A 115,343-nucleotide genomic window follows, 5' to 3' on the forward strand; every position below is an offset into this window, starting at 1 on the left:
CAATTATCAGAAGATGATTTCAATCCAAAAGAAGTCGTGCTTCCTTGTGTATTACTGAAATATTTTTGGCTGAGATTTGCCGAATACGATTTTGGAGCTGCAAATTTTTCCGGATTGAAATATAAAACACCTCCAAGAGCATCCGAGCCATATAATAGTGATGCAGGTCCTTTGATGACTTCCACACTTTCTATTCCGTTATCGCTAAGCCCTAATCCATGTTCATCACCAAATTGCTGATTTTCCAAACGGACACCCTGCGTATAAACCAATACTCTGTTCCCGCTTAAACCTCTGATAACAGGTTTGCCTATTGAAGTTCCTGTTGAAACATTTGCCACGCCGGGAATTGTAGCTAATCCTTCCGCTAAAGTAGCTGCTCCTTTTTGCTGCAGAGCTTTTATGGAACTATGTTCTACTTTCATTACATTCTGCTTCTGAGCCTTATTGAACGATGTCGAAACCATAATTTCATCTATATGGTGTGAATGGGCTTCATGCAATTGAGTATTAAAAACAGTTTCTTCTTTATTCAAAGTAATAGTTGAGGTAACTTCGTCAAATTGCTCATGGACAAAGAGAATTGTAAATGTTCCTTTGGCCAATTTTTTAAAAAAATAATTTCCTTCAGAATCAGTTTTTGTTTCAATATGTAATTCAGGAAGACTGACAGCAACATTAGGAACAGGTTGATTATTTTCATCTGTAACCTTTCCTTTTAGTGAAGATTGGCCATAAACCATAGCCGAAAACCCTAATAATAGGGCATAAAAAATTGATTTCATTTTAATGAATATGTTTTTATTGAAAAATTTTTGAGTATAAAATACTTGAATATTTATGCAATAAAAACAGGAGGACCTCTAAGATTGATTAAACTACCGGTGAAAAAAACTAATTTTTCAACGTAACCAAACAAACAGGTAGTATCGTAATCTCTCGAAAACGGATTTTCAAAAGAAATAAAGTCTGTAAAAGTAAAATTATTAAAACTGTAATCACATACAAAACAGTCGTCAAAATCATGATGACTATGGGATATTACAGCATGGGAATGATCGTATTTATGCTGACAATGTTCTTTGTTTAATTGTTCAACTAAATGCTCAAATGAATGGACTGACTGAAATGTTATTGCAAACAATAACACTCCAAGCAGAGAAAAACTAAATATGTTTATTTTTCTATTCATTTGGTGCAAATATAAAAATTCCGTTTAATCTTACAACTAAACGGAATTATTTTCTTAAATTAATGAACATTAAACCAATTTATGTTCAACTAAATATTCTGCAATTTGAACTGCATTTGTTGCTGCACCTTTACGAAGATTATCAGCAACAATCCACATATTTAAAGTATTTGGCTGACTCTCATCACGACGGATACGGCCAACAAATACATCATTTTTACCTTCAGCATACAACGGCATAGGAAACGTAAATGTGTCAATATTATCCTGGACAGTAATCCCTGATGTATGGTGTAACATTGTACGTACTTCCGTAACATCAAAATCATTTTCAAACTCAACATTTACGGCTTCACTGTGACCTCCTACAACCGGAACACGAACTGCAGTAGCAGTTACTGCTATCGTTTTGTCATCAAGAATTTTTTGAGTTTCACGAACAAGTTTCATTTCTTCTTTAGTATAACCGTTATCTTCAAAAACGTCACACTGCGGAATTAAGTTTCTGTGAATTGGGTATTTATATGCCATTTCTCCCTGAACACCTGCATATTCGTTTTCTAACTGACGTACTGCTTTAACCCCAGTCCCTGTAATAGATTGATACGTAGAAACGATAACTCTTTTGATATCATATTTTTTGTGTAATGGTGACAAAGTCATCACTAACTGAATTGTAGAACAATTAGGGTTTGCAATAATTTTATCTTCTTTTGTTAACGAAGAAGCATTGATTTCAGGAACTACCAGTTTTTTAGTAGGATCCATACGCCAAGCCGATGAATTATCTATAACTGTAGTACCTGCTGCTGCAAATTTAGGCGCCCATTCTTTAGAAGTTTCACCTCCAGCAGAAAAAATTGCAATTTCTGGTTTCATATCAATTGCAGTTTGCATTCCAACTACTTTGTATGATTTACCTTTAAATTCAATTTCTTTACCAACAGATTTTTCAGAAGCAACAGGAATTAATTCTGTTACCGGAAAATTTCTTTCAGTCAAAACCTGAAGCATAACTTCTCCTACCATACCGGTAGCACCTACTACGGCTATTTTCATTGTATTGTGCGTGTTTAAATTTTACCACACAAAAGTAATTAATATTTGGTTTCCAAATACATATTAAAAAAATTTAACAAAATGTTATAAAACCCAAATAAAATTCATTTTGGAAATAATAAAAATGATTTCTATTGATTTACAAAAGAATAACAATAAAATAATTATAAGAAAATTCTTATTTTTTATATTTACGGTTAACTAAAAAACCAAATTTTATGAAAAAAATTTATTTAACATTTCTATGTGTATTCACACATGGCTTGTTGTTAGCACAAACAACATTAATCAATGCTGGATCCAGTTGGAAATACTTAGACAACGGATCAAATCAAGGAACTGCATGGAGAGCTACAACTATCAATGAAACAAATTGGAAACAAGGAAATGCACAATTAGGTTATGGTGATGGTGACGAAGCCACTGTGGTAAGCTATGGCTCAAGCTCTTCAAAGAAATATATCACAACCTATTTTAGAAAAACATTTTCAATAGTAGATGCTTCACTATTTTTAAATTACACTCTAAAAGTAAAAAGAGATGATGGTGTGGCTGTTTATGTAAACGGAACAGAAGTTTATCGCAACAATTTAGCAGCAAATGCCACTTACACCACTTTAGCATCTCTAGCCAGTGATGATGGAGGAACTTTTCAAACAACAACTTTATCTGCCAATACTTTTATAACTGGAAATAATACTATAGCAGTTGAAATTCATCAAAATGCTGCTAATAGTTCAGATATCAGTTTTGATTTAGAATTGATAGGGAATACTACATCAGCTCCATCAGTAACACAAAAACACATTCGCTGGGGGACTACAAAAAATCCTCTGGAAGGATTGACAATTTCCTGGACTAATTCAACAACTGCAACAACAGACCAAATAAAATGGGGATATACAACAGCCTATGAGCAAGGAACAAGTAACGTCGCTTCACGCTCCGGGTACTCTTCATCAACCAACAAATTTTTCAGTTTTACATTTCCTGGTACACTAAATGCTAATTCAATCGTATATTATTCATTATATGATTCTGTTTCAGGAGTATGGAGTGCACAAAAAACTTACACAACAAGTCCTGCATTAAGTAATGATACTTTTACATTTGCTGCCGTTGGTGACAGTAGAACAAACGTAGGTGTATGGAATACTATTTCAACATTAACAAATACCCGAAATCCAGCCTTTGTTGTTTTCAACGGAGATATTGTTGATACAGGAAGTTCAGCGTCACAATGGAACGCATGGTTTGATAACGGATCAAATTTAATTGGTAACAAACTTATTCTACACGCACAAGGTAATCATGATGTTGCATCTGCATCGTACTATCAGAATATTTTTGATTTACCAAAAAACAACACTCCACAAACTGAATTATATTATTCAGTAGATTATGGTGAAGCGATTTTTATCTGTTTAAATTCTGAATCACCCTCTGATACTGCGCAATACAATTGGCTAGTTTCAACATTAGCTGCAAATAACAGCAAAAAATGGAAAATCATTTCTTTCCACAGACCATTTTACACAGTAGGTCCTCATGCAGGAGAAATGGATGCTTATTGGAACACTTGGTTTAAAGCTTTTGATGATTATGGGGTAGATTTGATACTAACAGGTCATGATCATTTATATGAGCGTTTCAAGCCTATAAACAGAAATGTTAGCACAACAGCACCTGTTGCTAATTATGGAAGTTTACCAACTGAAGGCAGATGTCAGGTTGTTTGTGGTGGTGCCGGAGCACCTTTATATTCGGCAGGAAGCTCATCTTTATTACAAGCTTTCAAATCTGATTATCATTATGTAATGTTTGATGTTACAGCTACTTCAATGTGTGGAACTGTTTACGATGATAGTAATGTTGCTATTGACAACTTTTGTATCAATAAACCAAATCAACTTTCACAAAGACAAAAGCAAACATTCTATCCGATAAAAGTATACCCTAACCCAGTTAAAGAAACTTTTAAAGTAGAATATAGCTCTCCAAATACAGGTGAGGGTACAATTGCTATTTATGATATTAAGGGCAGACTAATAATGACAGAAAAAGTTAATAAATTAAACACAGATTTTACTTATGAATATAATGCTTCATCTTTAAAATCAGGGGTTTATGCTTTTGAAATTCAAATTGGTAATCAAAAAGACAGCTCAATATTAGTTCGTGAATAGAAAAATGAATAGCATTATTGAAAAATTTGCAAGAGTTGGTGTTTTCGGCACATTTCTGGGTCATGGAATAGTAGCACTAAATATCAATCCTAAATGGATTCCATTAATAACAACATTCGGTTTTACTAAATCACAAGCTGTTAAACTAATGCCTTATATAGGAATACTTGATATAATTGTAGCCATTTGTGTTTTAATTTTTCCTATCCGAATTATAGTACTTTGGGCAATTATTTGGGCATTTTTCACAGCTTTGAGTCGACCAATCTCTGGACAAGAATTTGTTGAATTTATTGAAAGATCAGCCAATTGGTGTTTACCCCTAATTTTACTTATTGTACTCGGGATACCTAAAACACCCAAGAATTGGCTTACAATAAGAGCCATAAAAAAGGAGGACTAATGTCCTCCTTAATATTTTGTTTATTTTAATAGAATTACTTTTTCAATAAATCTCTAATTTCTGTCAACAATTCTTCTTGTGTTGGCCCTGAAGGTGATGGCGCTGGCTCAGGTTTTTTCATCCTGTTAACAGCCTTAACTAATAAGAATATTACAAAAGCAATTACAAGAAAACTTATTACAGCAGCTAAAAATTTACCATATAAGATTCCTCCATCAGTTTTCAAGCTAGCTAAATCTTCAACTTGAGCCGCTTTTAATGCTGGGTTCAAAATTGCAGGTGTAATTACATCTCCAACTAATGATGTCACTATTGCGCTAAATGCTCCTCCTATGATAACCCCTACTGCAAGGTCCATCACATTTCCTTTTGAAATAAAATCTTTAAACTCAGAAATAAATCCCATAATTTTGAATGTTTTATTTGGTTAATTAATGTTTTATCAATTGCCAATTTAATATTTTTTTTCTTAAAAAAAATATTAAAGAATTACTCTCGATAAAATTCTCTTTTTACTCTTCTTGAAATACTAGTCAATATTTCATAGGGAATAGTATCTATAGCTTTAGCAATATCGATTACTGTAGGTTCTTTACCAAATATTATAACTTCATTTCCCTCTGCACAATTAATATCGGTAACATCAATCATAAGCATATCCATGCAAATACTGCCTAATATTGGTGCTTTTTGCCCGTTAACCAATAAATAACCTACACCTCTTCCCCATTTTCTGGAAATTCCATCAGCATAACCCACAGGAACCACAGCCATTTTTGTTGATTTTTCAGCTTTAAATCTTCTGTTGTAACCAACAGTGTCTCCAATTTTTAATGTTCTGATTTGTGAAATAACCGATTTTAGTGTACCGACAGTTTCTAAAAATTTTTGTTCATTTTCATGGTTTGAAACACCATATAAACCTATGCCTAAACGAACCATATCAAATTCAGCTTCAGGATAATTGCTAATCCCGGAAGAATTACACAAATGGCGAATAAGTTTGTAATTCAATTCGTTACATATCTGAGTTGAAATTCTATCAAAAACAGCAATTTGACTCTTTGAAAATTTGCTGTCTTCTTCATTATCACTTTCTGCAAAATGTGATAAAATGGTTTTAACCTTTACCAATTTGGTCTTTTTCAAAACAGAAATTAACTCCGGAATATTTTCTTCATCAAACCCTAAACGATTCATACCTGTATTAATCTTAATATGAATAGGGTAATTTTCTAGTCCTTTTTCTTCAACTATTTTTAAAAACGCCTTTAAGCCCCTAAAACTATAAATTTCAGGTTCCAACCCATATTGAATAATCGAACGGAACGTTGTCATTTCAGGATTCATGATCATGATAGGCACTTCAATCCCTGCTTTTTTAAGCTCAATTCCTTCGTCGGCAAAAGCAACTCCTAAATAATCTACTTTATGATGTGCTAAAAGCTTTGCAATTTCAAAGCTTCCACTTCCATAACCAAAAGCTTTCACCATAGCCATCATTTTTGTAGAAGGCTTAAGTTTTGATTTATAATAATTGTAGTTATAGCTTAAAGCATTCAAATTGATCTCTAAAACAGTCTCATGAGTTTTTTCTTCCAACAATGAAACAATTCTTTCAAACTCAAATGTTCTGGCTCCTTTAATTAAAATTGTTTCGTCTGAAAAATCAATACTGTCAAATGCATTTATAAAATCATTGGTTGATTTGTAAGCTGTAGTATTGATAAACTTATTTTTGAAATTGGAAATGGTTACTCCAACACAAAAAACTCGTGTTATTTTATGAGAAATAATTAATTGGGAAATTCTGGAATATAATTCTTCATCGGATAAACCTGATTGAAAGATATCAGATATTATCAGCGTTCTTTTTTTATGTTGTCTTTGATGTTGCAAAAAATCCAATGCTATCTTAAGCGATTGAAAATCTGAACTATAACTATCATCAATTAAAGTACAATTATACATTCCATTTTTAACTTTCAATCGCATTTCTACAGGATATAATTCGGCTACTCGTTCCTGAATCGTATCTTGATCATACTTCAAATACAACATCGTTAAAATACAATGCATTACATTTTCCAACGAAGCTTCATCAGTAAACGGTATTCGGACTTTAAAACTTAATTGATTAAAAGTAATGTTTAAATCAGAGTGATTTCCAACAACCTTTTTTTGAAAAAAGACATCAGCAGTTCTGTCCAGTGTGCTCCAGGTGAATGTCTTAATTGCTTTATTTAAGAAAGCTTCAATTGTTTTATTTTTGTTTAAAATCAAAACTTCAGCATCAGCAAAAAGCTTTAATTTCTCTTTTATTTTTTGAGAAATATCTGAAAAACCTTCATCATGTGCAGAGCCTATATTCGTTAAAATACCAATAGTTGGCTTTATAATTCGCTGTAGATTCTGCATTTCGTTTACAGTCGATATCCCGGCTTCAAAAATACCAAGATTGTGTTTTTCATTAATTCCAATAATAGAAAGAGGGACACCAACCTGTGAATTGTAACTTTTAGGACTTCGAATAATATTGTAATCAGGGCTCAACAAAAAATTAAGCCATTCTTTTACGATAGTTTTACCGTTACTCCCGGTAATTCCAATCACAGGAAAATGAAACAAGGCTCTGTAGTATGTGGCAAAATCCTGTAAAGCTTTCAGAGTATCATTAACAACTAAAAAATTGGCTTTGCCTTTTAAATTTTCTGGAATTTGATTTACAACAAAACTTTGTACACCTTCTTCAAACAACTGATTGATATATTGATGAGCGTCATGATGAAGTCCTTTTATCGCAAAAAATAATGTGCTTGAATTGTTTTGATGCGACCGACTGTCAATTGAAACCGAATCAATTAAAATTGAAACATCGATTCCTGAAAAATCACAGCCTAAAGCATTAACTATTTGTTGTAAAGGAAGCGCCATTATTCTTCGTCATTATTTATAATTTCCTCGTCAATAACTTCCATGTTGTTGCGCATGGCATTAAAGTAAGCTGCTCTGCTTAATGGTTCGTATTCTTCTTTTTCTCCTAACAAAACCAAACTATCACTAGCAGCTTTCCGGTAACTGAAATGAGCCAGATTTCCTGTTCGGGTACACACTGCATGAACTTTCGTTACATATTCAGCCGTAGCCATAAGAGCCGGCATTGGTCCAAAAGGATTTCCTTTAAAATCCATATCTAATCCTGCTACAATCACACGGATTCCTGCGTTTGCCAAATCATTACAAACAGCAATTATTTCATCATCAAAAAATTGGGCTTCATCAACACCTATCACATCACAGCCTTGCGCCAATATTCTGATATTTGCAGCTGCTGGAACTGGCGTAGATCTGATTTCGTTTTTGTTATGAGAAACTACCATTTCATCATCATATCGTGTATCTACACTTGGCTTAAAAATTTCAACCTTTTGTTTTGCAAATTGTGCCCGGCGTAATCTTCTGATTAATTCTTCAGTTTTTCCAGAAAACATTGAACCACAGATAACTTCAATCCAACCAAACTGTTCTTTAGGATTTACGGTATTTTCTAAAAACATTTTTTAATTTTATAATGATAAAAATGAATAGTTTTTATTACTTTGTAACACAACAAAAATATTAAAAAAGGCTGGCTTTTGACAGCTTGATTGATAAAGTTATCAATAATTTTAAATTCCTTCAACATAAAAAAAACTAAACGCAATGAGAAAGAAATTAGAAGCCGAATTAATTAGCATAGCACATAGGATTTTGCAATTAAAACATAAAGATGATGTGCGTGAATTACACCATGAAGCTCAAAAATTGTATGAAAAATTATCGGTTTTATTATTTGTTGAAGAAAATTTGGGTGAAATAAAACCAACTATTGGTTTACAGGAAATGGAAGAAAAGCTGGAGCATGCTTTTGATTTTGACGATAAAGTTGTTGTAGCACAATTAAGAGAAGAAGAATTAGACGAGATTATTGAAACCAAATCTAAAGCCAAAGCCAAAAAGATTGACCCAAAAATTGAAGCTCCAGTTGAAGAAGAACCTGCTGTAGAAGAGAAGGAAAATACTATAGTTGAAGAAATAGCCGAAGAACCGGTAAAAGAAGAAATAAAAGAAGACGTTTTAGTAGACACAACTTCAGAAACAAAACAAATTTCTATCGATGATTTACTGAATCAAGTAGCACCAGATCCAATTTTTGAACGTGTGATTGATAAAAATGAAGAGAAAATTCATGAGGATGTAAATAAAATCATCGAGAAAAGAATTATAGAAAATATAAAAAAAGAAGATGCCGTTAATGAAGAAGCTTCATCTGATTTAATTCCTCAATTTAAAGAAATAACTTTTGAAAAAGTTGAAGATAAAACAGCTACTAATTTAAACGACAAAATATCCAAATCAGCCGGATTGACTTTAAATGATCGTGTAGCGTTTGAAAAGAATCTTTTTGATGGCAGCACAGCCGATTTAAACCGTGTTATTTCTCAAATAGCTACTTTTGATACTTATGAAGATGCTAAAAATTTCATAGAGGAAATGGTAAAACCTGATTATAATGATTGGGCTGGAAAAGATGAATTTGCATCACGTTTTATGGAGTTTGTTCAAAGTAAATTTGCTTAAATGGGAAAATTATACTTAGTCCCTACTCCTATTGGCAATCTGGAAGACATGACTTTCAGAGCCATTAAGGTTTTAAAAGAAGTCGATTTAATTCTTGCTGAAGACACACGCAATAGCGGTAAATTACTCAAGCATTTTGAGATTGCCACGCACATGCAAAGCCATCACATGCATAACGAGCATAAAACTGTTGAAAATATTGTAAAAAGAATTCAGGCCGGCGAAAACATTGCTTTGATTAGTGATGCAGGAACACCTGCAATTTCAGATCCTGGTTTTTTACTTACCCGTGCCTGTGTGGAAAATGGTATTGAAGTGGAATGTCTGCCAGGTGCTACAGCTTTTGTACCGGCATTGGTAAATAGTGGTTTGCCTAATGACAAGTTTATTTTTGAAGGTTTCCTGCCTGATAAAAAAGGGAGACAAACACGTTACTTAGCATTAGCTGAAGAAACCCGAACCATGATTTTATATGTTTCACCGCATAAGCTGGTTAAAACATTAGCTGAATTTGTACAGTATTTTGGCGCTGACCGACAAGTATCTGTTTCAAGGGAATTATCAAAACTGCATGAAGAAACGGTTCGTGGTACTGCTGATGAAGTCCTTAAACATTTTGAAGCCAAACCTCCTAAAGGAGAAATCGTGGTATGTGTGGCTGGAAAGTCTAAATAGTTTTCAGCTTACAGTCTCAGTATGCAGTTACTAGTCTGAGTAAACAAAATCCATTAATAAAAAATAAAAATAAATGAAAGATTCTATAGACATACTTAATAAACATAAAAAATTCGTTGAACAAATTTGCGAATCAGAACTGGTTTATACACTTGAAAACAATGAAGGATTTGCTGTCTCTTATTCAAATAATTATGAAGATGAAGAAGGTGAACCTATTGAATTAAACTGCTTTTGGAGTAATGAAGCTTTAGCTAAATCGTGCATAAAAGAAGAATGGTCAGAATTCGAAATTTATCAAATTCCGTTAAATAAGTTCATTGAATACTGGTGTATTGGTATTGACCATGATGGTTTTATGATTGGAACCGATTTCGATACCAATTTATATGGTTATGAATCTGATCCATTGGAACTTATTCTTGAAATTGTTGAAAAATTAAAAGCGCTTGATAAAGAAATAGAATTTGAAAATTTCGAAAATATAACTGATTTGGAAAACCAAATTAAAACTGCCTTATATGGAGAATAAAATTCAAAAGCTTTTCAATACAAATCCAGTTTTTTTTCAGGAAGTAATTGCTTTCATTGATGAAAATTATGACTTCACTCCTACTGCCTTTAAAAACGGAAATCAGTATAATGAAGCTGGACAAAATAATGGTTCCTGCAAAGTATTCGCTTTTGCACAACTTCAAGACTTATCCAAAGAAGAAACCTTATCACTTTTTTGTGAATATTACCAAGATGTGTTAAAAACACCTGAAGCTGTTGACCATCAAAACATCCGTAATTTTATGCAATTTAGTTGGGAAGGAATTTCTTTTGAAGGAGAACCTTTACTTCTTAAATCTGAAGTCTAATATCAAAAATCTAAAATAAACTATGCGTTGGACCATTAAATCGAAGCCTGAAAAACAAAAAATAAAAGCCTTACAAGACGCATTACAGATAGATGAAATTGTTGCTTCATTATTATTACAAAGAGGTATAGAAACCTATGATGAAGCCCGAAGTTTTTTCAGACCCAGTTTAGATGATTTACACGATCCTTATCTAATGAAAGATATGGATAAAGCTGTTGTACGTATTGAAAAAGCTATTCAAAACCAGGAAAACATTCTGGTTTTTGGTGATTATGATGTCGATGGAACCACTTCGGTTTCATTGGTTTCAAGCTACTTAAAAAGCTTTTATCCTAATATCGCCACTTACATTCCAGACCGATACAAAGAAGGTTACGGAGTTTCTTATCAAGGAATTGATTTTGCAGATGATAATGGTTTTTCTTTAATCATTGCTTTGGACTGTGGAATTAAATCGATTGAGCATATTGCTTATGCAAAAGACAAAGGAATCGATTTTATTGTTTGTGACCATCACCGTCCTGGGGATAAATTGCCGGATGCTACAGCTGTTTTAGATCCAAAACGTTCAGATTGTGATTATCCTTATAAAGAATTGTGTGGTTGCGGTGTAGGTTTTAAGCTTATTCAGGCAATTGGAAATAATAGAAATCAAACCATTGAGGATATGGTTCCCTATTTAGATTTGGTTGCTACTGCGATTGCTGCTGATATTGTTCCTATTACCGGTGAGAATCGTGTATTGGCCAAATTTGGTTTAGAAGTGATCAATACCGCTCCTCGTCCCGGAATTAAAGCTTTGATTCAGAATGTAAAAAAGAAAACACTTACTATATCGGATGTGGTTTTCATTATTGCACCACGAATTAATGCCGCTGGACGCATCAAACACGGGAATTATGCTGTTGAGTTATTAACTGAGTTTGATTTGGAACAGGCTATATTATTTGCTTCTGAAATAGAAGTTTTTAATGCCGACAGAAAAGATTTAGATAAACAAATTACTAAAGAAGCACTGCTTCAAATTGAAGATAATAACGAAACCGAACGATTCTCAACGGTTGTATATCAGGAAAACTGGCACAAAGGAGTTATAGGTATTGTAGCATCACGATTGGTGGAAAATTATTACCGTCCCACGATTGTTTTTACAAAAAGCGGAGAGAAATTAGCCGCTTCTGCACGTTCAGTCAAGGATTTTGACATATACAATGCATTGGAAGCCTGCGCTGAACACCTGGAACAGTTTGGAGGACATATGTATGCTGCTGGGATGACAATTAAAGAAGAAAATTTATCGGCATTCAAACAAGCTTTTGAAGAAGTGGTGCAACAAACCATTCATCCTGATTTACTGACGCCTGAAATTTCAATAGACGCTGAAATAGATTTAGCAGACATCAATCCCAAACTATTACGGATTTTAAAACAATTCGAGCCTTTCGGCCCTGAAAATATGACACCAATTTTTCTAACCAAAAATGTTTTTGATACTGGTTATCCAAAGCAATTAGGAAATGAAAATGAACATTTGCGGTTATTTGTAAAACAAGACAACCCGGATTCCGAAACTTCGGGCTTTGGTACAATTGGTTTTGGTTTAGGCAAAAAGATTGATATCGCAAAAGACAGAAAACTTTTTGATATGGTCTATACTATCGAGGAAAATGAATGGAATGGAAATGTAAATATTCAACTGCAAGCCAGAGATATTAGATAGTTGGCAGTTTCAGTGTTCAGAAAAAAATATTAAATAAAAATTTGTTGGTTCGTGGCTCATAAAATTAAAAAAGACCCCTACTCGTCTTTAAGAAATAAAGAATTTCGTTGGTTTTTATACATGCGATTAGCAATTGTACTGGCTTGGTCAATGCAGTTTGTATTAATTGAATGGGAAGTGTACAGACTGACAAAAGATCCGCTTTCATTAGGTTTAATAGGACTTGCCGAAGTTATTCCTGCTATTGGAATGGCTTTGTTTGCCGGACATTTTGTAGATCAAAACGAAAAACGCTCTATGCTGGTAAAATGTTTTTCCGGTTTGGCAATGATTAGCATTTTAATGTGTGTATTGGTTCATCCAAAAATCCATGACACTATTTCAAAATCACTTATTGTTTATGGTTTTTATGCCTTAGTATTTATTGGTGGAATCATACGCGCATTTATTATTCCTTCTGTATTCAGTTTATTAGGTTTGATTGTTCCTAATGCTGAAAAATCAAATGCCGCAGCCTGGAGCAGTTCAACCTGGCAGATTGCGGCAGTTATCGGACCGGCTTTAGCAGGTTTTGCTATTGGATGGATTGGTGTTTTTGGTTCTATGTGTTTGGTAAGCGTTTCAATTATAATCGGAATCATTTTTTTGCTGCAAATCAGTAAAAAACCAATACTGAATCCAAAATTGGGCGAACCTATTTTTCAAAGCTTAAAGCAGGGAATTTCTTTTGTCTTTGAAAATAAAACGATTTTGAATGCTATCTCGTTAGACATGTTTGCCGTTTTATTCGGAGGTGCTGTGGCTTTACTGCCCATTTTCGCGCAGGATATTTTGAAAGTCGGCTCCCAGGGTTTTGGGATATTGCGTGCAGCTCCGGCTGTTGGAGGATTAATTACGATGCTGGTTGCCACACATTTCGATTTAAACCATAGAGCCGGAAGAAAGCTATTATTAGCTGTCTTCGGATTCGGAATTTGTATCATTGTATTTGGTTTGTCTACCAACTTTTGGATATCTGTAATTGCATTGTTTATGAGTGGTGTAACCGATGGCATTTCGGTAGTAATCCGTTCCACTATTTTACAGTTGTACACCCCCGACAATATGCGTGGCAGAGTTTCCTCTGTAAATTCCATATTTGTAGGTTCTTCAAACGAATTGGGAGCTTTTGAGAGCGGCTTTACATCTAAATTAATGGGTACGGTAAATGCAGTAGTCTTTGGAGGAATAATGACACTTGTTGTGGTTGGAACAACGGCTTTTGCTTCTCCAAAATTTAGAGAATTAGACATTAAAAACAACTAACTAATGAAATACATAATTGCATTATTAATATCATTAACTTTTCTTTTTTCATGTAAAGAAGATAAAACTTCACAAAAAAACACGAAAACAGATACGAATAATAGTAAAATTGTAACTAATAATGATCCCGAAAAATATTTTAAAAGTGATTTCAGACCAAATGAAAAGATCTCACTAAATACAATCTATGAAAATGAAGTTGTATTTGAAAAATACAATGATGATGGAGATTATACTTTAATGAATGTTAAAAATGGATCTTTCATTTATGATTGGGAAAGAACAAAAGAAAATGATTTTTGCAGAGGTGATATATTGTCAGTAAAATGGAGAATGGACAGTATTTGGATTGCCGGAGATGGAGAAACACTTGATTTCACAGAAACTGCATTTGCTGTCAAAAAAAAGAAAGATGGGAAAGTATCTCAATTTCGCAAAAAATATAAAGAACCTCTTTCATATCACCACAGTTATGAAGACAAAACTGAATGGTTTTTTAATGAAATATATCTGCAAGTTGAATACTATATAGCAAATTCTAAAAATTCACTGTTCAACAATTATGAAAATATAAAAATAGAATATAGCATAGAACATAATATCAAAGATGGAAAAGAGTACTATATGATTGGAATTTATGACAATTCGAATAATCAAAACAGTATAATCCAATGGCTATATATTGAACCTGAAGAATTCACAATTTATGAATATGATTTACCAAACGACAAACTTATTAAGTTTAACTAATCAACTCATATAAAAATAATAACTTTGTATTTTGCTCAAAATTTATGCAACATACTGACGAAACCATTGAAATTATAGGCGCTCGCGTCCATAATCTTAAAAATATTGATCTTTCCATTCCGCGTGAAAAACTCGTGGTTATTACCGGTTTATCAGGTTCGGGAAAATCATCATTGGCATTTGATACTATTTATGCTGAAGGACAGCGCCGTTATATTGAAACTTTTTCGGCTTATGCACGTCAGTTCCTTGGTGGATTGGAACGTCCGGACGTGGATAAAATCGACGGACTTTCACCTGTAATTGCCATTGAGCAAAAAACAACCAGTAAAAGTCCGCGGTCTACTGTTGGAACTATTACAGAGATTTACGATTTCCTTCGTTTACTTTTTGCCCGTGCTGCTGATGCTTACAGTTACAACACAGGTGAAAAAATGGTTTCTTATTCTGACGAGCAAATCAAAGACTTGATTACTGAAAATTTCAAAGGAAAACGTATCAATATCCTTGCGCCTGTTATCCGTGCACGTAAAGGTCATTATGCCGAATTATTTCAACAAATAGCCAAACAAGGATTTTTAAAAGTTCGTGTTAATGGCCAGGTTCAGGACATTGTTGTTGGAATGAAGCTGGACCGTTACAAAACGCATGATATTGAAATTGTAATTGATCGATTGGTTATAGAAGATTCTGTTGATAGTGAAAAACGACTGGCAGAAAGTATTAAAACAGCTATGTATCATGCCGAAAATGTTTTAATAATTTTAGATCAGGATTCTAATGAAATTAGGTATTTCAGCAGAAATTTAATGTGTCCGTCAACAGGAATATCCTATCAAAATCCGGAACCTAATTTATTTTCATTTAACTCTCCAAAAGGTGCTTGTGAAAATTGCAACGGATTGGGAACAGTTAATGAAATCAACCTTCAGAAAATTATCCCTGACCCTAAACTATCCATAAAAAATGGTGGAATTGCAGCCATAGGTGAATACAAATCATCGTGGATATTCAAACAATTGGAAACTATTGGGGAGAAATTCGGATTCAAACTAACGGATCCAATAGAGAAAATATCAGCTGAAGCGATGCATATGATTTTGAATGGGGGCAATGAAAAATTTGCTGTCAGTTCAAAAACTGCCGGAGTTACGAAGGAATATAAGATAGAATTTGAAGGAATTGCCAACTTCATTAAAACGCAACATGATGAAACCGAATCGACTTCGATCAAACGTTGGGCAAAAGATTTTATGGATGAAGTGGATTGCCCTGAATGTAATGGCTCAAGATTAAAAAAGGAAGCTTTATACTTCAAAATCAATGATAAAAATATTCAGGAATTATCAAATACAGATATTTCTGATTTAAGTATTTGGTTTAACGATCTTGAAAATCATTTAACCGAAAAACAAAAAGTAATTGCTACCGAAGTCGTAAAAGAAATCAAAGCAAGATTGCAATTTTTGGTGGATGTAGGTTTGAATTACCTGGCTTTAAGCAGAAGTTCAAAATCCCTTTCCGGTGGTGAGGCACAGCGTATTCGTTTAGCTACACAAATTGGTTCACAATTGGTTGGTGTATTATATATTCTGGATGAACCAAGTATTGGTTTACACCAGAGGGATAACGAAAAATTAATCCATTCGTTAGAGCAATTACGTGATATAGGAAACTCTGTTCTAGTGGTTGAACACGACAAAGACATGATTGAACGTGCCGATCATGTAATTGATATCGGACCAAAAGCAGGAAAATATGGCGGTCAGATAATCAGCCAGGGGACACCTAAAGATTTACTTAAGGAAAACACCATTACTGCTCAGTTTATGAGTGGTAAAATGAAGATAGAAATCCCGGAAAAACGCCGTGAAGGAAACGGGAAATCAATAAAAATTTCGGGAGCAACCGGAAATAATTTAAAAAATGTTTCAGCGGAATTTCCTCTCGGAAAATTGATATGTGTTACAGGCGTTTCGGGTTCAGGAAAATCAACTCTGATTAACGAAACCCTCTATCCTATCTTGAACCAACATTTTTTTAATGCTGTTAAAAAACCACAACCGTTTAAAAAAATTGAAGGTTTAGAACATATTGATAAAGTAATTGATATTGACCAAAGTCCAATTGGACGTACACCACGCTCTAATCCGGCAACATATACCGAAGTTTTTTCAGAAATCAGAAGTTTATTCACACAAACACCAGAAGCGCAAATTCGTGGCTATAAACCCGGTCGTTTTAGTTTCAATGTAGCTGGTGGTCGTTGCGAAACCTGCGAAGGAAGTGGTGTAAGAACAATCGAAATGAGTTTCTTACCTGATGTGTATGTAGAATGTGAAACTTGTCAAGGTAAGCGTTTTAACAGAGAAACTTTAGAAATCCGTTACAAAGGGAAATCTATTTCAGATGTCTTGAATATGACCGTTGATGAAGGTGTTGAATTCTTCGAAAACATTCCTAAAATCTACCGGAAAATAAAAACCATTCAGGATGTTGGTTTAGGCTATATCACTTTAGGACAACAAAGCACTACCCTTTCTGGTGGCGAAGCACAACGTATAAAATTAGCAACTGAGTTATCCAAAAAAGATACCGGTAACACTTTCTACATAATGGATGAACCTACGACCGGCTTGCATTTTGAAGATATCCGTGTGTTGATGGATGTGATTAACAAGTTGGTTGATAAAGGGAATTCGGTTTTAATTATCGAACATAATATGGATGTTATCAAGCTTGCCGATTATATCATTGATGTGGGTTATGAGGGCGGAAAAGGTGGCGGAGAAATCATTGCCAAAGGAACACCGGAAGAAATAATTAAAAATAAAAAGAGCTATACAGCCCAATTTCTAAAAAAAGAATTATTTTAGTCGGCTGATTTTTTTAAAAACTATAATAACAAATAATAGGGATTGCTTTGCAAGCCCATAATGATAAGACGATGAAAGAAGAATTTGTAAATGAAGACGAAAGAATTCAAGATAAGTTAAAACATAGAACTTGGAACGAAATACGTTCGAACGACTCATGGGCGATTTTCAAAATCATGTCGGAATTCGTGAACGGATATGAAACTATGGCTCGTATTGGTCCGTGTGTTTCTATTTTTGGTTCAGCACGTACCAAACCTGAAGATAAATACTATCAATTAGCCGAAAGAGTGGCGTATAAAATCACCAAAGCCGGTTATGGCATTATTACAGGTGGTGGTCCCGGTATCATGGAAGCAGGTAACAAAGGCGCACACCGTGGCGAAGGGATTTCGGTAGGTTTAAATATCGAATTGCCATTTGAGCAACATTTTAACCCGTATATCGACAAGGACAAAAACCTGAATTTTGACTATTTCTTTGTACGTAAAGTAATGTTTGTCAAATATTCACAGGGATTTGTGGTAATGCCGGGAGGTTTTGGAACGTTGGACGAATTATTTGAAGCGGTAACGCTTATCCAAACTAAAAAAATTGGTAAATTCCCTATTATCTTGGTAGGTTCCGAGTTTTGGAGCGGTTTGTTAGACTGGATAAAAACCGTAATGATTGACAAACAAAAAAACGCCAACCCTGAAGACATGAATTTGATAAAGGTGGTAGATACCGAAGACGAAGTAGTCGAAGCATTGGACAACTTCTACAAAAAATACAATTTGTCACCCAACTTTTAATAATGAAACCTCCAGAAAACTGGAGGTTTTTTTTATATTTGAAAAACAACAAATACTTATAAATATTTACAAACGTTTGTAGGTGGCGTATATTTATGAGTTGTGCGACATATTTACCCAAAAATTACGTAAATGAATAGATTGCTAATTTTTATATTATTATCACTAATTTCATGTAGCAAAAGAGAAATAGAGATAGACAGTAGTTTTGCAAAAATTGACAAAAAATTGAAAGACAAAACTGCTTTAATTGAAAAAATAGTTCCTGATAATAATTATAGGTTTTGGCAATACGCTAGTATTAGAGGAGGATTAACTAATGGAGACAAAATTACTATGATGAAATTTGGTGATACTCTTTCATCGCAAAAAAATAAAATTATCAATCCAAAAAAAGGGTTTAATCTTGGAGAATTCCTAAGTTACTCTTATATCGCCTATATGGATGAAGATAGTATCAAATATGTTACTAATGAAAAAGATTTAAAAAAATTCATTGGTAATATTGATAATTTAGAAGAAGCCATTTTAATACTCTACATGAATGATTTAACTTTTGACCCACAGGAGGTTAAAGCTGGCTCTTTCAAAAAAAACAAAAATGGATTTGAACTTTATATGATGAAATATTACAATTGTCCAGTCAAAAAAGAATCAATTAAAGTAGAAATAGATTTTAAAGGCAATTTTAAAACCAAATCAAACGGAGTATATTATGAATCTACAGATTGTATTATGACATAAAAAATACGATCGCACAACAGCGGTTTTAAGAAATTGGGGTTTTAAGGCTAAATTTAAAGGCAATTTTATATATTTGACTTCAGTCTTGAAGGAATGGTTTGGGAACAAAAATCCCCAACTTCTTAAAGCCGGCGGGACGTTGTACGCAATTTTAGAAAAACTGTATGTCCAAATTAAAGCTAATTAGAGAACAACAAAATTTAACTCAAGAAGAATTATCTGAAAAATCAGGAATTTCAGTTAGAACAATTCAAAGAATTGAATCGGGAATACCACCGAAAGGACACACATTGAAAGCACTTTCTAATGCACTAAAAATTTCCGAAAAAGAACTGCTAAATGAACAACCCCAAATTACATCTTCAGAAAAAGAAACATTCACAATTTCGGTAAAACAAAATGAAATAGATTTTTCAAAAATAAAACTCATAAATCTTTCTTCTATTATATTTGTTGTCTTACCACCATTAAATATTTTAGTTCCTCTTATTCTTTCTTATGCTTTAAAACAGAAAAATGACTTAACTAAAAAAATTGTTTCACTTCAACTTCTTTGGACAATTTTAGCTCCAATTATTTTTATGTTAGGGATTTTTCTAAAACTCGGGCATTCATTCACAATTGTACTTTTGATTGTGATTGTTTTATCTAATGTTTTCTTGATTCTTAGAAATCTTGCAGAGATTGATAAAAACAAAAAATTACGTTATCAATTGAATTTTAACATGATATAATCTTTTCGGGTGATTGTCGGGTTTTTGTCGGGTAGATTTTTTTGAAAAAAAAGGCGAGTTTCTAACCTTTGAAAAAAAATATTTACAGAAAAAGAAATACCTTATGGCAAAAAAAAATATCATCGTCTTAATTTTCACTATCATCTTTAGTGCAAGCAGCAAAGCTCAAGTTCAAAATAATTCAAACCTCTATAAAACCATTCTTGCAAAAGACAGTTTGCTTTTTGATGTTGGTTTTAATACTTGCGACATCAAACAATTTGAAAATTTGCTGAGCGAGAACTTAAAATTTTATCATGACAAAGACGGAATTTCGGATAAAGTGAAATTTCTCATTGATTTGAAAAATGGAATTTGCAACAATCAGGCAAATCGGCAGGTAAAAAGATTTTTAGTAAAGGAAACCACCGAAATTTTTCCACTTTATAAAAATGGCGTTTTGTATGCGGCCGTTCAAAACGGTGAACATATGTTTACTGAAAAACGAGAAACACAGGCAGGAATAGCCAAGTTTACCAACGTTTGGCAATTAGAAAATGGAGAATGGAAGTTGGCTGTTTCTTTTAGTTTTGACCATCAGGCATACCAAAATAAAACAATAGAAAAATCTTTTTTTGACAATGATACTGCCATTGAAAAATGGTTGAAAGAAAACAAAATTCCAACGTTAGGAATTGGAGTTATTGAAAATGGCAAGCTGCAGCAAGTTAAAGTTTTTGGCGAAATCACCAAAGGCGTTTCAGCTCCATACAACACTATTTTTAATGTTGCTTCGCTTACTAAACCTGTTACCGCGTTGGTGGCTTTGAAATTAATAAGTTCCGGAAAATGGAATTTAGACGAACCTATTTACAAATACTGGACCGACCCGGATATTGCCAACGATCCAAGAAATAAAAAACTGACTACGAGACTTATTTTAAGTCATCAAACGGGTTTCCCAAATTGGCGGTTTATGAACGATAATAAAAAACTTAACTTCCAGTTTGAGCCGGGAACAAAATATCAATATTCAGGCGAAGGAATGGAATATTTGCGAAAAACATTAGAGAAAAAATTTCACAAATCATTAGAGCAATTAGCCAGCGAACTTATTTTCAGTCCACTAAAAATGACAGACACAAGATATATTTGGGACAAAAATGTGGACACTGCAAGGTTAGCAATTGGTTATAACAAAGACAGAAAAGCCTATGAAACTGTAAAAAATAAAATACCTAATGCAGCTGATGATTTAGTAACAACAATTGAAGACTACGGAAATTTTTTGGTAAGTGTGATGAATAGTGACGGATTATCAAAAAAAGTCTTTGAAGAAATGACTACAAAACAAGTAGCGAGCACAAAAGGAAAACATTTTGGTTTAGGATTTGAAATTTATGATTTGGAAAATAATGAATATGCTTTATCTCACGGCGGTTCTGACAATGGTGTTCAAACCATAGTTTTTATTCTGCCAAAAACTAAACAAGGTCTGTTGATTTTCACCAACTCTGATACTGGTGTTAGTGTTTATGAAACCTTACTAAAACACTACTTAGGCAGCAACGGACAAAAAATATTTGACATCGAAACAAAATAAAACAGCATCAGTAACAGTAAATCAATTATACGAGTGAAACCATATGAGTAGATTACGTCTGCTTGAAGATAAAAAAATTAAAAATTCATTCTTTAATAATTCCTAGTACTTAATAATTAAAAAAATGACTCCTCTAACGATATATAAAAATGATTTTTTAATTTCAACTGACAAATCAAAATTAGATTTGGATTCAATTCACGATTTTCTATCTACGAAAGCCTATTGGTCTTTGAATATACCTAAAGAAAAAGTACATACCGCCATACAAAACTCCTTATGTTTTGGTGTTTATCAAAATGAAAAACAAATTGGTTTTGCCAGAGTGATTACTGATTTTTCAACGATTGCTTATTTAGGGGATGTCTATATTCTAGAGGAATACAGAGGTCAAGGTCTTTCCAAATGGTTGATAGAAACCATTATGAACTATGAAAATCTGCAGGGATTGAGAAGATGGATATTACTTACAGGTGACGCGCATGAACTGTACCGCCGGTTTGGGTGGACAGACATTGCTGATCCTGCAAAGTGGATGGAACTACACGATAAAAATGTTTATTCAAAATAAATTTACTATAGAAATATTTTATCATTCATTATATTATGACGAATATATCCCTCAAAAAACTGACTCCGCAAGATGTTTCAGCATTACAGAAAATAGCAAAAGAGACCTTTTATGAAACTTTTGCCAGTGATAATTCAGAAGAAGATATGCATAAATACCTTGAGGGAAGTTTTGCTTCAGGAAAATTAGAAGCAGAGCTCAATAATCCTGATTCCGAATTTTATTTTGCAGAAATAGAAAATAATGCAGTTGGTTATTTAAAAATAAACTTTGGCGTTTCATAAACTGAGATACAGAATCAAAATACCTTGGAAATTGAACGGATTTATGTTTTGAAAGGATTCCTTGGTCAAAAAGTCGGGCAGGTTTTATTTGAGAAAACTCTGGAAATTGCAAAAGCTAAAAATGCTGACTATATATGGCTTGGTGTCTGGGAAGAAAATCACAGAGCCATCAGTTTCTATAAAAAAAATGGATTTAGTGCATTTGGCAAACACCTGTTTAAACTGGGTAACGATGAACAGACCGATATTATGATGAAGCTGGAAATGTAAATTTTTATAACATATTAATAGTATATTATACAACTCTCTGATTTCTCAGAGAGTTTTTTATTAACAATAAAAAACTTACAAAATCAATGATTACAAGGCTTTTTCAAACTTATGAACAATTCAAACAAAGTCGTTAAAAATTAAATTAATCATTTTTTTTATAAAAATATTTTGAAAGATAAATAAAAAAAACATAGTTTTGCGCCACGTTTAAAAAAACAAATTATTAACCAAACCAAACAAATTATGAAAAAATTATTGTTAACAGCTGCGGCGGCTTTAATGATGTTCTCTTGTCAGAAAGACGAGAATGCTGCAAACACTCAGGTGGATGCAGCTGCACACAGAGGTTGTGCTTCTCACGAAGTTTTAGAAAGACAAATGCAAGAAGATCCTGCATTAGCTTCTAGAATGGCTGAAATTGAAAAACTTACTAATGAAGCTATTAAAAATGGAAGATTAGTAAACGGAGTTATGGAAATTCCAGTTGTATTCAACGTATTATACAGAACATCAGCTGAAAACATTTCTTTAACTCAATTACAATCACAAATTGACGTATTAAACAAAGACTTTTCTGCTACTAACTCTGATTATAATACTTCTAATAATCCTTATTCTTCTGTTCGTAGTGGTAACACAAATATTCGTTTCGTATTAGACCAAGTTATCCGTAAATCAACTACAAAAACATCTTGGGGTACTAATGATGCAATGAAAAAATCAACTCAAGGTGGAATCAACCCTACTTCACCTACAACTAAATTAAACTACTGGGTATGTACAATTGGTGGTGGTATCTTAGGTTACGCACAGTTCCCTGGTGGTTCATCAGCTACTGACGGTGTGGTAATTGATTCTAAATATACAGGTAACACTGGTACAGCAACTTATCCATTCAACTTAGGTAGAACTGCTACTCACGAAATTGGTCACTGGTTAAACTTACGTCACATTTGGGGTGATGCTACTTGTGGATCAGATTTAGTTTCTGATACTCCGGTTCACAATGCTCCTAACTATGGTGTTCCTGCTGTAGGTCATAGATCAACTTGTTCAGGTACTCCACTTGAAATGTACATGAACTACATGGACTATACTGATGACAGAGGTATGTATATGTTCTCTATAGGTCAAAAAACTAGAATGAATGCTGTTTTTGCAGTTGGTGCTGCCAGAGCTTCTTTCAGATAATAATAAAATCATTTTATGATGTAAAGCCACTCAATTGAGTGGCTTTTTTTATCGGTTTATTTTTCTTGTTTATCGAATAGTTAACAAATTCAAAATCAACTGCATAATATTTTGTTAAATTTATAGTTATATAATTAAATATCAACTAATTAATTAATCAACTATGAAAAAACTATTTATTATCCTTGCTTTTGCAGGTATGACTGTTTCGTGTCAGAAAGAAACAAATGAAACCAATCAAAACCCGGAAAATTTATCCTCACAAAGAGGATGTGCCTCACATGAAGTTTTACAAAGACAACTTCAAGAAGACCCTACCCTAGCCTCGAGAATGTCTCAAATTGAAAATTTCACAAATGAAGCCATCAAAAGCGGAAGACTCGTTAATGGAAAAGTTGTAATTCCAGTTGTATTTAACGTATTATACAGAACTTCTGCCGAAAACATTTCACTTACTCAATTACAATCGCAGATTGACGTTTTAAACAAAGACTTCAACGCCGCAAACTCTGATTATAATACCCCTAATAACCCATATTCCTCTGTAAGAGCAAATGTGGGTATCTCATTTGAATTGGATCAGGTAATAAGAAAATCCACTACTAAAACGTCATGGGGAACCAGAGATGCTATGAAAAGCTCTAAAAAAGGAGGTATTGATGCCACTTCACCTACAACAAAATTGAATTTTTGGGTTTGTACTATTGGTGGAGGTATTTTAGGATACGCACAGTTTCCTGGTGGGAATCCGTCAACAGACGGTATTGTTTGTGACTCAAAATATACTGGTGATACCGGTACAGCAACATATCCTTTCAATTTAGGTAGAACGGCTACACATGAAGTAGGACACTGGGTTAATTTACGTCATATCTGGGGGGATGCTACTTGTGGTAATGACTATGTTGCTGACACACCTTTACACAATGGTCCTAATTATGGAGTTCCTGCAGACGGCCACAGATCTACATGCACCGGAACACCATTGGAAATGTTTATGAACTATATGGATTATACTGATGACAGAGGTATGTACATGTTCTCTTTAGGTCAAAAATCAAGAATTGATGCTGTATTTGCATCAGGAGGACCAAGAAATTCATTTGCACAGCCATAATGTTTAAATTTGCCCCCTATAGAAAAATCCTGAGTATCTCAGGATTTTTTTTTATATATTCGTTTCACAAAAATCAAAAAATGAACAGTAAAACAATCGCTAACGGTATTGTAAGGGCTGTAATAATTCTTGCCCTGATAATAGCTTTAATTTATTTCATATACAAAATCAAAACGGTGGTTATTTATTTGATAGTTTCACTGCTGCTTTCAATGATTGGCTCTCCTATTGTTAATTTCCTGAAGCGTAAATTAAAATTTAAAAACACACTGGCTGTACTTGCAACCTTAGCAATCTATGGTCTGGTAATCTCCGGATTTTTTTTAATGTTTATTCCTTTGATCAACAGTCAGGCATCCCATATTTCTTTATTGGACAGTAAAGCTTTTTCTGTACAGGTAGAAAATTTATTAGTGCAATTAAAAACATTTCTAAATTCAAACGGATTAAATGCTGACCAGATTCTTAACAAAAATAACCTGACCAAATACCTGAATTTTAATTTCTTATCTGATTTTCTTAATGCTTCAATAAACACAATCAGTAATTTAGGTATGGGAATAGCATCCTGTTTTTTTATTACATTTTTCCTGCTAAAGGAAAGAGTTATTTTCATGAGACTGTTTAAAAAAGCTATGCCTGATGAACATGAGGAAAAAATATTGAACTCGTTTGAAAAAATTGATTATTTATTACTCCGTTATTTTGGAGGAATTTTACTGCAGCTGTTCATTGTTTTCATTTTATATTTTATTGTTCTTTTGATATTTGGAGTTGAAAACTCATTCATTATAGCTTTTATTTGTGCAATATTAAATATTATACCGTATGTAGGCCCGTTAATTGCCAGTGTCTTGGCCCTTATATTAACTTTACTGGGTAATTTTAACGGAGTAATTACTTCTGACATGCTCTATGATTCTGCTTATGTTTTAATTGGTTTTTTTGCAGTGCAGTTTATCGATAATAACTTCAGCCAGCCGATGATTTTTTCCAACAGCACAAATTCACATCCTCTTGAGATTTTTTTAGTAATTTTAATCTTTGGTTTCTTATTTGGTATAACCGGAATGATTATAGCTGTGCCTGCTTACACTATTCTGAAAGTAATCGGCAAAGAATTTTTTCCCGAAAATAAAATCATAAGTTCTTTAACTAAAGATTTATAAAAATGAATTTTGATTTACTTGCTGTAAAAGTCCAGGATTTTATAAATGATTCGCTAACGATGAATTTCACAAAAGTAGCGTTGATGAAAAATCCTTTTCCTGAAATTTCATGGAATGAAATTTTAAATCAAATCGCTTCAAAAGCAAAAGCAAAAGAAAAACTGCCTACCTGGTACAATCAAAAAAATATAATCTTTCCAAGCAAACTTTCAGTTGAACAAACTTCATCTGAAACAACAGCTCAGTATAAATCCCAATTAATTTCAGGTAAAACCCTGATTGATTTAACGGGTGGCTTTGGTGTGGATGATTATTATTTTTCAAAAAACTTCAACCGATTGGTTCATTGCGAACTGAAAAATGATTTACATGAAATTGTAAAGCATAATTTTAACAATCTGAAAGCGGCAAACATAGAATGTATTCAAGGTGACAGTCATAAAATACTCACCTTACTTAATCAGCATTTTGACTGGATTTACATTGACCCTTCCCGAAGAAATGATGCAAAAGGGAAAGTTTTCATGCTTAAAGACTGTCTGCCCAATGTCCCTGAAAACTTAGACTTTTATTTTAACTATACTGACAATATTTTAATAAAAACAGCTCCAATTCTTGATATTTCCGCTGGGTTAGGTGAATTAAAAAATGTAAAAGAAATTCACATTGTTGCAGTACAGGGAGAAGTAAAAGAACTCTTATGGGTTATTGAAAAAAATTATAACTCAGAAACTTCTATCAAAACTGTCAATATCAACAAGTCAAAATCAGAAGTATTTGACTTTATTTTAGGTAAGGAAAATTATACTTGTGATTACAAATTGCCGCAGACTTATGTATATGAACCCAATGGTGCCATAATGAAATCAGGTGCTTTTGACTTAATATGTAAAAATTTCAATATCAGTAAATTACATCAGTTTTCCCATCTATACACATCTGAAAACCTGATTGATTTCCCAGGCAGAAGATTCAGGATAAATCAAGTGATTGATTATAATAAACAGGACCTTAAAGAAACTTTGGAAGGCAAAAAAGCAAATATCACAACTAGAAATTTTCCTGAGCAGGTTGATATGATAAGAAAAAAATGGAAAATAAAAGATGGTGGTGATATTTACAGTTTTTTTACAACAGATGTAAATAATAATAAAATTGTTTTAATTTGCGGTAAAATACATAATGATGAAAATTAAATTCTCTATATTCTTTTTATTGCTTTCAGTTTGTTTATTTGCCCAGAAACCTTGTGATTTAGCCGTTAATGTAACCGATTCTATCGGCACTTTAAAAGAAACCAAACCTGTTGTGGCTTATGAAAAAATCTTCGGCGGAAAAACTACTTTGATTTTTCTTTCGTTAGTATCTGCAAATGACATTCCTGTTTTAAAAATTCAGCATATTACAAAAAGTAAAGAATTTGAAACCCCTAAATGCTTTGACAAATCCTCAAGAATTATTTTTCAGTTGAGCAATGGAAAAATTTACACTTTTGTTTATGCAGAAGAACCTAAATGTGACGAATTAATTTATAATGAAACCGAAAAACAAAACAACCGTTTTGCTGAGGCAAGTTTTTTGTTTCTAAAAGATAACTTTGAAGATTTAAAAAAATTCCCAATCAGCTTTATGCGGATTAGATTTGCTGGTGAAACCATTGATTATGTCATTCCTAAAGAACTTGATTCTGAAACTTTAATAGAAACTTACAATCCAGCTGATTTCTTTATTGACAATTTTAATTGCATCGCCAATTAAAGTTGGACAATTTATCTTTTTTAGAGCCTTTTAAATTATAATGCCACCATTCTGAATCAAACGATTCAAAGTTATGCTTTTCCATAATTTTTTTCAGGAATTTCCTGTTTCGGATTATATCGCGGGATATGTTTTGATACTTATGTGAGGACTCAGTCCCAAAATGATCAAATTTTGTCCCCATGTCAATTTCATTGCCTTCTTTATCAACCAGTGTAATATCAACTGCCCCTCCTCTATTATGAATAGAACCTCTTGCAGGATTCGCGACATATTCAGGATTGGAAACAATCGTCCACATTTTTTTTTTGTACATCTAAAGGACGGTAACAGTCAAAAAGTTTTATTCTATACCCTTTTTTCAAAAAGCATTTATTCGCGGCTATCAGATTTTTGACAGTTTTATATCGTAAAACACATTCCGCGCAATCATACACTTTTGATTTTAGAAAATTATCCTCAGTTGCATATTTCATATCAAAAACAAAATCTTTGCTGTACTCTTTGATATTCACAAAAACAGTATCAGATACTTCCTGTGCTTGAAATACTTGAAAAAATAACAGGAAGATAAATGGATAAAGAAATTTCATTAATTAGTTTTTGCCGAAATTTACTTAAAAAAACAGCAATAAAAAAAATCATTTGTAACGTTCTAACTAACAATATTCTACTAAAAAAATAAAATCCATATATTTACCAACTGATTGGCAACTTTGATTTATGTAAAGTCAACTCTGTAAACATTTTGTCAATTAAATATTAAGAATTCAAAATGGAAAAATATATAGAATCAATTGCACCTAGAATAATTGGTGATAATTCAATACCCAACATACAAATAAAGAAAGCTGATTTATCACCTGATCCAAAATCCCGATTAGATTCAATGGAAATGAAAGAAAGACCTCTTGGTGATCCTACTATTCCATTTAGAGATTTAACAGATTTAGCCACTAAAAAAGAAAGCATCGCCCGAATCATAGACAAACTTGACGTTGCTAACAATTTAAGATATCAAAAAACTATTGTAGACACTTATTGCAATGTTTACTCATATGATTATTGTTACTTTAGTAAAGTATATCTTCCTACTGTTTGGTGGACAGATGAATCTCTTGAAAAACTAGAGCAAGGGCAGAATGTTGAAGCCATTTTTAATCAAACTGTTGAACGTATTTATTCCAGTGCTATCCATGATTGGTTTTTAGTGTGGGGGTCACATTACGGGTGGGAAAGAATGTATAGTGCTGAAGAAATTCAAAATAAAGTAAATACAGAAGGAGGCATTGGAATAATCTGTGCCAAAAGAAAAGAAAAAGGACTTTCCGGACATATAGTCCCTGTGGTACCAGAAACCGAAACTCATAAAGCTTATCGGGAAAACGGAATTGTAGTTTATCCATTACAATCACAAGCAGGAAAGGTGAATTATAATTATTTTTCTGAAGTCCGTGAAGACTGGTGGAATGATGAATTATATTCCTCTTATGTACTTTATTACCATGAATAAATAAAATATTTCATCTGATTATTCAAATTTCGAAAACTTTATTGATTATCAAACCATTAACCACTTGGAAATGATATAATAAAGCACTACTTTTGCACCTTGGAAAAAACAGTAACAGCAAAAGTTACAACAAAGCTGTTCATCTGCTTAAATTATTGATATAAAATTGGTTAATACAAATATTGATTTTATAACCCCATTATAAAATTTTATTTTATTTTATATCAATCATTCAGTCGATACAAGTGTAAATTTCTAAGACTGGATATAAATTCCTACAACTTAAAAATACAAAAACGGTTTTAATAATTAAATGAATCCGTTCAAAGAACTGCCTCGGTTTTTTATGCTTAACTGAACAGAGTCGGTACCTGATAAGAAATAAATTGCTTTAAAAGCTCAAAATAACCATTAAAAGAAAAAAAGTATAAATGAAAGACAATCAGACAAAAAAATATTATTGGGGAATTGGATTAGAAAACGAAACCTACATGCAATTTGAAGAATCCTTAATAGTTTCTGGTGAATTTATACAAGAAAAAATTGGTTTTGAGAGATACAGCATTGACTATAGAAAATGCTACAAGCCGGAAAGTTTGGCTCCTGTGCTTGAAAAAGCTTTTGATTTGAATAAAAATTATAAAGTGAGCCGGATGATCAATAGTCATTCACTTGAAAAACTGGACATAAACTATCAGCACAAAACATTACTGCCTAAGACAACCAGTAATCCGGAAGAAAACCCGGAAACAGATCCAAAACCAATAGAAAATCCTGAATACCAAGGAAAATCCATCATGGAACTTTTTCTTGAAAATCAGCCGTACAATATTCAAAGCATGATTACCCAAAGAAACAAAACGATGGGCTCTGTACATTTTGATGGCGATTCTATTGAATTTGTAACCAAATATTTTGAAAATCGCACTATAACCGATTCATGTAATGAATTAAATGCCACCAAGAAGTTATTCCTGGATAAAATCAATGAATCTTCTGTACTGAATGGAAAACTAAGTTTTCCGGATTACAATAATGGTCTTAATATGTTTATGACCAATCAGGAAAAGCTGGTTTTATTTAACAATGGTACATACCACTTTCATATTACCTTACCCTCACTGACTAAAGACAGCAGAATTGCAGATTACAATGAGTTTGAAAAAATACATGCCAATGCCATTTATTTACTGCAGTGGTTTGAACCTTTTTTTATAGCAACACTGGGAAGCCCCGATATTATGGGAGTGATAAGCAACAAATACGAACTTGACAAAAATTTTACTTTAGGCTCTATGAGAAGTGCCATGTCACGCTACATAGGTGTAGGTACTTTTAACAAAGCAATGCCAAAAGGCAAAATCCTAACCTATAAAGTAGATGATTTTAGAAAATTATTAAAATTTAAAAAAGAAGATAATATTTGGTGGCGTGACCAAATTCAAGCAGAAATGGATTATGAATTACTCCCGGAAGTTGGTCTTGATTTTAATCAGGAAAAAATGTACCAAAGTGGTTTTGAATTCAGAAGTCTTGATGAGTTTCCAGCAAAATATTTGAATGATGTTCTTTTTTCAATTATTTTAATTTGCGAACACTCATTAAATCTGCCTGATGTTCAATGGGGACATGATAGTGCAGTATGGAATAATTTAGTTTTCAAATCTCTGAAATCAGGTTATTTAACCAAGATCAACGAAACAGAGAAAAATGAAATACTGGAATTACTGCAATTATTAAATCCATCAGACAGCAATTACAACACATTGAAATCTGAATTCGATGAAATAACAATGCTGGATGAGTTTTTCTTTAAAATATTAGCCGTTTTACATAACAAATACAAAGACAACAACTTTTGTCTGGACTCTATGTGTGGGCAAAAAACTAATTTTCCTCCAAAATGGGATAACTTTAATAAATACCAAACAGAAAGACATTTACAACAAATAGGCGCTTTCTGCGATAATTAAAATTCCTGCAGTTGATTTACCCTTACAATTGTCAAATCAGGCATTATAAGCAACATCTCAATATATATAAAGTGCTTTTTACCGGAAAGCACTTTTTTTATGAGCTATAAACATTATAAAATGCTTTTAGGATTATTCTATTTATACGTATGAATACATACAATTAAAAGTCAAAAAAATAATGTAAAAAAAGTTGGCAGAAACAATTTCAGAAGTGTATAAAAAAGAAAAACCCTTGATTTATCAAGGGTTTTGTGATCCAATCAGGATTATAAGCACTGCTGATTAACAATTAGTTATATTAAAAAAGTGGCAGTTTCGTGCCAATTTTTTTTTGTTAGATTATATTCATTCCATCATTTCAATTAAAAATATGGTTTGATGACAAGTTTAGCAAAAAAAACTAACTCTAACAATATGCTAATACACATTGAAAAAGCTACAGAATCTTAAAAACAATAAACACAATATTACATAGCGCAATAAAAACTAAGTAAAAAAGTAATCTACTTCTGACATTATTAAATTTGTATATTTGAGTATACATTTAAAACATTTAAACAAATGGATGAAAAACTACTTGAAATTTGCAATGCTTTAGACAGCCTATCAAATAAAATTATAAGTTCTTTTAGAAAAGATAGCGTAGTGTCAGATGGCATAGGAAATTGGCTAGCTCCACATTTAACAAAACAAGATTTAGCTCATATTCCTGGTAATTTAAGTGATAGAATAAAAAGTGCAAATATAGAAGCGCTACCTGAAGAACTACTTTTAAGACTTACAAATATCCCTGAAAGAATAGAAAGATTAAACAATCAAGTTATTCCTAACTTATTTTCAACTCATTCTAAAGATTGTACGGGGACTTTTTTAACAACAATGACGTGGGTTGAATCAATGTTGACACCAATATTTAGTTGGGAATATTTAGAAGAAAGAGGAGCCGTTCCTCCAAAGCTAAAAAAAAAGCTAAAAACATTACAAACAGAATTAGAGTCATTGGATATTGATAAACAAGATATTTCAAAAAGTCTAAAGATGATTCAAGAAGCTACTAGTGCTATAGAAAATTTAACCGAAGATTTAACGGTAATTAAAAACGCTAAAAAAAATATAGAAAAAAACAAAGATGAATCTGCTTTATTGTTTGAAAAGATTAATGAACTTCACAAGGTTTCAGATAAAGATTACAAGAGCATCAAAGAAATGAATGATGAAGCAAAAAAAATTATTGATCGCTGTGAAGATGCTTATAGAATTACAAATACTCAAGGTTTAGCTTCTGCATTTCAATCACGTGCCACTTCACTTACAACATCAATGTGGCAGTGGGTTTTTTTACTTTTTTTAGCCTTAGCAATTGGAGGTTCAATTGGTTCAGTTCGATTTGAAACATTAACACAGCTTTTAAAAACAACCAACATAAACACTAGTTATGTTATAATGGAGTTTGTATTATCAATTCTAAGTATCGGAGCACCAATCTGGTTCGCTTGGATAGCCACCAAACAAATCGGACAGAGATTTAAATTAGCTGAAGATTACGGTTTTAAAGCTTCAGTAGCTAAGGCATACGAAGGCTATAAAAAAGAAGCCCAGCGACTTGATCAACATTTAGAATTAAGGCTATTTACTTCTGCTGTAACAAGACTTGAAGAAGCTCCTTTAAGATTGATGGATGATAAAACACACGGTAGTCCTTGGCAAGAGCTTTTTGAATCAGAACAATTTAAAAATGCAATTGATAATGTGCCAGGATTTAAAGATAAGCTTTTAGAAATATTAGATAGAAAGATTCCTAATTTTAGCAAAAATGGAAGTTCAACAACTGAAGTGTAAAATATCTAAATTGTTTATAAGAAAAATTTAAAAAAAATAACGGCTCAATTGGAGCCGTTTCTTTTAAGAATTGTATTTTGTTAGTTTCATTGTCACATATTTTTTATCGTGTCAATTTCTAGAGGATTTTACACATATTGAAAAAAAATTTTAGTTAAGTCAAGAAGTTTTTAACAAACCTACCTTTACCAATCATTAATAAACACCGTTCTTTGAAATTCTGATCTATGGAAAAAATAAAGTGGCAAAATGGTGTCAGAAAAGTGGCGAAAAAGTCAATAAATTAGTTTTATTATTTTCAAAATATTGATAATCAATAAGTTATATAACAGGTTCGAATCCATAAAAAAATCCGTAAATTATTGAAAATCAATACTTTACGGATTATATGTGATCCAATCAGGATTCGAACCTGAGACCTACTGCTTAGAAGGCAGTTGCTCTATCCAGCTGAGCTATTGGACCTCATTTTAGTAAACTAAAACAATTTATTTTCTTGTCGGGGTGGTCTCGTTTTTAAACGAGACGACCTCCGTAAAGTCGGGGTGGCAGGATTCGAACCTGCGACCTCCTGGTCCCAAACCAGGCGCGATGACCGGGCTACGCTACACCCCGAGGACAAAAAAGCGGAGAGACAGGGACTCGAACCCTGGCGACAGTTACCCGTCGACAGATTAGCAATCTGCTCCGTTACCACTCCGGCACCTCTCCAATTGTTGCAAAGAACTTGACCTTTTTTGCGGTTGCAAATCTAAGGCAAGAAAGTGTTTTTACCAAGTTTTTTCATGCTTTTTTTACAATATTTTTCACTTATTTTTTAAACTAACTTAAAATCAATACTATAGAAATAAACTTTTTTGATTTTTTTCAAATTAAAAAGACAATATTCATGCTTTTTTCCATTATTTACATCCCATTACCTATGAACAATCTAACTTTGACAAGTTATATTCTTCAAATTGGTTTTAAATTATTAAATTCGCACAAAATAATTTGAAAACAAAGAATAATGAAAAAAGTAGTTATAGTATCGGCTGCACGTACTCCAATAGGAAGTTTCATGGGTGCATTATCAAGTGTTACTGCTCCTCAATTGGGTGCTGTTGCTATTAAAGGTGCTTTAAGTAAAATAAATTTAGATCCGGCATTAGTAAGTGAAGTATATATGGGCAATGTTGTTCAGGCAGGTGTAGGTCAGGCACCCGCTAGACAAGCTGCTTTATTTGCTGGTTTGTCTAACGAAGTTGCCTGCACAACCGTAAATAAAGTTTGTGCTTCAGGTATGAAAGCTGTTATGATGGGTGCTCAGGCAATTATGTGTGGAGATGCAGAAATTGTTGTAGCGGGTGGTATGGAAAATATGTCATTAATTCCTCACTATGTTCATATGCGTAATGGAGTTAAATTTGGCCCGACTTCTTTATTAGATGGAATGCAAAAAGATGGTCTGACTGACGCATATGACAATAATGCAATGGGAGTATGTGCTGACTTATGTGCTGCTGAATATAATATTTCAAGAGAAGAGCAAGATAATTTTGCTATCCAATCCTATCAACGTTCTGCTACTGCTTGGGATGCTGGTAAATTTGACAACGAAATTGTACCAGTTACCATTCCACAAAGAAAGGGTGATCCAATTGTAGTTTCAAAAGATGAAGAATTCACTAATGTTAAGCTTGATAAAATTCCTTCTCTAAATCCTGTTTTCACTAAAGAAGGAACTGTGACTGCCGCAAATGCCTCTACAATTAATGATGGTGCAGCAGCTTTAGTTTTAATGAGCGAAGAAAAAGCAAATGAACTTGGTTTAAAACCATTAGCATACATTAAAGGCTATGCTGATGCTGCTCAGGAACCAAAATGGTTCACTACAGCTCCTGCAAAAGCATTACCGAAAGCATTGGATAAAGCTGGACTTTCATTATCAGAAATTGATTTCTTTGAATTCAACGAAGCTTTCTCAGTTGTTGGTTTAGCTAATGCAAAAATTTTAGGATTAGATAACAACAAAATTAACGTTAATGGTGGTGCCGTATCGTTAGGACACCCTCTAGGATGTTCTGGAGCGAGAATAATCGTGACATTAATCAATGTACTTGAGCAAAATAATGCCAAGTTAGGAGCTGCAGCTATTTGTAATGGTGGTGGCGGTGCATCAGCAATTGTTATTGAAAAAGCATAAATAATTATAAGTTGTGAGTTATGAGTTATAAGTTTCGTTCTTATGACTCATAATTTATAACTCCTAACTCATAATTAAATTAAATGTTTGGTATTTGTAATCTAGCCAATATTCCTTTACGATTTGAACCCAGCGACCGAAGTGAACTTGTTTCCCAAGTTTTGTTTGGTGAGCATTTTCAAATTTTAGAACAAGACCAAAAATGGTCAAAAATAAAGTTGGCTTATGATGACTACGAAGGTTGGATTGATAACAAACAATACAAATCCATAACTGAAGAACAATTCTTGCTTTTATCAAAAGACAATATTGTTTTGAATGCCGATTTGATTGAATACATCACTTCATCTGAGAATTTACTTATGCCTATACCTTTGGGTGCTTCATTAAGTTTTTTGAATTATCCTGAAATAAATTCGGAAAACTTTAATTTCGAAGGTTTAAAAGTAAGTGGTGTAAAGCCAAAATCAAATATTATCAATACAGCATACATGTATCTGCATGCTCCCTATTTGTGGGGTGGCAAAACACCTTTTGGTATTGATTGTTCCGGTTTTACACAAATGGTCTATAAATTAAATGGCTATAAATTGTTAAGAGATGCTTCTCAGCAAGCTTCACAAGGGGATGCTTTGAGTTTTATTGAAGAAAGTGAACCCGGCGATTTAGCTTTTTTTGACAATGAAGAAGGAAACATTATCCATGTTGGAATCATCATGGAAAACAACTACATCATTCACGCGAGTGGAAAAGTTAGAATTGACAGATTGGATCATTTAGGAATATATAATTCCGAACAAAACAGACATACCCACAAACTAAGAGTAATAAAAAAGATAATTTGATATAAAATATGAGCCCTGAAATTCAGGGCTCTTATTTATTTAACTATATTTTTCCGTTATACATGGCTTTTACAATTCCGTCTGAAAGTCCGATTTTCGGAACATAAATTTTATTGGCACCGCTCCATTTCATAGCATTCAAATAAATGCGTAAGGCATGAATAATTACATCGGCACGGTCAGTATTTAGGGCTAATTCGGCAATACGCTGTTCATAAGTCAACGAATTCAAATATTGATACTGTGTATTCAGATAAATATATGAAAGTGGTTTGTCCTGCATTTTCCCGGACAACTTGAATATCTTATTAATATTTCCGCCGGAACCTATCAAAGTAATATCTTCATAAGGTTCAGTCACCGATTTAATCCATTTTTCTATTTCCTGCCAAACCACATCATTTACCATATTGTTCAACAAACGAACCGTTCCGTTTTTAAACGATTTGGAAGCCACCATTTTTCCTTCACTAAACAAAGAGAATTCGGTGCTTCCTCCACCTACATCCACATATAGATAGGTTTGCTCGGTTTTTATAAATGAATGCAAATCAGAGGCAGCAATAATAGCCGCTTCTTTTTTACCATCTATAATATCAATTTTTATATCGGCTTTTTTCTTTACAATATCTACAACCTCTTTTGCATTATAGGCTTCACGCATTGCTGATGTTGCACAGGCTTTATATTGCTCAACTTTATAAACTCCCATTAAAAGTTTATAAGCTTTCATGGCATCAACCATACGATGGATATTTTCCTCAGTAATTTCACCTACCGTGAAAGCATCCTGGCCCAATCGGATTGGCACACGAAACAAGGCACTTTTATTAAACTGTGGTTCTTTACCTTCCTGTTCTACAATATTCATTATCAGTAAGCGTACGGCATTTGACCCTATATCGATAGCAGCATATTTTTTAATACTAATCATCAGCAAACATTTTAAATCTTTTCGGTTACAACTTCTATCTTATCTCTATAATATAAATATGTTTCCTGTTGAGCTCTAAAAACAGGATTATTTTCTCTAAGACGATATTTATTGTCTAATTTTTCTGAATGAAAACGAACTTTTACATTTCCTTTCCAGCCAATATCAAAAGTTTCAATCAGCTCTTTCTTAATGATATCATCATAAATCGGACACGAAACTTCCACGCGTGCATCCAGATTACGGGTCATAAAATCGGCTGAAGAGATAAACACCTCAGGATTATCGTCATTACAAAATATATACACACGTGAATGTTCCAAATAGGCATCAACGATTGAAACCGCTTCAATATTTTCACTCATTCCCTGTACTCCGGGTATTAAGGAACAAATCCCCCTGATAATCAATTGGATTTTCACACCTGCATTACTGGCTTCGTATAGTTTATCAATCATTTTATTATCCGATAAACTATTCATTTTTAGTTTTATATAAGCAGGTTTTCCTGTAAGAGCATTTGAGATTTCTCTATCTATAAATTTTGTAAATTTTGAACGCGTATAATGCGGAGAAACTATTAAATGTTTATAGCGGTGCACACGGTAATTGATTTGAAAGAACTCAAAAACTTTAACCATATCTTTCAAAATCTGTTGGTGTGCCGTGAACAAAGTTACATCAGTATATACTCTGGCACTGGACTCATTAAAATTACCTGTAGAAATAATTCCGTAACGTTTTAATTTACTATGCTCATCGATACGCTCAATATAGCATATTTTACTGTGTACCTTTAATCCCTTTACACCAAAGATGAGTTCAATACCTTCTGTTTGCATCATCTCGGCATAGGAAATATTACTGGCCTCGTCAAAACGTGCCTGTAACTCAATTTGTACGGTTACCTTTTTACCGTTTTTTGCGGCATTGATTAACGAACTTACAATTTGAGAATTTTTGGATAATCTATATAAAGTGATTTTAATTGTGGTTACATAAGGATCCAGAGCGGCTTCACGTAAAAACTTTATAATGTATGAAAACGACTGATAAGGTGCATTAACCAAATAATCTTTTTTCTCAATACTTTTCAGTATACTTCCCTCATAACTTAATCCGTCAACACGAAGCGGGACATTAGCTTTATACAATAAATCAAATCTTCCCAAATTAGGAAAATCCATGTAATCACGACGATTATGGTAACGTCCGCCGGGAATCAGACTTTCCTTTGAGGCAATTGCCATTCTTTTTAAAAAAAACTTCAGTGTATCTTTTTCGATGGTCTGATCATAAACAAACCGAACCGGCTCACCTATTCTTCTGTCTTTAACTCCGGATGAAATCTTTTCAAGAAAACTTTTATTCAAATCAGAATCTAATTCTAATTCGGCATCACGGGTAATTTTAATCATGTGGGCAGAAATACTTTCGTATTCAAAAATGTTAAAAATATGATGAAGATTATAACGGATAACATCATCAAGCATAATGATATACTGCTTTTCATTACTTGACGGAAGAACAACAAAGCGGTTGATTGTTTTAGGGATTTCAATCATTGCGTAGCGCACATTTTTTTTGAACTTCATTTTTTCCAGTAATGAAGCGTCTTCTTTAGGCTTCATAACCATTTTTATGGCTAAATAACCCGAAGTGTCTTTAAGCAACGGAAACTCGTCCAAATCATTCAAGATAATGGTAACGAGCTCAGGACTTACTTTTTGATTAAAAAATTCACGTAAGAAGTTTTGCTGTTCTTTATTGGTTTCAGTTTCATTGATAATATATATCCCTTCTTTTTCAAGCTCTTTTTCAATGATACTTAAAATACGTAAACTTTCAGATTGCTGGTCAATAACCGTTTCTGTTATGTCTTTTAATAGTTGCTGTGAGGAAATACCTCCCAGAATATCTTCACCACTTAATCCGTTCATGTTCAAACGACGGATGGCAGCATATCTGACACGGAAAAATTCATCTAAATTATTTGAAAAAATTCCAAGAAAACGAAGACGGTCCAGCAAAGGAACTTTTTCATCTGCTGCTTCCTGTAAAACTCTGAAATTAAAGGCTAACCAACTTTTCTCTCGGTCTATATAGCGGTTTTTTGTCAACGGCATATTAATCTAACTCTTTTGGAAATATTTTTTTTATAATCTTTCCTTTGTTAATGTTTTCCCAATTATCAGTTTCAAATTGTAAGAACACAAGTCCGGCTGTTGGCACATTAAAAATGTATTCATCCCCAAATTTATTGACAAAATTTGTAATAGCCTCATTATGTCCAAAAAGAATTAGTTTATTAACAAAATTATCACATTTCTTAATCTCATTTTCCAGTTGACTCTCATTAAAAGTATATAAATTATCTATAAAGTTTATGGAATCCGGCTTTAAATGAGCATTTTCAACAAAAAGCAATACTGTTTCCTTTGCTCTTTTTGCTGTACTGCTCCAAATCGTAAAATCCTCATTTACAAAATTTTGTGCTGTTTTACCTACTTTTTTTATAGCTTTTATACCTGTTTCTGTTAATGGCCTTTGCTTATCTTCCAATGAAAATTCCCAACTGGATTTTGCGTGTCTAACTAAAATTAGTGATTTCATGATTCCTTAAATTTGATTAATTAAGACCTGATTATTTGGTTACCAAATGTTAACGTTTACAAAAAAATTGTTAATTCACAGATGATAAATGCAACTTTATCGAAAATATTGCTAAAAAAAATTACGTTAAATTTTTATATAATACATTTACAATGTTAAAAGTAAGAAAAGCTTTTAATAAATTTTCCAACATATAAAGTAAATTCAAAATACCACACCAGAATTTACGACTCGTTTTAACCCAAAAATCAATCAGTTTATTGGTTAGCAAACAATTATTGTTATAACTATCTCAGTTATAACCGAGTCATTATCGCTATTTTTTAATCAAAAATGCTAAGCTTATGAAAAATTATACTCATTTGCTATTATCAGGATTTGGTGTAAAACAACTGTTTTTTAGTTTTGTTTTAATACTTCTCAATTGCTCAATTTATGCACAAAGTGCTTATGAATGCAACACTTGTACTTCAAGTGATATAAGCATTAAAAAAATTGAATTAGTTTCCTCAACACTTGATGGAAACGGAGGATATTTACCCCTGCCCACATCATGTTTGAGTGGTACTCCTGTTGATGGATATTTAAAAGTAACTCTCGATCAAAATGCCGCTACCAGATATGGAACCCATGTCGAATTTGACATTTATGTAGATAATGTTTTCCAGCAGCATATTTCTTATGAGAGTTGTGCCACTACAAGTAATGGAGAATTTTATATTTACATGCCCAATACTCCAAATTCTATCCAATGGAATTGCGGTGAAGTTCTTTCTTTAAAAAACATAATTATCGGCTGGGGAAATTCAGCCGGTACAAACGTTTGTAATGAAGGGGATTGCGAACTGGGACCTCATTGTTTTAAATATGATTTAAGTACTAATTTTGTTGTTATCACTCCTATCCGACCTGATTTTACATCAATTGGTACATGTCCCCCAAACAATTTGGCGCAAACCTATACATTTACCTCCAACACTACAGGAGGTGTATTACCTTATACTTTGATTAAATGGGACATAACAAAAGATGGTGTCCCTATATCCAATGTAAGTCTACCTGATTCCCCATTTTTTGGTTCACCCTTAACAATTGATTTTTCTAATTATGGTGGTGCTGGATCTTATGCTGTATCGTTAACAATAACTGACAGTAATTCACCTGCAACGACTGTAACAACAAATAAAACAATTAATGTTTCTTCCTGTTGTGTACCTTCAGCAGTATGTAAATTAAATGATGTAACAAGTCAAAGCTGTTCAATTCCTGTGGCATTTTCCAATCCAAATGATGTGTTTACAATAAATGCATGTGGAAAAAATGTTACAATGACAAGTATTGATTCTGGTGATACTTCTGTATGTGGTGATGGTGATGGCGCAGATTTTACAAGAACCTATACTATATTTTTTGATAATGTCCAAGTTGCAACATGTGCGCAACATATCATTATAAATGACACTACTCCTCCTACTATTGATATCCAAGCTTCCAACCAGACTGTGGAATGTGACGGTAACGGTAATACTGCCGAGCTTCAGGCATGGCTGGATTCCCACGGAGGCGCTTCGGCTTCAGACAACTGTTCCGGTGCGGTAACTGACTGGTCTCACTCTGCTCCTGTATTCTCGGACGGATGCGGCGCAACTGGGTCGGCTAGCGTGACTTTCACAGCTAAAGATGCCTGCGGCAACATTTCTGAAACTTCGGCTACTTTCACTATTGCTGATACTATTGACCCTGTAATTGACGTTCAGGCTAACAATAAAACCGTGGAATGTGACGGTAACGGTAATACTGCCGAGCTTCAGGCATGGCTGGATTCCCACGGAGGCGCTTCGGCTTCAGACAACTGTTCCGGTGCGGTAACTGACTGGTCTCACTCTGCTCCTGTATTCTCGGACGGATGCGGCGCAACTGGGTCGGCTAGCGTGACTTTCACAGCTAAAGATGCCTGCGGCAACATTTCTGAAACTTCGGCTACTTTCACTATTGTAGATACAACACCGCCAACCCTCGTTCAAGATTTTCAAACTGAAATTTCTGTTTCTTGTTCAAATATTCCAAATGATTCGCCTCAATTTCAGGATGGATGTTCAGAAGTTACTGTTGTTCCATCTCAATCAAACAATACTCCAATTAATGTAACTGATTATGGATACACGTTAAATCAACAATGGATAGCAACTGATGATTGCAAGAATGAAAAAATAATAAATAGAACAATAAACGTAACTATTGAAGCTTTTTCCAATGTTCAAAAAAGCGTTTGTATAAGTAACGGACCAGTTGATTTGTTCAATTATTTGGATCCAAACATTGAGAAAAGCGGTACTTGGAAAGATGTTAATAATGTTGGCGGACTAACTGGCAGCATCTTCAACCCGAATGGTTTTACTCCTGGATTCTTTGCTGTATTTAAGTATACTATCACTGATTTACCATGTCCTAGAGTAATTGAAGTACATATAAATTTACATGATGACTGTGGAGAAGTTTTACCTTGTGACTTCAGAGTACTGAAATTTTCAAAAGTAGTTACTCCCGGCAGTGATGGTATAAATGATTATTTTGAAATTGTTGGATCTGAAACAGCATGTTTTGATTACAGAATCAAAATTTTCAATCGCTGGGGTGCAATGGTATATGAAAACAATAATTACCAAAATAACTGGAGTGGTGATGCAACAAAAGCTATTTCATCAAGTAACTTACCATCAGGCACTTACTACTATATAGTAGATATTATAGCCAGATCAAATGGAGAGCATGAAGACACCAAAAACGGTTATTTTTATTTAGGAACCAAAAACTAACACCATATGAAACGTATTATAATAACCTTTGTTATAGGTGTAGTAAATATCTGTGCCTTTGCACAGCAAACACCACAATTTACCCAATATATGTATAATACCATAGCAGTTAATCCTGGATATGCAGGGAGCCGTGAAGCATTAACTATTGTTGGACTGCACAGAAGCCAATGGGTTGGAATGGATGGAGGTCCGGTTACACAAACCTTATCAATCCACTCCCCTCTTAGAAACGAACGAATTGGTGTAGGTTTCTCATTCATCAATGATAAACTGGGTGATGAACATAATACCTATGTCTACGCTGATTTTTCATATACGGTAAATTTAGGGATAGAAACCAAACTGGCTTTCGGGATAAAAGGAGGTTTCAGCAATTATTCAATTGACGAAGCTCTGTTTAATAATCCTGATGTGTACAATGATCCTTATTTTCAGGACAAACTGAATCGATGGACACCAAATTTAGGTGCTGGTATTTATTTACATCAGCCAAAATGGTACTTAGGTTTTTCATCTCCCAGATTAATAGAAAATGATTACAATAAAGATGGTTTCTACAGAGCCTTGGAGCAATCACATTTTTATGGCATCGCGGGTTACGTTTTTGATATTAATAACAGCGGAAGTGTCAAAATGCGGCCGACAGCCTTAGTAAAAATGACTAAAGGAGCACCTTTATCTGTAGATGGTACATTATCCTTTTTATTTAATGAAAAACTTTGGCTGGGTGCATCCTATAGAGTAGACGATTCCGTAGGAGCACTAGCCGATTTTCAAATATCAAAACAGTTGAGAATAGGTTACGCATATGACTATCCGATTTCGGACATTAAACCTTACAACTCAGGAACTCATGAAGTATTTCTAATATTTGACTTCAAATTTGACCAGTCAAAATATAAATCACCACGTTATTTCTAATCTAAATGACTGAATTATGAAAAAAGCAATACACATCCTTACAGCTATACTCATTTTTGGGTTTGTTCCTTCAGTTTCAGCTCAATTTAGCAAACAAAAAAAAGCAGACGCTTTATACAACAGTTTCTCCTATGTAAAAGCTATTGAAGTATACAAAGAAATTTTAGCCAACAACTATAATGTTGAATACACAAAAAGAAGACTGGGTGACAGCTATTCAATGCTGCGCGATCCGCAAAACGCGTCAGTTTACTATGCCGAAGCAGTTAAACAACCTAATATTGATCCTGAATATTATCTAAAATATGCCTTGGCTTTACGAGCGCTGAAAAAATATGATGAATCTGAAGTTTGGCTTAATAAATACAAAGAAACCGGAGTTACAGATTCAAGAACTCAAAGAATCATTGAAGACAAAAATTTCCTAACCAATATTTATGGTCTGAAACAACAGTATTTTTCAAAATCAGTTCCATTTAACTCTGAATTAAGTGATTTTGGTGCAATTGAAAAAAATGGAAATATAATATTTGCATCGAGTCGCGATAAGGGAGTCGGGATTAAAAGAACATACGCATGGAACCAACAGCCTTTTTTGGATTTATATGACGTAAAAAGAAATGGTGATAAATTCGAAGATATTGAAAAAGTTGATGGTGATGTTAACACAAGATTTCATGAAGGACAAGTATCGCTCTCTAAAGATGGGAAGACTATGTACTTTACCCGGAATAACTTTTTTGACGGAAAAAAACAAAAAGATGACACCGGTACAAACAATCTCAAAATTTACAAAGCTACACTGGATAACAATGACAAATGGTCAAATATAAAAGAATTGCCATTTAACAGCAACAATTATTCCGTAGGACATCCAAGCCTTACAGCAGATGGAAAAACTCTTTATTTCTCTTCAGATATGCCAGGAGGAAAAGGGAAAGCCGATATTTATAAAGTCTCTGTTGACGGTGATTCATATGGCACACCTGTAAATCTTGGTGATAGAATTAATACCGAAGGAAATGAATTATTCCCATTTGTGCATAGTGACGGAAATTTATTCTTTTCTTCTGACGGACTGCAGGGTTTAGGCCAATTGGATATTTTTACTACTGTACTTGATGATGAAGGAAACATACAAGAGATAATCAATCTTGGTGTACCTGTAAATTCACCAATGGACGATTTTTCATTTTTCTTAAGTGATTCCGGAGAAACTGGTTTTATATCTTCCAATAGAGAAGGCGGAAAAGGAGATGATGATATTTATGGATTTGATAGAATTCCGCCTTTTTCAATTAAAGGTGTAGTAACAGATGTAATTAACAAACAGCCGGTTAAAGATGCAAAAATTGTAATCAAAGATAAAGACGGTAATGTAATAGCCGATTTATTGACAGATGAAAAAGGAAAATACAGTATTGCCGCTGATAGAGAAACAACATATACTGTGGAAGTGTCACATCCAAAATATCAACCTGAACCTTCTAAAATGGCAGATACAAGAAATTCGAAAGGGAAAGCGTTTGTTCAGGTTGATTTTGAGTTAGATCCTGTTCAGGATATAGATATTCTGGCCGAAATCAATATTGAAAACATCTATTTTGATTTCGACAAACACAATATTAGGAATGATGCTGGTGTTGAATTAGAAAAAATAGCTGATTTATTACTGAGAACATACCCTCAAATGGAAATTGAAATAGGTTCGCATACTGACAGCCGCGGTAGTTTTAAATACAACGAAGCACTTGGTATAAGAAGAGCGAATTCTACTTACAATTATTTGGTTTCCAGAGGTGTGGATCCAAAACGAATTAAAAAGCACGAAGGATTTGGAGAGTATAATTTAGTCAATGATTGTAAAGATGGTATTGACTGTTCTGAAGAAGCGCATCAGTTAAACCGACGCTCAGTTTTCTCAGTTATCAAAATGAAATAAAAAATGTAATTTCAAAAAAAAAAAGGGGTCTTATGATAAAGACCCCATTTCAATTTAATAAATCATTAAAGATTAATTTTTTGCTTTTAAAGCTTTATATTTTTCAGTCATATCAAGAGCATTGTACATATTTAGAAGTGTAGACTTAATATCTTTATCCGTTCCAAATAATTCATACGCTTTTTCTAAATGAGGAATCGCAGATTTATACAAATTCTCTCTTTTAACTTTTAAAGCATCATATTTTTTCATATCAGCTGCTGAAGTACCTAATTTATTCATCGCATCAACAATTTCTTTTTCACCGTCAAGTTTTAAAACTGCTAAATTTAAGTAAGCATTTTTGTATTTTGGATCAATTTGAATAGCTTTTAAATAATATCCTTCAGCGTCAATTTTAGCCTGTTTGTCTTTAGACTGTCCTGATACAACACCTAAATTGTAGAATAAATCCGCATTATTAGGATCTTTTGCCAATACTTCAGAAACTAATTTCTTATACATTTCGTAATCATTAGTTTTTAAATACAAGTCAGCTTCAGACATTATCAATGAAGTATCATCAGGATTTGCTTTTCTAGCATCAGCTACCGCTTTTTTAGCAGCAGGCACATCTCCTTTTTCAATTAAAATCAAAGAAATGTTTTTAGCAATCTCTCCACGTTTTGAAGGGATCTGTTCCACTCTTGGTGCTTCATGAGTTCCTAATTTAATCGAAAAATCTCTGTCTTTTGCAGTTGCAAAAGTTTCTTCCTGTCCGTTTGATTTATTTTTTGCCAAATAATTTACACCTTTACCTGAATAATTCAACTCCTTTAATTGTTTGTAATATCCTAAGGCAGTATCATAATCTTTATCATTTACTGCTGTTGAAGCTGCATAATACAACATAATTGTATCTTTTTTATCAAGACCGTACACTTCGTATAATTTTTGTGCACTCTCTTTGAATTTTTTAGCATTACTGTCAGCAACAGCACTGTTTGTCAATAGTCTTTTTACCTCAATCAGGTTTGTTTGTGCCTGTGAAGTAAATTTAGACTTACCTGATTTTTTTTCAACATCAATCAACTGATTGTATGCTTTTGCAGCTCCCAGTAAGTTTTTACTTTCTTCCTGGTTCTTTTTAGCCAATTCTAAATTTGCATTTCCTAAAACAAAATAATATTGTGCTTTTATTGCATCTTCTGCATTAGCGATCATACTTTCCGCTTTTTCAAGCGATGCTTTCGCTTCAGCAGCATTTCCTGATTTCAAAGCTTTTTCTGCTGCTTTAACTTCATCTTTTTGAGCAAAAACTGCAACAGATAACAATAAAGAAGTTGCAATTGCTAAATTTTTAATTTTCATTTCTCTAAATTTAAATTATTCCTGTGTTTCTGTATCCAATGTTGATTCGTTGTCGATTGAATCATTCAAATCTTCTGTATTCTCATCAGTTTCATCCTCTTCCCGCATTACTTTACAAACGGCAGCAATTGAATCTTTTCCTTTGATATTAATCAAACGGACTCCCTGCGTTGCGCGTCCCATAACACGTAAATCAGATACTCTCATCCTGATGGTTAATCCGGATTTATTGATAATCATTAAGTCATCTTCATCAGTCACATTGTTGATAGCAATAAGTGAGCCAGTTTTTTCAGTGATGTTTAAAGTTTTTACACCTTTACCTCCACGATTGGTAATTCTGTACACATCTTCTCCGTCATCATCAACAAGTTTAGTACGTTTACCATAACCATTTTCAGTAACTACCAAAATTTGAGAATCGTTCACATGATCTCTATCAATAGACACCATTCCTATAACTTCATCTTTCTCATCAGTTAAAGTAATACCTCTGACCCCTGAAGCAGTTCTACCCATAGGTCTCGTTTTTTCTTCTTCAAAACGAACTAATTTACCTGATTTAGAAGCAACTAATACTTGACTATTTCCAGTAGTCAATTTGGCTTCTAATAATTCATCTCCGTCTTTAATTGTGATGGCAGCTACACCATTAGCTCTTGGACGGGAATATGATTCTAAAGAAGTCTTTTTCACTTGTCCTTCTTTAGTCACCATAATTACATAATGACCATTGATATATTCCTGATCTTTTAAATCTTGTGTACAGATAAACGCTTTTACTTTATCATCCTGTTCGATATTGATCAAGTTTTGGATAGCACGTCCTTTAGCCGTTTTACTTCCTTCCGGAATTTCGTACACGCGCATCCAGAAGCATTTTCCTTTTTGTGTAAAGAACAACATATACTGATGATTTGTTGCCACATACATATGTTCTAAGAAATCAGAGTCACGGGTACCGGCTGATTTTTGTCCTACTCCTCCTCTATTTTGAGTCTTATATTCAGTAAGTGGTGTACGTTTGATATAACCTGCATGAGAAATTGTAATCACAACTTGCTCATCAGCAATCAAATCTTCAATACTTACATCTCCTCCTGAATACTCAATTGTAGAACGACGGTCATCTCCGTATTTATCTTTAATTTCAGTTAATTCTTGTTTGATTAATTCCATACGAAGTTCTTTGCTGGCTAATAATGCTTTTAATTCAGCTATTAACTTCATGATTTCTTCATATTCCGCACGCAATTTATCTTGCTCAAGACCTGTCAACTGACGTAAACGCATCTCAACGATTGCACGGGCCTGAATTTCTGATAAATTGAAACGCTCAATCAATTTAGCTCTTGCTTCATCACCATCTTTTGACGATCTGATTAACGCAATAACTTCATCAATATTATCTGAAGCAATGATCAAACCTTCTAAAATATGTGCTCTTTCTTCAGCTTTACGTAAATCATATTGTGCACGACGAGTAACTACATCGTGACGGTGCTCTACGAAATAGTGTATTAAATCTTTTAGATTCAATAATTGCGGTCTTCCGTTTACAAGAGCAATATTATTTACGCTAAATGAAGATTGTAATTGCGTGTATTTATATAAGGTGTTTAAAACTACATTAGGAACCGCATCACGTTTTAAGATATAAACGATACGCATACCGTTACGGTCAGATTCATCACGGATAGTTGAAATACCTTCAATTTTCTTATCGTTAACCATATCAGCAGTTTTCTTAATCATTTCTGCTTTGTTAACCTGATAAGGAATTTCGGTAACAATAATCGCTTCACGGCCATCAACTTCTTCAAAACCGACTTTTGCACGCATTACCACACGTCCACGACCGGTTTTAAATGCCTCACGAACCCCATCCATTCCATAGATAACACCTCCTGTAGGAAAATCAGGTGCTTTAATGAAATTAGTTAATTCGTCAATTTCAATATCATTGTTGTCAATATAAGCTAAAGTACCTTCAACAACCTCTGTTAAGTTATGTGGCGCCATATTGGTTGCCATACCTACTGCAATACCTGAAGCTCCGTTTACAAGTAAATTTGGCACTTTTGTAGGCATTACCTTAGGCTCTTCTAAAGTATCGTCAAAGTTTAATTGGAAATCTACAGTTTCTTTTTCAATATCAGCAAGCATCTCTTCCGAGAATTTTTTCATTCTTGCTTCAGTATAACGCATTGCAGCAGGGCTGTCACCATCTATCGAACCAAAGTTACCCTGACCGTCAACCATTAAGTAACGTAAACTCCAGTCCTGTGCCATACGAACCATAGCATCGTAAACTGATGAATCTCCGTGCGGGTGATACTTACCCAAAACTTCCCCTACTATCCTTGCAGATTTTTTATGTGCTCTATTTGAAAATACACCTAACTCATGCATTCCAAACAATACTCTGCGGTGTACTGGCTTTAAACCATCTCTTACATCAGGTAATGCACGCGATACAATAACCGACATCGAATAATCGATGTAGGCTGATTTCATTTCGTCTTCAATGTTAATTGGAATTAACTTTTCTCCTTCAGACATAAGTATTTATGTTATTTATTTATTTTTAATTGTAAACGCGCTAATATACGCATTTCTGCTTTTTTTACCAGTACTTCACTATTCATATTTCAATAATTTATTAACAAAAAAAAGAGGGCTTTTGGTTAATAAATACCGTTAAATTTGATTTGGTGCTTTAAAATTTATTTTGTCACTTAGCATGACAGTCATAGTGTGAGGAATGATTTTTGCATTTACATTCATAAATCATTAAATTTACAATTACTAATTACAACAATATGGATGATAATTTTTCACCAAGAGTTAGAGATGTAATTACTTTCAGTAAAGAGGAAGCATTGCGTTTAGGTCACGATTTCATTGGGACAGAACATCTTATGCTTGGTATTTTAAGAGACGGCAGCGGTTCTGCCATTAACATACTAAACAATTTATCTGTCGATTTAGAACATTTACGCCGAAAAGTTGAAATACTAAGCCCTGCAAATCCCAGCCCTGTTACAGGGAATGATAAAAAGAATTTACATCTGACCCGTCAGGCAGAAAGAGCTTTAAAAACAACTTTCCTTGAAGCAAAAGTATTTCAAAGCTCTACAATCAACACCGCTCATTTGCTATTATGTATCTTACGTAATGAAAATGACCCGACAACTAAATTATTAAACAAGCTGAAAATTGATTACGATACAGCTAAAGAACAATATTTAACTATGATGCCAAACGAAGAAGACTTTCAAGACAACTTTCCTAAAAACGAATCTTCTTATGGAGGAGACGATTCAGGACAAGATGACAGTTTTGGACAAGGTAGTTTGTCTAATCCTGCCAACAAATCAAACAAAAAATCCAAAACCCCTGTTTTAGATAATTTTGGACGTGACTTAACCGAAATGGCCGAAGAAGGAAAACTGGATCCTGTGGTAGGCCGTGAAAAAGAAATTGAGCGTGTGTCTCAAATTTTAAGCCGTAGAAAGAAAAACAATCCATTACTGATTGGTGAACCTGGTGTAGGTAAATCTGCTATTGCAGAAGGATTAGCACTTCGTATCATCCAGAAAAAAGTTTCCCGAATTCTATACGGCAAACGAGTAGTAACACTTGATTTAGCTTCTTTAGTAGCTGGCACAAAATACCGTGGTCAGTTTGAAGAGCGTATGAAAGCCGTAATGAACGAACTGGAAAAAAATGATGACATTATACTTTTCATAGATGAGATCCATACTATTGTTGGTGCTGGTGGTGCTACTGGTTCGTTAGATGCTTCAAATATGTTTAAACCTGCATTGGCACGTGGAGAAATTCAATGTATTGGTGCCACTACATTGGACGAATACCGTCAATACATTGAAAAAGATGGTGCGCTTGAGCGTCGCTTCCAAAAAGTAATTGTTGATCCTACATCAATCGAGGAAACCATTACTATTTTGAACAACGTAAAAGGTAAATACGAAGACCATCACAATGTAATTTACACTTCTGAAGCAATTGAAGCTTGTGTAAAACTAACTGAAAGATACATGTCTGAGCGTTTTTTACCGGACAAGGCTATTGATGCGATGGACGAAGCGGGATCACGTGTTCATATCACTAACATTGATGTTCCTAAGCAAATTTTAGATTTAGAGCGTCAGTTGGAAGAAGTACGTGAACTTAAAAATACAGTTGTAAAACGTCAAAAATATGAAGAAGCCGCAAAGCTTCGCGATGACGAAAAACGCATTGAAAAAGAATTGGCTATTGCGCAGGAACAATGGGAAGAAGATTCTAAAAACAACCGAATCCAGGTAACAGAAGACAATGTTGCTGATGTCGTTTCTATGATGACTGGAATTCCTGTAAACCGTATTGCACAAACTGAAAGTAATAAATTAGCTCACTTACCGGAAATACTTGATAAAAAGGTTATTGGACAGGCAGATGCCGTACATAAAATTGCCCGTGCCATTCAACGTAACAGAGCTGGTTTAAAAGACCCTAACAAACCCATTGGTTCTTTTATTTTCTTAGGATCAACAGGTGTTGGTAAAACACAATTGGCTAAAGTTCTGGCTAAAGAACTGTTTGATTCTGAAGAAGCCTTGGTTCGTATTGACATGAGTGAATACATGGAGAAATTCGCCATTTCAAGATTGGTTGGAGCGCCTCCGGGATATGTAGGTTATGAAGAAGGCGGTCAGTTGACGGAAAAAGTACGCCGTAAACCATATTGTGTTGTACTTCTTGATGAAATTGAAAAAGCACACCCCGATGTATTCAATATGATGCTTCAGGTGTTGGATGACGGTTATTTAACTGACAGCTTAGGCCGTAAAATAGATTTCAGAAATACCATTATCATCATGACTTCCAATGTGGGAGCCCGTCAATTGAAAGATTTCGGGCAAGGTGTTGGTTTTGGTACCGCTGCAAAACAGGCACAGGCTGATGAACATTCTAAAGGCGTTATAGAAAATGCTTTAAAGAAAACATTTGCTCCGGAATTCTTAAACCGTATTGATGATGTGATTGTGTTCAATTCTCTTGAAAAAGAAGATATTGATAAAATCATTGATATTGAATTGCAAAAATTATATGGCCGTATAAAAGAACTTGGTTATTCTTTAGAATTAACAGATGAAGCCAAAGCTTTTATAGCTGAAAAAGGTTTTGACAGACAGTTTGGTGCAAGACCTCTAAAACGTGCTATTCAAAAATATGTGGAAGACGCCCTTGCCGAAGAAATCATTACTTCAAAAATCCATGAGGGTGACGTCATTGAAATGGATTTAGACAATGATTCACAAGAGCTTAAAATAAAAGTTAAAAAATCTGAAAAGCCTACTAGTTAGTAGGCTTTTTTTTTCAAAATAAAATGTAACTTAGTTCTCCAAACCACTAAGTTGATTATGTCTGCAAGAAAAACTGTTATTGGAAGCGAGGAATGGTGTTCATTCCCTGATTTAGATATACCTTTTATCAAAGCCAGAGTAGATTCTGGTGCTAAAACTTCAGCTATACATGCCACAAATATTGTTCAATTTTCAAGAAATGGTGAAGATTGGGTAAAATTTGACGTCAACCCGTTACAAAACAACACAAAATTAGTCCGTCACTGTGAAGCCAGATTAACAGACAAGCGGATTGTAAAAAGTTCAAGCGGTTACCGCGAACAGCGTTTTGTGATAAAAACCGATTTATGTATTGGCGACAATACCTTTTCTATTGAAATCACACTAGCCAATAGAGATTCTATGGGTTTCAGAATGCTTTTAGGTCGTGAGGCCATGATAGGAAAAATGATTGTTGACCCTGAAGAAAAATATTTACTTGGCCAGCCTTCATTTGACGAAATCAAAAGCTATTACCACGTAAATAAAGAATCCAAATCTAAACTTAGAATTGCTGTACTTGCCAGTAATCCAAACTTATACAGTAACAAACGCATTATCGAAGCGGGTGAAATGAGAGGTCATGAAATGGAATTTCTCAACATTAAAGAATGTTACATTAAGCTTGATGCTACCGCACCTGAAATGCATTACCGCGGTGGCAGGGTATTAGATAATTTTGATGCTGTGATTCCGCGGATTCGTCCAAGCATAACATATTACGGCTGTACTTTGATCCGTCAGTTTGAAGCAATGAAAGTGTTTACACTAAACTCGGCGGCAGCAATTACCCAGTCAAGAGATAAGTTATTCTCATTGCAATTATTATTGCAAAACGGAGTCGACATTCCTACTACAGGATTTGCCAATTCACCATTGGATACCAACGATTTGATTAAAATGGTAGGCGGTTCACCTCTCATTATTAAATTACTGGAAGGAACACAAGGAAAAGGAGTTGTATTAGCCGAAACCAAAAAAGCTGCAGAATCAGTAATCAACGCTTTTAAAAGTTTAAATGCCAATATTTTAGTTCAGGAATTTATCAAAGAAGCAAACGGTAAAGATTTACGGTTGTTTGTGGTTGACGGTAAAGTTGTAGCCGCAATGCAGCGTGAAGCCGCTCCGGGTGAATTTAGAGCCAACATTCACATGGGAGGAACTGCCAGTGTGATAAGAGTAACTGCAGAAGAAAAGAAAATTGCCGTTAAAGCAGCAAAAGCAATGGATTTAAAAGTAGCCGGCGTAGATATTATCCGTTCCTCAAAAGGGCCATTATTACTTGAGGTAAACTCCTCACCAGGTTTAGAAGGAATTGAAGGTGCCACACATAAAGACATTGCCGGCGAAATGATTAAAGCAATAGAAAAGAATTTCAAAATAAAAGAATGAATCCTTTCTTAGACATAGTAATCCGGAGTGTTTGTGTATATCTTTTTATGATAACAGCACTTCGGATTTTTGGAAAAAAGGAACTTTCGCAGCTTAATACCGCCGACATTATTTTAATCTTATTGATTAGTAATTCTGTTCAAAATGCAATGGTAGGAGATAATTATTCCTTAGAAGGTGGACTAATTGCCGCTTTAGCATTGTTTCTAATAAATTTAATTTTTAAAAGACTGATGACCAAATCTCTTTTTGTCAGGAAATTAATAGCTGACAAACCCGAGATTTTGATTCACAACGGAAAAACTGATTATAAAACGCTGGCCCGTTTAGGAATCACCTCTGAAGAAATGGAACAGGCCTTAAGAGAGCATGGTGTTGAACACTTCAATGATGTAAAACTTGCTATGTTTGAAATAGATGGCAACATAAGTATCATTAGCGGAAATGAAAATTTAAGACAAACCAAACACAAGCGTAGAACTCACAAATCATTAAACTGATATGGAAAATAATTTTGCTTTAGCAGAAATGCTTATCCGTAAACCTGTAAACGAAGTTTTTGAAGCTTTTATTAACCCTCAAATAACATCCAAATTTTGGTTTACAAAAGGTTCTGCAGAATTAATTGAAGGCACAAATGTGGATTGGACATGGGAAATGTACAATCATACTGTAACTGTTACGGTTAAAAAAATAGAGCAAAACAAACAAATCGTAATTAAATGGGGAAATTATGAAAACCTTTCGACAGTTACATGGAATTTTAAAGAAATTACTGCCGATAGCACTTTTGTAAGCATCAAAAACGAAGGTTTTAAAGGAGATACAAATCAGATTATAAGTCAGGTAAGAGATTCTACCGAAGGTTTTACTTTAGTTTTAGCGGGTTTAAAAGCCTTTTTAGAATATAATATCCAACTTAATTTAGTAGGTGACCGTTTTCCAAATTAAATCGTATGAATAAAAACCGGCTTGAAGCCTTCAGCGATGGTGTTTTAGCTATCATCATAACAATCATGGTCTTGGAATTACAGACTCCTGATGGTACCGACTTTAAGTCGCTTGTAAAACTGTTTCCAGTTTTCATCAGTTATCTGTTAAGCTTTATATATGTGGGCATTTACTGGAATAACCACCATCATATGATGCACACCGTAAAAAAAGTTACCGGAGAAATACTTTGGGCAAACCTGCATTTACTTTTTTGGTTGTCACTGATTCCTTTTGCTACAGCCTGGATAGGTGAACATCACTTTGCTCCTTTTCCAATGCTTACCTATGGCTTTGTGTTATTAATGTGTGCCCTTGCCTATTTTATTCTTCAAAATCAAATCATAAAAAAACATGGTGAAGAATCCATTTTAGCGCGTGCTGTTGGCAAAGATTTAAAAGGAAAAGTATCAGCCATACTATACATAATTGCAATACTATCTACTTATTATCATGAATTAATATCAGGAATAATTTATATTTTAGTAGCTTTAATCTGGTTAATTCCAGACAAACGAATCGAAAAAATACTAACTGAAGAGCAATAAACTATGCATACCATCTACCATGATTTAACTATAAATACTTCTGCTGAAAAAATTTTCGATGCCGTATCAACTCCTTATGGCTTGAACGATTGGTGGACTAAACGCTGCAGTGGAAAATGTGAATTGGGCGCAGTTTACAATTTATATTTCGCTGATGAATACAATTGGTTTGCAGAAATTGTAAGACTAATTCACAACGAAGAAATAGAATTCAAAATGACAAAAGCCATGGAAGAATGGATGCCTACAAGTTTTGGTTTTATTTTAAAGGAAGAAAAAAACAATGTAACTTCAGTACAATTTTATCATAAAGGCTGGACAGAAATCAGTAAAGAGTTTAGGGTTGCCAGTTACTGCTGGGCGAATTTACTGCATCAACTGAAAGATTATTTAGAAAAAGGAATCATAACACCATTTGAAGAAAGAAACTAATTATGAGTATACTAGCAAAAATTATTATCGGTTTTGTAACATTTATCCACATTTACATTGTTTGGTTAGAAATGTTTGCATGGACAACAAGAGCACCAAAAGTATTTAAAACAATCCCTAAAGATTTATTTATACCCACAAAAGTGCTAGCTGCTAATCAAGGACTATATAATGGATTCCTAGCTGCTGGACTGATTTGGTCCTTATTAATTTGTGATATAGAATGGTCTAAAAATGTAGCATTATTCTTTTTAGGCTGTGTGGCTGTGGCTGGAATTTACGGTGCTGCAACTGCTTCAAAAAGAATTTTATATGTACAGACAGTACCTGCTGTGTTAGGAATTCTGGCAGTTTTATTTTTGTAATTAAACTATATGAAACTCTCAGGAATCCACTTATTTTCCGGAATAATTATATTAGTATTTATCGGTGTACATTTATTCAATCATTTTTTAAGTGTTTACAGAATAGACAGGCAAATTTTATAGTTGTCATTGAAATTATTTAACAGTAGTTATATTTTTAGGCTTAACAAAATCATTTTCAAGGAATTAAAACAACAAAGAAATAAACTTTTTTACAGAAAAATAAATGAAAGTCATAAATATTCATGAACGAAAAATTGCAAAGCCAAAAAATGAAGTTGCCCCATTACTAAAAACACTGGCAAGTGATAACGATTTGATTCTGGCAACAAACAAATGGCCTCCAATGAGATTTGATAAAGGACTTCAGGTAGGATCAAAAGGCGGTCATGGACCAATAAAATATCATGTAACCAATTACAGGATTGACAATTCTGTAACATTTCAATTTGACTTAACAGGTTTTGATGGTTTCCATAAATTTGAATTTATTGAATTACAGGAAAGTGAAACCCTACTCAAGCATACCATTTCAATGACAACTTCAGGTTGGGCAACTTTAAAATGGGCTTTGGCTATTCGATGGCTGCATGATGCTTTTATTGAAGATGCTTTTGATAAAGTTGAAAATTATGTTACAAATCAAAACAAAAGCAGTCAATGGAGTTTATGGGTCAGAATATTACGTCGCGTAATGAAACCCAAACGCAAAAAAAATTAAATAATCCGCCGGCGTTTAAAAGGAAACTGATTTATTTTTTTAATCTGACAGGTATAAAAATTTCTTCTTCAGAATTTTTATCCATTGGGTCATATTTGCCACTAGGAAGCATTTCAAAATGTGGCCGGGAATTGTCCAATTGATATTCAGAATCTGGAATACATTCACTGTATATTTTTCCAAAAAATGCCGGTGCTCCAGGAACATTTCCTTTGTAATGAAAAACAGCATACAAACCTCCTTCGATTTCTAAGGTGTCCAAGTCATTTGGAATATTTTCAAAATCACTTACTTCAACCGTTGCCCATTTTATGAAAGAAATTGCAGGATTTGTCATGAAATCATCTGAATAAAATTGTAATGAAATTTTATCATCCCCTACTCTATTCTTTATTTCTTTAATATGTGGGGCAAAACTCCCCCACAATTCTCCTGTAGTATTATTCAAAAAACTCATTGATAACGATTTACCAATGAGTTTTTTAGGATTTATTTCTATTATTTTAAATTCTATCATAATTTTTTCTGATAATTTTTAAAACTTCAGTATGATAAAAAAATGTGTTCTTTAAATCATTTAGGTCATAAACCACATTTTGAAGAACAATGACACTTATCTTTTTCTTGGGAAAATAGAAATTCATTGATAAAAACCCTGGCGTAAATCCAGTCTGGCCATATTGTGTGATACCATCTTTAGTATCAATAGTTGTTCCGTATCCATATTCTGTCAATCCAAAAACAGGATGCTGTCTTATTGCTCCTTTATGTTTTGTGATAAGCAGTTTAAAAGTTCTCTTTTTAAACAATTTACCCTCAAAAAAAATGCTGTTCCATTTATGCAAATCTTCAGCAGTTGATATAAAAGAACCTGCGGCAGGATAATTTTGAAAAGTATTGGTTTCAAAATCTAATCCTTCAGTCTCGGTTTTAGTATATCCCTTAACTAAATTTGAATTTGTCTTAAAATCAGGGTGAAAAGTGTTTTTCATCCCACATTTTTGAAATAATTCCTGTGAAAGTGATGAAAATCCTTTTCCGGTTATTTTCTCTAAAATCTTTGCCAATAAATCATATCCTATTTGCGAATACAAATATTGGGTACCGGCCTCAAACAATAAAGGTTTATCCAAAGACTCGATGCCGTGCATATGTGTAAGCAAATGATGAACAGTAACTAAATCTGACCAGTTTTGCTTTATTTCCGGCAAATATTTTTTTATTGGAACAGATAAATCCAGATTTCCCTTATCATACTCAATAAGTACAAGTGCAGCAGTAAACTGCTTACTGACAGAACCTACGACAAAACTATCATTTTGAGTCAATATTATTTTACTTTCAAAATCTGAAAACCCAATAAAGTTTTCATAGATTTTTCTTTCACCTTTTGTAATTAAAACAGCTCCGTTAAAAGGTTTTATTGACTCATTAATCAAAAGAGTATCAATAGCATTACTTATGATACTATTCTTTTTTTGTCCAAAACCAAAATTAAATAGTATAAGGAACAATAACGAAAAAATACTTTTCAAAATAAAAAACTTATAGAATTATTCTAACTCCTCAACAATGAAGGTATTTAAGAAAGCTATTGATTTTTCGATGTCGTAATGCAGAATTCGGTCTTCTTTAACTAACGGCACCACTTCTCTGTATAAAGTTAAGAAACTTTCCAGGAATTCACTTGATTGCAGCGGACGTCTGAATTCAATTGCTTGCGAAGCATTCATTAACTCAATAGCCAATATACGTTCTAAGTTCTCCATTATCTTCAAGCATTTTGTAGCAGCATTCGCTCCCATAGAAACATGATCCTCCTGTCCGTTACTGGATACAATACTATCAATACTTGCCGGTGTTGCCAATTGTTTGTTTTGACTCACAATACTTGCAGCTGTATATTGCGGTATCATGAAGCCTGAATTCAAACCTGGATCACTCACCAAGAAAGCAGGCAAATCACGTAAACCTGAGATTAACTGATACGTTCTTCTTTCGGAAATATTTCCTAATTCAGCCAAAGCCAATCCTAAGAAATCTAAAGTTAAAGCTAATGGCTGTCCGTGGAAATTCCCTCCTGAGATAATTATATCGTCTTCAGCAAAAATATTCGGGTTATCCGTTACCGAATTAATTTCGGTTTTAAATACTTTCTTCACATAATCAATCGTATCCTTTGATGCTCCATGTACCTGTGGAATACAACGGAATGAATACGGATCCTGAACATGTTTTTTAGGTTGCTCAATGATTTGACTTCCTTCCAGTAATTCCTGAAAACGCTGTGCCGTTACTATTTGTCCTTTATGAGGACGAACCATATGAATCAATTCATTAAACGGCTCAATTCTTCCATCAAAACCTTCCAATGAAATTGCCGCAATTACATCAGCCAAATAAGAATACTTCATTGCTTTCAACAAGGTATAGCAACCATAAGCACTCATAAACTGTGTTCCGTTCAACAACGCCAATCCTTCTTTAGACTGCAATTGTACAGGAGACCAATTCATTTTTTTAAGTACTTTTGATGCCGGCTGACGGAAACCGTCAACATATACTTCACCTTCACCAATTAACGGTAAACAAAGATGTGCCAAAGGTGCTAAATCACCCGAAGCTCCTAAAGATCCTTGCGTATATACAACCGGTAAAACATCATTATTATAAAAATCAATCAATCGCTCAACTGTTTGCAGCTGTACACCGGAGTGACCATAGCTTAATGATTTAATTTTTAACAGCAACATAATTTTCACTACTTCCTGAGGAACTTCATCCCCGGTACCGCAAGCATGGGATTTCATTAAATTTTCCTGAAGCTTAGAAAGATTTTCATTAGAAATTTTCACATTGCAAAGCGAACCAAACCCTGTATTGATACCGTAGATAGGCTCTGTTTGCGAAGCCATTTTACTGTCTAAATACGTACGGCATTTTTCAATATTAACTCTGGCTTCTTCGGATAAATCCAATTTTTGATTTTGCGAAATAATTTCTTGAAGTAATTCTAATGAAAAAACATCAGAACTGATATAATGAGTAGTGTCCATTTAGGTCTTTTTTTTGAAGCATCAAAATTCAGCAAAAAAGCATTTAAAACAAAATATTTATTTGATATAAATAGTTTTTTTAAATTTGATAGCAAGCTAACAAACTAAAAAATGATAAAATTTTATTATATCCTATTATTATTAACTGTTCCTTTCTATAGTAATACTATAAATTTGAAGGGAATTTTTTCAAATTGCACTGAAAATCAGTTTTATATAAATGGGTCTTCTTTTTCCAAGAAAATAGAAATTGACAAAAACGGTTGTTTTAATATTAAATTTGAATTGCCCTATGAAGGCTCCTATCATATCAATATTAAAAACAATTACACACAAGTATACTTAAATAAGAAAACAGATTTAGTCATAAAAGCAGATTTATCAAAATTCAACGAAAGCATATTATTCGAAGGAATTGGAGCTGAGGAAAACAGTTACTGGCATCAAAAGAAAAAAATAATGCATGATTTTTTTGACTACAAAAGTTTTTTGACTGAAAACAGACATGATTCAATTTCGAACAAAAAAAATAATTCTTTACAAAATGAACTCACAATCCTTTTAAATTCAAAAAAAGGTTTGGATTCATCATTTGTGAGATTAGAAAATAAAAATATTCATTTCAGCGGTTTATCATTTCAAAGAATAAGCAAAGTATATACTTCAATCAAAACAAGCAATTTTATTGATTTAGAAAAAATTCAAGTTACAGATTCTATATTAAATTCAGAATCAGAAGAAGATTTTTTATTCTCAACAAATTACAAATCGCTTTTAAATAATGCCCTTAAAGCAAAAATCAAACAAATTAATACGGAACAGGACAGGTATACAGGAAAATATTATCTTGTAATTTTTGATAATATAAAAAGTGTCTATATAAAAGATTATATGCTGGAACAGGCAATGACTGATATAAATTCTGATAATCCGGAAATAGACAATGTATTCAAAAAAATTATAAACAGTACCTCCAACCAATTCATAATAAATAAAGCAACAAAACTGTATCAAAAAAATAAAATAACAAAAATTGGAAATTCGATAGCCCCTTTTAAATTTAAAGATATCAATGAAAAAACGCTATCATCTGATGATTTAAAAGGAAAATACAGCTTTGTTACAATCTGGACCAGCTGGTGTTCAAATTGTCTTTCAGAAATTGAAAATAGTAATAAATTATCTGAGCAATATAAAAACATACAATTTGTAAATATTTCTATTGATGCACTTGCTGAAAAAAATGACTGGAAAAGAGTTATTCAAACAAGAAAATATAAAGGTATCCATCTTTTTGCTGACAAACAGGACAAATCTGATTTTGTAAAAGATTTTGTTCATGACAAAGTTCAAAAATATGTATTGATTAGTCCGGAAGGCAACTTAATTCTAACCGATGCTCCTCCTCCATCTGACCCGAAATTGGTTGCAAAATTCAAGGAATTAGGCATTTAGATTTTTAAACAAATGCAGACTTTAATAATTTTAAATCAAAAAAATCACTATAATTCCTTGTTTCTTTTTTAAAGAATCCTTTACTTTGACTTAAGTAAATGAAAAAAGAAAGCCAAATAGTACCTTCTTTAAAAGTAAATCCAAATGATTTACAGGCTTTCCGTGCGTTGACATCAATCACTACGACTACAACAACTACTACCCCTTCCGGGGTATAATTTTATCATATAATCCGTTTGCGTACGTGTATATTTTACACGAGGTACCGCATACCCTTGTTTCAATATTTATTCTAACATAAGATAGCCTGCATCCTACTAATTGCGGGATATTTACTTAAAAACAATCTCATGAAAGTTTTAAAATTCGGCGGTACTTCTGTTGCCGACCATCATAATATAAAAAAAGCGGTTTCTGTAATAAACAATCAGAACCAAAAAGTAGTTGTTGTAGTTTCTGCATTGGGAGGAGTTACTGATAGCTTGTTAGAAATCATCCGTTTGGCTAAATCCAAAGACAAAAAATATGTTGACTTTTTAGCCGGTTTGAAAAACCGACACATGGAAACATTCCGAAATCTTGTTCCTGAAAATAATTCAGAAGAAATACTTCTTTACATAAAAAACTCTTTCAATCATCTGAATAATCTTCTGGAAGGGTGCTTTCTATTGGGTGAACTGTCACCTAAATCAAAGGATACAATTCTTTCCTATGGAGAACTTTTGTCTTCAAAAATAATCTTTGGCTATCTGAAACAAAATAATGTCAAAATAAGCTATAAAGACAGTCGGGAATTAATACAAACCGATTCAAATTATGGCAATGCAAATATTAATTTTGAAGTAACAGATTATCTTATTCAATACTATTTTGATAGAAACCAATCGGATATAACTGTACTTCCGGGATTTATCGCACAATCAGCCGATGGATATACAACAACTCTTGGACGTGGCGGCTCAGATTATACAGCATCAGTTATCGCGGCTGCTTTACAGGTATCACAATTGGAAATATGGACAGATGTCAGCGGCATGTTTACCGCACATCCAAAAATAGTCAGACAGGCAAAGCCAATTATCCAAATTTCCTATAAAGAAGCTATGGAATTATCCCATTTCGGGGCAAAAGTCTTATATGCACCAACAATACAGCCGGTTATGAATAAAAACATTCCGGTTCTTATAAAAAACACTTTTGAGCCTGATGCCGATGGAACTTATATTTCAAATACTATTGTACCTAATCAAAACCCGGTAAAAGGAATCAGCCATATAGACAGCATCGCATTACTAACACTAGAAGGTTCTGGTCTTGTAGGCAATTCAGGGGTCTCAAAAAGGGTGTTCAGTGCTCTCTCCCGGGAAAAAATTAATGTAATATTCATCACTCAAGCCTCTTCTGAACACAGCATCTGTCTGGGAATTTCAGAAAATGAAGCGCAAAAAGCAAAACGCGCCATAGATAATGAGTTTCAATATGAAATTAAACAATTATTGATTCGTCCGGTTTGTGTTGAAAAAGAAATATCGATTATTGCGCTTGTGGGTGAAAACATGAAAAACCATCAGGGATTAAGCGGTAAAATGTTCAGCACATTAGGAAAAAACAACGTAAACATCAGAGCCATTGCCCAGGGTGCATCAGAAAGGAATATTTCGGTTGTTATTGCTAAAAAAGACATAAAAAAAGGCTTGAACTGTCTTCATGAAAAGTTTTTTGAAGACAATATAAAACAATTAAACCTTTTTATTTGCGGTGTGGGTAATGTAGGCGCGAAGTTCATTGAACAAATCCATCTGCAAAAAGAATATCTCAAAGAGCAACTGAGAATCAATATCCGCGTAATCGCATTGGCTAATTCGAAAAAAATGCATTTTGATGAAAACGGAATTCAATTGGAAAACTGGAAAAATGTCTTGGAAGAAGGAGAAAAGTCTTGTGTTTCTCAGTTTATTTCCAAAATTGAAGAATTGAATTTAAGAAACAGTGTTTTTGTTGACAATACTGCCAATGAAAATATCGCTGCGATATACGACCGATTTTTAAAACAAAATGTTGCTGTTGTAACCTGCAATAAAATTGCGTGTTCTTCCAATTTGGAAAATTACAGCAACCTGAAAAGACTTTCAGCCAAATACAGTGTGCCTTTTTTGTTTGAAACTAATGTAGGAGCCGGACTTCCTATAATCGACACACTTAAAAATCTGATTGCCTCCGGCGATAAAATTAATAAAATACAAGCAGTATTATCAGGCAGTTTAAATTTTATTTTTAATAATTTCAATGACGAAAATGCTTTTCATGATGTTGTGAAACAGGCAAAAATTGAAGGTTATACTGAGCCCGATCCCAAAATTGATTTAAGCGGCATAGATGTCATGCGGAAAATTTTAATTCTCATAAGAGAAAGTGGTTACCCAATGGAAATTGAAGAAATTGACAACAAATCTTTTCTTCCGGATGAAGCACTAAAAGCAGAATCAGTTGAAGCTCTTTTTGAAGCTCTTAAAAATAACAATTCATACTTTAAAAACATTTATAAAGAAGCCTTGCAAAAAAACAGCCGACTCAAATATGTAGCCAGTTTTGAAAACGGAAAAGCTTCGGTGGGACTGCAGCAAATTGAAAAAGAGCATCCATTTTATCATTTGGAAGGAAAAGACAATATTGTGATGTTCTACACAAACCGATATGTGGAACAGCCTTTATTAATAAAAGGAGCCGGTGCCGGTGCAGATGTTACCGCTTCGGGAATTTTTGCTGACGTGATAAGAATTGGTAATATTTAAGGTTAGAATTATGAAAAGTGTAAAAGTATTTTGCCCGGCAACTGTTGCCAATCTTTCATGTGGTTTCGATGTTTTGGGTTTATGTCTGGATTCCATTGGTGATGAGATTATCATTCACAAATCGGCTGCGAAAGGTATAAGGATAACCAAAATTACAGGTGAAGATTTACCTTTGGATATTAAAAAAAACGTGGCAGGTGTTGCCGCACAGGCTTTACTGGACGAATTAGACATTGACTTTGGTTTTGATATCGAAATACATAAAAAAATAAAACCCGGAAGCGGTATTGGCAGTTCGGCAGCAAGTGCAGCCGGAGCTGTTTTTGGATTAAATGAATTATTAGGTAAGCCTTTTACCAGAAAGGAATTGGTTTATTTTGCCATGAAAGGAGAAGCCTTGGCAAGCGGAAGCGAACATGCCGACAATGTGGCTCCTGCCCTTTTAGGTGGTTTTACGCTTATAAGAGGCTACAATCCTCTGGATATCATAAGAATTGAAAGTCCTCCGGATTTATACGCAACAGTTGTCCACCCACAAATTGAGTTAAAAACTTCTGAAATGCGTGCCGTACTCAAACCCGAAGTTTCCCTAAAAAGTGCCATCAGTCAATGGGGGAACCTTGGCGGTTTTATTTCAGGATTATACACACATGATTATGATTTGATCAGCCGTTCGTTGCATGATGAAATTGTTGAACCCTTGCGGAGTGTATTTATCCCTAACTTTAAAGAGGTCAAGACAAAAGCAATGGAAAGCGGCTCGCTGGGTGTTGGTATTTCAGGATCGGGACCGTCAATTTTTACTTTAAACAAAGGAATTGAAAATGCTCAAAATGTATCATTTGCAATTGAAAAAGTATTTTCAAAAACCGACATCCCTTTCGAGATTCATATTTCCAAAATTAACCCTGACGGAATACGTTTAATTAATTAAATATATTTAAAATGAAATATTACAGTCTGAATAACAAACAACATAAAGTTTCTTTTGAAAATGCTGTCATTCAGGGGTTAGCTCCTGATTCAGGGCTCTATTTCCCTGAGAACATAACTGCTCTTCCCTCTTCTTTTTTTGATAAAATTGAAGGCCTTAGCAATGAAGAAATAGCTTTTAAAGCTATTGAACAGTTCATTACGCCTGAAATACCTGAAACAGATTTAAAACAAATTATAAAAGAAACTTTATCATTTGATCTTCCCGTTGCTGCAATAGAAAACAATGTATTTTCCCTTGAATTATTTCATGGGCCAACCATGGCTTTTAAGGATGTGGGAGCCCGTTTTATGTCAGGGTGCCTCAATTATTTCAATCACAATCAACAAAAGAAAAGTACAGTTTTGGTTGCAACTTCCGGTGATACTGGCGGAGCAGTAGCAAATGGTTTTCTGGGCAGTGAGAATATTGACGTTGTCATTCTTTATCCAATGGGAAAAGTGAGTGATTTTCAGGAAAGACAATTAACTACTTTGGGACATAACATTAAGACAATTGCCATAAACGGAAGTTTTGATGATTGTCAGGCAATTGTTAAAAAAGCATTTACCGACATTGATTTAAAACATAAAAATCTGACTTCCGCCAATTCTATCAATATCGCACGATGGCTGCCACAAATGTTCTATTTTTTATTTGCCTATAAAGAATTAAAAAAATATAAAAAGCCACTCATAGTTTCCTGTCCAAGCGGCAATTTCGGGAACATCTGTGCAGGCGTACTTGCAAAAAGGCTGGGATTACCTGTTTCACACTTTGTAGCTTCTACAAATGCAAACAATACAGTCCCAAGATTTCTTAAAAATGGAATTTATGAACCATCAGCAACAATAGCTACTATTTCAAATGCTATGGATGTAAGTGACCCCAGTAATTTCATACGAATCAGGGAATTATACAATAATGATCTGAAAGCATTTTCAAACGATTTTACTGCATACAGTTTTACAGATGAAGAAACAAAAAAGGTATTGACCGAAGTATACAAAATCAAAAATTATCTGATGGATCCACACGGTGCTGTTGCCTATCTCGGACTGAAAAAAGAACTTGAAAAGCATCCGGGAAGCATGGGTGTCTTTCTGGAAACTGCCCATCCGGTTAAATTCCTGGAAATAATAAATGAAACATTAAATTCGGACATTGAATTTCCTGAAATAACAAATCCATTATCAGAAAAAGAGAAAATTATGAAAATCTGTAATAATTATGAGGATGTAAAACATTTTTTACTGAAATAAAATATAACAAAAAGAACAATTTATGTTGCTCGAATTCTTTAATAATTTAAAAAAAATAGAGTAATTTAGCGACCGAAATTAACACAATAAACAGATGAAAAATACAGCATTAACACACGTTCATGAAAGTTTGGGAGCAAAAATGGTTCCGTTTGCAGGATATAATATGCCTGTACAATATGAAGGAGTAAACATTGAGCACGAAACGGTAAGAAATGGTGTGGGTGTTTTTGATGTTTCCCACATGGGTGAATTCATGCTAAAAGGCGAAAATGCTTTGGCTTTAATCCAAAAAGTAACTTCAAATGATGCTTCAAAATTAGTAAACGGTAAAGCTCAATATTCTTGCTTGCCAAATAATGAAGGTGGAATTGTTGACGATTTAATCATTTATAAAATTGAAGACAACCACTATATGCTGGTAGTTAACGCTTCTAATATTGAAAAAGACTGGAACTGGATTTCCTCACACAATGATTTAGGTGTTGAAATGGAAAATCTTTCTGACGCTTATTCATTATTAGCTATTCAGGGACCAAAAGCAGCTGAAGCAATGCAGTCTCTTACATCAATTGATTTAGCGAACATGCCTTATTATTCGTTCCAAATTGGTGAATTTGCAGGTAAAAGCGATGTAATTGTTTCGGCAACAGGCTATACAGGTTCTGGAGGATTTGAAATTTATTTCAAAAATGAAGATGCAGAAACTATCTGGAATAAAGTATTTGAAGCAGGTGCGGCTTTCGGTATTAAACCTATTGGATTGGCTGCCCGTGATACTTTACGTCTTGAAATGGGATTCTGCCTATACGGTAACGATATTAACGACACAACTTCTCCATTGGAAGCAGGATTGGGATGGATTACTAAATTCGATAAAGAATTTACAAATTCTACAAATCTGAAAAAACAAAAAGAAGAAGGTGTTACCCGTAAATTGGTTGCTTTCGAATTAAATGAAAGAGGAATTCCTCGCCACGACTATGAAATAGTTGATGCAGATGGAAATGTAATCGGTATCGTAACTTCGGGAACTCAATCGCCTTCAATGAATAAAGGAATTGGTTTGGGCTATGTTCCAACTGCTTTATCAACAATAGATTCTGAAATTTATATAAGAATCAGAAACAAGGATATTGCTGCAAAAGTGGTGAAATTACCGTTTTATAAAAAATAATTATCAAAAGGAGGATTGAAAAATCCTCCTTTTTTGGCATAATAGATTAATAATTTTATTTTTGCATTCTAATTTATAGAAACATACTAATAAAATATATTCTTAGAAATGGGAAGAGCGTTTGAATTTAGAAAAGCACGTAAAATGAAACGTTGGTCAGCAATGGCAAAAACGTTTACAAAAATTGGGAAAGATATTGTAATGGCAGTTAAAGAAGGAGGTCCAAGTCCTGAAACTAACTCGCGTTTAAGAGCGGTTATCCAAAATGCAAAAGCTGCCAACATGCCGAAAGACAATGTTGACCGTGCCATCAAAAAAGCATCAGACAAAGATACTGCCAACTATAAAGAAGTTTTATTTGAAGGATATGCTCCTCACGGAATTGCTATATTAATTGAAACCGCCACAGATAACAACAACAGAACAGTTGCCAATATTAGAAGCTATTTCAACAAATGTAATGGTGCATTAGGTACACAAGGATCTGTTGAATTCATGTTTGACCACACTTGTAATTTCAGAATTCCATCTGAAGGACAGGATGTTGAAGAACTGGAATTGGAAATGATTGATTTCGGTGTGGAGGAAATTTTCGCTGATGAAGACGGAATTGTAATGTATGCTCCTTTTGAAAGCTTTGGTGCTATCCAAAAAGAACTTGAAAACAGAGGCATTGAAGTTTTATCTTCTGGATTTGAAAGAATCCCTCAAGTAACAAAAGAACTGACACCTGAACAAGTAGCTGATGTAGAAAAGTTATTGGAAAAGATCGAAGAAGATGATGATGTAATGAATGTTTTCCATACCATGCAGGAATAACAACTCATTTTCTTAATACTATTGAATCCCGGTTTTCCAATCGGGATTTTTTATTTCTTAAAATTCTGTAAACCTTATCTAAAATCCTGTAACTTATATCCACTGTAGCCGTTCTAAATTTGTTTTTATAATAATCATAAAAATGTACTGCTATGAAAACAATGTTAGGAATGCTTGTATTCTTTTTTGCTGTAAATAGTCAAGCACAGAAAAACAACACACAAACGGAAGTCAAAACTACTGTTACAACTGTAAAAGATTCCGAAGGAGAAAAAAAACTTGTAAAATCAGAAGTTACCCGCGAGGTACAAAAAGTAGGTGTTGAAGCTGAAATGGAAAAACCTAATACTAAAAACATTCCTATGGCTAATAATCCTGTAGAAGTAACAAAAGCCACAGCAATTAATTCAAACGGTGAAACAAGGGTTGTAGATGTAAAAAAATCTGCTTATTTTATGAATAACGGCCGTAAATTTCAATTGCAAACAGAAAATGAAGGTTACAGAATGTTGGAAGGTGAAGGTAAATTTACAGGGTTGCTCCGTAAAACATCAAATAATAATTTTTTGTATGTAAGTAAAAACCGTCATGCTTATGGCTATTTTGATGCAGACGGAAATTTCATCTTGGAAACTTACAATCCAAAAACGGATAAAATGGAAATAGAAAAATATACTGTTGAGGAATAGTAAATTTGGTTTGGTTGGTTTATTAAAAAACCCGCTCCATAATTTTTGGAGCGGGTTTTGTATTATTCATTATGTAAAAATGACTGTCTGTTTAATAGTGTTTCTTCACTTTCTACATGATTATCATCCGGAACACAACAGTCAACCGGGCAAACGGCAGCACATTGAGGCTCTTCGTGAAAGCCTTTACATTCTGTACATTTTCCAGGCACGATATAATAAATGTCATCAGAAATCGGAGTTTGAGCAGCATCAGAATCTACTTCAGTACCATCAGGTAAAATAACTTTGCCCGTTAATTTAGTTCCATCTTTCCAGCGCCAGTCGTCAGCACCTTCATAAATAGCTGTGTTAGGACATTCCGGTTCGCATGCCCCACAGTTTATACATTCGTCAGTTATAATAATTGCCATAGTGTAATTGCTTTACGCCTTAAGCTATAAGCTGTAAGCTGTTAAAATAATTTTAAAATAAAAAGCTTATAGCATATTGCATACGGCTTAATGCTAAAAAACTTATTTTTGTGCAAAATTACAATCTAAACGATACATAAGCAAGAAACCGATGTCACAAAAAGAAATAATTATTGCATTTATAGAATTAGGAAAATTCTTAGGTCAGTTTTCATCTGAAGGAAATAAGAAAAATCCTGAAGTTAAAAATAACGAAATCTTTTTTGACGGCTTTGTTAATTTGATTGAATTATCTCAATCACATAATGGCTGGTTTACCCCTGAACAAATCTATTTTTCAATTAATTCATGGGCTGAAGCCTTAACCGAAGACAACTTAAACAAGTGGCTTTCGGCTTACACTTTTAATGAAAAAGAGCCTAAAATCATTGGGTTGATTTTAGCAGGAAACATTCCTTTGGTTGGTTTTCATGATTTCCTTTCGGTTTTAATTTCAGGTAATAAAGTATTGGCCAAACTTTCTTCAAATGATCAAAAATTATTGCCCTTTTTAGCCAAATATATTATAAGTATAGAACCAAAATTAGTCGAAAGAATAACTTTTTCAGAAGGAAAATTAGAAGATTTTGATGCTGTAATTGCCACAGGAAGTAATAATACGGCACGTTATTTTGAATATTATTTTAGAGAAAAGCCTTCAATAATACGTAAAAACAGAAATTCTGTTGCTGTTTTAAACGGAAATGAAACACAAGTAGAATTAGAAAGTCTTGGTGAAGATATTTTTAGATATTATGGTTTAGGATGTCGTAATGTATCCAAACTTTTTGTACCAAAAGAGTATGACTTCAAGCTGTTTTTCGAATCCATTTTTCCTTATGGTGATATCATTCATTATGAAAAATATGCTAATAATTATGATTATAACAAAGCTGTTTTCTTAATGAGTTTGTTTAAATTATTAGACAATGGTTTTTTAACTTTAAAAGAAGATTCAAGCTACGCCTCTCCTATTTCATCAGTATTTTATGAATATTACGATGATTTGAATTTGGTTAAAGACAAATTAAAAGAGGATTCTGAATTAATTCAATGTATAGTTTCAAATAACTTAATTGAAAACAGTATTGCTTTTGGTCAAACACAAAAACCAAATCTTTGGGATTATGCTGACAATGTTGATACTATTCAATTTTTAAACAATCTATAATGGCTTCAAAATTTTTAGATATTTTAAAAAATCAAAAAGAAAAAGAAGTTCATAAACATGAGCCCAATTTTAATTTGGAAGCTAAAGTAAACTCAAACCGATTTCATTCTAAACAAACACCAACTAATCCAATGAAAAAACACAACTACAGCGCCGGTCCTTGTATCTTACCGCAGGAAGTATTTGAAAAATCTGCTCAGGCAGTGTTAGACTTTAACGGAATGGGATTATCACTCTTGGAAATTTCACATCGAAGCGATGAATTTGTCACAGTAATTGAAGAAGCAAGAGCTTTGGTTTTAGAACTTTTAGGTCTGCAGGGAAAAGGATATCAGGCTTTGTTTTTACATGGTGGGGCAAGTTTAGAGTTTTTAATGGTTCCCTATAATTTAATGAAAGTTAATGGGAAAGCAGGATATTTAGACACGGGAACTTGGGCAAGCGGTGCCATAAAAGAAGCGAAGCATTTTGGTGAAACTATTGTTTTGGCGTCTTCAAAAGAGGATAACTACAACTATATTCCTAAAAATTACGAAATCCCATCTAATCTAGATTATTTCCACTGTACAAGTAACAATACCATTTTTGGTACTCAAATGAAATCATTCCCAGAGGTTAATACGGTAATGGTTTGTGATATGAGTTCTGATATTTTTTCAAGAACTTTAGATTTCTCAAAATTTGATTTGATCTATGCAGGAGCACAAAAAAACATGGGGCCGGCTGGTTCAACTTTGGTTGTTGTCAAAGAAGAAATTTTAGGCAAAACAGGCCGCAATATTCCTTCAATGCTGGACTATCAATTGCATATTGCTAAAGAGAGTATGTATAATACACCCCCTGTATTTCCTATTTATGCTTCACTCCTAACCTTACAATGGTTAAAAAATCTAGGAGGTATTCCTGCTATAGAAAAAATAAACAATGCTAAAGCCGAATTACTTTACAATGAAATAGACAGAAATCCTTTATTCAAAGGAACTGCAAAAACAGAAGACCGAAGCAATATGAATGTAACTTTTGTCTTAAATGATGAGAACCATACTGCTATTTTTGACCAATTATGGAATGAAGCAGGTATTTCCGGCTTAAAAGGACATCGTTCTGTAGGCGGTTACCGTGCTTCTATGTATAATGCTTTGCCACTGGAAAGTGTTCAGGTTTTAGTGGATGTAATGAAAGACCTGGAGAATAAAGCATAGTTAATCAGATTGTTCGATTGTTCAATTGTTCGATTGTTCGATTGTTCGATTGTTCAGTCATTATTTTTTATCAAAAAAAAACATAAAATAGTAAATGAAAATACTTGCTAACGATGGTTTATCAGCAAAAGCCATAACACTTCTGGAGCAAAATGATTTTGAAGTAATAACTACTAAAGTTGCTCAGGAACAAGTAGGTAATTATATCAATAAAAATGAAATTGATATTCTTTTAGTCAGAAGTGCTACCAAAGCCGGCAAAGAACTAATTGAAAACTGCCCAACACTTAAAGCAATTGGAAGAGGTGGCATTGGTTTAGACAACATTGATGTTGAATACGCTATTTCAAAAGGAATTACAGTTTTTAATACTCCCGAAGCATCAGTAAATGCAGTAGCCGAATTAGCTATTGCACACTTACTTTCCGGTGCAAGATATTTACATGATGCCAACAGAAACATGCCTCTCGAAGGTGATACTCAGTTCAATCAGTTAAAAAAAGTATATTCAAACGGACTGGAGATAAAAGACAAAACACTGGGTATCATTGGTTTTGGAAAAATTGGTAAAGCTGTTGCAAAAAAAGCATTAGGATTAGGAATGAAGGTAATTGCAACAGGTAACAAAAATGAATCAGCTCCTGTTGAAATTGAATTCTACAATAATCAAAAAATAGCTATTCCTGTTGACATCATGTCGATGGAAGAATTACTTCCACAAGCCGATTTCATTTCGATTCATGTACCAGCTCAAAATGACTATTTACTGACTCAAAATGAGTTTAAAAAAATGAAACACGGGGTTGGAATGATCAATTGTTCAAGAGGTGAACTAATTAATGAAGTAGATTTGATTGATTATTTGGAAAATAAGCAAATAAGTTTTGCCGGTTTAGATGTTTTTCAGGATGAACCTACTCCGGCTGTGCAGCTTTTAATGCATCCGGACATTTCTTTGACTCCTCATATAGGCGGTTCAACAATTGAAACACAGGAAAAAATCAGCTTGGAATTAGCTAATCAAATTATAACTCTTTTCAAATAAAAATTTCGATAAATTTCTTACATTTATAGTTATTAACCTTTTAAGACTAAATAATGGCTGGAATTTTAGATTTAATCAATAGTGATTTAGGAAAACAAATTATAGGTGGCATCAGCAACCAAGTTGGTACTACGGAAGGTGAAACATCTTCTGTTTTAACTTCTGCATTACCAAGTTTGGTCAATGCCATGCAAAATAATACTTCCACAGAATCAGGAGCAGGTGGTTTGTTAGGTGCTCTTTTAGATGGCAAACATGACGGAAGCCTTTTAGACAATCTGGGAGGATTATTAGGCGGTGGCGGAATTGACACTGAGGATGGAGGAAAAATACTTGGCCATGTTTTAGGAGGTAATCAAGCAAATATAGAATCGGGTTTAAGTCAAAGTACCGGCGTTAGTTCTGATAAAATTGGAATGATCTTAAAAATGGCCGCTCCTATTTTAATGGCATTTCTAGCAAATAAAGCACGAACCAATAATGTACAAAACGGAACTGATTTAGGTGGGTTGTTAGGTGGATTACTAGGTGGCGGACAAGAACAACCATCATCGACCGGAGGTTCTATTTTAACTTCTGTTTTAGATCAGGATGGTGATGGTCAATTAGGCGTTGGAGATGCTGTCGCTGCTGCCACAAAAAAAGGAGGTTTAGGTGGTTTATTAGGAAGACTTTTTGGAAAATAAATAATAAAACCGTGCACTTAAGCACGGTTTTTGCTTTAAATAAATAACAACTAAAAATTAAAAGTCATGAAAAATCTGGCACTATTTATAGGAATTATAGCATTAGTGATTTCATGCAAATCAAAACCTTTGGACAACAGTCAAAACGGACAAGCCAATGCTAAAGTTATAAAGGGTGATACCGTAAAAATTGCCAACGAAGAAACTGAGTACGAAGTGATTATTATTGATGCCGGTTTTAGTACCTGGCTTAACAGCAGGGCTTTTCCCAGAAACTACTATTCGCTTTCTTATTTGGAAAATAAGAACCAGTTTTGGACTCAGGAATGGAACAGCAGAGTTATGCAGCCTCACAGATATGATCCAAATCTATATGAAATGCAGATTAATTACGATCAAAATACAAAATATGGTTATGAGGTAAATTATTTGATTTATAATTATTTAGTTTATTTTCAAAACACTTATAACCAACAATTATTTGGCAGAGTGCCTTCGCGTTGATTATATTTGTAGAAAATAATATTCATGAACAAACTAAAAGAACGCTGGGGAATTACTTCTAATTTTCAATTGGTTGTCATTTTTCTTGTTTTTGCCATCAATGGTTCACTTTCTGCTAAAATTTCATCTTATTTAATGGAATTATTAGGGCTTAGCAAAGAGAACCTGCATTGGTTACCTTATTACATTATTCTTTTAGTTTTGGTATTTCCTTTGTACCCTTTCATGCTGATGGCTTTTGGATACCTTTTTGGACAATCAGAGTTTTTCTTCAAATTCGGAAAACGAATGCTGAAATCAATGGGATTAGGTTTTATATTCAAATAAACCCAAATTCTAATAGCTTTTTGATCCAAAAGCCCACATTTTCAATCATTAACTATAGAAAGCCATGCTTAATCGATATTCCGTTGTCATAAATCCTTCTCCAAAAATCATTGATGAGGTGAAATTGATGAAGGAACTCTTGGCTGGTAAAATTGGCTGGTACAATAGTAAAAATTCATTGGCTCATATAACCATCAATGAATTTGAAGCACCTGCATCCGAATTGGTCAATATCAAAAAACATTTGCAAAATATTACCAGACATCTTAAAGCAGAAGAAGTTCTTTTTAACAAACTGGACACCTTTCCAAATGGAGCTTTTTTCTTGGGAGCAGAGGAAAAATCAAAATTATATTTAAAAGAAACAATGCAAAACATACATCAATCTTTTGTTTATAAAACTGCTATTAAAAGTACTGAACCTCATATATCTATAGGAAGAAGGATTACTCCAGAAAACATTAAAATTGCTTATGCTCTATTTACTACTCCTAGCCTATCTTTTTTATGCGACAGAATAGCTCTACGCGTTTTTAACACAAACCGAAAGCAGTTTGATATTGTAGAAGAATTTATTTTTCAGGGAAGAGAAAAAGAAGGCGAACAAGGAGTTTTGTTTTAAAAATATCGTCTCCGCATTTCAACTAGCTCAAATAATATTTCAAGAATACAGATTATAAAGGTGGCTTCGATTTCACTCAGCCACCATTATAAAAAAGTTTCTCTGATATTATTGATTTAGGTTCTCGAAAACACCATCAACATAATACCATTGCTCACCTTGTTTTTTAAATGAAGATTTTTCATGGTGGCAATGACTTTGAAGACTACTATCCATAAAATAGGCCTTAAATTCGACAGTCGTTTCGGTAGTTTTTACAACTTCTAATTTTAACCAGGTATTTTGAACTGACCATGCTAAAATATCCTTTTTATTATGAAACTTACGAGTCGAAATATGAGTTGTAGCCAATAAATAATCAGCATTATGTGTACAGTAGGCACTATAACGCGAACGCATTAATGTTTCAGCAGTAGCAGGTTTCGCCTTACCTGACAAATACGGTTCACAACAGTTTTCAAATGAGATATTTGAACAGCAATAACATAATTTCATAGTTTTGTTTTTTGTTCCAATTGGTTCAATAAAACTTTATATCTGCTCAATTCAATCAAATCATTGTCATCGACAGCAAAATCAGTCAATTCTTCTAACAACTCTTTTGCTTCTTCCAACTTTAATCCTGCTCCTTCACTATCCTTTTTTGCCAAACAATCAATTACTGCTTGCACGGTAACTTTTAATACTTTAAAATCAATTTCCATTTATCAAATCTTTGCGTGCAAAAATAGAACAATATTCCCTATCCTTTCAATAAATGAATACTAACAGTAGCATAATCAGTATTGGGGAATCGTTGAAAAAATCTAGAATCAGAAACCAAACCTGCTTTTTCAGCAACTTTAACAAACTCTTCAATTTCAACAATATATTGATCTGATAATCCATGTGTTACATCATAAGCAGTCGCTGGTGTTTTTCCAATATTCTGCGCTACTATCTTAGAATTTACCGTATGCAATTCTATAAGCAACAAACCAAATTTATGCACGTATTTTGACCATTTTTCAAGATGTTCAAACAAATTGGCTTCCACAGCATTATTTGATAATAGTTCTCCACGATAAGCAAATGCACCTGTTGAATTACTTGTAATGTTATGCATGCTTTTGGGTTCAGTCCAAATACGATTGTGGTCCAGAAAGGTTCTTACATTAAGTAAATCTTTTAAATCAATACCGTAGTTTTCCTGTAAATCTTCGGCTAATAAATCAGGATTTCCTATGTCACCCCAAATTACTTTTGCCCAAATATCTGCTTTAATCAAATTGGCACGAGTCACTTTCAAAGCTACTTGGTTATAATCGGCTCCCACAAGAAACAATGGATATTCTTCGAGCATTTTTCCTCTTAAAGTCTGTCTTTCAATTACATTAAAAATATGCTGTAAAAAAGCACCATTACCACAACCCATATCAAGTATTCCTTTAGGTTGTTCGGCAATTGGTCTATTAAACAATTCTATGATAATTTCATCAATCACTTTAAAATAAGTACTGTGCGCGCCACCACTACCCCACACATTCATTTCCCGGTTTACGTGAATTTCTGTTTCATTAACAGCTATATCTCTTAATTTGTTTGGATTGCCAAAAAGAAGGGTTTCAATATTTTTTAGCATAGGTAAATAGGAAACCGTAACTCCATAAGCTGAAGCTCTTTTAGCAAAGAATAAACCCGCTTCTGTAAACTGATATTTTCCTTTTTTTTCTGTAAACCAACCTAAATTGGTAAAAAAGTCAAGCATTACTGTAAAAGCTTCGGGTTCTTTATGAAATTCATCGGCACTAAACGAAGTTTCCATGAAATACTTATGAAACATTCCTGTCATTCCCAAATTAACAATCAAAGGTGATACAAGAATTCCTTCAATATGTTTCAGAATTTGATGTTGAATTTGCCCTAAAACTGTGGTGGTATCAGGTTGTAAACCAAATCGGTTTTTGTATTTTTCAAACAAAGGATTCAAAATTGAAATGGAATGACTATTTATCACATTAGCTGTAAAAGCATCAGTCAAGGACAGTGTTTTTACCACATCATCATATAAATAAAACTGAGAGAAAGCTATTTCAGATTTATCATTAATTGCAATCGATATTTCATTTTTTTGATTAACCACTTCATACTCTAAAAAACCTTGTGACGCCAAAGCCCGTATAGCAACATTTAAATAACCCTCATTTGCATTAAATTTATCTGTTAATTCTTTTAAATTGGTTTTATGTACTTCCAGTAAATAACTTGTTATTCCTTTTTCTTTTAAAATACTGGCAATAGGAACTATTACAATCCCGTCGAGATGACGAAAAATAGATTCTCTTAATTCGGTTGGTGTCATTAATTTTTTGGTTTTTTGTTTGTTAAACCAAATATAAAATTTTTAACGAAAAAGTAACTATTTTCCTTATTATAAGAATGGTATATTTGTAATAATTATAGAAACCATGAAAGAGTTAATCAAATCGCATTTCCCTAATTTTAATCCTCAACTGATTGAAGAAATAGACAGCCATGCTACCATTAAAAATGTTAAGGCCGGCGAAATATTGATGCGTTCCGGACAGTATATTAAAAATACGGTTTTAGTAGTAAGCGGGAAAGTAAAGGTGTATCGTGAAGATGAAGATGGAGGAGAATTTTTTATGTATTATCTTCAACCCGGACAGGCATGTGCTATTTCTATGATTTGCGCCACAAAACAGGAAACAAGCTCTGTTATGGCAAAAGTTGTGGAAGATGCCGAGTTAATCATGATTCCTTTACAACTCATGGAAAAATGGATGAATGAGTACCGTTCATGGTATGAATTTGTAATTGAAACGTATCGTAACCGCTTTGAGGAAGTGCTGACAGTAATTGACAACATTGCTTTTAAAGCCATGGATGAACGGTTAGAGTTTTACCTAAAAAGACACAAAGATGCTTGTAATTGCAATGATGTAAAACTATCACATCAGGAAATAGCATCCGATTTGAATACTTCACGTGAAGTGATTTCCAGATTATTAAAAAAAATGGAGCAACGTGGACTGGTAAATTTACACCGAAGCTACATTGAAATATTGTCCTGATTGTTTCAATGTGACATATATCACTGTAAAATTCATTTTATAACATGAAATTTGTATCAAAATATACGAATGGAAATTATAGGATTCATAACGGCTTTACTTATAGGGGTATCACTTGGACTCATAGGCGGTGGCGGCTCAATCCTGACAGTTCCCATACTTGTATATTTTTTTAAAATCGATCCCTTAGCAGCAACCAGTTATTCATTATTTATTGTAGGTATTACAGCGTCGGTTGGTTCTTATAAAAATTATAAATTACAGCATTTGGACTTTACAAAGGCATTATATTTTGCTGTTCCTGCCATTGCATCTATATTAACAGTCAGAAAATTTATCTTACCTATTTTACCCGATATATTCTTTAAAGTAAATAATTTTGTATTGACCAAAAACAAGTTTATAATGATTGTTTTTGGTATATTGATGCTAAGCTCATCAATGGCAATGATTTTTAGAAAAACATCAGAAGTTCCACATAAAACCAACTTATTCAAACTTAGCCTGATAGGTTTAACCGTAGGTATTGTGACTGGTTTTTTAGGAGCCGGTGGCGGATTTTTAATTATCCCTGCTTTATTGTTTTTTGGCGGGTTGGAAATGAAAAATGCTGTAGGGACTTCATTATTTATTATTGCGGTCAATTCACTTTTAGGTTTTGCAGGCGATGTAATTAATGGGCTGACAATAAATTACAAACTATTGCTTTTCTTATCTGCCATATCTATCACTGGTGTATTTTTTGGAACTTTTTTACTCACAAAAGTCAAAAGCCAAAAATTAAAACCTGCATTTGGTTGGTTTGTTCTAACTATTGGTATATTTATATTGTTTAACGAAATAGCACATCCAAAATAAGAAATAATTGAATGATTGAAATTATTAAACATCCTTGGCATTGGGCAGTTGCAGGTACCCTGATTGGTTTAACAGTACCCGCTTTATTATTGATAGGTAACAAAAAGTTAGGTGTTTCATCATTTATGCGTCATATTTGCGCCATTTGCTTTCCTAAAAAAATTCCTTTCTTTTTATATGAATGGAAAAATGAAGCATGGAACCTTTTTTTTGTAGCCGGCATTTTTTTAGGAGGATTTATTGCCACACAGTTTCTAAGCAATCCAGAACCTATAAGAGTTGCGGAAGCTACTAAAGAAGCTTTGATTAATTATGGTATTACCGATTTCAGCAGTATTATGCCAATTGAAATTTTCAGCATGGAGAACATATTCACCTTAAAAGGATTTTTCTTTTTTGTTGTTGGAGGGTTTATGGTTGGTTTCGGTAGCCGTTATGCTTCAGGATGCACCAGCGGACATTCAATCATGGGAATTGCCAATTTACAGTTACCCTCATTAATTGCAACCTGCTGTTTTATGATAGGCGGTATCTTTTCAGCAAATGTGATTTTGCCGTTACTTTTTAAAATTGTATAGTTATGAAAAACTTAAAATACTTACTTGTTGGAATTATTTTTGGCATCATTTTTATCAAAGCAGAAATTGTCAGTTGGTTCCGCATTCAGGAAATGTTCCGGCTGGAATCCTATTTTATGTATGGCGTAATAGGTACAGCTGTGTTGGTGGCGATGATCAGTATTTGGCTGATAAAAAAATTCAACGTTAAAACAATCAGCGGAGAGACCATTACCTTTGAAGATAAAAAATTCAGCAAAGGCCAGATTTACGGCGGTTTGATTTTTGGAATAGGATGGGCAATTACCGGGGCTTGTCCCGGTCCATTATTTGCACAAATCGGAAGCGGCTTTCTGGTAGTAGGAATCACACTTTTGAGTGCTGTTTTAGGCACTTGGATTTACGGATATATTCAAAATAAATTACCTCATTAATTTTAAATAATATGGAAAATAAAAAATTTAACATAGAACAAATATACACAGGCTGTTTAGCACAGGGAGCTTATTATATCACTTCCAATGGTGAAGCAGCTATTATTGATCCGTTACGAGAAGTTCAACCCTACTTAGATAGATTAGAACGTGATGAAGTGAAATTAAAATACATTTTTGAGACTCATTTCCACGCCGATTTCGTATCGGGACATTTAGACCTTAGTAAAGCTACCGGAGCGCCAATTATATATGGCCCGACAGCACAACCAGAATTTGAGGCTATTATTGCTGCAGACAATCAGGTATTTGAAATTGGAGATATCAAAATAAAAGTATTGCATACGCCGGGACATACCATGGAAAGTGCAACTTATTTACTGATCGATGAAAACGGTAAAGATCAGGCAGTTTTTTCCGGAGACACTTTATTTATAGGTGATGTAGGCCGACCTGACTTAGCACAGAAAGCTGCGTCAATGACACAGGAGCAATTAGCGGCTACATTATTTCATTCGTTACGCGATAAAATTATGACACTGGCAGATGACGTTACTGTATATCCGGCTCATGGTGCCGGCAGCGCATGCGGTAAAAACATGAGCAAAGAAACCGTTTCAACAATAGGTGAACAAAAAGCAGCCAATTATGCATTACGTGCAAATATGACCGAAAGCGAATTTGTCACAGAAGTATTGGAAGGATTGACTCCTCCTCCTGCCTATTTTGGTATGAATGTCGCTATGAATAAAAAAGGGTATAACAGCTTCAGCGAAGTTTTAAATAACGGAATGAAAGCTTTAACACCAAATGAATTTGAAGAAACTGCAGACACAAATAATGCCGTAATTTTAGATACCAGACCTCCTGGGGTATTTTACACAGAACATATTCCGCAATCTATAAACATAGGTATAGGAGGCGATTTTGCTCCTTGGGTAGGAACACTGATTGCTGATGTCAACCAACCTATTTTAGTGGTTTGTGAAACTGGTAAAGAAGAAGAAACTATTACAAGACTAAGCCGCGTAGGTTTTGATGCTATTTTAGGACATCTGGCAGGTGGATTTGAAACTTGGAAAGAAGCAGGAAAAGAAACCGATACAATAAAACGTATTTCTGCAGAGCAATTTGCACAGCAAGTTAAAATTGGAGAAGACAAAGTTATAGATGTACGTAAAGAAAACGAATACAGTGCAGAACATCTTGATGAAGCTTACAGCAAGCCACTGGCATATATAAACAACTGGATAAACGAAATAGATTCTAAAGAACATTTTTACATTCATTGTGCAGGCGGATACCGCAGTATGATAGCCGCTTCAATCCTGCAGGCACGTGGTTATCGAAATTTCACTGAAATCGACGGTGGTTTCAATGCAATAGCTAAAACAGACTTACCTAAAACCGATTTTGTTTGTCAAAGTAAAATATTATAAGATGAAAACAATAATCAGCAATTGGCATCTCATGCGTTTTATACGTCTTGCTTTTGGAATATTTCTGATTTTTCAGGCTTTTGAAACTCGCCAATGGATTTTTCTTGGTTTTGCGGCTTTCTTTTTGTTTCAGGCTTTATTCAATCAAGGATGCGGTATAAATAATTGTGAAATTCCTAAGAATATTAAAAAAGATGAATGATTCATTTCAAAATATTATAAACAGCGATAAGCCTGTACTGATAGACTTTTTCGCTACTTGGTGCGGTCCCTGCCAAATGTTGACTCCAGTACTGAAAGAGGTTAAAGACAGTATGGGCGAAAGGATATCTGTAATAAAGATTGATGTAGATAAAAATCAGGAGTTGGCTGCTAAATATCAAGTCCGTGGCGTACCCACAATGATGCTTTTTCAAAAAGGACAGCAATTGTGGAGACAATCCGGTGTTTTATCAAAAGAAGACATTATCCGCACTATTACTGATAAAAGCTTATAAATTTATGTTAAAGAAACATATTTTAACAATTGTTGGTATTATTTTTGGTGCTATAGGTGGGTACTTGTACTACAAATACGTAGGTTGTATTTCCGGTACATGTGCCATCACTTCCAAACCACTCAACAGTACATTATACGGTATGCTGATGGGAGGTTTAATTGGAAATTTATTTGAAACTAAAAAATAATAACTTTTAAAATTTTTAATCATGAAAAAATTAGCAGCATCATTAGCAGTAGCAGCATTATTATTCTCAGTGGGTACTTTTGCTCAGGAAGTAAAAAAAGAAACAAAAGCAAAAAAAGCAAAAACTGAAAAAAACTGCACAGTAGAAGAGAAAAAAGCGTGCAGTACTGAAAAAAAATCATGTTGTGCGGCAAAAGCTGAGAAAAAAGCTTAAACCCATGAAATGCATCTGTTAAAATGATGCGGGAAATTAAAAATAGAATTCTAAAATTCCACGAAATTTAGATAATGTTTAAATATTCAAATTTTTTGGTAAAGATTAAAAAATAAAGGGGTTTTAAAACCCCTTTATTTTTTATGCTAACAAGTTTATATCATAGTATTGACAAGTATTATCATTTTATCTGCAATTTTCTATGTAAAACTTCTCAGCTTTTAAATCGCCTAAACTGCCTGCAATTCTTAAATCCTCACACGCTCCAACGAAATCTTTTTTTGCATTTTTTGCATCCGATCGATTTCTATATGCGTTAAAATATTTAGGAAAAACTTTAATAGCCTCTGTATAATAATCTATTGCGAGATCATATTTTTTCAATCTAAAATATATGTGGCCTATATTATTATAAGCCATGTACCCCTTAGGATTAACTTTTATAGTTTTCTTATAAAAAACAATGGCGTTTTCAAGTTCATTTTTTTCTTCATAAAGACGTCCTTTCGCAAAAAATGCTATATCCCAATCAGGATCTAATTCAAAAGCTTTTTCCAAATCTTTTTCAGCATCTGCAAACTTCTTAAGTGATATATTTATCAATGACCTGTCATGCCAAGCCCACTTAATCTCTGGTTTTAATTTAATCGCAACAGTAAAATCCTCCAATGCCTCATTTAGTTGATTCAGTTGTTCTTTGAAGGCTCCTCTATAGTAATAAACATCAAACTGATTAGGAGCCAATTTTGCTGCCATGTTCAAATCTTCAAGGCCACCTTTAAAATCGTGCAAAAAACCTTTTAACCTTGCTCTTTTAAAATAGTTTTCAGCCGTAGGATTTATGTTTATGAAAGTAGTCTGATCTTTTATTCTGTTCCTTGCTCCTTCCCATTGCGATGAGTCAATTTGTTGTGCTGTATTGCTCATTAAATCAACTTGACTGAAAGTAAGATTTACAAACAGCAGTAATAATAATATTATTTTGTTTTTCATTGCAATTTTAAAAAGTTAAGCTGTATAAAATCACCAATCAGGTGTACCGGTCAGACCTTCAACTTTTAGTTTTTTAAAACCTTCAATGCTGTCATTGATTAGTTTAAATTCATTTTTAATGTAACTTTTGCGTCCATGCGCACTTACTGTAAAATATTCGATTTTCAGTTTTTTATCTTCAATTCTATAATATCCAACAAATAAAGCTTTCTTTAGGTTATTAAATTCTTGAAATGATTTTTTTACATCTCCATTAAAACTTGACTTTATAAATTTACCGTTTGAGAAAAATCTTAAAAAAACATTATAAAGTGCTAATTCTTTTTTTTTTGTTGTCGCTGATGTATTGTAAATAGAATCGGTTTTAACATAAACTGCGTTTACATTAATTATTTCATTAGAAGCTAGTTTATATGGTTCTTGACCTAATGTAAATTTATTTTTTATTGGCCTGTTAACCCCAAATTCGTTTGTTCTATATCCTTTAAAAAAACAATTTTGAAATAAACTAATCAAAACTGAAAGTATTACCAATTTTTTCCAACCCATAAATCAGTATCTTTAAAATTGTAATCAAATTTGAAATCTTTGATTGCCTTATGAATACTATTTTGAAGTTATGTAACGTCTAAAATCAATGTTTCAAAATCATTCAATTTTAAAACAAAAGAATCCTACCAGTCCGGTGTACCTGTCAGACCTTCTATTTTTAGTTTTTTATAGCCCTCAATACTGTCTTTGATTAAATTTAATTCAAGCATGTAGTATTTTCCATTATTATGGGCATTTGTTAAAAAATACTCTAAAAAAAGTTTATTATCTTTAATTTCATAATATCCTACAATTCCATTTTTTAGATTATTATAATCCTCTAATGCAGAATTGTAATTTTTTTTAGTACTGGATTTTAAATATCTACCATTTGAAAAAAAACGTAGAAAAACGTTATTAACAAATAATACATTTTCTTTTGTAATGGCACTTTTAAAATATGCTGAATCAATCTTTGTATAGACAAAATCTGTCTTTATTGGATCATCGAACTTTAAATTATATGGATACTTTCCAATTTTAAATCGATTATGCTTAGGTCTATCGCTTCCATATTCAGTTGTTGTGTAAGCTTTTAAAAAACAGCTTTGAAGTAAACCAATCGAAATGGAAAGTATTACCAGCTTTTTCCAATCCATATATCAGTATCTTTAAAATTATAGTCAAATCTAAAATCTTTTATTGCTCGATGTATTCCATTTTGTAACCAAGCATCTCCGATGAAATCAATTGTCAAATTCTCTCCATTAGATGTGTTAAACCTAAAATATGTAGATGCTTTATTCAATGATTTTTGAAAATTAGATTGACGATGCATGAAATTTGAAGAATTAATATCATTTTTTTCATTAAATTTTCGCCACTCATCATCATTAGTTAGTTTATCATTACCTTCATCCCAATATTTACCTGTAAAATCTTGAAAACCTGCTTCAAATAAAGGTGTTACAATTGATATATTTCCAGTAGGTCCTTTATCACCTGCATCACCGCCATAATATAACGTATCATTATTTGAACTCACATTAAAATCTCCCAATCTGAAACCTATCATACCCTGTCTTTGAAGGTCTGCCAGAGAAAATCTTTTTTCGTTTAATGCAGAATTCCAGGTTACTAATTGGCCGTAAGTAAATGAGTTTTTAAAATCATTCAATATAGGCGATGGACTGTTATAGTTTAAAGTATAGGATGTTAATGGTGTTCCGTTACTGCCGCCGACTGTCAAATAAGTCGCAGCAGTTATATCCACTACAAAATCTTTTCCATTCACAGGCGTTCCCAGACCATGGTTATAAATGCTGGCGTTCAATGCTCCTACGCCTGCAAAATCTCCGTAACGCTGCCCATAACCTATACCTAGATTGGCTTTGAGCCTTATTTTAAAGTCTACTAAAATCTGTAACCCAAAATTCACCCTGAATCCATAACCCGGAGGATTGGGACACGTAGGACAATTCGTATTGGCAGTTTTAAAGTTTGAAGACCAGTTTTGAAGGCTTGTTTCCAAATTGTTCTTCAAATTATTCTGCAGTTCAAAAGAAGGTTCAATTGACTGATACCCCAACTGCATAACTGAAGTTTCGAGGGATCTATTAATTAAATCATTTAATTCGGGGAGTTTAAATAATGTGTTTGATACCATATTAATTCACTATAAGACGATAAGGATAAATATTTGAGGACACCTGATCCAGTTTATGCATCAAGTTATCACATAGGTAATTCCACTCATTATCAGAAAAAGGAACCTCACTTTCCATATTTTTATCTACTTTAATATCTATCGTTCTTACGAAACCTGTTTTTAAAGAAGGATCGGTTTTTGTTCCTTTGCTTACTTCAATATGACTGATGGTATGACCAAAATGCTTCAAACAAAATGTCTTGATATCAGCAAACGTTACTACTCTTCCATGTGACAAAAGTGCCTGTCTGTAAGATAATATTTTCTCATTTGAAGTCAGACGGGTTTTACCTCCTACCGAAGGCTGCACTAAATACATAGTATTCGCAAAGAAATCAGTACCAAAAGGTAAGTCTAACTTAGTTCCCGGTTTGATATCATTTGCATCCTCGCCGCAAGTTGACCAGAAATTGATAAAAAAGGAATCATTTTCGTTACGTTCGTCCACCAAATTTGATTTGATAACTACATAAGGGAAATTTGACTTTAGGAAAGAATTCTCTTTGGTTTGCTGTTCCAATGTTGCAATAAGCTGATTCATTTCGGCTATTACATTACGAACGAAATCACCACCTAAAACAGAAAACGAAGCGCTTTCATCTTTTAAAAGTTCCAATAAATATTGGATAATTTCAGAAGCATTTCTTTCGTCAAACCGTTCCACTCCGTTATTTCTCAAAGTAGCTTCTCCACCTTCAAGGTTATGAGAAAATTGTTTGATATGATAATTAAACCCTTTTGAATCAGAAATTGCATCTAAATCCAAAAAATGATCGTCATTGACTAATGGAATATAGTTTATATAAGGATCTATTCGTTGTGCAATATTTAAAAGCCTTTTATTTATTACTGGAAAACTGTTTAAAGCAAAACTCATACTTTCAAAGATATTGCTGTTGATTACTTCCGGGAAGTCAATTTTTAGCCACAATACATCATTTAAAGAATTGAGTTTATCGTTTTCAAATATCTCTGAAATCTCAGAAGGTACCTTAAGCATTGAAGCATCTAAAGTGATGTCTTCAGTCAAATGAATGAATTTGTCAAAATAAAATTTATTCACTTCTGAATAAATCTGGTTGATTCTGTTGTAATTCTTGGTAATAACAGCATCAATATCCAAATCTTTTGTCGCTACATTATAACCTTCTTTAAAGCTTAATTGTTTATCTCCAAGATAAATTTTAGACTGTTTCAGATAATGGTAGAAAATTTCTCTTTGATGTGAGTTTTTGACATCCACATAAAACATAAGCCTTTTAAGCACATCATTAACATCCAAACATCTGATACCAATCCAGACCGTTGACGGTTTTAAAGATTTAGCAGACTTCAGGAAAAATTCTTTATGAACGGTACGGCTCAAATTATACATGGTACTGCCAAAAGCCATAAATTCAACATCGGCAGTTGACAAGTCAAAACTTCCTGTTGGCCCGAAAAAAACTTCCTTTACTGTTGGTTTAACCGGATCGTAAATATTCGGTATACTTTTTTTGCAATAAAACTGATGCTCTAAAGAAACTCTATAATTGTTTTCTGTAGGTTTTGCATGAATAATTGTTCTTGAAGGAATTGCTCCTGCATTTGAAGCCGGTGACATTACTTCAATTAACCGTTCAACTATACGCGCATGTGAATTGTTGAGTTCAATTGATAATTTTTCCAATTCGGCCGCACAAGCCTCCAGCAACAACGCCACTATTGGGTCAAAAGAAGTTTCCAGTTCACTGTCGCTGTAACCCCATACTCTTGCAGCTCTTTTTAATATCCTGTCTTTAACTCTTTCCTGAATTTCCATATGATTTTAAATGTATGAAAGCGGTCCAACAAAAAAATAACCGTAGAAGTTGAAAGGTCTGTTTGTTTTCTTAACATTCCCGTTAACTACTATGTTGATTTTTTTCTTCATTCTCATGTTATTATTATATGATACTGATTTTGCTTCGGTTATACTAACCTCAACATCAGCCAGATCTAATCGGTATTCGTATTTTTTTATAGAAAATATAAGGGCTTCCCTAATTCTGTCTTTCAAGGTATTTTGATCAGACAGTAAGTCAAAATCCATTTCCCAGATTTTGCATCCGAAAGATTCATCAAATTTGCATTCACCATACGAAGAAGTAGCTACCAGATTAATAAACTGCGCCATGGAATGTTCCAAATTTGTTTTTTCGATTTCTTTCTTTTCCATCAGGTCCTTAAAACTGACTGGAGTTTTATAATATATACCGTACATACTACAAATAGACAATTTTGTTTACTTTTCCTTTAGTATCAAACTCAATTTCTTTGACTGATTTATCTCTTTTAATGAGCTGTATTTCTACATTGGGTGTCATTTTAAGAAACTTTTCGCGGTATTTTATATCACCAATAAAACGCTGTCCGTTACTATTGTCGATCACACAGAAAAAGTTATCTGTTTTAGCCGCATTAAAAAGATTTTCAGGTATTTCACCGGCTACAAGATTAGCTACTGCTTCACCTTTTTTAAGAGTGTAAGCCAAATAATTTTCTCTTAAAGTCCTATATTTCGATACCTCAAAATGCTCAATTGAATTTTTTAACGGCTCATAAGAAATTGATGCCAGTTTTAAAACTTCCCGTTTAAACCACTCAATACCCAAAAATGAAAAACGGCTTATGCTTTTAGTTTTCAATTCTTTTAGCAAAAGTGTGTCTCTGGTGACTTCATAAAAAGTTGTTTCATTTGTCAGATCATCTGTCATACTCATTTTATAAGTAGGCAGTTCAACTTCTGAAGTTTTATTGTTACGTGTAAAATTTACGTTTACTTTTCCTGTTTCTTCATCTGTAATAACAATAGTGATAGTATGCTTTTTAAGAGCCGAATCAAATTCAGTCATATGCTCCCTCTGGCCGACACCGGCATATAATGGAGAACCATCATTATCTGTTATGGACATTGAAAGTCCTAATTGTGGTAAAGGCATTTAGTTTTTTTGATAAATGTAAGAAAAATCCGCAATAATGAAATTTATTATTACAAATTTTTCTTACAAGAACAAAGGCTTATTCCAAAAGTTCCTTTTTTTAATGATTTTGTATGAAGATAAAGCAATAAATTTTATGAACAGAAAAGATTATTTGATACCAAACGCAGTAACAGAACGGATGTTTTTCATTTGGTGATTGGTTATCATTTTTTTAATGAATTCAGGTAAAAAGGTATCAATAAATAAAAATACTTTGTTTAATTGGCCCGGAATAATTACTTCTTTTCTTTTTAACAATCCATCCAAAGCAATTGGTGCAACTTCTTCAGGATTCATGGTAGACATCCGGGTCAGCCAGTTATTTGCTTCATTAAGTGAAATTACAGATTGATTTGTATTCATTGGTCCCGGACAAATTACACTGACATTTATGTTCTCTGACTTTAGCTCTCTTCTCAAGCTTTTTGAAAAAAAATAAATATATGATTTTGTAGCACCGTACACATGTTTTTTCATTAAATAAAAGAAACTACATAAACTGCCCACATTTAAAATATACGACGGGCCGTTTCTTTTTAAAGTATCAAAAAATAAATGTGTCATGAATGTTGTTGCCATTACATTTAATTTTACCTGTTTTTGATAAAAAGAAAGATTTCCTTCTTTAAAAAGCATAGTACTCCCCAATCCGGCATTATTGATTAACATGTTTACCTGTAAGTTCATTTCTTCAATTCTTTTGAAAACTTTTAAACAATTTTCTTCCTGAGAAAGATCCATTTCAATAGCCGTAACTTCAACTTTGTACTTTTTCATTAAAGCATTTGCCAGAAAATAAAGCTTTGATTCAGGCAAGGCAACAAGAATTAAATTCATTTTTCTTGAAGCACATTCTATGGCCAGTGCCTTTCCAAAACCTTCACTGGCACCGGTAATTAAGGTATATAATTTATTTGACATGACTTTATCTTTTAATTGTTATTAAACAGGTGGAGAAAGTAAAAAATGAATCTTTTCCATGAATCCTTTAATTTGTAAGGTTTTCATAAATACCGTTTTGTATTCGTGTGTCAGAATTTTTAAAGGATTATAAGTGTTTATCTCATGGGTAATTCCATATATGGGTTTCGCTTTTTCCCGGGCATATGTCCCAAACAAATGATCGAATATCATTAAAAAACCTCCTAAATTTTTGTCTATATATTCCGGATTAGTTGCATGGTGTACTCTGTGATTGGAAGGAGTGTTGATAATCCAGTCTATAATTCCTAATTTCCCAATTCTTTCAGTGTGGACAAAAAATTGCTGAATAGCAGTTAAGGACTCAAAAAAAAGTATCATTTCCGGGGTAAACCCTAAAAGACATAATGGTAACCAAAAAAGGAAGCGGTAAAACAACTGAAGACAGTTAATCCGAAATCCAATGGAAAGATTAAACTCTTTTGAGGAATGATGTGTTACATGGGATGTCCAAAACAATTTGGTCTTATGTCCCAGCCAATGATATACATAATGAATGAAATCACAACAAAAAAAGGCTGCTATCCACAATCCTAATGATTGTTCGGGTTTGAAGAAAGAAAAATTATAGGTAAAGGAGAAAAAACTGAAAGCGACAGTTTTCTCAAAAATACCAACCCCGATAACACCAAGCCCTAAGAAGCAGTTTGCAGCCATATCCTTGATTACATTTATTTTTGGGCTAAACCATAGAATTAATGTAAACTCAATTAAAAAAGCCGAAAATAATAATACGGTTCCTATAAAATCGAAAGTATACATCTCTTTAAATTTAAAGTGTTAAAAATCTGATTAATCTAAAACCTTCTTGTCGTTATTCATTAAATAATGAATGGTTTTTTCCATAGCTTCGTTTAATGGAGTTATTTTGTAGCCTAATTGATTTATTGCCTTATCACTCGAAAAAATGTAATTATTAAATACATAATCTACAGATTTTGGGGTAAAAAGAGGTAAATTCCCGGTAAGCTTATAATATAAGAATTGTAATCCTGCTATACTTTTTAATGAGGTTTTAGAAAGCTTTAAAATATATCCGTTACAAGAAGAAATAGCCCGCAATTGATTAAAAAAATCCTGATATGATATATTAATTCCTCCTAAAATGTATTTTTCTCCTCTTATCCCCTTTTCCATAGCCAAAATATGCCCATGAACAATATCATCTATGAATGAAAAACAAACTTTATACGTTCCCGGCGAGGGAATTATGGTAATTCCTTTTTTTAAGAACGTATCAATAACTGCATTAGCTGTAAGGGAATGCGAGATATTCCCCGGACCATAAATTTTTGACGGACAAACAATAACTCCATTAAATCCTTTGTTTATTTGCTCATAAATAACATCCTCACTAATTTTTTTTGTTAAATCATAAGCATTTGAAATAGTATCCATTCTGTAGCTGTCTTCATTTAACGGTTTTTTATCTGATGGTCCAATTACCCCGCAGGTACTTGTAAAAACAGTTTTTTGAACCCCTAACTGTGAGGCGGCATCTATCACATTTTTTGTACCTATGACGTTTGTATTATAAAAATCAGAAAAATTATTTACACACAAACCGACTTTTGCCGCCACGTGATAAACCTGTTCACAATTTTTCATAGCATCAAAGAGAGTTTCTTTGTCTAAAATGTCACCTTTAAAGATTTTTATATTTTGATGATGCAATATTTTTTTTGCTGAATCAGATCGGGCAATTGCATGAATTTCATGACCTTTATTTGCAAGAGAGTGTGCTACATTATTGCCTACATATCCTGTAGCACCTGTAATTAAAATTTTCATGACGATACAGTTTTAATTTTATTTGAATGTAATTTGTAAAAGGTTATTTCATAGAACAATGAAAACCCCGCATGCAGAAGTATTGCCGGCCAAACAGCGTTAAAAACAATACTTAAAGCGCAAACCAATAACCCAAAAGGAATACATGCAAGCATCTCTTTCCTTCCATTAAAAATATGTACTAAAACATATAATACAAGATTGATTGCGACAGCTGCCGGAAGGCCGAAATCTGAAATACAATCAAAAAGAAGCAATCCTCTGAACCAAAGTTCATATACTGCTAAAAAGAAAATTCTGAATGCAAAATAGCTGGTAAGTAAATCAATTGAAAAGCAGATATGATTTGCTGATTTTTCAATTCTATCCAAATAGTCTTTTTTTGCCTGTCTTATTGAAAAAAACAGTAAGAAAACAAAAATCAGAATGTAACAAAAGATGAAAAACGAATGGGGCAATCTGTAACTGAATATGATTTTGTCAACTTCTGAATGAATGAAAAACAAAGGGATATAGCCCAATAGAAATATTCCGGATAAATGAAACAGAATTAAACTTAAAAGGTTTTCAGTTAAGGCTCCGCCGTCATTAATCAATCTGTTGAATTTTCCATTTTTTGCTGCCCAAACAGACAAGAAAAAAACTAAATAAATTAAACTATGCAATATAATATTTGTTGTTTCCATGACTCAATTATTAGTAATTCATAACAATTTCAGCAGTATAAAAAGAATGCTCGATTTTTACTTTAACACAAATCCCGTCTTTATAATAATAGCAGTTGCTGCTTCCTTTCTCAAAGGAGATTTTATAGCCACCATCATCCGTTTTTGCTATTTTTATAAAGCGCTGCAGTTTGTCACTATAAACAGATTTTAAATTTGATGGTTCTTTAAAAAACAGACTGAGTAAATTTGTTTCAATATTTTCTATAGACAGCCGTTGCTTTTCGCCTCCTTCAGATACTTCATAAGCCTCGTTTATATATTTTGTTTCTTTATTCAGCTTTGTTGTTCCGTTGGTTTTTCTCAATTGAAGTGAATGAATGAGTTTTCCGTTTTCAAAAGTTGAAGTTTCTTTTGCTGAAATTTTAATTGGAAATATAATTTTGGTTTTAACTTCAGAAGTGAGCAATAAGTTTGATGTATTGCCTTCAGTGCTTTTTTCAAGTTTAAGCCAGCCTATATTGTTTCCATTGCGCAAAATTTTATAATTGAGTTTTGAGTTTTGAGCTTCGGTAAAAAATGGAAACAAAATAATGCACAAGGAAATCCTAAGCTTATAATCAAATATTTTGGCAAAATTTTGATTCTTCAAGTATTTAAAAAGAGTAGTTTTAGTTCCAAACTTTTTAAGTAAAGTATAACAGATGAACAGCAGCATTTTTCTAAATTTTAAGTCTTAAAAAATGAATTGAATAATATAGATTCACCACACCCAAAAATTTCCAAAAGACCTTATCAAATTATAAATAAAGGAAATACAGAATATAAATCTGATGATGACCAAATTTTGGAAATATTTTTATTTACCTTTTGGAAATTAATTTCTATTCAAAATTATGCTGGTTTAAAAAAGTGAATATCCAGCAATATATAATTTGCAAAAATCAGGACATATTGCAGAATTCAGGACATTATAAAACTTTGATCTGCCTGTATTCTGAAGGGGTAACAGAAGTAAATTTTTTGAAGGCAGAATAGAAGGTCGACTTTGAGTTGAAGCCGCATTCAAGACCTATGGCAACAATAGTGTAGGCTGCATAGTTAGGTTTTTTAAGAAACTTTTTTGCCTTTTCCACCCGCAGATAATTTATGTAATCCGAGAAATTATATTCGCTTTCCTGATTGATAATATGGGATAGTGAACTGGTGCTTATTTCCATTTCAGAAGAAAGTTTTTCCAGACTAAAAGCCGGATCTAAATATCTTTGCTTTTTTTCAATATACTTCTTAATCTTTTCCAATTTGCTTTCTTCAGATTGATTTTGAGAATCCAATGATGCTTCGGCTGTTTCTTTAGCCTCTGATGCAATTTCCTTTCTAAGCTGGATTCTTTCAGTCATTAAGGAATAATTATAAAATCCCTGATAACCTATCCAGTACAAAAGAATAGTACTGCTAAGCCGTAAAGGATAATAAATAAACTCTTGGGGGTCTACGGAGTTGTCAATATTCAATAAAATTGCACAAACCCACATAAGCATGACTATACCTCCTAAAAACATAAAATTTTTAAGCCATTTTAAATTATCAAACACTAAAATAGGCTGATATAAAGCAGAATATTTAAAAAGAATTAAAAGTGATTTTATAAAAAGATAAATGGAATAAGATGCATTTATTATTTCTTCTATCTGTACATATTGCCCAATGGTCAGATTCTTGTCTTTAGTATAATACTCCGGAAACAGAAATATTCTTATGAGCAGTTCAATACTAAATAAAATCAAGGAAAATTTAAAAATCGAGAATAATTTATTTTCAATTTTAAGATAATGAATCAAAAAGGTATAAAACGATGGAAGAATCATTAAATACCAAGGTATCTGAAGCCTTTGAATAAAAAAAGGTGCGTCTATAAAAACAGCTTCCAATAAAAAAGCCTGAAGATTATTCAGTATTAAGAACACAATTACAAAATTCAGATACAGAACAGATTTATCTCTCCCATTTTTAGTGAATTGCATTGCGATTATGAAAATAATCCCTAATAATACTCCTGAAATCATTAAAAAATCAAATACATGTTTCATTTTTAATTTTCAGTATTTATAAAAATAAAATATAAAATGGTATTTGCTTATGAAATTGTAAAACACATTAAATCATTTCATCAAAAAATGTGTTGCTTTGAGTGTCACTAATTTACAAAAAATTCCTGCTAAAAATTGAAATTTATTCAAAAACTAAAAAACCACTTTAACCTTTATTTCAGTTGAGTTTCTAATTAATGTCACTTCTTTTTCATCACCTGAATTCAATTTTGAAAGACAATCCATGTAACTGTAAACTTCTTTAATTGTGCAGTCACCTATTTTAGTAATTATATCACCCTGCAGGATTCCAGCAATGTGAGCCGGACGGTTTTCGGTTACACCGTCAACATGCAAACCGTCACCATGATCAGTATAATCAGGCATAATTCCTAAGGTCACTTTATATTTAGGCACCTTCTTTTCTGAAGTGATTTTAGTTTTAGTGAATTCAACTTTATCTAAATCGGCTATAGCATTAGTAGTTCTAAAAACATAGTTTACAATATTTTCCACTCCGTAATAATTGATTTTCTCTTCATCATCACTTGGTTTATGATAATCGGTATGTGTACCTGTAAAGAAAAATAACACCGGAATATCCTTTAAATAGAAAGAAGTATGATCAGAAGGCCCAATTCCACTCAATTCCTGTGTAATTGAAAAACCTGCGGGTTTATTTTTTTCTATTATATCAGGAAAAGACGGGCTCGTTCCAATACCTCCAACGATAAGCGATTTTTTATCATCCAAGCGGCCGATCATATCCATGTTAATCATAGCAATAACATCAGGAAACAAAGTTTTTATGTTTGAAGCCATTTCTTTTGAACCAATCAAACCGTCTTCTTCACCTGAAAAAAGCGCAAAAATGTAATTCGCTTTTTCTTTGGTTTTATTTTGTGTCAGCATTCTGGCCAATTCCAAGACTCCTGCAACTCCCGAGGCGTTATCATCAGCTCCGTTATGAATTTCACCTTCCGAATTCATTTTAGTGGAATGATGGTGTTCGTTAAGTCCTAAATGATCGTAATGTGCTCCAATTACAATTGTTTTGCTTGCATTATTATCGAGATAACCAATTACATTATTTCCTGAATTAGCTTTTTCTTTTGAAACTGTATCATGCGGATTCAGCCGAATATTATAGGTAAATGTGTGTTTGAATTTTTTATCATAAGGTTTCAATTTCAATTTTTGAAACTCAGAAATGATATAATTGGTGGCTAATTTTTCTTCTTTTGACCCCGTCAAACGTCCTTTTAAAGCATCAGAAGCCAAAAAGGTGATATGCTTTTTCAGATTTTGAGACTTGGCAAATTCCGTCTCATCAATATCAACCCAATCTGCAATAAAAACATTGGTTTCTCTGGGTTTACTTTGCTGGCGGTTACTTGAAAAAACCAATTTCTTTCCATCAGGAGAAAACATCGGGAAAGCATTAAATTCACTTTCGTAAGTAATCTGTTTTAAACCAGTTCCGTCTGTATTAATCATATACAACTGAAAATCATAGCCACGGGTGGCGTGATGATTTGACGAAAAGATGATTTTTTTATCAGAAGGATGAAAGAAAGGCGCCCAATTTGCTTTACCTAAATGAGTTATTTGTCTCAAATCAGTGCCATCAACATTGCAAGTGTAGATTTCCATGTTGGTTGGCATCACCAAATTTTCTGCCAACAAATCTTTGTATTCTTTGATTTCCACTTCAGTTTTAGGTCTTGACGAACGAAAAACCAGTTTTTTACTGTCATGAGAAAAGAAACATCCGCCATCATACCCTAAACCAGAAGTTATTTGTTTCAAATTAGTACCGTCAATATTCATTGTCCAGATTTCAAGATCACCACTGCGGATACTGGTAAATGCAATCTTCTTTCCATCCGGTGAAACCACTGCTTCGGCATCATACCCAGGAGAATCTGTAAGTTGTTTTATAATCTTTCCTTTTAAATCGGACATATAAATTTCAAACTCAGGATAAACAGCCCAAAGGTATTTACCATCCTTGGGTTTGGGTGGTGCCGGGCAAGCGTCGTTGGATTGATGAGTGGAAGCATAAATAATATGTTTTCCATCAGGCATAAAATAAGAACAGGTAGTTCTTCCTTTTCCAGTAGAAACCAATTGTAAAGCTTTGCTGTTAATTATAGGTTGTGTAAGATTAAGAGAATAAATTTGGTCACATTGCGCACCAATTTCCGGATTGGTAACCTGAAGTGTAAGCATTTTTCCGTCCGGACTAAAATAAGCTTCGGCATTATCACCGCCAAAAGTAAGTTTCTTTATATTTTTTAAGTTTTTTTCCTGCGCATTACTTAATAACGGCAATATAAAAACAACTAATGCGGCAATTTTGGTCAGGTTCATTTTACACTTAGTTTTATTTGATTTTTTTGTTTTTATTTTTCTCTTGTTTTTTAAAATAGCCTCTTAATAAAAAATTATGCTTTAAAGCTTCCATATTTTGATTTAACAGCAAACTTGCAGAGTTTATGTTGATCATTGTTGAATCTATTTTTTTGACCAAACCAGGATTATTGGATAGATAATTAATCGCACCTTTTCCTTCTTTCATATTTGAAATTGTACCATTTAAGTTGGTCACAACTTCATTTATTTCAGAAGATGATTTTTCAAGGTTTGCTACTATAGATTTCATTTTATTGGCAACGGCGGTATCTTTTATTACCCCTACTACATTATTTTTATTATCTAAAGAAGTCACCAACACATTTAATTTTTTAACTGTCTGTGATGTTTCTTTACTTGTCATTTTCAGATAAGACAAAGTCTGTTTCAAATCATTTGCCATTGCAGTATCATTAAGCAACAAACCCAGTGTTCCCTGTCCTTTTGTAATTTCATGTGTAATTTTTAATAAATCGGCAGTGATTAACGCGGCATTATTATTTGAAATACTTAAAGTGTTTATTAAATCATTGGTTCTTATTTTTCTTATAGTTGCAATTGTGTCACCTGACTCCACAAATGCATTATTCCCTTTTGCAGGAAGGATGTTAACAACCATATTTCCAACCAATCCATCTGAACCAATTGACGCTACAGCGCTCTTTTTAATATGAGTGAACGACTCATTATTGATATGCATTGAAATACATATTGAAGTATCAGTGATAATTTTTATTTCTCTTACCGTACCTATATTAATTCCTGAATATCTTACATTGTTGCCTATCTGCAGTCCTGCGGCATCGTTAAAAACTGCATGCAGCTGTTTTGTTTTACTGAAAAAAAGCTGCTTACTTCCAATAAAATATATGGCTGCAATAAATATGACTGTACCTGCAATCACAAAAATGCCTAATTTTAACTTCTGTGTAAATGTTTTTTCCATAATTCCCTATTTAAAAAAGGCTTGAACTTTTTCATCTTTAGATGATGCTAATTCTTTAAAAGTTCCTTCAGCATAATTGATGCCGTCAATAAGTAAAATCATCCTGTCTGCTGTAACTCTGGCACAATCCACATCATGAGTAATTATTAGTGATGAGGTTTTATATTTTTTTTGAATCGATTTCATCAGCATTATAATTTCTTTGGAAGTAATAGGATCCAAGCCTGTAGTAGGTTCATCATACAAGATGATTTTTGGCTGTAAGATTAAAGTCCGTGCCAAAGCAATTCTTCGTTTCATTCCTCCGGAAAGTTCATTAGGCATTAAGTCAATAGCTTTTGCCAGACCTACATTTTCCAAAGCCTCCATTACCAAAGGTGTTGTATCTTCAATAACTCCAAATTTTTTAGTATGTCTTCTTAGTGGAAACTCCAAATTCTCCCGAACTGACATGGAATCATATAATGCGCTTCCTTGAAATAGAAACCCAATTTCGGTTCTTAATTCGTCCCATTGTTCCTGATTAAGTAAAGAAATATCATTACCCATAACGTTAATGCTTCCGCTGTCGATTGTCTCAAGACCAATAACACATTTAATCATTACCGATTTCCCTGACCCAGATTTCCCCATGATAACCACATTTTCCTCTTCATATAAATCCATTGAAAATCCATTGAGGACAGCATTATCTCCAAATTTTTTATACAGATTTTTTATTTCTATCATAGTTTTTTTATCCATGCCTAAATAAATATATTGGTTATTAAAACTACAATAAAATCAATAACAAACAGTAACATTGAAGTGTATACCACCGCTGAATTTGCCGCCAAACCAACACCAACTGTTCCTTTTTTACAATTATACCCTTTATAACAGCCTACTAAACCTATCGCAAAACCGAAAAAGAAGCTTTTTATAGTAGCTGGAAACAAATCAGAGAATTCCAAATTATTAAAAACCTGATTGAAATACAGCAAAAAGGAAACACTGCCTTTGATATTTTCAACTAAATATGAACCGAAAATTGCAATAGCGTCCCCGCATAATACAAGCAACGGAAGCATTAATGTGGTAGCTAAAATTCGGGTTACTACAAGATATTTAAAAGGGTTTGTCCCGGAAACCTCCATTGCGTCAATTTGCTCGGTTACTCTCATGGAACCAATCTCGGCACCAATACCAGAACCTACTTTTCCGGCACAGATTAATCCTGTGATTATAGGCCCGATTTCTCTTATTATTGAAATACTGACCATAGAAGGCATCCATGAAACAGCCCCGAATTCTTCTAATGTAGGCCGGGACTGCAGTGTAAAGACCAAACCGATTATAAAGCCGGTAACCAAAACCAGTGTCAAAGACTTATTGCCTATGTTGTAACATTGTTTTAATAATTCATTGAATTCATAAGGGCTTTTAAAAACTTCTTTAAAAAACCGGATGGAAAAAAATGTAAGATCACCTATTTCGGCAAGAAATATTTTGAATGAATCTATCAATGGCTGAAATACATTCATAAAAGATTACGAATTAAGTGATTAACTCAAATTTACGATTCTTCTGGTTATTTTTTTTAAAAATAATTAAAATCTTACAAGTTTTAAAAACAGTATTCGGTAATAATAAAAAAACACCTCAATAAATGAGGTGTTTCATACTTTTTAATAATTTGAAAAAATTATTTTCTAGGTTTATCCTTATTGGTATCCATTATTTCCATCAATTTCATACCTAATAATCCGCTAATTCCTCCATCTGCACCATTCGCACCAGAAATCAACACCTCAGGAATAACTTTAATATTACCTTTACCTATTTCCTCGGTAATTTTATAACGAGTAAAGTTGTCACCTCCCATTGCAGAAACTTGTAATTGATACGATTCTGCAGTAGATTTACCTATCGCCATAATTTTCTCAGCTTCTGCTAAACCAGTTTTAGATATTTTCTCAGCTTCAGCACTTGCGTTTAATTTAGTCGCTTCTGCTTGAGCAGCAGCTTTTGCTTTAGTTGCTTCTGCTTCAGCAATTGCTCTCATTTTTGTAGCTTCTGCTTCGGCATTTACGTTTAATTTTAAACTTGCAGCATCACCCTCTGCTTTCTTAACTGTTGCATCAGCCGTTCTTTGGGCAATTTCAACACTTTGTGATGCACGAACAATCTCTTTTTGCATATCCGCAATAGCGGTCTCTTTTTCAACCCCTTGACGTTGTTCTTGAGCCATTTTTTGAGTTTGATAGGTTTTTTGCTCTTCTTCAGCAATTTTTCTATCTGTTAATGTTTTCATCAATGAATCTGGAGGCACAATATCACCAATTAATGTGTCCACAGCATTTACGTTGTACTCATCTAAAACTGTTTTGATGTGATTTTTAGCTGATTCCTGACGCTCTTTACGAGTGCTCAAAAACGAAATTACATCACTATCTTGAGCCGAGTTCCTAAAATAGTTGCCAATTGTTGGTTCTAATACTTGAGAAACCAAGTTGGTCATACTACCAAATCTCGCTATCACTTTAGGAGCTTCATTAGCAGGCACGTGAATGATTTGTGCCACATCTAAATTAAATGGGAAACCATCTTTTGAACGTACTGTAATAGTAGATAAATTTTTATCTAAATCGTGTGATTCACTGCGTGCATTAGCCCAATTTAATACTAAGTTAGTTGTGGGTACAGGTTCTAATTTAGTCGTGTACTTATTTAAAGCATATTTACCAGGCCCAAGTGGTTCCATCCAAACACCACGTTGTCCTTTAGAAACAATATTTCCATGTTTGAAGGTGTCTCCAGTTACATCTTGGCCATCTTCTCCTATATAGGAAATCACAACACCTACATAACCAATAGGTACATCTGTCATAGGATTTTGCTCAATTTGAACCGCCCACGTATTTATGTAATATGAACCAGCTAACATTACTTGTGGCTGAAGACCTCTATTTCCTCCTTCTTCTAAGAATTTATCAAAGTTTTGAAAGTTATTATGACCATCAACATATTTACCTGCAATTTGGCCTTGAGGAATTGGCTCACCATCTAATGCGGTAACAATACCCACCATATTTTCAAAGATTTTAACCTGATCAGTTACTACTACTTCGAACAAATAAGTATTAATACGATAGGAACCGCTGGTTATAAAAGCTGTTTGACGCCCTTTTTGCCCGCCATTATTCAAGAAAGCAGTTGCATCCTGAAAATTATCGCTTTCTACTTTACGGGCTAAAATACGACCAGTAGGTATTTCTTTACCATCTTTACTTAAGACCAATCCTATTTTTCCTTCAGGAATAATGGTAAAAGGAGTCATATCTACTGAATATTGCCAAATCCACATTCCCCAATATAGACCAGGCGCTAAAGTTTGCGCTTGAAAACCTGCTTCCCCTTTAGTAGCAATGATACGCCCGTCTGGTAGTGATTTATCAGCTCCAAAAAGCACGAATTTTTTGGTTACCAGACCAATTTTGTCTTCAGGAACTATCACCATTCCAAAGAAAACTCGTAAAACAAATTTGTAAAACACGATAGCAAATACAATAAGTATGAGCCACCAAAATGATAAAATTGATGTCATTTTAAAATGAATTAAGTTAAAAATCTAGTTGATTTAAAATATCAATACTAAATGCATTTGAGTTTACATCATCTCGAATCTTACTGCAGTTAATTTGGAATCGAGATAGGTTTAGTTTTAACACCTTAGTGCCATTTTGTCTATTGATTAAGTTTAAAATCTATTATTATACGTAAGTCAAAATGAATTGTTACAAAAAAAAATAAAATTATTTTAAGCACGAATACAATATGCTGATTTTAAAATAATTAAAAAACCGCTCATTTATAAAAATAAAGCGGTTCACAGTTAAAATAATTCAACACTCATTTCATCATAGGCATATCCGAATTAAAACAGTCACGATGTAATTTCCATACCCCATCTTCTTTTTTATAAACTTCAACAGCTTTTCCTTGATCTAAGATTTTACCATCTTTGTCTTTAAATGTCCAAATTTCTTCAGCTGTTAATGCATTATCGTCACCCCAAACTTCAACTGTTTCGATTGAAAGATGTGGCATACCTGTCTTCATCCACCCTCCCATCATTTTTTGGATTGCAGCTCTTCCTTCTGCCGATTTTTCATTAGGTGCCATCAATTTAGCATCTACTGTATAACAATGGGACAATCCTACCGAGTCTTTTTTATTTACAGCATCAACATAAATATTACTTCTTTCTTGAATTGCTTTTTTTGCAGTAACCAAATCAAATTCTTTTTTTTCGTTTCGACATCCTAACATCAGGAATGAACCAACCATAATTACATTTAGCATTAAAATTAATTTCTTCATATTTTTCCCTTTTTTATGTTATAAATTAATATTCAACACATTAAAGTTAAGCATAAAACAAAAACTAACCTCTTAAAAATCGATTTAATAAAAAAAGCCACTCATCAAGAGTGGCTTAAAATATTTAAAATAATTTATTATAAATGAATCACTTCACCATAAGCATCAGCAACAGCTTCCATTACTGCTTCACTCATTGTAGGGTGCGGGTGAACCGCCTTTAAGATTTCATGACCTGTAGTTTCCAGTTTACGGGCTACAACTGCTTCAGCAATCATGTCAGTAACGCCAGCACCAATCATGTGGCAACCTAACCATTCTCCGTATTTCGCATCAAAAATAACTTTTACGAAACCATCCGGAGTTCCGGCAGCTTTTGCTTTACCAGAAGCTGAGAACGGGAATTTACCAATTTTCAATTCGTATCCTTTTTCTTTAGCCGCTTTTTCAGTTAAACCTACAGAAGCTATTTCAGGAGTAGCATACGTACAACCTGGAATGTTTCCATAATCTAATGGTTCAACATGCAAACCAGCAATTTTCTCCACACATAAAATTCCTTCAGCAGAAGCAACGTGTGCTAAGGCCTGTCCCGGAGTAACGTCACCAATAGCGTAGTAACCCGGAACGTTAGTTTGGTAATATGCGTTTACAAGGATTTTATCTCTGTCTGTTGCAATACCTGTTTCTTCTAAACCAATATTTTCAATATTTGTTTTAATACCAACTGCAGAAAGTACAATATCAGCCTCAAGGATTTCTTCTCCTTTAGCCGTTTTAACAGTAGCCTTCACTCCTGCTCCGCTTGTATCCACTTTTTCAACAGATGCGTTAGTCATCACATTGATACCTGCTTTCTTTAAAGAACGCTCAAATTGTTTGGAAATATCTTCATCTTCAACCGGTACTACATTTGGCATAAACTCAACTATAGTAACTTCTGTACCCATTGAATTATAAAAATGTGCAAATTCAACACCGATAGCACCAGAACCAACTACAATCATTTTCTTAGGTTGTTCAGGTAATACCATAGCCTGACGGTAACCAATTACCTTTTTACCATCCTGCGGTAAATTAGGTAATTCTCTTGAACGTGCTCCCGTTGCAATGATAATATGATCAGCCGAATATTCAGTTACTTTACCATCAGTGGCAGTAACATCTACTTTTTTACCCGGTTTTACTTTTCCGAAACCGTCAATAACATCAATTTTATTCTTTTTCATTAAGAACTGAACTCCTTTGCTCATTCCTTCAGCAACACCTCTTGAACGTGCAATTACAGCTCCAAAATCCTTATCAACATTATCCACTTTCAAACCATAATCTGAAGCGTGTTTTAGGTAATCAAAAACCTGAGCTGATTTCAGTAAAGCTTTCGTAGGAATACAACCCCAGTTCAAGCAAATACCACCCAAATTTTCTTTTTCAATAACGGCTACTTTAAAGCCTAACTGTGATGCTCTGATTGCAGTTACATAACCACCAGGCCCACTTCCTAAAACAATAATATCGTATTTCATAACGTAAAATTTTCTAAATTTCAGAGCACGAAAATACATAATAAATATAGAGTACTCAAATATTCTGATAATTATTTGGACGTTACCCATCAGGTAAAGCGTATAAACTGCATCCTACTTTAATTCATTTTTAAGTGCAAATACTATCTTACTAATTCTATTTCTAGTCATAATCCAAAAAACTTTTAACTTCTAACTCTTAACTTCTAACTTTATATTATCTTTGCACGCTCAAAAATAACAATCATGCGATTACATAGAAATTTGGTTTACACTACAATAGATTCTTTAAATGCAATTTTTAACGAAGGAGAATATGCTGATAAAGTAGTAGCACGTGCCTTGAAAAAAGACAAACGTTGGGGAAGTGCCGATAGAAAATTTGTTGCTGAAACCATCTATGAGATTGTACGCTGGAAACGATTGTACGCAGAAATTGCAGAAGTTAAAGAGCCTTTTAACCGTGATAACCTATGGAGAATGTTTGCTGTATGGGCTGTTTTAAGAGGATATCCTATTCCGGATTGGACACAATTACAGGGAACACCCGAACGAAAAATCAAGGGTCGTTTTGATGAGTTGTCAAAAAACAGATCCATCAAAGAATCTATTCCTGACTGGATGGATGCTTTAGGCGTAAAAGAATTAGGTGAAAAAGTTTGGAATAAAGAAATAAAAGCGCAAAACGAGCAGGCAAAAGTTATTTTGCGTGTTAATACTTTAAAAATTTCTCCCGATAAATTACGCGCCCGTTTAATGGACGCCAATATCGAAACTGAATATATCAAAAACCAACCACAGGCATTAGTATTGAAAGAACGTGCCAATGTATTTCTTACCCAGGAATTCAAAGATGGTTTATTTGAAGTACAGGATGCTTCATCACAGTTGGTTGCTCCATTATTGGATGTTAAACCCGGAATGCGTGTAGTAGATACCTGCGCAGGTGCCGGAGGAAAAACATTGCATTTGGCTTCTATCATGGAAAATAAAGGTCAATTAATCGCTTTGGATTTATATGAAAGCAAACTAAACCAATTAAAACTCCGTGCTCGCCGTAATGGGGTACATAATATTGAAACCCGTGTGATTGAAGGATCAAAAACGATAAAGAAACTTCATGAAAAAGCAGACAGAGTTTTAATTGATGCTCCATGCAGCGGTTTAGGTGTTTTAAAACGTAATCCGGACAGCAAGTGGAAACTGCAGCCTGAATTCATTGAGAACATCAAAAAAATTCAGGCAGAAGTTCTGGAAAATTATTCAAAAATTGTAAAACCGGGAGGTAAACTAGTATACGCCACATGCTCGGTCTTACCTTCTGAAAATCAGGAACAAATACAACGTTTTTTAACTACAGAAAACGGAAAAAACTTTACCTTTGTAGAAGACCACAAAATCCTAGCTCACGAATCAGGATTTGACGGATTTTACATGGCTTTGTTAGAAAGAAAGTCTTGATAACCTTAATCTCCCTTATCTATGAAAAAAATTTACTTGTCACTTATTTTAACCTCTTCCTTTTTAGGATTAGCTCAAAATGGTTCTCCAGCAACTCCATATTATGATGGTTTTGATTGGAATTTAAGAGGAATGAATTTGAAAAATGAACTAGCTAATAAAATTACTAGCACACATACTAAAATCCTAACTTATGCACAAGCTGAAAATGCTATTAAAATAGTTGATTTAGATCCAAATGATGCGACAAATACAAATGTATTATTAGTTTATGGATTTAATAATACTGATGTATGTGTATATATAAGCGAATCTAATTTTGGGACTTCGACTACCTATAAAGATCATAGAAGAAGACATAAAGAAGCTGATGTTTCTTCAGGTCCTCAATGTGCTTGGAATAGAGAACATGTTTATGCACAAAGTCTTGGCGACCCGGATTTAGGACAAGTTGGTGCAGGAGCCGACGTTCACCACCTTAGAGCATCTGATGTAGATAGAAACGCAGACAGAGGAAGTGAAAAATTTATAGATGGAACCGGAAACTCGACAAGTATTGTAAATAACGTATCTTGGTATCCCGGAGATGAGTGGAAAGGAGATGTTGCAAGAATGATGATGTACTTATATTTGAGATACCCAACACAATGCAAACCTATAAATGTTGGTTTTGGCAATTCAATTACAATTGATCCTGATATGATTGATCTTTTTTTAAAATGGAATGCTGAAGATCCTGTTTCACAATATGAGGATAACAGAAATACATATTTAGGGAATAGTTCCAATGCTTATGGACAAGGAAACAGAAATCCGTTCATAGACAACCCATACCTAGCAACTCTTATTTGGGGAGGTACTACTGCTCAAAATAGATGGTCTTTCTTATCGAATGAAGATTTCGAATTAGAAGCAAACAGTACAATATCACCCAACCCATCTAATGGGAACTTTAATATCGACTTCAAAGAATTTGGTAATTATAAAGTTGAAATTTTCTCAACATTAGGGCAAAAAGTTTATTCAGCACAGGAAAATAGTAAAAAACATATAAAAATAAACAATATCCAAAAAGGAATTTACCTTTTAAAGATTTCGAAGGATTCGCAATCAATTGTTGAAAAAATTGTTATTAATTAAATCAAAAGTGGCTTTTCGGCCACTTTTTTTATTATTATTTAGCAGCATCATTTTATTTAACAATTTGATAATATTACAAATTAAAATCAGAAAACAGCTAGCAATACATTTGCTAAACAAAAAACAAAAATCCCAACCAATGAAAACAAAATTTACTCTTTTTGCACTTTTATGTGCATTAACAGGGCTTGCACAGGCTCCTGCAGGGTATTACAGCACTGCAACCGGCACTGGTTATACCCTAAAAACACAATTATATAATATCATAAAAGGACATACTGACAGAGGGTACTCCGGTTTATGGACTACCTACTCTACTTCAGACCGTGACAATCAATATGAAAATGATAATTCGATTATTGACGTTTACTCTGAAAACCCAACAGGAACTGACCCTTACAAATTCACATACAGCACCAGTCAATGCGGCACATATTCAGTTGAAGGTGATTGCTACAACAGAGAACACATGATTCCACAATCTGTGTTTAATTCGGTTGCACCAATGGTTTCTGACGCTCATTTTATTCCTCCTACTGACGGAAAAGTAAACGGTATGCGTAGTAATTATCCACACGGTAATGTAGCCACTGCATCCTGGACTTCAAAAAACGGCGGTAAACTGGGAAGCAGTGCAGTTTCGGGATATTCGGGAACAGTTTTTGAGCCAATCAATGAGTTTAAAGGTGATATCGCCCGTATGTATTTTTATTTTGCAACACGATATGAAAATACAGTAGCCGGATATCCATACGATATGTTCAATGGCACAAGCAATCAGGTTTTCACAACAGCTTTCAGAGATATGCTATTAGCCTGGCATGCTGCTGACCCGGTAAGTGCACGTGAAGTTGCCCGCAACAATGCTATTTATGCACGTCAGGGAAACAGAAATCCGTTTATTGACAATCCCAGCTATGTAAATATGATTTGGGGTGGCGGTACAGCAGATACAACTGCACCAACAGTTCCTGCAAATTTAGCCTCTGCAAACATCACATCAACAAGTTTTACATTATCTTGGTCAGCTGCCACTGACAATGTAGGTGTTACAGGATATGATGTATATCAAGGTGGTGTTTTAAAAACATCTGTAACGGCAACTTCTGCATCTATAACAGGTTTAACTGCTTCAACAGCTTATTCATTTACAGTGAAAGCAAAAGATGCAGCCGGAAATACTTCTGCATCAAGTACAGCTTTAAACGTAACTACAAGTGCAGCAACAGCGACTTATTGTGCTTCAAAAGGCGGCAGTGTAGCTGACGAATATATTGGAAGAGTTCAATTGGGAACCATTAACAATTCTTCAACCGGAAACAACGGTTATACTGATTTCACCGGTATTTCAACCAATCTAACCAAAGGTGGATCTTCAACAATAACTATCACACCAACTTGGACTGGCTCTGCTTATCCTGAAGGTATTGCAGTTTGGATTGACTATAATAATGATAAAGATTTTGACGACTCCGGTGAATTGATTTACAGCAGAGTGGCTTCAACGGCAACACCGGCAAGCGGAAACTTTACAGTTCCAACAACAGCAATTAGCGGAAGTACAAGAATGAGAGTTTCAATGAAATACAATGGTGTTCCAACTACCTGTGAATCGTTCCAGTATGGTGAAGTGGAAGATTATACTGTAAACCTAACCACAACAACTGCCGACACTACTGCTCCAACAGTTCCAACAGGCTTAACAGCTTCAAATGTAACTTCAACCGGTGTAACAGTTTCATGGACAGCTTCTACAGATAATATAGGGATTGCCGGCTATGATGTATACCAGAATGGTGTTTTAAAAACATCTGTTACAGGCACGTCTGCTTCAATTATTGGATTAACAGCTTCAACTGCTTATTCATTTACTGTAAAAGCTAAAGATGCTGCTGGAAATATTTCTGCATCAAGTACTGCTTTAAATGTTACTACTTCAGCTTCTGCATCAACAATCACTGAATTGTATTTTTCAGAATATTTGGAAGGATCTTCAAACAATAAAGCATTAGAGATAACAAATAGCACTGGTGCTTCAATTAATTTATCTGCTTACACTATAAAAAAACAGACTAATGGTGCCGGTTCATGGAGTACAGGCTTAACTTTATCAGGAACTCTTGCCAATAATGGAAAATTTGTACTGGTGAACAGCTCAATTTCATCAGCCTGTTATTCAACAGCTACAGCTAATCTTTCAACTGCAGCTACTGAGTTAGCTTTTAATGGGAATGATGCTGTTGGTTTATTCAAAAACGGCACTTTAATTGATCTTATAGGAACATTTAATGGCGGTACTGCTGACTTTGCTATCGATCAGACTTTACGCAGAAAAACAACAGTAACAGTTCCCAGAACATCTTTCAACAAAACTACCGACTGGGATATATATACTACTGATACTTGCTCAGGTTTAGGAAACCGAATAGCTTCTTCAAACACTGCTTTAGCTGCAAACATCAGGATGTACCCTAATCCATCTAACGGAAACTTTGAAATTTCTTTTGAAGATTTAACTCAAAAATATTCCGTAGAAGTATATTCAATTTTAGGACAAAAAGTATATGAAATCAAAAACATAATTTCCGGTTCTGTTTCTGTAAACAACTTAAATAAAGGTATTTATTTAGTAAAAGTAAATCAAAACGACAACAGCATGGTAAAACAGGTTATTGTAGAATAATTTACCGTAAATCATAAAAATCATTGAAGCAGTCCAAAAATGGACTGCTTTTTGTTTAAATTTAGATTATCTAATCAGACTAAATGAACAAGCTATTTTTATTACTACTAAGTTGTACATTCTTTGCGCAGGTACCAAAAAATTATTACAGTACTGCAACAGGAAACGGTTACCAGCTTAAAACGCAGTTGCATAAAATAATCAGCAATCATAAAGATTTAGGTTATGGTGGCTTGTGGCAGACCTATAAAACAGCAGATGTTGATGATTTTTATGAGAAAGACAATTCTGTTTTAGACATTTATTCAGAGAATCCTAAAGGAAAAGATCTCTACACTTTTAAGATGGGGTCAAGCCAATGCGGTATTTACTCTTCTGAAGGTGACTGTTATAATCGGGAGCATATTATTCCGCAATCTGTTTTTAATTCGGCTTCACCTATGGTGTCCGATGCGCATTTCATACCGCCTACCGATGGAAAAGTAAACGGCATGCGCAGCAATTATCCTCATGGAAATGTTGCTTCGGTTAAATGGACTTCAGAAAACGGAGGCAAATTAGGAACAAGTAATGTAAATGGTTACAAAGGAACCGTTTTTGAACCCATTGATGAATTTAAAGGCGATATTGCCCGTATGTATTTTTATTTTGCAACACGATATGAAGACAAAGTAACTCATTTTAACTACGATATGTTCAACGGAAACAGTAATCAGGTTTTTACCGACGCTTTTAGAAACATGCTTCTCCAATGGCACAAACTTGATCCTGTAAATGAAAGAGAAATTAAACGAAACAATGCTATTCAAAAACGTCAGGGAAACCGCAATCCTTTTATTGACCATCCTGAATTCGTGGAGCAAATCTGGGGTAAATCATCATTAATTAAAACTGCTGCGAATAAAAAAACAGCAATCGTGAAAACAGAAAAAAAAGTTTTATCAAAAAATAAAAAAAATCCAGCTGCTGTTTCTTCAAGCAATATTGCAGCAGGAAATTTATATTTTTCAGCATATATTGAAGGTTCAAAAAACAATAAAGCTTTAATCATCACCAATGGAACCACAAAATCAATCAACTTGAATGATTACAGTATTAAAAAGCAAACCAATGGAAAAGGAAATTGGTCTGACGGATTAAGAATAAGAGGAAAATTAGCCCCAAAACAAAGTCTGACATTAGTATATTCTTCATCCAAGCTGAATTGTACCAATTCGAACATCTTAAGATTAAACTCCACGGAATTGGCTTTTAACGGAAATGACCCTCTTGGCTTGTTTTTTAACACAACCTTAATTGACTGTTTAGGGGATTTTAATGACGCTAAAACTTTTTCTGAAAACCAGACGTTGAAAAGAAAGAAAACCAACAATATCCCGAGTGCCGATTTTAATAAAACCGACTGGGAAATTCTGCCGATAGATTCTTGTCAATAATTTTTAAAAAAGGGTTTCCTATTTTAAATAGGAAATAGTAAATTTGCACAGCAAACACAACAACACAATATAATGATTCATTTTTTTGGTAATTCAACCAACACTGTTTTTGCGGTACAGGCGCAAAATGAACTTTCGACTGAAGACATTAATAAATTAAACTGGCTTTTTGGCAACGCACATAAAATAGAGAAATCCGCACTGTCGGATTTTTTTGTTGGTCCCCGTGCCGCAATGGTAACTCCCTGGAGTACCAATGCTGTCGAAATTACTCAAAACATGGGCATTACCGGTATTATCCGCATTGAGGAATTCGAGAAAGTACCAGCTGATTTTTCTGATTTTGACCCAATGTTATCTCAAAAATATTCGGAATTAAATCAGGAAATCTATACAATTAATATTCAACCTGAACCGATTTTAGACATTGAAGACATTGAAGCCTATAACCAACAGGAAGGTTTGGCTTTAAGTCCGGAAGAAGTTGAATATTTAAATAATTTATCCGTAAAAATTGGAAGAAAATTAACAGATTCAGAAGTTTTTGCATTCTCGCAAGCCAATTCAGAACACTGCCGACACAAAATTTTCAACGGAACTTTTGTAATAGACGGAGAAGAACAACCTACTTCCCTGTTCAAATTAATCAAGAAAACATCAGAAACACATCCTAACGATATTGTTTCGGCGTATAAAGACAACGTAGCGTTTGTAAAAGGACCAAAAGCGGTTCAATTTGCACCCAAAAGTGCTGACAAACCTGATTTCTATCAAGAAAAAGAATTTGAGTCAGTTTTATCATTAAAAGCCGAAACCCACAACTTCCCAACTACTGTTGAGCCTTTCAATGGAGCTGCAACAGGTTCAGGAGGTGAAATCCGTGACCGTTTGGCAGGTGGACAAGGTTCTTTGCCATTAGCTGGAACTGCAGTTTATATGACATCATATTCCCGCTTAGCTTTCGACTCCGCTCAAGGTACAGAACGTCCTTGGGAAAAAGGAATGGAGGAAAGAAAATGGTTGTACCAAACTCCAATGGATATTTTAATCAAGGCTTCCAATGGAGCTTCAGATTTTGGAAATAAATTTGGACAGCCACTTATCACAGGTTCTATTTTAACTTTCGAACATAATGAAGCTTCGGGTTCCTCAACTTCCGATTCAAGAAAATTAGGATACGACAAAGTAATCATGCAGGCAGGCGGTATTGGCTATGCCAAATTAGACCAGGCTAAAAAACAAGAACCAAAAGAAGGTGATAAAATCGTAATCTTAGGTGGTGAAAATTATAGAATCGGTATGGGAGGAGCTGCAGTTTCTTCTGCTGATACCGGTGCTTTCGGTTCTGGAATTGAATTGAATGCAATCCAGCGTTCAAACCCTGAAATGCAAAAACGTGCCGCTAATGCTATCCGTGGCTTAGTGGAAAGCGACAACAACCCAATTGTATCTATTCACGATCATGGTGCCGGCGGACATTTAAACTGTTTATCAGAATTGGTTGAAGCAACAGGTGGTCATATCGATTTGGATAAATTACCGGTTGGTGACCCTACCCTATCTGCAAAAGAAATAATTGGTAACGAATCACAGGAAAGAATGGGATTGGTTATTGGTGAAAAAGATATCGATACATTACAAAGAATTGCTGACAGAGAACGTTCTCCAATGTACACTGTGGGTGATGTAACAAGCGATCACAGATTTACATTTGAATCGAAAACTACGGGTGCCAAACCAATGGATTATGCTTTAGAAGATTTCTTTGGAAGTTCTCCTAAAACAATCATGAACGATAAAAAAGTAAATCGTACGTATTCAAATCCGGATTATTCAGTTGCTGATATACCAAATTACTTAAATCAGGTAGTACAACTGGAAGCTGTAGCATGTAAAGACTGGTTAACCAACAAAGTGGATCGTTGTGTAGGCGGGCGCGTAGCAAAACAACAATGCGCCGGTCCATTACAATTACCGTTAAACAATGTGGGTGTAATGGCATTAGACTTTAAAGGGAAAGAAGGAATTGCGACATCAATTGGTCATTCACCAATAGCGGCATTAGTTGATCCAGTCGCTGGTTCTAGAAATTCTATCGGTGAAGCGTTATCTAACCTTGTTTGGGCTCCATTAAAAGACGGATTGCAATCGGTTTCTTTATCAGCAAACTGGATGTGGCCATGTAAAAATGAGGGTGAAGATGCACGTTTGTACGAAGCGGTTAAAGGATGTTCTGATTTTGCAATCGATTTAGGAATCAATATCCCAACAGGAAAGGATTCACTTTCAATGAAACAAAAATATCCAAATGACGAAGTAATTGCACCGGGTACGGTTATTATTTCGGCTATTGGAAACTGTTCAAACATCACTAAAGTAGTAGAACCTGTTCTAAAAAGAAACGGCGGAAATATTTACTACATTAACTTATCTCAGGATACTTTCAAATTAGGAGGAAGTTCTTTCTATCAGGTTTTAAACAAAGTCGGTTCTGAAGTACCTACCATTAAAGATGCTGTTTTCTTCAAAAAAGCTTTTAATGCGGTTCAAAATCTGATTAAAGAACGGAAAATCAATGCCGGACACGATGTAGGAAGCGGCGGTTTGATTACAACTTTATTGGAAATGTGTTTTGCTGATGTTAATCTGGGAGCTAAATTTGATTTATCTGTTTTAGGTGAAACCGATTCAGTTAAAGCGTTATTTAATGAAAATATAGGTATCGTTTTCCAGTCAAATGAAAGCGAGCAGGATATTGACTTAGCATTTGCAAAACGAAATGTGAAAGTATTCAAAATTGGTGAAGTTACTGAAGGAGATACTGTTTCCATTAAAAACGGAAATGACAGTTTCAATTTCTCAGTATCAGAAGTTAGAGATATCTGGTATAAAACATCATATTTATTAGATACAAAACAATCTAAAAACGGTACGGCTGAAGCACGTTATGCAAACTACAAAAACCAGCCATTGGAATATACTTTCCCGGTGAACTTCGAAGGATTAAAACCGGAAGTTCCTGCAGGTGTACGTCCAAAAGCCGCTATCATCCGTGAAAAAGGAAGTAATTCTGAAAGAGAAATGGCTAATGCCATGTATTTAGCTGGATTTAATGTAAAAGATGTTCACATGACCGATTTAATTTCGGGCCGTGAGACATTGGAAGACATTCAGTTTATTGGAGCAGTGGGTGGTTTCTCAAATTCTGATGTATTAGGATCAGCTAAAGGCTGGGCCGGTGCTTTCCTTTACAACGAAAAAGCAAATACAGCATTAAAGAACTTCTTCAACAGAGAGGATACTTTATCAGTTGGTATCTGTAACGGATGTCAGTTGTTCATGGAATTAGAATTAATCAATCCTGAACACGAAGTACATGGTAAAATGCTTCATAACGAAAGTCGTAAACACGAAAGTATCTTTACTTCAGTGAAGGTTCAGAAAAACAATTCGGTGATGCTTTCTTCATTAGAAGGATTGACTTTAGGAGTTTGGGTTTCTCACGGAGAAGGTAAATTCAACTTACCATATGCTGAAGACCAATACAATATTGTGGGTAAATACGGTTATGAAGGTTATCCGAATAACCCTAACGGTTCCGATTTTAACACGGCTATGATGTGTGATAAAACCGGACGTCACTTGGTAACCATGCCGCACATTGAGCGCTCTGTTTTCCCTTGGCACTGGGCTTACTATCCGGAACGCGGCCAAAAAGACGAAGTAACGCCTTGGCTGGAAGCCTTTGTGAATGCCAGAAAATGGATTGACAATAAAAATAAATAATTGATAAAGCGGTCGTAAGGCCGCTTTTTTGTTTTTGGATTTGTCTTTTATACCTGACCGGTTTTAAAAACATGTCAGGTATAAAACATCCCAAGCCATCATTACTACCAACAAAAAACTATTGAAAACAAGCCTTTGTGAATAAACATAAATGAATTTAAGTATAATTATTAAAACTATTTCTTAGTCACTTTTTTATGATAATATTTTTACTTTTGAAATATACAAAGCAATACAAAACTTTTCAGCTGCTTATTCGTAAACCAAAGGAAAACAAACAACTAAAAGCAATATGAACCAGGAATTAAAAAACGATTTACTGCATATAGACGATTTATTGGAAGCTGTAAAACTTCAAGGTCTTGATTTTTTAGACAAACTTCCTAACAGACCTACTACTTCAAAACAAATCAATATTTCACAAGAAAATTTAAATACACAAGGTATAGGCGGGCTAAATGCTCTACAGTCTTTCAATGAAAAACTAGAAAAAATAATCAACAGCTCTACTGGTCCAAGATACTGGGGTTTTGTTACTGGTGGTGCAACTCCAGCCTCTATTATGGGTGATTGGTTAGCTGGTATCTATGATCAAAATACACAGGCGTCTAGTGGACAAGGTGATTTATCCGCGATTATTGAACTGGAGACCATCAATTTACTTTTAGATCTTTTTAATCTTCCCAAGTATTTTTTAGGCGGATTTGTTAGTGGAGCCACAATGTCCAACTTTACCTGCTTAGCTGTTGCGAGACAGTGGTTTGGAAAACAATTCGGTTTCGATTTTGCAAAAGAAGGAGTCACAAAAAAAATAAAGATTCTTGCAGCGACACCTCATTCTTCAACTATAAAATCACTTTCGATGTTAGGGATAGGAAGCAATACAATTGAAAAATTAAAAATAATGCGGGGAAACCGGGAAAGTATTGATATTGACTATTTAAAACAAAAGATCACCGAATTAAATGGTGAACCTTTTATCCTTGTAACCAGTGGAGGAACAGTAAACACTGTCGATTTTGACGATTTTGAAGCCATTGCAAAACTTAAAAACGAACATAATTTCTGGTGGCATATCGATGCCGCATTTGGTGCTTTTGCTGCCTGTTCACCTAAATACCAGCATTTACTAAAAGGCTGGGAACATGCCGACAGTATTACTGTTGATTGCCACAAATGGTTGAATGTTCCTTATGAAAATGCATTTTTTCTCGTAAAGGAAGAACACAAAATGCTGCAAACCGAAACATTCCAAAATTCAAATGCTCCTTATTTAGGAAACCCTCTGGATAATTTTAGTTACCTGAATTTCCTGCCTGAAAATTCCAGACGCTTAAAAGCATTACCGGTATGGTTTTCCTTAAAAGCTTATGGAAAGAAAGGCTACCGCGAGATTGTTGAAAATGCTGTTGAAACCGCAAACTATTTTGGTCTATTTATAGAAAACAGCGAACATTTTGAATTATTGGCTCCGGTGAGATTGAATACAGTCTGTTTTACTTTGACAGGAGAAGAAAATCAAAGTAAAGTAAATGATTTTCTGACAGGTTTAAATGATACGGGCAAAGTTTTCATGACCCCCACAGTCTATAATGAAAAAAAAGGAATAAGGGCAGCTTTTGTAAATTGGCGTACAACAAAACTGGATATTGATATAGCAATAGAAGA

Annotated in this window: 103 protein-coding genes, 3 tRNA genes and 2 pseudogenes (2 of these 108 only partly in view); 66 read left to right on the plus strand and 42 right to left on the minus strand. The window is 33.7% G+C overall.

Features of this window, described 5'->3' with window-relative positions; all coding sequences use genetic code 11:
* The 3 genes from EZM65_RS00895 to EZM65_RS00905 form a co-directional block, all read right to left on the minus strand.
* Positions 1–785, minus strand: partial view of a TonB-dependent receptor domain-containing protein gene (locus tag EZM65_RS00895; RefSeq protein WP_136666634.1) — the 5' portion only. 1,423 nt of this gene lie to the left of the window's left edge; the window shows 785 of its 2,208 coding nt (coding positions 1–785); its start codon is at positions 783–785; its stop codon lies beyond the left edge, outside the window.
* Positions 786–838: 53 nt separating this feature from the next.
* Positions 839–1,192 (minus strand): hypothetical protein, encoded by a 354-nt coding sequence (locus EZM65_RS00900; protein WP_136666635.1) that lies wholly within the window; start codon positions 1,190–1,192, stop codon positions 839–841.
* 69 nt (positions 1,193–1,261) lie between these two features.
* On the minus strand, positions 1,262–2,251 hold the full coding sequence (locus tag EZM65_RS00905) for an aspartate-semialdehyde dehydrogenase (RefSeq protein WP_136666636.1): 990 nt from the start codon (positions 2,249–2,251) through the stop codon (positions 1,262–1,264).
* Between the two features lie 218 nt (positions 2,252–2,469).
* Between EZM65_RS00905 and EZM65_RS00910 the strand changes: the two genes are divergently transcribed.
* Both EZM65_RS00910 and EZM65_RS00915 read left to right on the plus strand, forming a co-directional pair.
* Positions 2,470–4,437 (plus strand): metallophosphoesterase, encoded by a 1,968-nt coding sequence (locus tag EZM65_RS00910; protein WP_136666637.1) that lies wholly within the window; start codon positions 2,470–2,472, stop codon positions 4,435–4,437.
* Positions 4,438–4,441: 4 nt separating this feature from the next.
* On the plus strand, positions 4,442–4,840 hold the full coding sequence (locus EZM65_RS00915; protein ID WP_136666638.1) for a hypothetical protein: 399 nt from the start codon (positions 4,442–4,444) through the stop codon (positions 4,838–4,840).
* Between the two features lie 34 nt (positions 4,841–4,874).
* Here the strand turns inward: EZM65_RS00915 and mscL are convergent, their stop codons facing one another.
* The 3 genes from mscL to EZM65_RS00930 form a co-directional block, all read right to left on the minus strand.
* Positions 4,875–5,246, minus strand: a complete 372-nt coding sequence (gene mscL, locus EZM65_RS00920) for a large conductance mechanosensitive channel protein MscL (protein ID WP_136666640.1) — start codon at positions 5,244–5,246, stop codon at positions 4,875–4,877.
* Positions 5,247–5,329: 83 nt separating this feature from the next.
* On the minus strand, positions 5,330–7,774 hold the full coding sequence (locus EZM65_RS00925; RefSeq protein ID WP_136666641.1) for a bifunctional UDP-N-acetylmuramoyl-tripeptide:D-alanyl-D-alanine ligase/alanine racemase: 2,445 nt from the start codon (positions 7,772–7,774) through the stop codon (positions 5,330–5,332).
* Positions 7,774–8,397: a thymidine kinase gene (locus EZM65_RS00930; RefSeq protein ID WP_136666642.1), complete on the minus strand. Its 624-nt coding sequence runs from the start codon at positions 8,395–8,397 to the stop codon at positions 7,774–7,776. Before EZM65_RS00930 ends, EZM65_RS00925 begins: the two co-directional genes overlap by 1 nt.
* 145 nt (positions 8,398–8,542) lie before the next feature.
* Between EZM65_RS00930 and EZM65_RS00935 the strand changes: the two genes are divergently transcribed.
* The 19 genes and pseudogenes from EZM65_RS00935 to EZM65_RS01025 all read left to right on the plus strand — a co-directional run bounded on the left by EZM65_RS00935 (position 8,543) and on the right by EZM65_RS01025 (position 27,869).
* Positions 8,543–9,460, plus strand: a complete 918-nt coding sequence (locus EZM65_RS00935) for a hypothetical protein (protein ID WP_136666643.1) — start codon at positions 8,543–8,545, stop codon at positions 9,458–9,460.
* Positions 9,461–10,135 (plus strand): 16S rRNA (cytidine(1402)-2'-O)-methyltransferase, encoded by a 675-nt coding sequence (gene rsmI / locus EZM65_RS00940; RefSeq protein ID WP_136666645.1) that lies wholly within the window; start codon positions 9,461–9,463, stop codon positions 10,133–10,135. It abuts the gene before it with no gap.
* A gap of 73 nt (positions 10,136–10,208) precedes the next feature.
* Positions 10,209–10,667, plus strand: coding sequence for a DUF2750 domain-containing protein (locus tag EZM65_RS00945; protein ID WP_136666647.1), 459 nt, complete (start codon positions 10,209–10,211; stop codon positions 10,665–10,667).
* Positions 10,657–10,998 carry a HopJ type III effector protein gene (locus tag EZM65_RS00950; protein WP_136666649.1) on the plus strand — a complete coding sequence of 114 codons (342 nt, stop codon included), beginning with the start codon at positions 10,657–10,659 and terminating at the stop codon, positions 10,996–10,998. The genes EZM65_RS00945 and EZM65_RS00950 overlap by 11 nt, the downstream gene beginning before the upstream one ends.
* Positions 10,999–11,020: 22 nt before the next feature.
* On the plus strand, positions 11,021–12,721 hold the full coding sequence (gene recJ, locus EZM65_RS00955; protein ID WP_136666650.1) for a single-stranded-DNA-specific exonuclease RecJ: 1,701 nt from the start codon (positions 11,021–11,023) through the stop codon (positions 12,719–12,721).
* A gap of 120 nt (positions 12,722–12,841) precedes the next feature.
* Positions 12,842–14,026: an MFS transporter gene (locus EZM65_RS00960; RefSeq protein ID WP_248574815.1), complete on the plus strand. Its 1,185-nt coding sequence runs from the start codon at positions 12,842–12,844 to the stop codon at positions 14,024–14,026.
* A gap of 3 nt (positions 14,027–14,029) precedes the next feature.
* The gene (locus EZM65_RS00965; protein ID WP_136666652.1) at positions 14,030–14,776 is read left to right on the plus strand and encodes a hypothetical protein; all 747 of its coding nucleotides are present in this window, start codon (positions 14,030–14,032) and stop codon (positions 14,774–14,776) included.
* A 44-nt stretch (positions 14,777–14,820) separates the two neighbouring features.
* On the plus strand, positions 14,821–17,652 hold the full coding sequence (gene uvrA / locus EZM65_RS00970; protein WP_136666653.1) for an excinuclease ABC subunit UvrA: 2,832 nt from the start codon (positions 14,821–14,823) through the stop codon (positions 17,650–17,652).
* Positions 17,653–17,723: 71 nt separating this feature from the next.
* Positions 17,724–18,446 carry a TIGR00730 family Rossman fold protein gene (locus tag EZM65_RS00975; protein ID WP_136666654.1) on the plus strand — a complete coding sequence of 241 codons (723 nt, stop codon included), beginning with the start codon at positions 17,724–17,726 and terminating at the stop codon, positions 18,444–18,446.
* A 132-nt stretch (positions 18,447–18,578) separates the two neighbouring features.
* Positions 18,579–19,190 carry a hypothetical protein gene (locus tag EZM65_RS00980; protein WP_136666655.1) on the plus strand — a complete coding sequence of 204 codons (612 nt, stop codon included), beginning with the start codon at positions 18,579–18,581 and terminating at the stop codon, positions 19,188–19,190.
* 164 nt (positions 19,191–19,354) lie between these two features.
* The gene (locus EZM65_RS00985) at positions 19,355–19,924 is read left to right on the plus strand and encodes a helix-turn-helix domain-containing protein (RefSeq protein WP_136666656.1); all 570 of its coding nucleotides are present in this window, start codon (positions 19,355–19,357) and stop codon (positions 19,922–19,924) included.
* A 103-nt stretch (positions 19,925–20,027) separates the two neighbouring features.
* Positions 20,028–21,506, plus strand: coding sequence for a serine hydrolase (locus tag EZM65_RS00990; RefSeq protein ID WP_136666657.1), 1,479 nt, complete (start codon positions 20,028–20,030; stop codon positions 21,504–21,506).
* A 124-nt stretch (positions 21,507–21,630) separates the two neighbouring features.
* Positions 21,631–22,077: a GNAT family N-acetyltransferase gene (locus EZM65_RS00995; RefSeq protein ID WP_136666658.1), complete on the plus strand. Its 447-nt coding sequence runs from the start codon at positions 21,631–21,633 to the stop codon at positions 22,075–22,077.
* Positions 22,078–22,112: 35 nt separating this feature from the next.
* Positions 22,113–22,631, plus strand: a pseudogene (locus tag EZM65_RS01000) (GNAT family N-acetyltransferase).
* Between the two features lie 246 nt (positions 22,632–22,877).
* Positions 22,878–23,825, plus strand: a complete 948-nt coding sequence (locus tag EZM65_RS01005; protein ID WP_136666659.1) for a zinc metalloprotease — start codon at positions 22,878–22,880, stop codon at positions 23,823–23,825.
* 163 nt (positions 23,826–23,988) lie between these two features.
* Positions 23,989–24,942, plus strand: a complete 954-nt coding sequence (locus tag EZM65_RS01010; protein ID WP_136666660.1) for a zinc metalloprotease — start codon at positions 23,989–23,991, stop codon at positions 24,940–24,942.
* Positions 24,943–25,022: 80 nt separating this feature from the next.
* On the plus strand, positions 25,023–26,111 hold the full coding sequence (locus EZM65_RS01015) for an AI-2E family transporter (RefSeq protein ID WP_136666661.1): 1,089 nt from the start codon (positions 25,023–25,025) through the stop codon (positions 26,109–26,111).
* 2 nt (positions 26,112–26,113) lie between these two features.
* The gene (locus EZM65_RS01020) at positions 26,114–27,307 is read left to right on the plus strand and encodes a class I SAM-dependent methyltransferase (RefSeq protein WP_136666662.1); all 1,194 of its coding nucleotides are present in this window, start codon (positions 26,114–26,116) and stop codon (positions 27,305–27,307) included.
* Positions 27,297–27,869, plus strand: coding sequence for a hypothetical protein (locus tag EZM65_RS01025; RefSeq protein WP_136666663.1), 573 nt, complete (start codon positions 27,297–27,299; stop codon positions 27,867–27,869). The genes EZM65_RS01020 and EZM65_RS01025 overlap by 11 nt, the downstream gene beginning before the upstream one ends.
* Here the strand turns inward: EZM65_RS01025 and EZM65_RS01030 are convergent.
* A pseudogene (locus tag EZM65_RS01030) lies at positions 27,850–28,462 on the minus strand (M15 family metallopeptidase). The gene EZM65_RS01025 and the pseudogene EZM65_RS01030 overlap by 20 nt on opposite strands.
* 182 nt (positions 28,463–28,644) lie before the next feature.
* Here EZM65_RS01030 and EZM65_RS01035 point away from each other — a divergent pair.
* The 3 genes from EZM65_RS01035 (at position 28,645) to EZM65_RS01045 (ending at position 33,197) form a co-directional block, all read left to right on the plus strand.
* Positions 28,645–29,382 carry a hypothetical protein gene (locus tag EZM65_RS01035; protein WP_136666664.1) on the plus strand — a complete coding sequence of 246 codons (738 nt, stop codon included), beginning with the start codon at positions 28,645–28,647 and terminating at the stop codon, positions 29,380–29,382.
* A gap of 431 nt (positions 29,383–29,813) precedes the next feature.
* Positions 29,814–31,355, plus strand: a complete 1,542-nt coding sequence (locus EZM65_RS01040; protein ID WP_136666665.1) for a hypothetical protein — start codon at positions 29,814–29,816, stop codon at positions 31,353–31,355.
* Between the two features lie 564 nt (positions 31,356–31,919).
* Complete coding sequence (locus EZM65_RS01045) at positions 31,920–33,197, plus strand: hypothetical protein (RefSeq protein ID WP_136666666.1); 1,278 nt, start codon at positions 31,920–31,922, stop codon at positions 33,195–33,197.
* Positions 33,198–33,588: 391 nt separating this feature from the next.
* Here EZM65_RS01045 and EZM65_RS01050 read toward each other — a convergent pair.
* The 3 genes from EZM65_RS01050 to EZM65_RS01060 all read right to left on the minus strand — a co-directional run bounded on the left by EZM65_RS01050 (position 33,589) and on the right by EZM65_RS01060 (position 33,908).
* Positions 33,589–33,662, minus strand: a tRNA-Arg gene (locus tag EZM65_RS01050).
* A gap of 75 nt (positions 33,663–33,737) precedes the next feature.
* A tRNA-Pro gene (locus tag EZM65_RS01055) sits at positions 33,738–33,812 on the minus strand.
* A gap of 12 nt (positions 33,813–33,824) precedes the next feature.
* Positions 33,825–33,908, minus strand: a tRNA-Ser gene (locus EZM65_RS01060).
* A 295-nt stretch (positions 33,909–34,203) separates the two neighbouring features.
* On the opposite strand from EZM65_RS01060, the gene EZM65_RS01065 reads away from it, so the two are divergent.
* Together EZM65_RS01065 and EZM65_RS01070 are read left to right on the plus strand one after the other, a co-directional pair.
* Complete coding sequence (locus tag EZM65_RS01065) at positions 34,204–35,382, plus strand: acetyl-CoA C-acyltransferase (protein WP_169051621.1); 1,179 nt, start codon at positions 34,204–34,206, stop codon at positions 35,380–35,382.
* An 83-nt stretch (positions 35,383–35,465) separates the two neighbouring features.
* Positions 35,466–36,227 carry a C40 family peptidase gene (locus EZM65_RS01070; protein ID WP_136666668.1) on the plus strand — a complete coding sequence of 254 codons (762 nt, stop codon included), beginning with the start codon at positions 35,466–35,468 and terminating at the stop codon, positions 36,225–36,227.
* A 43-nt stretch (positions 36,228–36,270) separates the two neighbouring features.
* On the opposite strand, the gene EZM65_RS01075 is transcribed toward EZM65_RS01070, so the two are convergent.
* From EZM65_RS01075 to EZM65_RS01085, 3 genes are read right to left on the minus strand one after another with little or no spacing between them, the layout of a single operon-like run.
* On the minus strand, positions 36,271–37,161 hold the full coding sequence (locus tag EZM65_RS01075) for a Ppx/GppA phosphatase family protein (RefSeq protein ID WP_136666669.1): 891 nt from the start codon (positions 37,159–37,161) through the stop codon (positions 36,271–36,273).
* An 11-nt stretch (positions 37,162–37,172) separates the two neighbouring features.
* On the minus strand, positions 37,173–39,287 hold the full coding sequence (ppk1, locus tag EZM65_RS01080) for a polyphosphate kinase 1 (RefSeq protein ID WP_136666670.1): 2,115 nt from the start codon (positions 39,285–39,287) through the stop codon (positions 37,173–37,175).
* A 1-nt stretch (position 39,288) separates the two neighbouring features.
* Positions 39,289–39,774, minus strand: a complete 486-nt coding sequence (locus tag EZM65_RS01085) for a histidine phosphatase family protein (RefSeq protein WP_136666671.1) — start codon at positions 39,772–39,774, stop codon at positions 39,289–39,291.
* A gap of 344 nt (positions 39,775–40,118) precedes the next feature.
* Between EZM65_RS01085 and EZM65_RS01090 the strand changes: the two genes are divergently transcribed.
* Genes EZM65_RS01090 through EZM65_RS01100 form a run of 3 tightly spaced genes read left to right on the plus strand, consistent with a single transcriptional unit; the run spans position 40,119 to position 45,456 of the window.
* Positions 40,119–42,590, plus strand: coding sequence for a gliding motility-associated C-terminal domain-containing protein (locus tag EZM65_RS01090; protein WP_136666672.1), 2,472 nt, complete (start codon positions 40,119–40,121; stop codon positions 42,588–42,590).
* A 6-nt stretch (positions 42,591–42,596) separates the two neighbouring features.
* Positions 42,597–43,514 carry a type IX secretion system membrane protein PorP/SprF gene (locus tag EZM65_RS01095; RefSeq protein ID WP_136666673.1) on the plus strand — a complete coding sequence of 306 codons (918 nt, stop codon included), beginning with the start codon at positions 42,597–42,599 and terminating at the stop codon, positions 43,512–43,514.
* Positions 43,515–43,530: 16 nt separating this feature from the next.
* On the plus strand, positions 43,531–45,456 hold the full coding sequence (locus tag EZM65_RS01100; RefSeq protein WP_136666674.1) for an OmpA family protein: 1,926 nt from the start codon (positions 43,531–43,533) through the stop codon (positions 45,454–45,456).
* A gap of 72 nt (positions 45,457–45,528) precedes the next feature.
* Here EZM65_RS01100 and EZM65_RS01105 read toward each other — a convergent pair whose 3' ends face one another.
* Both EZM65_RS01105 and gyrA read right to left on the minus strand, forming a co-directional pair.
* Positions 45,529–46,806, minus strand: a complete 1,278-nt coding sequence (locus EZM65_RS01105; protein ID WP_136666675.1) for a hypothetical protein — start codon at positions 46,804–46,806, stop codon at positions 45,529–45,531.
* Between the two features lie 15 nt (positions 46,807–46,821).
* Positions 46,822–49,368, minus strand: coding sequence for a DNA gyrase subunit A (gene gyrA / locus EZM65_RS01110; protein WP_136666676.1), 2,547 nt, complete (start codon positions 49,366–49,368; stop codon positions 46,822–46,824).
* Positions 49,369–49,628: 260 nt separating this feature from the next.
* Here gyrA and EZM65_RS01115 point away from each other — a divergent pair, with 260 nt between their 5' ends.
* The 8 genes from EZM65_RS01115 (at position 49,629) to EZM65_RS01150 (ending at position 56,665) form a co-directional block, all read left to right on the plus strand.
* Positions 49,629–52,178, plus strand: a complete 2,550-nt coding sequence (locus EZM65_RS01115) for an ATP-dependent Clp protease ATP-binding subunit (RefSeq protein WP_136666677.1) — start codon at positions 49,629–49,631, stop codon at positions 52,176–52,178.
* Positions 52,179–52,235: 57 nt separating this feature from the next.
* Complete coding sequence (gene rimK, locus EZM65_RS01120) at positions 52,236–53,609, plus strand: 30S ribosomal protein S6--L-glutamate ligase (protein ID WP_136666678.1); 1,374 nt, start codon at positions 52,236–52,238, stop codon at positions 53,607–53,609.
* Positions 53,606–54,109 (plus strand): DUF421 domain-containing protein, encoded by a 504-nt coding sequence (locus EZM65_RS01125; protein ID WP_136666679.1) that lies wholly within the window; start codon positions 53,606–53,608, stop codon positions 54,107–54,109. The genes rimK and EZM65_RS01125 overlap by 4 nt, the downstream gene beginning before the upstream one ends.
* Before the next feature lies 1 nt (position 54,110).
* On the plus strand, positions 54,111–54,560 hold the full coding sequence (locus tag EZM65_RS01130) for an SRPBCC family protein (RefSeq protein WP_136666680.1): 450 nt from the start codon (positions 54,111–54,113) through the stop codon (positions 54,558–54,560).
* Positions 54,561–54,565: 5 nt separating this feature from the next.
* The gene (locus tag EZM65_RS01135) at positions 54,566–55,147 is read left to right on the plus strand and encodes a TMEM175 family protein (protein WP_136666681.1); all 582 of its coding nucleotides are present in this window, start codon (positions 54,566–54,568) and stop codon (positions 55,145–55,147) included.
* 3 nt (positions 55,148–55,150) lie between these two features.
* Entirely contained in the window at positions 55,151–55,579 is a 429-nt protein-coding gene (locus EZM65_RS01140) for an SRPBCC domain-containing protein (RefSeq protein WP_136666682.1), read from the plus strand.
* A gap of 2 nt (positions 55,580–55,581) precedes the next feature.
* On the plus strand, positions 55,582–55,944 hold the full coding sequence (locus tag EZM65_RS01145) for a DUF1304 domain-containing protein (protein ID WP_136666683.1): 363 nt from the start codon (positions 55,582–55,584) through the stop codon (positions 55,942–55,944).
* Between the two features lie 226 nt (positions 55,945–56,170).
* On the plus strand, positions 56,171–56,665 hold the full coding sequence (locus tag EZM65_RS01150) for a hypothetical protein (RefSeq protein ID WP_136666684.1): 495 nt from the start codon (positions 56,171–56,173) through the stop codon (positions 56,663–56,665).
* 31 nt (positions 56,666–56,696) lie between these two features.
* Here EZM65_RS01150 and EZM65_RS01155 read toward each other — a convergent pair whose 3' ends face one another.
* The 3 genes from EZM65_RS01155 to hutH are packed head-to-tail and all read right to left on the minus strand — an operon-like array spanning position 56,697 to position 59,721.
* Positions 56,697–57,182: a GyrI-like domain-containing protein gene (locus EZM65_RS01155; protein WP_136666685.1), complete on the minus strand. Its 486-nt coding sequence runs from the start codon at positions 57,180–57,182 to the stop codon at positions 56,697–56,699.
* Positions 57,169–58,200, minus strand: a complete 1,032-nt coding sequence (locus EZM65_RS01160) for a serine hydrolase (protein ID WP_248574800.1) — start codon at positions 58,198–58,200, stop codon at positions 57,169–57,171. Before EZM65_RS01160 ends, EZM65_RS01155 begins: the two co-directional genes overlap by 14 nt.
* An 18-nt stretch (positions 58,201–58,218) precedes the next feature.
* Positions 58,219–59,721: a histidine ammonia-lyase gene (gene hutH, locus EZM65_RS01165; RefSeq protein WP_136666687.1), complete on the minus strand. Its 1,503-nt coding sequence runs from the start codon at positions 59,719–59,721 to the stop codon at positions 58,219–58,221.
* Positions 59,722–59,832: 111 nt separating this feature from the next.
* On the opposite strand from hutH, the gene EZM65_RS01170 reads away from it, so the two are divergent.
* The 7 genes from EZM65_RS01170 to EZM65_RS01200 all read left to right on the plus strand — a co-directional run bounded on the left by EZM65_RS01170 (position 59,833) and on the right by EZM65_RS01200 (position 68,888).
* Complete coding sequence (locus EZM65_RS01170; RefSeq protein WP_136666688.1) at positions 59,833–61,176, plus strand: TlpA disulfide reductase family protein; 1,344 nt, start codon at positions 59,833–59,835, stop codon at positions 61,174–61,176.
* 350 nt (positions 61,177–61,526) lie between these two features.
* Complete coding sequence (gene thrA / locus EZM65_RS01175; protein ID WP_136666689.1) at positions 61,527–63,968, plus strand: bifunctional aspartate kinase/homoserine dehydrogenase I; 2,442 nt, start codon at positions 61,527–61,529, stop codon at positions 63,966–63,968.
* Positions 63,969–63,978: 10 nt separating this feature from the next.
* Positions 63,979–64,902 (plus strand): homoserine kinase, encoded by a 924-nt coding sequence (locus tag EZM65_RS01180; RefSeq protein WP_136666690.1) that lies wholly within the window; start codon positions 63,979–63,981, stop codon positions 64,900–64,902.
* Between the two features lie 11 nt (positions 64,903–64,913).
* Positions 64,914–66,203: a threonine synthase gene (thrC, locus tag EZM65_RS01185; protein WP_136666691.1), complete on the plus strand. Its 1,290-nt coding sequence runs from the start codon at positions 64,914–64,916 to the stop codon at positions 66,201–66,203.
* Between the two features lie 94 nt (positions 66,204–66,297).
* Positions 66,298–67,380 (plus strand): glycine cleavage system aminomethyltransferase GcvT, encoded by a 1,083-nt coding sequence (gene gcvT / locus EZM65_RS01190; protein WP_136666692.1) that lies wholly within the window; start codon positions 66,298–66,300, stop codon positions 67,378–67,380.
* 108 nt (positions 67,381–67,488) lie between these two features.
* Entirely contained in the window at positions 67,489–68,199 is a 711-nt protein-coding gene (locus EZM65_RS01195; RefSeq protein WP_136666693.1) for a YebC/PmpR family DNA-binding transcriptional regulator, read from the plus strand.
* Positions 68,200–68,351: 152 nt separating this feature from the next.
* Positions 68,352–68,888, plus strand: coding sequence for a hypothetical protein (locus EZM65_RS01200; protein WP_136666694.1), 537 nt, complete (start codon positions 68,352–68,354; stop codon positions 68,886–68,888).
* A gap of 62 nt (positions 68,889–68,950) precedes the next feature.
* Here the strand turns inward: EZM65_RS01200 and EZM65_RS01205 are convergent, their stop codons facing one another.
* Positions 68,951–69,301 carry a 4Fe-4S dicluster domain-containing protein gene (locus EZM65_RS01205; protein ID WP_136666695.1) on the minus strand — a complete coding sequence of 117 codons (351 nt, stop codon included), beginning with the start codon at positions 69,299–69,301 and terminating at the stop codon, positions 68,951–68,953.
* A 151-nt stretch (positions 69,302–69,452) separates the two neighbouring features.
* Here EZM65_RS01205 and EZM65_RS01210 point away from each other — a divergent pair, with 151 nt between their 5' ends.
* From EZM65_RS01210 to EZM65_RS01240, 7 genes are all read left to right on the plus strand, one after another.
* Positions 69,453–70,511: an acyl-CoA reductase gene (locus EZM65_RS01210; RefSeq protein WP_136666696.1), complete on the plus strand. Its 1,059-nt coding sequence runs from the start codon at positions 69,453–69,455 to the stop codon at positions 70,509–70,511.
* A gap of 131 nt (positions 70,512–70,642) precedes the next feature.
* The gene (serC, locus tag EZM65_RS01215) at positions 70,643–71,713 is read left to right on the plus strand and encodes a 3-phosphoserine/phosphohydroxythreonine transaminase (protein ID WP_136667147.1); all 1,071 of its coding nucleotides are present in this window, start codon (positions 70,643–70,645) and stop codon (positions 71,711–71,713) included.
* A 94-nt stretch (positions 71,714–71,807) separates the two neighbouring features.
* A complete protein-coding gene (locus EZM65_RS01220; protein ID WP_136666697.1) occupies positions 71,808–72,758 on the plus strand; it encodes a D-2-hydroxyacid dehydrogenase in 951 nt (316 codons plus the stop codon).
* Positions 72,759–72,811: 53 nt separating this feature from the next.
* Entirely contained in the window at positions 72,812–73,444 is a 633-nt protein-coding gene (locus tag EZM65_RS01225; RefSeq protein WP_136666698.1) for a DUF937 domain-containing protein, read from the plus strand.
* Positions 73,445–73,510: 66 nt separating this feature from the next.
* Positions 73,511–73,948, plus strand: coding sequence for a DUF6146 family protein (locus EZM65_RS01230; protein WP_136666699.1), 438 nt, complete (start codon positions 73,511–73,513; stop codon positions 73,946–73,948).
* Between the two features lie 24 nt (positions 73,949–73,972).
* Positions 73,973–74,275, plus strand: coding sequence for a DUF6787 family protein (locus tag EZM65_RS01235; RefSeq protein ID WP_136666700.1), 303 nt, complete (start codon positions 73,973–73,975; stop codon positions 74,273–74,275).
* 64 nt (positions 74,276–74,339) lie between these two features.
* On the plus strand, positions 74,340–74,897 hold the full coding sequence (locus EZM65_RS01240) for a 2'-5' RNA ligase family protein (protein WP_136666701.1): 558 nt from the start codon (positions 74,340–74,342) through the stop codon (positions 74,895–74,897).
* A 108-nt stretch (positions 74,898–75,005) separates the two neighbouring features.
* On the opposite strand, the gene EZM65_RS01245 is transcribed toward EZM65_RS01240, so the two are convergent.
* Genes EZM65_RS01245 through EZM65_RS01255 form a run of 3 tightly spaced genes read right to left on the minus strand, consistent with a single transcriptional unit; the run spans position 75,006 to position 77,238 of the window.
* Entirely contained in the window at positions 75,006–75,392 is a 387-nt protein-coding gene (locus tag EZM65_RS01245; protein ID WP_136666702.1) for a YchJ family protein, read from the minus strand.
* Positions 75,389–75,601: a hypothetical protein gene (locus EZM65_RS01250; protein WP_136666703.1), complete on the minus strand. Its 213-nt coding sequence runs from the start codon at positions 75,599–75,601 to the stop codon at positions 75,389–75,391. Before EZM65_RS01250 ends, EZM65_RS01245 begins: the two co-directional genes overlap by 4 nt.
* A gap of 38 nt (positions 75,602–75,639) precedes the next feature.
* Positions 75,640–77,238 carry a class I SAM-dependent methyltransferase gene (locus EZM65_RS01255; RefSeq protein WP_136666704.1) on the minus strand — a complete coding sequence of 533 codons (1,599 nt, stop codon included), beginning with the start codon at positions 77,236–77,238 and terminating at the stop codon, positions 75,640–75,642.
* 106 nt (positions 77,239–77,344) lie between these two features.
* Here EZM65_RS01255 and EZM65_RS01260 point away from each other — a divergent pair, with 106 nt between their 5' ends.
* The 9 genes from EZM65_RS01260 to EZM65_RS01300 all read left to right on the plus strand — a co-directional run bounded on the left by EZM65_RS01260 (position 77,345) and on the right by EZM65_RS01300 (position 82,159).
* Positions 77,345–77,971, plus strand: a complete 627-nt coding sequence (locus EZM65_RS01260; protein WP_136666705.1) for a Crp/Fnr family transcriptional regulator — start codon at positions 77,345–77,347, stop codon at positions 77,969–77,971.
* 69 nt (positions 77,972–78,040) lie between these two features.
* Positions 78,041–78,829, plus strand: a complete 789-nt coding sequence (locus tag EZM65_RS01265) for a sulfite exporter TauE/SafE family protein (protein WP_136666706.1) — start codon at positions 78,041–78,043, stop codon at positions 78,827–78,829.
* A gap of 11 nt (positions 78,830–78,840) precedes the next feature.
* The gene (locus tag EZM65_RS01270) at positions 78,841–79,407 is read left to right on the plus strand and encodes a YeeE/YedE family protein (RefSeq protein ID WP_136666707.1); all 567 of its coding nucleotides are present in this window, start codon (positions 78,841–78,843) and stop codon (positions 79,405–79,407) included.
* Positions 79,408–79,409: 2 nt separating this feature from the next.
* A complete protein-coding gene (locus EZM65_RS01275) occupies positions 79,410–79,820 on the plus strand; it encodes a DUF6691 family protein (RefSeq protein WP_136666708.1) in 411 nt (136 codons plus the stop codon).
* 11 nt (positions 79,821–79,831) lie between these two features.
* The gene (locus tag EZM65_RS01280; RefSeq protein ID WP_136666709.1) at positions 79,832–81,259 is read left to right on the plus strand and encodes a rhodanese-like domain-containing protein; all 1,428 of its coding nucleotides are present in this window, start codon (positions 79,832–79,834) and stop codon (positions 81,257–81,259) included.
* A gap of 1 nt (position 81,260) precedes the next feature.
* Positions 81,261–81,461, plus strand: coding sequence for a hypothetical protein (locus tag EZM65_RS01285; protein WP_136666710.1), 201 nt, complete (start codon positions 81,261–81,263; stop codon positions 81,459–81,461).
* Positions 81,454–81,756, plus strand: coding sequence for a thioredoxin (trxA, locus tag EZM65_RS01290; protein ID WP_136666711.1), 303 nt, complete (start codon positions 81,454–81,456; stop codon positions 81,754–81,756). The genes EZM65_RS01285 and trxA overlap by 8 nt, the downstream gene beginning before the upstream one ends.
* Positions 81,757–81,760: 4 nt before the next feature.
* A complete protein-coding gene (locus tag EZM65_RS01295) occupies positions 81,761–81,946 on the plus strand; it encodes a DUF6132 family protein (RefSeq protein WP_136666712.1) in 186 nt (61 codons plus the stop codon).
* A 21-nt stretch (positions 81,947–81,967) separates the two neighbouring features.
* A complete protein-coding gene (locus EZM65_RS01300) occupies positions 81,968–82,159 on the plus strand; it encodes a hypothetical protein (protein ID WP_136666713.1) in 192 nt (63 codons plus the stop codon).
* Between the two features lie 186 nt (positions 82,160–82,345).
* On the opposite strand, the gene EZM65_RS01305 is transcribed toward EZM65_RS01300, so the two are convergent.
* From EZM65_RS01305 to lpdA, 20 genes are all read right to left on the minus strand, one after another.
* Complete coding sequence (locus EZM65_RS01305) at positions 82,346–83,152, minus strand: tetratricopeptide repeat protein (protein ID WP_136666714.1); 807 nt, start codon at positions 83,150–83,152, stop codon at positions 82,346–82,348.
* 30 nt (positions 83,153–83,182) lie between these two features.
* Positions 83,183–83,701, minus strand: coding sequence for a hypothetical protein (locus EZM65_RS01310; RefSeq protein WP_136666715.1), 519 nt, complete (start codon positions 83,699–83,701; stop codon positions 83,183–83,185).
* A 125-nt stretch (positions 83,702–83,826) separates the two neighbouring features.
* On the minus strand, positions 83,827–84,342 hold the full coding sequence (locus tag EZM65_RS01315) for a hypothetical protein (protein WP_136666716.1): 516 nt from the start codon (positions 84,340–84,342) through the stop codon (positions 83,827–83,829).
* Entirely contained in the window at positions 84,321–85,349 is a 1,029-nt protein-coding gene (locus EZM65_RS01320) for a hypothetical protein (protein ID WP_136666717.1), read from the minus strand. Before EZM65_RS01320 ends, EZM65_RS01315 begins: the two co-directional genes overlap by 22 nt.
* A gap of 1 nt (position 85,350) precedes the next feature.
* Positions 85,351–87,192, minus strand: a complete 1,842-nt coding sequence (locus tag EZM65_RS01325) for a type VI secretion system baseplate subunit TssF (RefSeq protein ID WP_136666718.1) — start codon at positions 87,190–87,192, stop codon at positions 85,351–85,353.
* Between the two features lie 6 nt (positions 87,193–87,198).
* On the minus strand, positions 87,199–87,588 hold the full coding sequence (locus tag EZM65_RS01330) for a GPW/gp25 family protein (protein ID WP_169051607.1): 390 nt from the start codon (positions 87,586–87,588) through the stop codon (positions 87,199–87,201).
* Between the two features lie 46 nt (positions 87,589–87,634).
* Positions 87,635–88,351: a hypothetical protein gene (locus EZM65_RS01335; protein WP_136666720.1), complete on the minus strand. Its 717-nt coding sequence runs from the start codon at positions 88,349–88,351 to the stop codon at positions 87,635–87,637.
* A 150-nt stretch (positions 88,352–88,501) separates the two neighbouring features.
* Positions 88,502–89,314, minus strand: a complete 813-nt coding sequence (locus EZM65_RS01340) for an SDR family oxidoreductase (protein WP_136666721.1) — start codon at positions 89,312–89,314, stop codon at positions 88,502–88,504.
* A gap of 21 nt (positions 89,315–89,335) precedes the next feature.
* Positions 89,336–90,136 (minus strand): sterol desaturase family protein, encoded by an 801-nt coding sequence (locus EZM65_RS01345; protein WP_136666722.1) that lies wholly within the window; start codon positions 90,134–90,136, stop codon positions 89,336–89,338.
* A gap of 30 nt (positions 90,137–90,166) precedes the next feature.
* Positions 90,167–91,165, minus strand: a complete 999-nt coding sequence (locus EZM65_RS01350; RefSeq protein ID WP_136666723.1) for an NAD-dependent epimerase/dehydratase family protein — start codon at positions 91,163–91,165, stop codon at positions 90,167–90,169.
* Positions 91,162–91,851: a CPBP family intramembrane glutamic endopeptidase gene (locus EZM65_RS01355; protein ID WP_136666724.1), complete on the minus strand. Its 690-nt coding sequence runs from the start codon at positions 91,849–91,851 to the stop codon at positions 91,162–91,164. The genes EZM65_RS01350 and EZM65_RS01355 overlap by 4 nt, the downstream gene beginning before the upstream one ends.
* Positions 91,852–91,861: 10 nt before the next feature.
* Positions 91,862–92,548, minus strand: a complete 687-nt coding sequence (locus EZM65_RS01360; protein WP_136666725.1) for a DUF6134 family protein — start codon at positions 92,546–92,548, stop codon at positions 91,862–91,864.
* A gap of 253 nt (positions 92,549–92,801) precedes the next feature.
* Entirely contained in the window at positions 92,802–93,920 is a 1,119-nt protein-coding gene (locus EZM65_RS01365; protein ID WP_136666726.1) for an AraC family transcriptional regulator, read from the minus strand.
* A 153-nt stretch (positions 93,921–94,073) separates the two neighbouring features.
* Positions 94,074–96,293 (minus strand): M20/M25/M40 family metallo-hydrolase, encoded by a 2,220-nt coding sequence (locus tag EZM65_RS01370; RefSeq protein WP_136666727.1) that lies wholly within the window; start codon positions 96,291–96,293, stop codon positions 94,074–94,076.
* A 13-nt stretch (positions 96,294–96,306) separates the two neighbouring features.
* Complete coding sequence (locus tag EZM65_RS01375) at positions 96,307–97,281, minus strand: MlaD family protein (RefSeq protein WP_136666728.1); 975 nt, start codon at positions 97,279–97,281, stop codon at positions 96,307–96,309.
* 6 nt (positions 97,282–97,287) lie between these two features.
* Positions 97,288–98,010, minus strand: coding sequence for an ABC transporter ATP-binding protein (locus tag EZM65_RS01380; protein ID WP_136666729.1), 723 nt, complete (start codon positions 98,008–98,010; stop codon positions 97,288–97,290).
* Between the two features lie 17 nt (positions 98,011–98,027).
* Complete coding sequence (locus tag EZM65_RS01385; protein ID WP_136666730.1) at positions 98,028–98,804, minus strand: ABC transporter permease; 777 nt, start codon at positions 98,802–98,804, stop codon at positions 98,028–98,030.
* Positions 98,805–98,965: 161 nt separating this feature from the next.
* Entirely contained in the window at positions 98,966–100,867 is a 1,902-nt protein-coding gene (locus EZM65_RS01390) for an SPFH domain-containing protein (RefSeq protein WP_136666731.1), read from the minus strand.
* A 305-nt stretch (positions 100,868–101,172) separates the two neighbouring features.
* Positions 101,173–101,643: a nuclear transport factor 2 family protein gene (locus EZM65_RS01395; RefSeq protein WP_136666732.1), complete on the minus strand. Its 471-nt coding sequence runs from the start codon at positions 101,641–101,643 to the stop codon at positions 101,173–101,175.
* Positions 101,644–101,780: 137 nt separating this feature from the next.
* Positions 101,781–103,169: a dihydrolipoyl dehydrogenase gene (lpdA, locus tag EZM65_RS01400; protein WP_136666733.1), complete on the minus strand. Its 1,389-nt coding sequence runs from the start codon at positions 103,167–103,169 to the stop codon at positions 101,781–101,783.
* Positions 103,170–103,415: 246 nt separating this feature from the next.
* Here lpdA and EZM65_RS01405 point away from each other — a divergent pair, with 246 nt between their 5' ends.
* From EZM65_RS01405 to EZM65_RS01430, 6 genes are all read left to right on the plus strand, one after another.
* Entirely contained in the window at positions 103,416–104,630 is a 1,215-nt protein-coding gene (locus EZM65_RS01405) for an RsmB/NOP family class I SAM-dependent RNA methyltransferase (RefSeq protein WP_136666734.1), read from the plus strand.
* Between the two features lie 21 nt (positions 104,631–104,651).
* Positions 104,652–105,770 (plus strand): endonuclease, encoded by a 1,119-nt coding sequence (locus EZM65_RS01410; protein ID WP_169051608.1) that lies wholly within the window; start codon positions 104,652–104,654, stop codon positions 105,768–105,770.
* A gap of 139 nt (positions 105,771–105,909) precedes the next feature.
* A complete protein-coding gene (locus EZM65_RS15825; protein WP_136666735.1) occupies positions 105,910–108,453 on the plus strand; it encodes an endonuclease in 2,544 nt (847 codons plus the stop codon).
* An 83-nt stretch (positions 108,454–108,536) separates the two neighbouring features.
* Entirely contained in the window at positions 108,537–109,889 is a 1,353-nt protein-coding gene (locus tag EZM65_RS01420) for an endonuclease (protein WP_136666736.1), read from the plus strand.
* A gap of 72 nt (positions 109,890–109,961) precedes the next feature.
* Positions 109,962–113,675, plus strand: a complete 3,714-nt coding sequence (purL, locus tag EZM65_RS01425) for a phosphoribosylformylglycinamidine synthase (RefSeq protein ID WP_136666737.1) — start codon at positions 109,962–109,964, stop codon at positions 113,673–113,675.
* 292 nt (positions 113,676–113,967) lie between these two features.
* Positions 113,968–115,343: the 5' portion of a pyridoxal-dependent decarboxylase gene (locus EZM65_RS01430; protein WP_136666738.1), read on the plus strand. Its footprint extends 43 nt past the window's final position; only the first 1,376 of its 1,419 coding nucleotides appear in the window; its start codon is at positions 113,968–113,970; the stop codon falls past the right edge of the window.

Origin of the sequence: Flavobacterium sp. H122, from assembly GCF_004959765.1 — a bacterium.
Classification (GTDB): domain Bacteria; phylum Bacteroidota; class Bacteroidia; order Flavobacteriales; family Flavobacteriaceae; genus Flavobacterium.

What these genes read in the sequence shown, in the direction of transcription:
- EZM65_RS00995 (WP_136666658.1), top strand. Translation starts at nt 21,631, where the DNA reads ATGACTCCTCTAACGATATATAAAAATGATTTTTTAATTTCAACTGAC.
- EZM65_RS01360 (WP_136666725.1), bottom strand. Translation starts at nt 92,548, where the DNA reads ATGCTGCTGTTCATCTGTTATACTTTACTTAAAAAGTTTGGAACTAAA.
- ppk1 (WP_136666670.1), bottom strand. Translation starts at nt 39,287, where the DNA reads ATGCCGTTGACAAAAAACCGCTATATAGACCGAGAGAAAAGTTGGTTA.
- EZM65_RS01380 (WP_136666729.1), bottom strand. Translation starts at nt 98,010, where the DNA reads ATGATAGAAATAAAAAATCTGTATAAAAAATTTGGAGATAATGCTGTC.
- EZM65_RS00980 (WP_136666655.1), top strand. Translation starts at nt 18,579, where the DNA reads ATGAATAGATTGCTAATTTTTATATTATTATCACTAATTTCATGTAGC.
- EZM65_RS01075 (WP_136666669.1), bottom strand. Translation starts at nt 37,161, where the DNA reads ATGATTAGTATTAAAAAATATGCTGCTATCGATATAGGGTCAAATGCC.
- EZM65_RS01300 (WP_136666713.1), top strand. Translation starts at nt 81,968, where the DNA reads ATGAAAAAATTAGCAGCATCATTAGCAGTAGCAGCATTATTATTCTCA.
- EZM65_RS01145 (WP_136666683.1), top strand. Translation starts at nt 55,582, where the DNA reads ATGAGTATACTAGCAAAAATTATTATCGGTTTTGTAACATTTATCCAC.
- EZM65_RS01335 (WP_136666720.1), bottom strand. Translation starts at nt 88,351, where the DNA reads ATGCCTTTACCACAATTAGGACTTTCAATGTCCATAACAGATAATGAT.
- lpdA (WP_136666733.1), bottom strand. Translation starts at nt 103,169, where the DNA reads ATGAAATACGATATTATTGTTTTAGGAAGTGGGCCTGGTGGTTATGTA.
- EZM65_RS01115 (WP_136666677.1), top strand. Translation starts at nt 49,629, where the DNA reads ATGGATGATAATTTTTCACCAAGAGTTAGAGATGTAATTACTTTCAGT.
- EZM65_RS01235 (WP_136666700.1), top strand. Translation starts at nt 73,973, where the DNA reads ATGAACAAACTAAAAGAACGCTGGGGAATTACTTCTAATTTTCAATTG.
- EZM65_RS00985 (WP_136666656.1), top strand. Translation starts at nt 19,355, where the DNA reads ATGTCCAAATTAAAGCTAATTAGAGAACAACAAAATTTAACTCAAGAA.
- EZM65_RS01015 (WP_136666661.1), top strand. Translation starts at nt 25,023, where the DNA reads ATGAACAGTAAAACAATCGCTAACGGTATTGTAAGGGCTGTAATAATT.
- EZM65_RS01155 (WP_136666685.1), bottom strand. Translation starts at nt 57,182, where the DNA reads ATGATAGAATTTAAAATAATAGAAATAAATCCTAAAAAACTCATTGGT.
- EZM65_RS01100 (WP_136666674.1), top strand. Translation starts at nt 43,531, where the DNA reads ATGAAAAAAGCAATACACATCCTTACAGCTATACTCATTTTTGGGTTT.
- EZM65_RS00965 (WP_136666652.1), top strand. Translation starts at nt 14,030, where the DNA reads ATGAAATACATAATTGCATTATTAATATCATTAACTTTTCTTTTTTCA.
- EZM65_RS01005 (WP_136666659.1), top strand. Translation starts at nt 22,878, where the DNA reads ATGAAAAAATTATTGTTAACAGCTGCGGCGGCTTTAATGATGTTCTCT.
- EZM65_RS00945 (WP_136666647.1), top strand. Translation starts at nt 10,209, where the DNA reads ATGAAAGATTCTATAGACATACTTAATAAACATAAAAAATTCGTTGAA.
- EZM65_RS01365 (WP_136666726.1), bottom strand. Translation starts at nt 93,920, where the DNA reads ATGAAACATGTATTTGATTTTTTAATGATTTCAGGAGTATTATTAGGG.
- EZM65_RS01150 (WP_136666684.1), top strand. Translation starts at nt 56,171, where the DNA reads ATGAAAGTCATAAATATTCATGAACGAAAAATTGCAAAGCCAAAAAAT.
- EZM65_RS01305 (WP_136666714.1), bottom strand. Translation starts at nt 83,152, where the DNA reads ATGAAAAACAAAATAATATTATTATTACTGCTGTTTGTAAATCTTACT.
- hutH (WP_136666687.1), bottom strand. Translation starts at nt 59,721, where the DNA reads ATGGACACTACTCATTATATCAGTTCTGATGTTTTTTCATTAGAATTA.
- EZM65_RS00975 (WP_136666654.1), top strand. Translation starts at nt 17,724, where the DNA reads ATGAAAGAAGAATTTGTAAATGAAGACGAAAGAATTCAAGATAAGTTA.
- serC (WP_136667147.1), top strand. Translation starts at nt 70,643, where the DNA reads ATGAAAAAACACAACTACAGCGCCGGTCCTTGTATCTTACCGCAGGAA.
- EZM65_RS01090 (WP_136666672.1), top strand. Translation starts at nt 40,119, where the DNA reads ATGAAAAATTATACTCATTTGCTATTATCAGGATTTGGTGTAAAACAA.
- thrC (WP_136666691.1), top strand. Translation starts at nt 64,914, where the DNA reads ATGAAATATTACAGTCTGAATAACAAACAACATAAAGTTTCTTTTGAA.
- EZM65_RS01285 (WP_136666710.1), top strand. Translation starts at nt 81,261, where the DNA reads ATGAAAACAATAATCAGCAATTGGCATCTCATGCGTTTTATACGTCTT.
- EZM65_RS01105 (WP_136666675.1), bottom strand. Translation starts at nt 46,806, where the DNA reads ATGAAAATTAAAAATTTAGCAATTGCAACTTCTTTATTGTTATCTGTT.
- EZM65_RS00900 (WP_136666635.1), bottom strand. Translation starts at nt 1,192, where the DNA reads ATGAATAGAAAAATAAACATATTTAGTTTTTCTCTGCTTGGAGTGTTA.
- EZM65_RS01240 (WP_136666701.1), top strand. Translation starts at nt 74,340, where the DNA reads ATGCTTAATCGATATTCCGTTGTCATAAATCCTTCTCCAAAAATCATT.
- EZM65_RS00950 (WP_136666649.1), top strand. Translation starts at nt 10,657, where the DNA reads ATGGAGAATAAAATTCAAAAGCTTTTCAATACAAATCCAGTTTTTTTT.
- EZM65_RS01140 (WP_136666682.1), top strand. Translation starts at nt 55,151, where the DNA reads ATGCATACCATCTACCATGATTTAACTATAAATACTTCTGCTGAAAAA.
- EZM65_RS01040 (WP_136666665.1), top strand. Translation starts at nt 29,814, where the DNA reads ATGAAAGACAATCAGACAAAAAAATATTATTGGGGAATTGGATTAGAA.
- recJ (WP_136666650.1), top strand. Translation starts at nt 11,021, where the DNA reads ATGCGTTGGACCATTAAATCGAAGCCTGAAAAACAAAAAATAAAAGCC.
- gyrA (WP_136666676.1), bottom strand. Translation starts at nt 49,368, where the DNA reads ATGTCTGAAGGAGAAAAGTTAATTCCAATTAACATTGAAGACGAAATG.
- EZM65_RS01045 (WP_136666666.1), top strand. Translation starts at nt 31,920, where the DNA reads ATGGATGAAAAACTACTTGAAATTTGCAATGCTTTAGACAGCCTATCA.
- EZM65_RS01350 (WP_136666723.1), bottom strand. Translation starts at nt 91,165, where the DNA reads ATGAAAATTTTAATTACAGGTGCTACAGGATATGTAGGCAATAATGTA.
- EZM65_RS01225 (WP_136666698.1), top strand. Translation starts at nt 72,812, where the DNA reads ATGGCTGGAATTTTAGATTTAATCAATAGTGATTTAGGAAAACAAATT.
- EZM65_RS01265 (WP_136666706.1), top strand. Translation starts at nt 78,041, where the DNA reads ATGGAAATTATAGGATTCATAACGGCTTTACTTATAGGGGTATCACTT.
- EZM65_RS01170 (WP_136666688.1), top strand. Translation starts at nt 59,833, where the DNA reads ATGATAAAATTTTATTATATCCTATTATTATTAACTGTTCCTTTCTAT.
- EZM65_RS00925 (WP_136666641.1), bottom strand. Translation starts at nt 7,774, where the DNA reads ATGGCGCTTCCTTTACAACAAATAGTTAATGCTTTAGGCTGTGATTTT.
- EZM65_RS00990 (WP_136666657.1), top strand. Translation starts at nt 20,028, where the DNA reads ATGGCAAAAAAAAATATCATCGTCTTAATTTTCACTATCATCTTTAGT.
- EZM65_RS01070 (WP_136666668.1), top strand. Translation starts at nt 35,466, where the DNA reads ATGTTTGGTATTTGTAATCTAGCCAATATTCCTTTACGATTTGAACCC.
- EZM65_RS01085 (WP_136666671.1), bottom strand. Translation starts at nt 39,774, where the DNA reads ATGAAATCACTAATTTTAGTTAGACACGCAAAATCCAGTTGGGAATTT.
- EZM65_RS01325 (WP_136666718.1), bottom strand. Translation starts at nt 87,192, where the DNA reads ATGGAAATTCAGGAAAGAGTTAAAGACAGGATATTAAAAAGAGCTGCA.
- EZM65_RS01200 (WP_136666694.1), top strand. Translation starts at nt 68,352, where the DNA reads ATGAAAACAATGTTAGGAATGCTTGTATTCTTTTTTGCTGTAAATAGT.
- rsmI (WP_136666645.1), top strand. Translation starts at nt 9,461, where the DNA reads ATGGGAAAATTATACTTAGTCCCTACTCCTATTGGCAATCTGGAAGAC.
- EZM65_RS01370 (WP_136666727.1), bottom strand. Translation starts at nt 96,293, where the DNA reads ATGAACCTGACCAAAATTGCCGCATTAGTTGTTTTTATATTGCCGTTA.
- EZM65_RS01385 (WP_136666730.1), bottom strand. Translation starts at nt 98,804, where the DNA reads ATGAATGTATTTCAGCCATTGATAGATTCATTCAAAATATTTCTTGCC.
- purL (WP_136666737.1), top strand. Translation starts at nt 109,962, where the DNA reads ATGATTCATTTTTTTGGTAATTCAACCAACACTGTTTTTGCGGTACAG.
- EZM65_RS01245 (WP_136666702.1), bottom strand. Translation starts at nt 75,392, where the DNA reads ATGAAATTATGTTATTGCTGTTCAAATATCTCATTTGAAAACTGTTGT.
- EZM65_RS01280 (WP_136666709.1), top strand. Translation starts at nt 79,832, where the DNA reads ATGGAAAATAAAAAATTTAACATAGAACAAATATACACAGGCTGTTTA.
- EZM65_RS01230 (WP_136666699.1), top strand. Translation starts at nt 73,511, where the DNA reads ATGAAAAATCTGGCACTATTTATAGGAATTATAGCATTAGTGATTTCA.
- EZM65_RS01260 (WP_136666705.1), top strand. Translation starts at nt 77,345, where the DNA reads ATGAAAGAGTTAATCAAATCGCATTTCCCTAATTTTAATCCTCAACTG.
- EZM65_RS01195 (WP_136666693.1), top strand. Translation starts at nt 67,489, where the DNA reads ATGGGAAGAGCGTTTGAATTTAGAAAAGCACGTAAAATGAAACGTTGG.
- EZM65_RS01035 (WP_136666664.1), top strand. Translation starts at nt 28,645, where the DNA reads ATGGAAAAATATATAGAATCAATTGCACCTAGAATAATTGGTGATAAT.
- EZM65_RS01250 (WP_136666703.1), bottom strand. Translation starts at nt 75,601, where the DNA reads ATGGAAATTGATTTTAAAGTATTAAAAGTTACCGTGCAAGCAGTAATT.
- EZM65_RS01205 (WP_136666695.1), bottom strand. Translation starts at nt 69,301, where the DNA reads ATGGCAATTATTATAACTGACGAATGTATAAACTGTGGGGCATGCGAA.
- uvrA (WP_136666653.1), top strand. Translation starts at nt 14,821, where the DNA reads ATGCAACATACTGACGAAACCATTGAAATTATAGGCGCTCGCGTCCAT.
- EZM65_RS01135 (WP_136666681.1), top strand. Translation starts at nt 54,566, where the DNA reads ATGAATAAAAACCGGCTTGAAGCCTTCAGCGATGGTGTTTTAGCTATC.
- EZM65_RS01390 (WP_136666731.1), bottom strand. Translation starts at nt 100,867, where the DNA reads ATGACATCAATTTTATCATTTTGGTGGCTCATACTTATTGTATTTGCT.
- EZM65_RS01330 (WP_169051607.1), bottom strand. Translation starts at nt 87,588, where the DNA reads ATGGAAAAGAAAGAAATCGAAAAAACAAATTTGGAACATTCCATGGCG.
- EZM65_RS01345 (WP_136666722.1), bottom strand. Translation starts at nt 90,136, where the DNA reads ATGTATACTTTCGATTTTATAGGAACCGTATTATTATTTTCGGCTTTT.
- EZM65_RS01405 (WP_136666734.1), top strand. Translation starts at nt 103,416, where the DNA reads ATGCGATTACATAGAAATTTGGTTTACACTACAATAGATTCTTTAAAT.
- EZM65_RS01375 (WP_136666728.1), bottom strand. Translation starts at nt 97,281, where the DNA reads ATGGAAAAAACATTTACACAGAAGTTAAAATTAGGCATTTTTGTGATT.
- rimK (WP_136666678.1), top strand. Translation starts at nt 52,236, where the DNA reads ATGTCTGCAAGAAAAACTGTTATTGGAAGCGAGGAATGGTGTTCATTC.
- EZM65_RS01125 (WP_136666679.1), top strand. Translation starts at nt 53,606, where the DNA reads ATGAATCCTTTCTTAGACATAGTAATCCGGAGTGTTTGTGTATATCTT.
- EZM65_RS00935 (WP_136666643.1), top strand. Translation starts at nt 8,543, where the DNA reads ATGAGAAAGAAATTAGAAGCCGAATTAATTAGCATAGCACATAGGATT.
- EZM65_RS00930 (WP_136666642.1), bottom strand. Translation starts at nt 8,397, where the DNA reads ATGTTTTTAGAAAATACCGTAAATCCTAAAGAACAGTTTGGTTGGATT.
- EZM65_RS00905 (WP_136666636.1), bottom strand. Translation starts at nt 2,251, where the DNA reads ATGAAAATAGCCGTAGTAGGTGCTACCGGTATGGTAGGAGAAGTTATG.
- EZM65_RS01025 (WP_136666663.1), top strand. Translation starts at nt 27,297, where the DNA reads ATGAAAATTAAATTCTCTATATTCTTTTTATTGCTTTCAGTTTGTTTA.
- EZM65_RS01180 (WP_136666690.1), top strand. Translation starts at nt 63,979, where the DNA reads ATGAAAAGTGTAAAAGTATTTTGCCCGGCAACTGTTGCCAATCTTTCA.
- trxA (WP_136666711.1), top strand. Translation starts at nt 81,454, where the DNA reads ATGAATGATTCATTTCAAAATATTATAAACAGCGATAAGCCTGTACTG.
- EZM65_RS00960 (WP_248574815.1), top strand. Translation starts at nt 12,842, where the DNA reads ATGCGATTAGCAATTGTACTGGCTTGGTCAATGCAGTTTGTATTAATT.
- EZM65_RS01020 (WP_136666662.1), top strand. Translation starts at nt 26,114, where the DNA reads ATGAATTTTGATTTACTTGCTGTAAAAGTCCAGGATTTTATAAATGAT.
- mscL (WP_136666640.1), bottom strand. Translation starts at nt 5,246, where the DNA reads ATGGGATTTATTTCTGAGTTTAAAGATTTTATTTCAAAAGGAAATGTG.
- EZM65_RS01270 (WP_136666707.1), top strand. Translation starts at nt 78,841, where the DNA reads ATGATTGAAATTATTAAACATCCTTGGCATTGGGCAGTTGCAGGTACC.
- EZM65_RS01255 (WP_136666704.1), bottom strand. Translation starts at nt 77,238, where the DNA reads ATGACACCAACCGAATTAAGAGAATCTATTTTTCGTCATCTCGACGGG.
- EZM65_RS01340 (WP_136666721.1), bottom strand. Translation starts at nt 89,314, where the DNA reads ATGTCAAATAAATTATATACCTTAATTACCGGTGCCAGTGAAGGTTTT.
- EZM65_RS01220 (WP_136666697.1), top strand. Translation starts at nt 71,808, where the DNA reads ATGAAAATACTTGCTAACGATGGTTTATCAGCAAAAGCCATAACACTT.
- EZM65_RS01130 (WP_136666680.1), top strand. Translation starts at nt 54,111, where the DNA reads ATGGAAAATAATTTTGCTTTAGCAGAAATGCTTATCCGTAAACCTGTA.
- EZM65_RS01310 (WP_136666715.1), bottom strand. Translation starts at nt 83,701, where the DNA reads ATGGGTTGGAAAAAATTGGTAATACTTTCAGTTTTGATTAGTTTATTT.
- EZM65_RS01320 (WP_136666717.1), bottom strand. Translation starts at nt 85,349, where the DNA reads ATGGTATCAAACACATTATTTAAACTCCCCGAATTAAATGATTTAATT.
- gcvT (WP_136666692.1), top strand. Translation starts at nt 66,298, where the DNA reads ATGAAAAATACAGCATTAACACACGTTCATGAAAGTTTGGGAGCAAAA.
- EZM65_RS01275 (WP_136666708.1), top strand. Translation starts at nt 79,410, where the DNA reads ATGAAAAACTTAAAATACTTACTTGTTGGAATTATTTTTGGCATCATT.
- EZM65_RS01095 (WP_136666673.1), top strand. Translation starts at nt 42,597, where the DNA reads ATGAAACGTATTATAATAACCTTTGTTATAGGTGTAGTAAATATCTGT.
- thrA (WP_136666689.1), top strand. Translation starts at nt 61,527, where the DNA reads ATGAAAGTTTTAAAATTCGGCGGTACTTCTGTTGCCGACCATCATAAT.
- EZM65_RS15825 (WP_136666735.1), top strand. Translation starts at nt 105,910, where the DNA reads ATGAAAACAAAATTTACTCTTTTTGCACTTTTATGTGCATTAACAGGG.
- EZM65_RS01010 (WP_136666660.1), top strand. Translation starts at nt 23,989, where the DNA reads ATGAAAAAACTATTTATTATCCTTGCTTTTGCAGGTATGACTGTTTCG.
- EZM65_RS01315 (WP_136666716.1), bottom strand. Translation starts at nt 84,342, where the DNA reads ATGGATTGGAAAAAGCTGGTAATACTTTCCATTTCGATTGGTTTACTT.
- EZM65_RS00910 (WP_136666637.1), top strand. Translation starts at nt 2,470, where the DNA reads ATGAAAAAAATTTATTTAACATTTCTATGTGTATTCACACATGGCTTG.
- EZM65_RS01410 (WP_169051608.1), top strand. Translation starts at nt 104,652, where the DNA reads ATGAAAAAAATTTACTTGTCACTTATTTTAACCTCTTCCTTTTTAGGA.
- EZM65_RS01395 (WP_136666732.1), bottom strand. Translation starts at nt 101,643, where the DNA reads ATGAAGAAATTAATTTTAATGCTAAATGTAATTATGGTTGGTTCATTC.
- EZM65_RS01420 (WP_136666736.1), top strand. Translation starts at nt 108,537, where the DNA reads ATGAACAAGCTATTTTTATTACTACTAAGTTGTACATTCTTTGCGCAG.
- EZM65_RS01295 (WP_136666712.1), top strand. Translation starts at nt 81,761, where the DNA reads ATGTTAAAGAAACATATTTTAACAATTGTTGGTATTATTTTTGGTGCT.
- EZM65_RS01355 (WP_136666724.1), bottom strand. Translation starts at nt 91,851, where the DNA reads ATGGAAACAACAAATATTATATTGCATAGTTTAATTTATTTAGTTTTT.
- EZM65_RS01210 (WP_136666696.1), top strand. Translation starts at nt 69,453, where the DNA reads ATGTCACAAAAAGAAATAATTATTGCATTTATAGAATTAGGAAAATTC.
- EZM65_RS00915 (WP_136666638.1), top strand. Translation starts at nt 4,442, where the DNA reads ATGAATAGCATTATTGAAAAATTTGCAAGAGTTGGTGTTTTCGGCACA.